Consider the following 86,809-nt stretch of genomic DNA (forward strand, 5'->3'; position numbering starts at 1 on the left):
GCTCCTATCGCTATGGAAGAAGGTCTGCGCTTCGCTATCCGCGAAGGTGGCCGTACCGTTGGCGCTGGCGTGGTTGCCAAGATCATTGCGTAATCTTTGAGATCGTAGGGGTATAGCTCAATTGGCAGAGCGTCGGTCTCCAAAACCGAAGGTTGTAGGTTCGATTCCTACTGCCCCTGCCACTGAATAAGTGGAAAACCAAGCCCGCCAGACCATGGCGGGCTTCGGCGTCTTGAATGATGCCTATTTTTAAATCTGATTGTCGACATGGCTGCTACACAAGTTGAAACTGTTAGTTCTGGTGCGGACAAGCTCAAGCTGTTTGCCGTGGCAGTATTGGTCATTGCTGGTATTGCAGGTTTCTATCTGCTCTCCAAGCAAGGCTCGGTGGTGCAATGGGCTGTGTTGCTGGTGGGCTTGATTGCTGCTGCTGCAGTGTTCTTGGTGTCTGAGCCGGGTAAGCAGTTTGTTGGTTTTGCCAAGGATTCGTGGCGCGAAGTCAAGAAGGTTGTCTGGCCTTCGCGCAAAGAGACATTGCAGATGACGGCTTACGTGTTTGCGTTTGTTGTCGTCATGTCTTTGTTCTTGTGGATGACTGATAAAACGCTGGAGTGGGTTCTTTACGACCTGGTTCTGGGCTGGAGGAAGTAATGTCGAACGCAGACGAAACAATGAATACAGGCGCCGAGGCGCCTATCGGCGCTGTTAATCCAGATCTGCGTTGGTATATCGTTCACGCCTACTCGGGAATGGAAAAGGCGGTGGAGCGCAATATCCAGGAGCGCATCAATCGCTCGGACATGCAAAGCAAGTTTGGTCGCATCCTTGTGCCGACCGAAGAAGTGGTGGAAGTGCGTAATGGTCAGAAGAAGACCACGGAGCGCCGCCTGTTTCCGGGCTATGTGTTCGTTGAAATGGTGATGGATGACGACACCTGGCACTTGGTGAAGCACACCAGCAAGGTGACCGGCTTTGTGGGTGGTGCCAAGAATCGCCCGGCACCGATCTCTGAAGCGGAAGTGCAGAAGATCGTTCACCAGATGGAAGAGGGCTCCGAGAAGCCTCGTCACAAGATCGAGTTCATCGTTGGTGAACTGATCCGAGTGAAAGAGGGCCCTTTCACCGATTTCAATGGAACTGTGGAAGAAGTAAACTACGAAAAGAGTCGACTTCGCGTTTCTGTTATGATATTCGGCCGCTCAACTCCTGTTGAGCTCGAATTTGGTCAGGTTGAGAAGACGTAAGTCTTTTTTATTGAAAACCTGATTTCTTTTCAAGCACTTACGGACTCGGTGCCTAAACAGAGTCTTAACCCCGGGGAGCCTGTGCGATTGTTGTGCAGGCGTTTGTACCCGCAAGGAGCTAAAAATGGCAAAGAAAATTGTCGGCTTCATCAAGCTGCAAGTACCAGCTGGTAAGGCCAATCCATCGCCACCTATCGGTCCCGCACTGGGTCAGCGTGGTTTGAACATCATGGAATTCTGCAAGGCGTTCAACGCCCAGACCCAAGGTGTTGAACCAGGTCTGCCACTGCCTGTGGTGATCACCGCTTTTGCGGACAAGAGCTTCACCTTCGTGATCAAGACCCCACCTGCAACGGTGCTGATCAAGAAGGCTATCAAGCTGGACAAGGGTTCGTCCAATCCTCTGGCTAACAAGGTTGGCAAGATCACCCGCGCTCAGCTGGAAGAGATCGCCAAGACCAAGCTGAAGGACATGAACGCCGCTGATGTGGACGCAGCTGTGCGTACGCTGGCTGGTTCTGCCCGTTCCATGGGCGTTACGGTGGAGGGCCTCTGAGATGGCAAAGTTGACCAAGAAGCAAAAAGCCCTGCAAGGCAAGGTGGACACCACCAAGCTGTACGCATTCGCTGATGCAGTCGCTCTCGTCAAGGAAGCTGCGACGGCCAAGTTTGATGAATCCATCGACGTGGCAATTCAGTTGGGCGTGGATGCCAAGAAGTCGGACCAAGTGGTGCGTGGCGCCGTGGTGCTGCCTCATGGTACTGGCAAGACCACTCGCGTTGCCGTGTTTGCACAAGGCGCCAAGGCTGAAGAAGCCAAGGCTGCAGGTGCTGACGTGGTGGGTATGGACGACCTGGCTGCAGAAGTCAAGGCCGGCAACATGCCTTTCGACGTGGTGATCGCTGCTCCTGACGCCATGCGCGTTGTGGGTACCCTGGGTCAGATCCTGGGCCCACGTGGCCTGATGCCTAACCCCAAGGTTGGCACGGTGACCCCTGATGTTGCAACGGCTGTGAAGAACGCCAAGGCTGGTCAGGTGCAGTTCCGCGTTGACAAGGCTGGTATCGTTCACTCGACCATTGGCCGCCGTTCGTTCGAGAACGACAAGCTGCAAGGCAATCTGGCTGCACTGGTTGATGCTCTGAACAAGGCCAAGCCTGCTTCGAGCAAGGGCCTGTACCTGCGCAAGGTGGCGGTGTCGTCCACGATGGGTGTGGGCGTCCGTGTTGACGCACAAACCATCGCAGCGTAATTGCTAAAAAATCGTCAGACTGGCGCTTGGCGCCCGTCTGGTGTGGTGGGCTGCTATGGATTTTGAATAAATTTCCATGGTGGGCCATCCAAGACCGTTGGTGTGATGCAAGATCACTTAAATCCCTGGCCAACGCAGATGGCGATCCCGCTGCAGATGGATGAATTTCCAAAACAGTTGGTCGCTGCAACAAGAGCGCGCATGAGGGGCTTGCCCCGATTTGCGCATTTGAAGGAGTAGACCTTGAGTCTGAATCGCAGTGAGAAAGAAGCGGTCATCAATGAAGTGACCAGCCTCGCCGCTAAAGCTCAAACGCTTGTGTTCGCGGAATACCGCGGCATCACGGTCGCTGACATGACGAAGCTGCGTGTGGAAGCACGCAAGCAAGGCGTGACGCTGAGTGTTCTGAAGAACACCCTGGCTCGTCGCGCTGTTGCTGGCAGCAGCTTTGAAGTGGTGGCTGACCAGATGACCGGCCCGCTGATCTACGGTTTCTCTGAAGATGCAATCGCCGCTGCCAAAGTGGTGGCCGATTTCGCGAAGACCAACGACAAGTTGGTGATTCGCGGTGGTGCATTCGAAGGAAAGGCGTTGGACGCTAACAGCGTTAAGCAACTGGCAAGCGTGCCTTCCAAGGAAGTGCTGCTGGCCCAATTGTGTGGCTTGCTCATGTCGCCAATCTCGCGTACCGCCGTTGTGCTGGGCGCGCTGGCGGCCAAAAAGGGCGAAGGCGCCGAAGTTGCTGCAGCTTAAGCGCGGCAAAACCAACCGAAATTTTTAGGAAATCAAAATGGCATTCGATAAAGACGCATTCCTGACCGCCCTGGACAGCATGACTGTTCTGGAACTGAACGACCTGGTCAAGGCAATTGAAGAGAAGTTTGGCGTGAGCGCTGCTGCTATGGCCGCTCCTGCTGCTGGTGGTGGTGGCGGTGCTGCTGCTGCTGAAGAAAAGACCGAGTTCAACCTGGTGCTGGCTGAAGCTGGTTCCAACAAGGTTGGCGTGATCAAGGCCGTGCGTGAAATCACCGGTCTGGGTCTGAAGGAAGCCAAGGACATGGTCGACGGCGCTCCTAAGGTTCTGAAGGAAGCTATGCCTAAGGCTGACGCCGAAGCTGCTGCCAAGAAGCTGACCGAGGCTGGTGCAAAGGCCGAACTCAAGTAATTGAGGGCTTTTTCAAGGCTGGAGTACCCGAAAAGGTGCTCCAGCCTTTGGTGCTTCTGGAAAAGCCTTTGTACAGAGGCCACCACAAAACATTCTGATCAGATTGTTTTGTAGTGTTTTCTAACATCCGACACTAGAAAACCCCTTGGTTCGGGTGGTGTGCAATGCACCACCGTCTGCCATGGTTGGTAGTGGCCAACCCGCCAAGCTGCAGCCCCTTTGAGGGGTTTGTCGTCGAAGACCCAGGACTCATGTCTTTGCCCGGAGATCTCATGGCCTATTCTTACACCGAACGCAAGCGAATTCGCAAAAGTTTCGGCAGCCGCGATAGCGTGCTCGAAGTGCCTTACCTGTTGCAAATGCAAAAAGATGCTTATACGGCATTCTTGCAATCAGGCACGGCCCCCAAAAAACGTACTGACGAAGGCCTGCAAGCGGCTTTCACTTCTGCCTTCCCGATTGTCTCCCACAACGGCTTCGTGGAAATGAAGTTTGTGGAGTACAACCTGGCCAAGCCAGCGTTTGACGTGCGCGAATGCCAGACCCGTGGTCTGACCTTCTCCTCGGCTGTGCGTGCCAAGGTGCAATTGATCATTTACGACCGTGAGTCCTCCACGCCGCAGTCCAAGGTGGTCAAGGAAGTGAAGGAGCAGGAAGTCTACATGGGCGAAGTGCCCCTGATGACCGACAAGGGCTCGTTCATTGTCAACGGTACCGAGCGTGTGATCGTCTCGCAGCTGCATCGCTCGCCAGGCGTGTTCTTCGAACACGACAAGGGCAAGACCCACAGCTCGGGCAAGCTGCTGTTCTCGGCGCGCATCATCCCTTACCGCGGTTCGTGGCTCGACTTCGAGTTCGATCCCAAGGACCTGCTGTACTTCCGCGTGGACCGTCGCCGCAAGATGCCGGTGTCGATCCTGCTGAAGGCCATTGGCATGACGCCTGAGTCGATCCTGGCGACCTTCTACGAAAACGACAATTTCCGTCTGATGGATAGCGGCGCGCAAATGGAGTTTGTGGCCGACCGTCTGAAGGGTGAAGTTGCGCGTTTCGACATCACCGACAAATCGGGCAAGGTGGTGGTGGCGAAGGACAAGCGCATCACCGCGCGCCACACCCGCGAACTGGAACAATCGGGCACCCAATTTGTCAGCGTGCCAGAAGACTTCCTGCTCGGTCGCGTGGTTGCCAAGAACATCGTTGACCCCGATACCGGCGAGATCATTGCCAAGGCCAACGAAGAGCTGACCGAAGCGCTGCTCAAGAAGCTGCGCAGCGCCGGCATCAAGGATCTGCCTTGCATCTACACGAATGAGCTGAGCCACGGCGCCTACATTTCGCAGACGCTGCGTACCGACGAAACCGTGGACGAGTTCGCTGCCCGCGTAGCCATCTATCGCATGATGCGCCCCGGCGAGCCGCCAACGGAAGATGCGGTGCAGGCGCTGTTCCAGCGTTTGTTCTACAACGAGGACACGTACGACCTGTCGCGCGTGGGCCGCATGAAGTTCAACGCCAAGATCGGTCGCAATACGCCGACGGGCCCGATGGTGCTGTCCAACGAAGACATCCTGGAAGTTGTGAAGATTCTGGTGGATCTGCGCAACGGCAATGGCGAAGTCGACGACATCGACCACCTGGGCAACCGTCGCGTGCGCTGCGTGGGTGAGCTGGCCGAAAACCAGTTCCGCACCGGTCTGGCGCGTATCGAGAAGGCTGTGAAGGAGCGTCTGGGCCAGGCAGAGCAAGAGCCTCTGATGCCTCACGACCTGATCAACAGCAAGCCGATTTCGGCTGCGCTGAAGGAATTCTTCGGCGCTTCGCAGCTGTCGCAGTTCATGGACCAGACCAACCCGCTGGCAGAAATCACGCACAAGCGTCGTGTTTCCGCTCTGGGCCCAGGCGGTCTGACCCGCGAGCGTGCAGGCTTTGAAGTGCGTGACGTGCACGTGACCCACTATGGCCGCGTCTGCCCGATCGAAACGCCTGAAGGTCCGAACATCGGCCTGATCAACTCGCTGGCCCTGTACGCTCGCCTGAACGAATACGGCTTCATCGAAACGCCATACCGCCGCGTGGTGGACGGCAAGGTCACGAACGAGATCGATTACCTGTCTGCCATCGAAGAAGGCAAGTATGTGATCGCTCAGGCCAATGCCGAGCTGGACAAGGACGGTCGCCTGACGGGTGACCTGGTGTCTGCCCGTGAGAACGGGGATTCGACCCTGCTGTCGGCCGAGCGCGTGCAGTACATGGACGTGTCGCCTGCGCAGATCGTGTCGGTGGCTGCCTCGCTGATTCCTTTCCTGGAACACGATGACGCGAACCGCGCGTTGATGGGTGCCAACATGTCGCGCCAGGCCGTGCCTGTGCTGCGTCCTGAAAAGCCCATGGTCGGTACCGGTATCGAGCGCGTCGCTGCCGTGGACTCGGGTACGGTAGTGACCGCTACCCGTGGCGGTATCGTTGACTACGTGGATGCGACCCGTATCGTGATCCGCGTGAACGACGAAGAAGCGGTGGCCGGTGAAGTGGGTGTGGACATCTACAACCTCATCAAGTACCAGCGCTCCAACCAGAACACCAACATTCACCAGCGCCCTGTCGTCAAGCGTGGTGACACGCTGGCCAAGGGCGATGTGATCGCCGATGGTGCATCGACCGACCTGGGCGAAATCGCCATTGGTCAGAACATGCTGATCGCGTTCATGACCTGGAACGGCTACAACTTCGAAGACTCGATCCTGATCTCCGAACGCGTGGTTGCAGAAGACCGCTATACCTCGATCCACATTGAAGAACTCGTGGTGATGGCTCGCGATACCAAGTTGGGTGCCGAAGAAATCACGCGCGACATTCCGAACCTGTCCGAGCAGCAACTCAACCGCCTCGACGAGTCCGGCATCATTTACGTGGGTGCAGAAGTACAGCCTGGCGATGTGCTGGTGGGCAAGGTCACGCCAAAGGGCGAGACCACGCTGACGCCTGAAGAGAAGCTGCTGCGCGCCATCTTCGGCGAGAAGGCATCCGATGTGAAGGACACCTCACTGCGTGTGGATCAGGGCTCGCAAGGTACCGTGATCGACGTGCAGGTCTTCACCCGTGAAGGCATCCAGCGCGACAAGCGTGCTCAGCAGATCATCGACGATGAACTCAAGCGCTTCCGTCTGGACCTGAACGACCAGTTGCGTATCGTTGAAGCCGACGCGTTTGATCGTATTGCCAAGCTGCTGAACGGCCGCGTGGCCAACGGTGGTCCGCAAAAGCTGGCCAAGGGCACGAAGATCGACAAGGCGTATCTCGACAGCGTGGAGAAATTCCACTGGTTCGACATTCGCCCAGCCGAAGACGACGTGGCTGCACAGCTGGAGTCCATCAAGAACTCCATCGAGCAGCAGCGCCATAACTTCGACCTGGCGTTCGAAGAAAAGCGCAAGAAGCTCACGCAAGGTGATGAGCTGCCTGCCGGCGTGCTCAAGATGGTCAAGGTGTACCTGGCCGTCAAGCGCCGCCTGCAGCCAGGCGACAAGATGGCCGGCCGCCACGGTAACAAGGGTGTGGTCTCCAAGATCGTGCCGGTGGAAGACATGCCATTCATGGCAGATGGCACCACCGCCGACATCGTGCTGAACCCGCTGGGCGTGCCATCGCGCATGAACATCGGCCAGGTGCTGGAAGTCCATCTGGGCTGGGCAGGCAAGGGTCTGGGCCAACGCATCGGCGACATGCTGCAGGCCGAAGCCCGCGCTACCGAAGTGCGCTCCTTCCTGGAAGAGGTGTACAACAGCCGCGGTCGCAAGGAAGATCTCAAGCAGCTGTCTGACGAACAGGTCATGGCCATGGCCGAAAACCTGAAGAACGGTGTGCCATTCGCAACGCCAGTGTTCGACGGTGCTTCGGAACAGGAAATCAAGGACATGCTGAAGCTGGCATACCCTGATGACATCCAGGCACGCAAGGGCCTGACCGAGCCACGCACGCAGGCTTATCTGTATGACGGCCGCACCGGTGAGCGCTTCGAGCGTCCCACCACGATCGGCTACATGCACTACCTGAAGCTGCACCATCTGGTCGACGACAAGATGCATGCCCGCTCCACCGGTCCTTACTCGCTGGTGACGCAGCAACCTCTGGGCGGCAAGGCCCAGTTCGGTGGCCAGCGTTTCGGTGAAATGGAAGTGTGGGCGCTGGAAGCTTATGGCGCCGCCTATGTGCTGCAGGAAATGCTGACCGTGAAGTCCGATGACGTGCAAGGCCGTACCAAGGTGTACGAGTCCATCGTCAAGGGCGAACACGCCATCGAAGCCGGCATGCCGGAATCGTTCAATGTTCTGGTCAAGGAAATCCGTTCCTTGGGCCTGGACATCGAACTGGAACGTTCTTAATTTGAAGGGGGTAAGAGTCTATGAAATCGCTACTCGACCTGTTCAAGCAATTCACGCCTGATGAGCATTTCGATGCCATCAAGATCGGCCTGGCTTCGCCCGAAAAGATCCGTTCGTGGTCTTTCGGTGAAGTGAAGAAGCCCGAGACCATTAACTACCGTACCTTCAAGCCAGAGCGCGACGGTCTGTTCTGCGCCAAGATCTTTGGCCCGATCAAGGACTACGAATGCCTGTGCGGCAAGTACAAGCGTCTGAAGCACCGCGGCGTGATCTGCGAGAAGTGCGGCGTTGAAGTCACCCAGACCAAGGTGCGCCGCGAACGCATGGGCCACATCGATCTGGCCGCGCCTTGCGCCCACATCTGGTTCCTGAAGTCGCTGCCTTCGCGTCTGGGCCTGGTGCTCGACATGACGCTGCGTGACATTGAGCGCGTGCTGTACTTCGAAGCGTATGTGGTGACCGACCCCGGCATGACCCCGCTGAAGAAGTTCAGCATCATGTCGGAAGACGAATACGACAAGAACGTCGAAGAGTACGGTGATGAGTTCGTTGCCAAGATGGGCGCCGAAGGTATCAAGGACCTGCTCGAAGGCATCGAAATCGATGCGGAAATCGAGCGTCTGCGCAATGACCTGACCGGCTCCGAAGTCAAGGTCAAGAAGAACGCCAAGCGCCTGAAGCTCCTGGAAGCGTTCAAGAAGTCCGGTATCAAGCCCGGCTGGATGGTGATGGAAGTGCTGCCTGTGCTGCCTCCCGATCTGCGTCCGCTGGTGCCGCTGGACGGTGGCCGCTTTGCGACCTCCGACCTGAACGACCTGTACCGCCGCGTCATCAACCGCAATTCGCGTCTGCGCCGCCTGCTGGAGCTGAAGGCTCCGGAAATCATCGCGCGCAACGAAAAGCGCATGCTGCAGGAAGCCGTCGACTCGCTGCTGGACAACGGCCGCCGTGGCAAGGCCATGACGGGCGCGAACAAGCGCGCGTTGAAGTCGCTGGCTGACATGATCAAGGGCAAGAGCGGCCGCTTCCGCCAGAATCTGCTGGGCAAGCGCGTCGACTACTCGGGTCGTTCGGTCATTACCGTGGGCCCAACGCTCAAGCTGCACCAGTGCGGCCTGCCCAAGCTGATGGCGCTGGAGCTGTTCAAGCCTTTCATCTTCGCGCAGCTCGAAGCGCGTGGCATCGCCACGACCATCAAGGCCGCCAAGAAGGAAGTGGAAACCGGCACACCGGTGGTGTGGGACATTCTGGAAGAGGTGATCCGCGAGCATCCGATCATGCTCAACCGGGCGCCTACGCTGCACCGTCTGGGTATCCAGGCGTTCGAGCCTATCTTGATTGAAGGCAAGGCTCTGCAACTGCACCCGCTGGTCTGCGCGGCTTTCAACGCCGACTTCGACGGTGACCAGATGGCTGTGCACGTTCCCCTGTCGGTGGAAGCGCAGATGGAAGCCCGCACCTTGATGCTGGCCTCCAACAACGTGCTGTTCCCCGCTTCGGGCGAGCCTTCGATCGTTCCTTCTCAGGACGTGGTGCTGGGCCTGTACCAGGCGACCCGCGAGAAGATCAACGGCAAGGGCGAAGGCATGGTGTTCGCGGATCTGGGCGAAGTGCAGCGCGCACTGGACGCCGGTGAAGCCGAGCGCGCAGCCAAGATCAGCGTGCGTCTGACCGAGTGGAGCAAGAACAAGGCCACCGGTGAGTTCGAGCCATCGACCAAGCTGGTGGAAACCACCGTTGGCCGCGCACTGCTGTCCGAGATCCTGCCCAAGGGCATGCCCTTCTCGACGATCAACAAGACGTTGAAGAAGAAGGAAATCTCCAAGCTGATCAACATCTCGTTCCGCAAGTGTGGTCTGAAGGAAACCGTGGTGTTCGCCGACAAGCTGCTGCAAAACGGCTTCCGTCTGGCAACGCGCTCCGGTATCTCGATCGCCATCGGCGACATGCTGGTGCCTCCGCAGAAGGCGGAAATCATCGGTCGCGCCGAAGCCGAGGTCAAGGAGATCGAACAGCAATACGTCTCGGGTCTGGTGACCTCGGGCGAGCGCTACAACAAGGTCGTGGACATCTGGGGCAAGGCCGGTGACGAAGTCTCCAAGGTCATGATGGCTCAGTTGGCCAAGGAAAAGGTGGTGGACCGCCATGGCAAGGAAGTCGATCAGGAATCGTTCAACGCGATTTACATGATGGCCGACTCCGGTGCCCGTGGCTCTGCTGCCCAGATCCGTCAGCTGGCTGGTATGCGTGGTCTGATGGCCAAGCCTGATGGCTCCATCATCGAGACGCCGATTACCGCGAACTTCCGCGAAGGCCTGAACGTGTTGCAGTACTTCATCTCCACGCACGGCGCCCGTAAGGGTCTGGCCGACACGGCGTTGAAGACCGCAAACTCGGGTTACCTGACCCGTCGTCTGGTGGATGTGACGCAGGATCTGGTCATCACCGAGACCGACTGCGGTACGCACAACGGCACGCTGATGCGCGCGGTTGTGGAAGGTGGTGAAGTGATCGAGTCGCTGCGCGACCGTATCCTCGGCCGTACTGCGGCTGACGAAGTGCTGCACCCCGAAACCCGCGCAGTGCTGGCCAAGGCTGGCGATCTGCTGGACGAAGACCTGATCGAAGAGCTCGAAGCTGCTGGCGTCGATGAAGTGAAGGTGCGCACGGCGCTGACCTGCGAAACGCGCTTTGGCCTGTGCGCAACCTGCTATGGCCGCGACCTGGGCCGTGGCGGCATGATCAACCTCGGCGAGGCCGTCGGTGTGATCGCTGCCCAGTCCATCGGTGAACCAGGCACGCAGCTGACCATGCGTACCTTCCACATTGGTGGTGCCGCATCGCGTGCTGCCGTGGCGTCGAGCGTGGAAGCCAAGTCCAATGGTGTGGTCGGCTTCAACGCCGCCATGCGCTACGTGACCAACAACAAGGGCGAACTGGTGGTGATTTCGCGTTCGGGCGAGATCGTGATCCAGGACGAGTATGGCCGCGAGCGCGAGCGTCACAAGCTGCCTTATGGCGCAACGCTCACCGTCAAGCCTGATCAGCAGATCAAGGCCGGTACGATCCTTGCGAACTGGGACCCACTGACCCGACCCATCATTACCGAATACGCCGGCCAGGTGAAGTTCGAGAATGTGGAAGAAGGTCTGACGGTGGCCAAGCAGGTCGACGAAGTGACCGGTCTGTCCACGCTGGTGGTGATCGATCCGAAGCACCGTGGCTCTGCCAAGGTGGTGCGTCCACAGGTCAAGCTGGCCGATGCCAATGGCCAGGAAGTCAAGATCCCTGGTACCGACCATGCAGTGACGATCGGCTTCCAAGTCGGCGCTCTGTTGCAGGTGCGTGATGGCCAGGAAGTGGGCCCCGGCGAAGTGCTGGCACGTATCCCGATGGAAGGCCAGAAGACCCGCGACATTACCGGTGGTCTGCCACGCGTGGCCGAGCTGTTCGAGGCCCGTACGCCGAAGGACAAGGGTGCGCTGGCAGAAATGACCGGCACCATCTCCTACGGCAAGGAAACCAAGGGCAAGGTGCGCCTGCAGATCACCGATCTGGAAGGCAAGGTCTGGGAAGAGCTGGTTCCGAAGGAACGCAACATCCTGGTGCACGAAGGTCAGGTGGTGAACAAGGGCGAACTGATCGTCGATGGTCCAGCCGATCCGCAGGACATCCTGCGTCTGCTGGGCATCGAAGAGCTGTCGCGCTACATCGTTGACGAAGTGCAGGATGTGTACCGTCTGCAGGGTGTGAAGATCAATGACAAGCACATCGAGGTGATCGTTCGCCAGATGCTGCGCCGCGTCGTGATCGAAGCCCCAGGCGATACCACCTACATCCAGGGCGAGCAGGTGGAGCGTTCCGAGGTGCTCAACACCAACGAAGCAGCGCAGCGCGATGGCAAGATCCCTGCAACGTATTCGAACGTGTTGCTGGGTATCACCAAGGCTTCGTTGTCGACCGACTCCTTCATCTCGGCCGCTTCCTTCCAGGAAACGACCCGCGTGCTGACCGAGGCTGCCATCATGGGCAAGCGCGACGAGCTGCGTGGCCTGAAGGAAAACGTCATCGTGGGTCGCCTGATCCCTGCCGGTACCGGTCTGGCTTACCACCAGGCTCGCAAGGCCAAGGACGAGATGGACGAGGCCGAGCGCCGCGCCATCGCCGATGCGGAAGCTGCTGAGCTGGCTGCTGCGTCGGAAGAAGTCACGGCTTCTACCGATGGCGCTGCTGCAGACCCTGCAGCGGACTAAGGCGTCAAACATCTGGCAGGCGCAGCCTGCCAGATGCGGATCCCGGAAGACCCGTAATTTCGCGCAGCGGAGTTACGGGTTTTTTATGTTTTATGCGCATGACGCATGTCCGGAATCCATCCGGACTATTCAATAATCAGCAATTTCACGGGCAGATGGCAGCTTGCATCTGTTCCTTTATGGCATGAACCAGGCATCTCGCAAACCCCATCCCTCCCGTGCTGCAGACGCATCGACCCAGGGCCCCAGCTTGGCAGAGCAACTGGTGGCGGTGGCTCGCGCCTTGCAGGACGTGCGCCAGGGGCAGTCAGCCCGGGCTGTGCTCGCGGGCGTGGACGCACCTTTGCGTGCGGGCGTGCAGGCCTTGCTGATGGATGTACTGCGCGTATTGGGCACAGCCGAGGCAGTGCGCACCGAACTGGCTGCACGCAAGCCAGCGGCTGCAGCCGATGCACTGCTGTGCACTGCGCTGGCGCTCCTGCTGCCTGATACGCCACGCTATGACGGATTTACACTGGTGAACCAGGCGGTTGAAGCGGCGAAAAAACGTTCGGCCACCAGATCGCAATCGAATTTCATCAATGGCTGCCTGCGCACCTTTCTGCGAGAAAGAGACGATCTGCTCGGTGCCGTTGCTGCGGACCCGATCGCAAGATACAACCATCCGCAATGGTGGCTGGAGCGCCTGAAAAAAGACTATCCCAAGGACTGGCAGGCCATCATCACCGCCAACAACTCCCAGGCACCGATGGCATTGCGCGTCAACCTGCAGCGCAGCAGTCGGCCGAATTATCTGTCGCTGCTGGAGCAAGCCGGTGTCGCTGCGGTTGCAGGGGTGGGCGAAGCAGGCATCATTCTGGCCAAGGCCGTACCGGTGGAGTACTTGCCGCATTTTGCGGATGGCTGGGTATCGGTGCAAGACAGTGCAGCACAAATGGCCGCACCACTGCTGCTGAGCGGCCTGCTGCCGCTTGATGGCGCAACGCTGCACGTGCTCGACGCCTGTGCCGCGCCAGGCGGCAAGACGGCGCATCTGCTGGAATCCGCGCCAACGCCGAAGAGTTTGGATGTCGTGGCGCTGGAGATAGATGCAAAGCGCGCGGAGCGCATTGACGGCACCTTGCAGCGTCTGGGCCTGGCCGCCGATGTGGTGGTCGCCAGTGCTGAAGATGTGGCAACCTGGCTGCCTGTGGTACAGGCGCGCCATGGTGTGCAACAGTTTGATGCCATTTTGCTGGATGCACCGTGCTCTGCTTCGGGCATTGTGCGCCGCCAGCCGGATGTGCGCTGGCTGCGCCGCAGTGGTGATATTGCGCAGTTGGCGACCATCCAGCGCCAGTTGCTCGATGCACTGTGGCCGCTGGTGGCACCGGGTGGACGGCTGCTGTATTGCACTTGCTCGGTGTTTCGCGAAGAAGGGGAAGACCAGATCGTGCGTTTCCTGCAGACCTGGCCAGAGGCCAAGCGCCTCACTGCGCCGGGGCATTTGTTGCCACAGCATTGGAATGCGGTGGACAATAGCTCGGGCATGCTCGCGCAAGACCATGATGGTTTCTACTACGCGCTGTTGCACAAGCCCCTGCGTTAAGCCCCTATGCGATTCATTCAACACCTTTTTCTGACGCTGATGCTGTGCTTTGCCACAGCCGCGCCAGGCATGGCGGCAGAGGCGGAGAAAAAGGTGGAGATGCAGTTGGTGCGCAATGCGGAAGGTGCATTTGCATCCGTTGCGCTGCAGTTTGCATTGCCCGAACAGATCGAAGACGCACTCTACAAGGGCGTGGCCCTGTATTTTGTGGAAGAGGCCGAAATCATCTCCGAGCGCTGGTACTGGCGTGACAAGACCGTGCAGAAGGCAGCCCGCTACTTGCGCCTGAGCTACCAACCTCTCACGCGCCGCTGGCGCCTGCATGTCTCCAGCAGCCCGCTCAACGAAGCTGGCATGGCGGCTTCGTTGGGCCAGAGCTTCGAGACGATGGATGAGGCGCTGGCCATCGTCAAGCGTGTGAGGAGCTGGAAGATTGCCGATGCTGCAGACCTGTCGGACAGCGCCGATTATCTGGTCAAGTTCAGTTTCCGGCTCGACAGCTCTCTGCTGCCACGCATCTTTCAGTTTGCTCCCTTTGGCAACAGTGGTCTCAATCTGCAGATCAGGAGCCAGCTTCCGCTGCCCGAGGCAAGCACGCCATGAAGATCGAGAAAAGCTCGTCGATGCGTGTGGCCCATAGGCCCAGCCGGGCCCGCTGGCCGGTGATTGTCGGGTTGATGGCGATGATCGGCATTGGTCTGGTGCTGCTGTTCCTGCTATCGCTGGCCACCAACAATCGCATGCTCTACGAGCGATATTTTGGCGTGTTGCTGGGCATCAATATTGGGGTGGCGGGCCTTCTGGGCCTGGTAGTGCTGTGGGGCGTGGGCAGCCTGATGCGTCGCCTGATGGCCAAGCGCTTTGGCAGCAAGCTGCTGCTCAAGCTCGCGGCCACATTTGCTCTCGTGGGCGTGTTGCCGGGCGTGGTGATTTATTTTGTGTCCTACCAGTTTGTTTCGCGCTCGATCGAAAGCTGGTTTGATGTGAAGGTGGAGGGTGCGCTGGACGCGGGGGTGAATCTGGCGCGCATCACGCTCGACACGACTGCCAACGCCATGGCCGACAGGACGCGCACCGCAAGTTCGCAATTGTCCCAGGTGTCTGACGCCGCAGCGGGCCTGGTGCTTGAGCGCATCAAAGACCAATTGGGCGCCGATGATGTCGTGCTCTGGTCTGCCAGCGGGCAGGCGGTTGCCAGCACCGGCCAATCGCGCTTCGTGCTCAATCCCGAAAAGCCTTCGTCAGCCTTGCTGCGCACGGCAGGCCAACAGCAGCGCGCTTTTCAGATCGATGGGCTTGACGATCTGGCCGACATCAACGGCGTCATCAAGGGAGACGCATCCAAAGTCAGGGTCAAGACCCTGGTGCAGGTGGCCAACGGCGACCTGGGCGTGATCCCCGATGGCCGATTTCTGCAGGCCACGATGGTGCTGCCGTCTGCGCTGGTGACCAATGCCATCAAGGTGCAGGAGGCCAACCGCGAATACCAGGAGCGTGCCCTGGCGCGCGACAGCCTGCGCCGCATGTACATCGGTACCTTGACCCTGGCGCTGTTCCTGGCGGTATTTGGCGCGGTGGTACTGGCAGCCCTCTTGGGCAACCAGTTGGTGCGGCCACTTCTGGTATTGGCCGAGGGAGTGCGTGAAGTGGCTGCCGGCAATCTTCGGCCCAAACCGGTGTTGCCGACCAAGGACGAACTCAGCGGTCTCACTCGGTCGTTTGCCGAGATGACGCAGCAACTGCTGGATGCACGCCGTGCGGTCGAGCGGGGCATGCGCCAGACCGACGAAGCGCGGCAAAGCCTGCAGACGATTCTGGACAATCTGACGGCCGGGGTGATCGTGCTCGATACCGATGGCGTCATTCGCTCCACCAATCCGGGTGCGACCCGCATCCTGCGCGCGCCCCTGGCCGCCTACGAAGGCAAGCCGCTGCGCGACATGCCGGGGCTTGAGGCCTTTGCGAATGAAGTGGCCCAGCAGTTTCAGCGCCTGCATGATGCGACCAGTGAACACTACCTGGACCATTGGCAGCAATCGTTCGAACTGCACGGCGACAGCCACCTGCCCAACCAGAACAGCATCAACCTGATTGCCCGGGGGGCCACCTTGCCGGACAACCGCCGCTTGCTGGTGTTCGACGATATCTCCGAGATCGTCTCCGCCCAACGCGCGCAGGCCTGGGGTGAAGTGGCGCGCCGGCTGGCGCACGAGATCAAGAACCCGCTCACTCCGATCCAGCTATCTGCCGAGCGGCTTGAGATGAAACTGGGCAACAAGCTCGAAGGTGCCGACCAGGCAGTCTTGAAGAAATCCGTGACCACGATCGTGGACCAGGTCGATGCCATGAAGCGCCTGGTCAATGAATTTCGCGACTATGCCCGCCTGCCTGCGGCCATGCTGCAAGGACTGGATCTCAATGCCTTGATCCACGATGTGCTGCACTTGTATGGCGAGGAAAATGCCGTTATACCTATTGAGGCCGACCTTGATGGAGCCGCACCACGTATCCTCGGGGATGCGCAGCAGCTGCGACAGGTAATTCATAACCTGCTGCAAAATGCACAGGATGCGACCGAGCAAGCGTGGGCCGGAAAGAGCGAGCCTGCGCCCGCGGTGCGGATTTCTACCCGCCATGCGAGCAATAACAAGCGCGTTCGTTTGACAATTGCTGACTTCGGTTGCGGCTTTCCCGAACATATATTACAAAAGGCATTTGAGCCTTATGTCACGACCAAGCCGAGAGGGACTGGCTTGGGGTTGGCCGTGGTCAAGAAAATTGCAGATGAGCATGGTGCTCGTATAGAAATCTCAAACAAGACTGAGGGAGGAAAAATCCTGGGTGCCCAAGTGTCGCTATCATTCGCTATTGAAGAAGCAATGGCAATTTGAGCACTCTTTGCACTGGCAGCACTGGATTTTCAAGAAGATATGGCAAATATTCTGGTTGTCGATGACGAATTGGGAATTCGAGATCTCCTGTCGGAGATCCTGAACGACGAAGGGCACAGCGTGGATGTGGCGGAGAACGCCACCCAGGCGCGCGGATGCCGTGGTGAAAATCAGTATGACTTGGTGCTGCTGGATATCTGGATGCCCGACACCGACGGCGTCTCGCTGCTCAAGGAATGGTCGATGACCGGGCTGCTGACCATGCCCGTCATCATGATGAGCGGGCACGCGACCATCGACACCGCCGTGGAAGCAACGCGCATTGGCGCGTTTTCGTTTCTGGAAAAACCCATCACCATGCAAAAACTGCTCAAGGCCGTGGAGCAGGGCTTGCAGCGCAATGTGCCAGCGCCCACTGCAGCACCGGTCGCTGTGGCAGGCAAGCCGGTGGTGGCCAGTTATGCCGCTGGCTCCTACGTAGCGCCGGTGGCGGCTATCGCCACCGTGGCTGCGGTGGTGGATGCCATGCCCAATGCGCACCAGGGCTTTGATCTGGATCGTCCACTGCGCGAAGCGCGCGACGGCTTCGAGAAGGCTTACTTCGAATTCCATCTGGCACGCGAAGGAGGCTCGATGACCCGCGTGGCCGAGAAGACTGGCTTGGAGCGCACCCACCTGTACCGCAAGCTGCGGCAGCTGGGCGTGGACCTCACGCGCAATAAAAAGCATTAATTTCGGTTTTTCCAAAAAGGGCCGTTTTTTCACGCTATAATTCACTTCGTTGGCCCGGTAGCTCAGTTGGTAGAGCAGCGGATTGAAAATCCGCGTGTCCGTGGTTCGATTCCGCGCCAGGCCACCAGGAATCATAAGCCTCAGCATCTGCAAAGTTGCTGAGGCTTTTCTGTTTTGCCATGCGCAGTCCGACGATGCAGCGCGTGGCAGGGCCTTCAGCAGACATCCTGTTAGAGCCTGCCAGGGGCGGGTCTGCATTCTTTTTCGAGGCCATGCCTTTCTGCGTGGCACTTTCTTTTGTTCTTGCGCGCCGGGCATCGTGTAGCCGGGTCGTTTTTCTATGTCTTTCGCTTCCTCGTCTGCCTTGCTGGGCATTGATTTCGGTACCTCCAACTCGGCCATGGCATTCAAGGGGAATGCGGCGGCAGGGCCCTCGCAGCTGCTGCAGGCAGAAGGTGCGTCGCTCGCCATGCCAACGGCCGTGTTCTTCAACACCGAGGAAAACAGTACCCACTTTGGCCGCGATGCAGTGGCGCGCTATCTGGAAGGTACGGAAGGCCGCCTGATGCGTTCGCTCAAAAGCCTGTTGGGTAGCGCGCTGATGCAGGAGAAAACGGCGGTGCATGGCAAGCTGGTGGCCTACCAGGACATCGTGGCCATGTTTGTGCAGCAACTGGCAGCAACGGCAAAGCGCCAGTTGGGCATGCTGCCCGCAACGGTGGTGATGGGTCGTCCGGTGCATTTTGTCGACGACGATGCAGCGCGTGATGCGCAGGCGCAGTCCGCACTGGAGCAGGCTGCACGCGCTGCGGGCTTTGCCGATGTGCGCTTTCAGCTGGAGCCGATTGCCGCTGCACTGGATTATGAGCAGCGCATCACGCGCGAATCGGTGGTGCTGGTGGTGGACATTGGTGGCGGTACCTCGGACTTCACTGTGGTGCGGCTGGGGCCGGACCGCATGCACCATGCCGACCGCGCGGGCGATATTCTGGCCACGACCGGCGTGCACATCGGCGGCACTGATTTTGACCGGCGCCTGAGCCTGCACGCGGCCATGCCCTTGCTGGGGCTGGATCATATGGGCCCCAGCGGCCGTGAAGTGCCCAGCGGCGTGTTCCACGATCTGTCCACCTGGCATCTGATCCAGTGGCTGTACACGGCACAGCGGCTGCGCGATGCGCAGGCATTGCGCAGCAACTACCGCGATACGGTTTTGCATGACCGGTTGATGCGTGTGCTGCACGAGCATTGGGGCCACCGGCTAGCCAACGCGGTGGAAGAGGCCAAGATTGCCGTCTCCAACCAGCAAAGCGCCCAGCGCCTGGATGTGGAGTGGCTGGAAGCCGCACTCAGCCCCGAGGTGGCGCCCGCCGATCTGCAGCACTGCCTGCAGGCCTTGCTGGTGCAGGTGGCCGATTGCGCCTCGCACTGCGTGCAGCTGGCCGGGTTGCAGCAGTCGCAGATTGATGCGATTTATCTGACCGGTGGCTCATCGGCGCTGCAACCTTTGCGCGCCGCATTGGCACTGGCGTTTCCAGACACACCACAGGTCGAGGGTGATCTGTTTGGTGGTGTGGCTGCAGGCCTGGTACACGGCCAAGCCATTTGATGCTATGGATTAAATAGCTTTCTGCGCCTACTGGGCAATCACTGGCAGCCTGTTTTCTTCAAAATCAGTCTTCGCTGTCATCGTCGTCGGATTGCGCATTGCGTTTCATCTGCAGCGCAGCGTCATACAGGCTGTTGCGCGGCGCGCCGGTGATGTCGGCGGCCAGCTTGACGGCGGTCTTGGTCGGCAACTCGGCCAGCAGCAGGGCCAGCACGCGCAGAGCGTCGCCACCATCCTGCGCCACGGCCTGCGGGTGCAGCAGCACGGCAAATTCGCCTTTGCTGCGGTTGGCATCCTGCGCCAGCCAGTCACTCAGCCCAGCCGCAGGCAGGGTGGCAATTTCTTCAAACTGCTTGGTCAGCTCACGCCCCAGGGTCACGGGGCGCTCGCCCAGCACTGCCAGGGCCTGGGCCAGGTCGGCAATGCGGTGCGGTGCCTCCAGCACGATGAGGGTGCGCGCATCCTCGGCCAGTCGGGCCACGGCCTGCTGGCGCTCCTGGGCCTTGGTGGGCAGAAAGCCAATGAAGGCAAAGCCGCTGCTGGCGTGATCAGCGGCCACCGCACCTGCGGCGCTGACCAGGGCGGTGACGCTGCTGGCACCGGGCAGGGGGCTGACGCGCAGGCCTGCACGCGCCACGGCCGCTGCCAGGCGGGCGCCCGGGTCACTCACGCCGGGCGTTCCGGCATCGCTCACATAGGCGATGCGCTGGCCTTGCTGCAGGCGGGCGATGACTTGCTCGGCGGCCTCGGCCTCATTGTGTTGGTGAACTGCAATCAACTGCGTGCCCGACTTGCCAATGCCGTAGGCGCGGAGCATGCTGTGCGTGTGGCGCGTGTCTTCGCATGCAACGGCGTCCGCCATCTCCAGAACGTGCAGCGCGCGCAGGGTGATGTCGGCGAGGTTGCCGATGGGCGTGGCCACGGTATAGAGCGTGGAGGCCGGATATTGCTGCTGGCCTGCAGCTTCTTTGGCGGCTGGCAGGGCAAGGGAGAATGATGCGGACACCGTGGAAAATCCTTGAAAAATGGCGCGTGCCGGGACGCACTGCCGCGCATCCTTCAGGGGCCGATGGGGCAGCGTTTGCTGCAGTAGCCACGACGACTGTACGCGGCCAGGCGGCCGAGGATGCAGCGCTCCATTATCTCCAACAACAGGGGCTCAAGTTGCTGGCGCGCAATTTCCGCACTCCCGGTCGCGGCGGTGGCGAGATTGATCTGGTGATGCAGGAGCGCGATGGCACGGTGGTGTTTGTGGAAGTGCGCCAGCGCGGGCGGGCGGATTTTGGCGGCGCAGCCGGCAGCATTGGTGCCGCCAAGCGGCGACGCATCGTTCTGGCCGCACGCCACTATCTGGCCGCGCAACCGCGCCTGCCCGCGTGCCGCTTCGACGCGGTGCTGGTAGAGCCCGCCATCACCTGGCTGCAGGCGGCCTTTGATGCAGGCGAAGGCATTTGAGATAATTTGCTACAAAAATCAGAGCTATTGGCGCTTGATGCATATGCACCAAGGGTTCAAAATGCCATAGAGTCTGCGCAGTGCCCGGTGCCGTGCGACCGCCGTCGCCAGAAAAGGCTGTCTCCAAACTGCTTTGCGGTGCGTGAGCGACTTTGGGCGGGTTCTTCACCAGGGGGAAATCTGCCAAGGGTATCATCGGGCCTCCATGCTTGAGCAACACATCCAACAGCACTTCATCGATAGCGCCGATCTCCACTACCAGGTGTCACAGGAGATCAGCGAAAGCGTCGCCAATGCGGTTTATGCCCTTCTGGCCTGCGTGACCAGCGGCAACAAGGTGATGTGCTGCGGCAACGGCCTGTCGTGGGCACAGGCGGCGCAGTTTGCTGCCATGTGCGTGTCTGGCCTGGATCGCGAACGTCCCGAGCTGGCGGCCCTGGTGATCGATGGCGGCCCGCTGGCGCAAGCGCAGTTGGGTGGCAACCTGACTGGCGACAAGCTCGCCCAGGTGGCTGCGCGCCAGGTGCGGACCTTGGGCCAGAGTGGGGATCTGCTCCTGGTGATCAGCGTCGACGGCAATGATCGCTCCCTGCTGGCGGCGGTACAGGCCGCGCATGAGCGTGACATGTCGGCCATTGTGCTGACCGGGCGCAGCGGCGGCAATCTGGCCGGTGTGCTCAGCGAAACCGATGTGCTGGTCTGTGTACCTCACGATCGCCCTACGCGCGTGCGTGAAGTGCACCAACTGGTGCTGCACTGCATGATGGACGGAATCGATACCCAGTTGTTAGGAGAAGAGGAATGATGCCTGTGTCTTGGAAGCGAGTGACCTTGGGCCTGGTGGCAGTTGGCGCCATGGCGGCGTCCGTGTCGGGCTGTGTGCCGCTGGTGCTGGGTGGCGCTGCCGTTGGCGGCACGGTGGTGGCGATCGACCGCCGCAGCACGGGTATCCAGGTGGAGGACGAGAGCATCGAGCTGCGTGTGGCCAGTGCGATCCGCGAAAAGGCGGGCAACGACGGCCACATCAACGTGACCAGCTACAACCGCCAGGTGTTGCTGACGGGCGAGGTGCCCAATGAGGCGTACAAGCAAAAGGCCGAAGAGGCCGCCAAGGCCAGCCAGAATGTGAAGTCCGTCGTCAATGAGCTGGGCGTGATGTTCAACTCCAGCCTGTCGCAACGCTCGACGGACACCTTGATCACGGGCAAGGTCAAGGCAAGCATCGTGGATGCCAAGGATCTGTCGTCGAACTCGATCAAGGTCGTGACCGAACGCAACGTGGTGTACCTGATGGGCCGTGTGAGCGAGCGCGAATCCAAGCGTGCGGCCGAGATTGCGCGCGGGGTGAGCAATGTGCAGAAGGTGGTGCGCGTGTTCGAGGTGATCAGCGAAGACGAGCTCAAGTCGCTGAGCGTGAACCGCAGCACCGGCAATGCCGCGCCGGTGGTGAACGACGGCAGTGCAGCACCTGTCAGCACGCAGCCCGCCACCGTGGTGCCTGCCCCTGCACAAGCTCCGGCAGCCGCCAGCAGCGCCACACCGGTCAGCACCGGTGTCACGACCTCGCCGGTGACCACCACGCCAGTGCAGCCGCTCAATGACGGCTTTACCACCAAGCCCTGATGGGATGGCAGATGGCGCTGTACAGCAAAAAGGCCGCATATGCGGCCTTTTTTGCATCTGGCGCATGCTGGGTGCGCGCCAATAGCTATCATTTTTTATGGAGGCGCGCGATCAGGCTGGAGGTATCCCAGCGGTTGCCGCCCATCTGCTGCACATCGGCGTAGAACTGGTCGACCAGCGCTGTTACCGGCAGGCGCGAGCCATTGCGCTTGGCCTCGTCCAGCACCAGGCCCAGGTCCTTGCGCATCCAGTCCACGGCAAAGCCGAAGTCGAATTTGCCCTCCACCATGGTCTTGCCGCGGTTTTCCATCTGCCAGCTTTGCGCCGCGCCCTTGCTCACCACATCCAGCACCTGGGGCATGTTCAGGCCCGCATTCATGCCAAAGGCGATGGCTTCCGACAGGCCTTGCACCAGGCCGGCAATGCAGATCTGGTTGACCATCTTGGCCAACTGGCCCGAGCCGCTTTCGCCCAGGTAGGTGCATGCGCGCGAAAAGGCCATGGCCACCGGCTTGATGGTGTTGAACACCGTTTCATCGCCGCCGCACATCACCGTGAGCTGGCCATTGACGGCGCCCGCCTGCCCGCCGGAGACGGGAGCATCGATGAACTGCAGGCCCAGCGCCTGGGCCTGGGCGTAGAGTTCGCGGGCCACATCTGCCGATGCCGTGGTGTGGTCTACAAAGACGGATCCGCGCTGCATGCCGGCAAAGGCGCCATCTGCGCCGGTGGTAACCGAGCGCAGGTCATCGTCATTGCCCACGCAGCAGAACACGATATCGGCACCGGCAGCTGCCTCGCGCGGCGTGGGTGCGTGAGCCGGTGCCTTGCTGGCGGAAAATTCGGCCACCCAATCCTGGGCTTTCTTGGCGGTGCGGTTGTACACGGTGACCTGGTGGCCTGCCTGGGCGAGATGGCCAGCCATCGGGTAGCCCATGACGCCCAGGCCGATGAAGGCCACTTTCAACGAGGGGGTCGAGTCGTAGGAACGCGCTTGGATACTGCTGGGCATGGAATCTCCTGAAAAAGAAAAGGCGCGCATTGCATGGTGCATGGCAATGGCGCGCCGTGAATGCTGTGCAGCCCGCTGCGGCTGCTCTCCGCACACAGTCTAGACGATTGTGAGATGCTCGGTGCCTTCGGCCAGGTCGGTGCGCTTGGCGCGCTGGCTTCCCAGCTTGATCTGCAGGCGCAGGTCGTTGACCGAGTCGGCGTTGCGCAGCGCGTCTTCGTAGGTGATCATGTTGGCCTCATACAGGTCGAACAGCGACTGGTCAAAGGTCTGCATGCCCAGGTTGCGGCTCTTTTTCATGATCTCCTTGATCTCGCCCACCTCGCCCTTGAAGATCAGGTCCGCAATCAGCGGCGTATTCAGCATCACTTCCACGGCGGCCACGCGGCCCTTGCTGTCCTGCTTGGGTAGGAGGCGCTGCGACACCATGCCGCGCAGATTCAGCGACAGGTCCATCAGCAGCTGCGCGCGGCGCTCTTCGGGGAAGAAGTTGATGATGCGGTCCAGCGCCTGGTTGGCACTGTTGGCGTGCAGAGTCGCCAGGCACAGGTGGCCGGTTTCGGCAAAGGCCACGGCGTGCTCCATGGTCTCGCGGTCACGGATTTCACCCATCAGGATCACATCGGGCGCCTGACGCAGCGTGTTCTTCAGTGCGGCTTCCCAGCTTTCGGTGTCCAGCCCCACTTCGCGCTGGGTCACGACGCAATTCTTGTGGGGGTGGACGAATTCCACCGGGTCTTCGACCGTGATGATGTGGCCGAAGGAGTTTTCGTTGCGCCAGTCCACCATGGCGGCCAGGGTGGTGGATTTGCCTGAACCCGTGGCGCCCACCATGATGCACAGCCCGCGCTTGGCCATGGCCACGTCCTTGAGCACCTGGGGTACACCCAGGCCATCGATGGTTGGCAGGGTCAGCGGAATGGTACGCAGCACCAGGCCTACACTGCCCTGCTGCACGAAGGCGTTGACGCGGAATCGCCCGATGCCTGCGGGCGAGATCGCGAAATTGCATTCCTTGGTCTTTTCGAACTCGGCAACCTGGCGGTCGCTCATGATCGAGCGCGCGAGCGTCAGCGTATGGTTGGGCGAGAGCGGCTGACTGGATACCTTGGTGACCTTGCCGTCGATCTTGATGGCGGGCGGAAAATCGGCAGTGATGAACAAGTCACTGCCATTGCGCTGCACCATCAGCTTGAGCAAATCGTTGATGAATTTACTGGCCTGGTCCCGTTCCATGGTGATCCTCTCTGTGTGTCGCTTTGTACCGCTGTTGTTACTTGCGCAACAGCGACGGACACGGTCAGCAGGACAGGGAAGGTGTCAGGGCTCGATCCGGGCGGTCGTCTGGCGCAGTCGGGTGGATAGCTTGCGTGCAAACAGCGCCAGCAGGTAGGCGGCGGTGGATGCGTCCAGCTCCATCATGGCATCCAGTGTATCGGCCTTCAGCACGGCAAGGGCGCAGTCGGTGCTGCTGGTGCACGAAGAAAAGCGCGGACTGCTGTCAAACAGCGACATTTCTCCCAATACATCACCGGCCTGGGTGTCTGCCAGATGCGCCAAGCTGCCATCGGGCATGCGGCGGTCCACCGAAATCTGGCCACTCATCTGGATCAGCATGTAGTCGCCCAGCTCGCCCTGGGTGATGAGGGTTTGCTGCGCAGGCACATGGTAAAACTCCAGGTATTGCACCAGCTGGTCAATAAAGGGCGATTGCAGGTAGCGAAGGGAGGTGTCCTGTGACCAGACCAGCCGCAGTGCGGCAGCGGGGTCTGCCGGCGTCAGCAATTGCGCATGGACGGCTTTGCGTCTCTGGTTCCAGTGGACGAACGGGACATTGGCAGCGCCGGCCTGCTGAAAGCCTTGCAGGAAAAAGCCAGTCTCGGTTTCTTCCATGGCGTCTACGGGTGCGAGCAAGGGCTGGCTATTCATGGCGCTGCATCTCCTTATTCGGAAGGATAAAGGGCGCCAGCGGCGTGTGCAATCACCGCTGGCGCCCTTCGTGCAACCGTTTGTCAGCCAATTGTGAACGGCTGTGACAGGGGGCCTGGACCCGCTGCACAGGCAAGCACCCGACGCAGGGCTTCAACCCGGGAAGTTTTCCGGTGTCTTGGCCTTGCCGCGTGCCTCTGCCGGGCTGATCACGTTGCGGCGCACCAGGTCGGTCAGGTTCTGGTCCAGGGTCTGCATGCCCACGGCATTGCTGGTCTGGATGGTGGAATACATCTGCGCCACCTTGGCTTCGCGGATCAGGTTGCGGATGGCGGGGGTGCCCAGCATGATTTCGTGCGCAGCCACGCGGCCCTGGCCGTCCTTGGTCTTGCACAGCGTCTGCGAGATCACGGCCTGCAGTGATTCGGACAGCATCGCACGCACCATTTCCTTTTCTTCGGCAGGGAACACGTCGATGATACGGTCGATGGTCTTGGCGGCCGACGAGGTGTGCAAGGTGCCGAACACCAGGTGACCGGTTTCTGCCGCCGTCATGGCCAGGCGAATGGTTTCCAGGTCGCGCATTTCGCCCACCAGGATCGCGTCTGGGTCTTCACGCAGCGCGGAACGCAGCGCGGCACTGAAAGACAGGGTCTGCGGTCCCACTTCGCGCTGGTTGATGAGGCATTTCTTGGACTCGTGCACGAATTCGATGGGGTCCTCCACCGTAAGGATGTGGCCGTATTCGTTTTCGTTCAGGTAGTTCACCATGGCTGCCAGGGTGGTGGATTTGCCCGAACCAGTCGGGCCCGTCACCAGCACCAGACCGCGCGGCTTGAGCGACAACTCGGCAAAGATCTTCGGTGCGTTCAGCTGTTCCAGCGTGAGAATCTTGCTCGGAATGGTACGAAACACCGCGCCTGCGCCGCGGTTCTGGTTGAAGGCGTTGACGCGAAAGCGCGCCAGACCGTCGATCTCGAACGAAAAGTCGACTTCCAGGAACTCTTCATACTGCTTTCGCTGGGCATCGCTCATGATGTCGTAGACCATCGCGTGCACCTGCTTGTGGTCCAGCGGATCGACGTTGATGCGGCGTACATCGCCATGAACCCGGATCATTGGCGGCAGGCCGGCCGACAAGTGCAAGTCAGAAGCCTTGTTTTTGACGCTGAATGCCAGCAATTGCGTGATATCCACTGCAGTTCCCTCTTTGATTTGTTACTCTGCCAAGCATTATGAGCACGATTGTCGAAAAAATTCAGCACATACACCAGCAAATCGACGAGGCTTGCGGCGCTGCGGGGCGCCCCGTGGGCAGCGTAGCGCTGCTGGCTGTCTCGAAAACCTTCGGTGTGGACGCGATTGCAGACGCCATTGCAGCAGGGCAGCAAGCGTTTGGAGAAAACTACATTCAGGAAGGCGTGGAGAAGGTTGGCTACTTTGCCGAGCAGCCCGCCTACCGGGACAAGGGCCTCGTCTGGCACTGCATCGGCCCGGTGCAAAGCAACAAGACCCGACTGGTGGCCGAGCACTTTGACTGGGTGCACACCATCGACCGCCTCAAGATCGCGCAGCGCCTGTCGGAGCAGCGGCCCGAACACCGGGCGCCTCTGCAGGTCTGCATCCAGGTCAACGTGGATGGCGGCACCACCAAATCTGGCGTGGCGCCCGCCGACGTGGAAGCGCTGGTGCGCGAGGTGGCGCAACTGCCCCGCCTTGCCCTGCGTGGTGTGATGAGCATCCCTGACGCCGCGCCCGATTTCGAGGCGCAGCTCGCCCTGCATCAGCGCGCCAAGGCCGTTTTTGACGATATTGCGAGGCTGGGCCTGCCGCAGCTGGCGCAGTGGGACACCTTGTCGCTGGGCATGACGGCCGACCTGCAAGCCGCCGTGCAGGCCGGATCGACCATGGTGCGCGTGGGCAGCGGGATTTTCGGCAACCGCAACTATGCGACAGCAGGTTGATGGTTTGCTATTGTTTTTGAATGCTCTCTGATTACTGGATAAGCGCCAGCGCAGCATTTTGGTCAAATGAATGCGGACTGCATGCTGCCGGGGCTGCGTGATAAGCTGACGCCCCGGTACCCTCTTACCTGCAAACCTTCCCAAGGAGACACCATGCCTGGATTGCTGCCTGACGTCGATCCCGATGGCCTGCTGGAGTTTTCGGTCGTCTACACCGACCGCGCGCTCAACCACATGTCCAAGAAATTCATTGGCGTGATGGGCGATATTCTCCACATCCTCAAGACCACCTACCACGCGCACACGGCCGTCATCGTGCCCGGCAGCGGCACCTTCGGCATGGAAGCCGTCGCCCGCCAGTTTGCCAACAAGGCCAAGGTGCTCATCGTGCGCAATGGCTGGTTCAGCTACCGCTGGACGCAGATTTTCGAAGAGGGCGGTCTCGGTGGCGGCGCCGTCATCTGCAAGGCACGCCCCTCGGGCAATGGCGCGCAGGATGCGTGGGCGCCGTGCCCCGCAGACGAAGTGGCCGCCACCATCCGCAAGGAAAAGCCCCAGGTCGTGTTTGCGCCGCATGTGGAAACGGCCAGCGGCATCATCCTGCCTGATGACTACCTGCAGACGATCAGTGCGGCCGCGCACGAAGTGGGTGCGCTCATGGTGCTCGACTGCGTGGCCAGCGGCGCCATGTGGGTTGATATGCAGAAAACCGGCGTGGATGTGCTCATCACCGCGCCGCAAAAGGGCTGGAGCGGCACGCCCTGCTGCGCCATGGTCATGCTCTCCGAGCGGGCGCGAAAGGCAATCGATGACACCAAGAGCAGCAGCTTCTCCTGCGACCTGAAGAAGTGGATGCAGATTGCCGAAGGCTACGAGAAAGGCCAGCACGCCTACCACGCCACCATGCCAACCGATGCCCTGGTGCATCTGCGCGATGTGATGAAGGAGGCCGAAGGCTACGGCTTTGACAAGCTGCGGCAGGAGCAGATGCTGCTGGGCCAGAAGGTGCGCGAACTGCTCGAATCGCGGGGCTTTCCCAGTGTGGCGGCGCAAGGCTTCAAGGCGCCGGGCGTGGTGGTGAGCTACACCACCGATCCAGACATCCAGAACAGCAAGAAATTCGCCAGCGTCGGCCTGCAAACGGCAGCTGGCGTGCCGCTCATGTGCGACGAAGGGCCGGATTTCAAGACCTTCCGCATCGGCCTCTTCGGCCTGGACAAGTGGCACAACGTCGACAGAACCGTCGGCCATTTGCGTAAAGGGCTGGACGATTTGGGTATCAAAGGTTAACTTCTGTTTTGATAGCTGCTGGCGCGCACCCGAAGCGCGCAAAATGCATTTTTTCTGGTTTTAGGAAACGGATTTTTCAGCATGAAAGCATTGACCGCCAGCGCCCTGTGCGCTGCCATCGCCCTGGCTGCCGGCTTCGCCCACGCCCAGACCAAGCCAGTCACCACCAAGAGCGGCCTGGTGTACGAGAGCGTGAAGGAAGGCACGGGCGCCAGCCCCAAAGCCAGCGACACCGTCAAGGTGCACTACAAGGGCACCTTCCCTGACAGTGGCAAGGAGTTCGACAGCTCCTACAAGCGCGGTGAGCCGATCGAATTTCCGTTGCAAGGCGTGATTCCTTGCTGGACTGAAGGCGTGCAGATGATGAAGGTGGGCGGCAAGGCCAAGCTGACCTGCCCACCCGGCATTGCCTACGGCGCGCGCGGTGCGGGCGGCGTCATTCCTCCCAATGCAACCTTGAACTTCGAGGTGGAACTGCTGGGCATCAAGGGCCAGTAAAACGCCCGTCACCCGATGCCGCATCGGTAGATGCGAGGCCTGGACGCGGAAACCCGTGTTCAGGCCTTTTTCATTGGACGGGCAGGGCGCCGCTGGTGGCCGCCGTCAATAGTCGCCCATATTTTCGGTATAGCCCAGCAGCAGGGTACGTTGCGTCTGCAGCAATTGCTCCAGGGTCTGCCACGCGGGGTGCTGCAGCACCTCATTGCCCTGGTCGCTGCCGTACAAGGTGCGCAACTCGTCCACCAGGTGACGTGCTTCGTCGCTGCCGAGCGGGGCTTGGCGCACAAAACCCATCCAGGCGGCGCCCATACCGAAAAATCGGTAGCTCCATTGCGCAGCCAGATGGCGGATGACGGCATGGTTCTGGAAGGTGTCCCAGTCGCAGCTGAAATAGCCATTGGGCTGGCCGGCGATCATCAGGTCATCTGACGGCACCGGCAGGCGCTGGATGTAGACCACCTCGTCCAGCAAGGCATCGGGGTCGGCGTTGACGGATACCAGCGAATCGATGTCCTCGGGGGCTGCATTGAGGCTACCGCATACGTCGCTCCAGGTCTGCGCCAACTCCGGGTTGGCCAGTTGCTGCACGCGGTGCTGCAGGCAGGCCAGTTCCCAGGCGGTGAGCTCGGCGGGGGCATCCCAGTCCATGTTTTCGGGCGCATCTACCTCCAGCCGCTCGTCGCTGCGGGCATGGCCGCTGGTATAGCTGCACTGGGCGGTGTCGTCCAGGGTGCACAGGTAGCGGTGTAATGGATCGGCCGCGCGAAGGCTATCCAGATGCGCGAGAAGCGCTTCCAGGCTGCCGGGCGCTTCCACCCATTCAAAGGCAAAGTCGTAGTTCAGGCGGCGAAAGGGAATAGGGTCCGCCTGGTGCCCAGGGGGTGGAAAGCGACCAGTTTTCATAAGGTGTTCTGTGGCAGATAGCCCACATCCTGGGCGCTTGGAATGGAGGGGGAGGGCGGCACGTTCTTAGTGTCGCTCAATTCCCAGGCGCTTGGCCAGTCGCTGCAGGTTCGCTCGGTCCAGTTGAAGCTCGCGCGCCGCTGCGGCCCAGCTTCCGTTGTGGCGCGCAAGGCTCGCGCTAACCAGCTGGCGTTCATAGGCCTGCAGGCTGTCCCGCAGGCCCTGGCTTGCCAAAGGCGTGCTGGCAGCCTCGATGATCGGTGCGACAGCAGATGCCGGCAGCGCCGCGCCCGCCAGCCCGGGCGGCATGGGCGCTGCTGCGGCGGCATCCCAGAGGTCTTCTTCGCCAATGCTCAGCATGCGCGGCCGCGCCCGGTCCTTGCCCTGGGGCAGGGTGCGGCTGAGGGCCTTGAGCACGGCGCGGCTGATGCAGTGCTCCAGCTCGCGCACATTGCCGGGCCAGGGGTAGCGCAGAAGCGCGGCCTGCGCGGCAGAATCCAGCCGCAACCCGCCCAGTTGCAGGCGTGAGCGGTTTTCTTCAAGAAAGCTGCCGGCCAGTACCAGCGTGTCGCTGTCGCGCTCGCGCAGCGGCGGCACCACCAGGGGGTAGACACACAGGCGGTGGTAGAAATCGGCGCGCATGCGACCGGCGCGCACCTCATCTGCGAGGTCGCGGTTGGTGGCGGCGATCACGCGCACGTCCACCTGGTGTTCGCGGTCCGATCCCAGGCGCTGCAACTGGCCGCTTTGCAGCACACGCAGCAGTTTGGCCTGCACGGGCAGCGACAGCTCGCCCACTTCATCGAGAAACAGGGTGCCCTGGTGCGCCTGCTCGAATTTGCCGCGTCGCTCGGCCAGCGCGCCCGTGAATGCGCCGCGCACGTGGCCAAAAAGCTCGCTTTCCACCAGGTTGTCGGGCAGTGCAGCGCAGTTGATGCTGATGAGCGGGCGGTCTGCGCGCGCCGATTGCGCGTGCACGGCCTGGGCCACCAGTTCCTTGCCGGTGCCGGTCTCGCCGGTGATGAGCACGGCCAGGTCGCTGGCGGCGACCAGGGCAATGTGCTTTTGCAACTGGCGGATGGCGGGGCTCGAGCCCAGGATCTGCCGCATGCCGTGTGCGCCTTGGGCGGGGCCGCGTGTGGCGGGCGCATTGGCGCTGCGGGCCACCTGGGATATTTGCTGAACACGCTCTGCCGTGGCAACCGTGGCTGCGGCCAGGTTGCTGAAGGCCTGCAGCAACTCCAGCGCCTGGCTGCCTTCAAAGCGGCCGGGCTGCAGCGCGTCAAGTGTGAGCAGGCCCCAGGCGAGGCCACCGGTCTGGAGCACACAGCCCATGCAGTCATGCACATGCAGCGGGCCCTGGTGCAGGCTGTGGGCGATCAGCCCGTCATAAGGGTCGGGCAGGGGGCTGTCGGGGGCAAAGCGCATGGCTTGGCCGGCGGCCAGCAATTGCGCCAGGCGCGGGTGCTCGGCCACTTTGAAGCGCCGGCCCAGGGCATCGGGCACCAGGCCGTCCATGGCGACGGGCCGCAGCCATTCGCCTTCGAGCCGCAGCAGGGCCACGGCATCTGCAGGCAACAGGGTGCGCAGCGCAGCCAGCAGGCGGCGCAGCCGTTCGCGCTCGGGCATCTCCTGTGCCAGATCGGCCACCAGGGGAATCACCGCGTTGAGGATTTTGGATGATGTCAAAACGACCTGTGATGTCAAAAGCACTGCATTTTCGGGTTGTCAGTATGACTGCAATCATTGTGCAGCACATTGATATTCCTCAAGAATGGTGTTGGCACGCTATCTGCACTACAGAAGATGAATACACGCAAGGAGTAAGCATGCTGACTGACCGTCAAAAAGAGATCGTCAAATCCACCGTACCGCTGCTGGAGACAGGCGGCGAGGCGCTGACCACGCATTTCTACAAGATCATGCTGGGCGAGTACGCCGAGGTGCGCCCGCTGTTCAACCAGGCCCACCAGCAAAGCGGCGCCCAGCCGCGCGCCTTGGCCAATAGTGTGTTGATGTATGCCAAGCACATCGACAAGCTGGAGAATCTGGGCGACCTGCCCGCGCAGATCGTGAACAAGCATGTGGCGCTGCAGGTGCAGGCCGAGCACTACCCCATCGTCGGCACCTGCCTGCTGCGCGCCATCCGCGAGGTACTGGGCGCCGAAATTGCCACCGACGAGGTGATCGCAGCCTGGGGTGCTGCCTACCAGCGGCTCGCCGATATCCTGATCGCTGCCGAGCGCAGCGTGTACGACCGTACGGCCGAGGCAGAAGGCGGCTGGCGCGGCGAGCGCGCCTTCAAGGTGGAGAAGAAGGTGGAGGAGAGCGCCGAGATCACCTCGTTCTATCTGGTGCCCGCCGATGGCGGTGCGGTGATCGCCCATCTGCCGGGCCAGTACATCGGTTTGCGTGCCGTGGTGGACGGCGTGGAGCAGCGCCGCAATTATTCGCTCTCGGCCCCGGCCAACGGCAGGAGCCTGCGCATCAGCGTCAAGCGTGAGGCGGGTGGCAAGGTGTCCAACTTTCTGCACGACCAGGTGCAGGTGGGCGACACGCTGCAGCTCTTCCCTCCGGCAGGCCACTTCACGCTGCAGGAAAGCAGCAAGCCGCTGGTGTTGATCAGCGGCGGCGTCGGCATCACGCCTACGCTGCCCATGCTGGCCACCGCGCTGGCGGCCCAGCGCCCGGTCACGTTCATCCACTGCGCGCGAGATCGCTCGGTGCATGCCTTCCGCGAGCGCATCGACCAGTTGGCTGCCGAACACCCGCAGCTCACACGCTACTACTGCTATGACCGCGCGGTGCCGGAGGACGCGGTCGATGCCGAAGGCTATTTGACCGAGCAGCGTCTGGGCGAATGGTTGCCCGCTTCGCGCGATGCGGACGTGTACTTCCTCGGCCCGCGCCCGTTCATGCGCGTGCTCAAGCGCTCGCTCCACAGCCTGGGCGTGCCCGACAAGCAGGTGCGCTACGAGTTCTTCGGCCCCGCCGAAGCTCTGGCCTGATGCGGCCCATCTCCCACGCCGCTGCACAGCAATAAAAAAAGAGCTGCCTGCGCAGGTCTTCAGGGCACTTCAATGGAAATATCCGTTGAATGTCTTGAGGAGCAAGCGCAGGCAGCTCACTTTTTTGAAGGCTGGCGCGGCGGCACCGAGCGTCATGCCGCTCGGTGCCGGCTGGCGTCAGTCTTTGTAATACGCCTCAACGAGGCCCTTGATCTTGATCAGCAGTGGGCGGCCCTTGCGGTCCACCGTCTTGCCAGCGGGCACCTTCACCCAGCCTTCGCTCACGCAGTATTCCTCGACATCATTGCGCTCGGTGCCGTTGAAGCGGATGCCGATGTCGTGGCTGAACACCTCGCGCACAAAATGCGGGCTCTTGGGGTCGATGGACAGGTGGTCGGGCAGTGCGGGGCGGTCGGTGTTGTTGGTATCGATCATGCTTGGCCTTGAAAGTGGATGGCCGCCATTGTCCATACTTTGCAATTCCACCGGGAGCTGGGCCAATTCCGATGGCCAGAAATGGGCCGGAATTGAAACCGGCGCCTCGCGCCGTGTGGCAAAGGAGGGGTTCTGGCCGACTTGGCAACTGCCGACGCTTGCCGCTACAGTGGGCCCATGCCGATGCTTCTGACAGAAGAGCAGCAGAACCTGCTGCGCCGCGCCAAGCGTACCCCGCTGCTGCTGCTGATTGCAGTGGCAATGTTGTTTGTGCTGGCCAGCTGGAGCCTGGGCCAGCCCTTTGCTCACTCTGAGCGCTGGCAGCTGGCGCTGCGCTGCCTGCGCGCGATGACCGAGGCGGGCATGGTGGGCGCGCTGGCCGACTGGTTTGCCGTGTCGGCGCTTTTCAAGCACATTCTCATTCCCTGGATTTCGCGCCACACCGCCATCATTCCGCGCAACAAGGACCGCATCGGCGAGAACCTGGCCGTGTTCGTGCGCGAACGCTTTCTTGACGGTGACTCGCTGGTGCAACTGGTGCGCACGCACCAGCCTGCCGACAAGATGGCGCAGTGGTTGCGCTCGCCCGCCAATGCCGAGCTGCTGGGCCACCAGGTGGCGCGCCTCGCGGCCGCTGCGCTGGCCACGGTGCAGGATGCGCAGGTGGAGCGCTTCATCAAGCTGGCGCTGCGCACGCTGCTGGGGCAGCTCGATCTGTCCAAGTCGCTGTCCAGGGTGTTGACTGTGCTGACCCATGAGGGCCGCCACCAGGTGCTGCTGGAGCAGGCGCTCGACAAGCTGGTGGAGCTGCTGCGCGAAGCCGAGACGCGGGAGCTGATGGCGCAGACGATTGCCCATTGGCTCAAGACCGAGCACCCGTTGAAGGAAAAGATGCTGCCCACCGGCTGGCTGAGCGACAAGGGCTCGGCCATGATCGCCAGCAGCTTGGAGCATCTGCTCGATGCCATTGCCGACAACCCCGGCCATGTGCTGCGCGCCAAGTTCGACGAAACCATGCAGGAATGGATCGCCCGCCTGGAGAACGACCCCGCATGGCACCAGAAGGGCGAGGAAGTGCGCCGCTACCTGCAGCACGACGCCGCCGTTGGCCAGTATGTGCAGGAGCTGTGGCAAAGCCTGCGCGCCAGCCTGCAGCGCGACCTGGCCAATGAGCATTCGGCCGTGGCGCGCAATGTGCGGGGCATGGGGCTGTGGCTGGGCAAATCGCTGTCCGCCGACGATGCCCTGCGCGCTTCGTTGAACGAGCGCATGGAGATCTGGGTGCGTGACCTGGCGCCCGAGATTTCGCAGTTCTTCGGCACCCACATTGCCGATACCGTCAAGCGCTGGGATGCGAAGGAGCTGAGCGATCTGATCGAGTGGAACATCGGCCGCGATCTGCAGTACATCCGCATCAATGGCACCTTGGTGGGCGGGCTGATCGGCTTTGTGCTGTTTTGGCTGGGGTGGCTTGCCGCGCGGCTGGGCGCAGGCTGAGTCTGCTATCAAGATTGAATCTGCTGCGCAGGACAGGCAAGCGCCAGCGGCTGTTTTTTGTGCTCCCAAGCCTGATTCCGAAGAAGCTGATGCAGTTCGCCACCATTCAATGTCTTCACATTCGGCAACACTTCTTCATTCATGTTTATAATGAGAATTGTTCGCATTACAATTCAGGCAATTCGCGTTTTCCCTTTGCCCAGCCATATGGCACTTGCCCTCGTGCAATCGCTGCCATTCTTCACGCCTCACTAGCGGGCGTGTGTAGCCAGGACGGACTCCCTCCGAGCACCGTGGCCGCAGCCCTCACAACAAGCGAATGTTCGCTGGTCCGTTGCCAGCTTCCAGGTTGATCGCGACTGGCTCGCGCAACCCGTGGAGCGCTGCCGCGTGACTGTTGTTTACCACTAGTTTTGAGCTTACCCATGTCCTCCTGCGCATTTGCTGCGGTGGGCGCTGCTTTGGCACGTCCGTTTTCTTCCACCTCTGTTTCGCCTTTGGCAACCGGCCAGCACCGGCTGCGAGCCGTCGCGCTGGCGATGGCGGCGGCCGGCCTGCAAGGCGCTGCGCTGGCGCAGACCGCCGAGCAGCAGCAAGCCGCTGTCACCGTGGCCCAGGCAGATACGGGCGGCGCGGCAGAAAGCACGCTGGCGACCATGGTGGTCACGGCCTCCGGCTTTGAGCAGGCCGTGGAAGACGCGCCCGCGTCGATCACGGTGATTCCGCGCCAGGAGCTGGAGAAAAAAGCCTACCGGGATGTGACCGATGCGCTCAAGGATGTGCCGGGTGTGGTGCTGACGGGCGGCGGCTCCTCCAGCGACATCAGCATTCGCGGCATGGGGGCCAACTACACGCTGATCCTGGTGGACGGCAAACCACAGAACTCGCGCGAAACCCGCCCCAACAGCGATGGCGCCGGTATTGAGCAGGGCTGGCTGCCGCCGCTGTCTGCCATTGAGCGCATCGAAGTCGTGCGCGGGCCCATGTCGTCGCTCTACGGCTCCGATGCCATGGGCGGGGTGATCAACATCATCACCCGCAAGGTGGCCAAGCAATGGACCGGAACGGTGAGCGCGGAGACGACGCAGCAGGAATCATCCCGCTCGGGCGACATGTACCAGAGCAATTTCTACCTGGCCGGGCCGATCAAGAGCGACGTGCTGGGCCTGCAGATCTACGGCCAGAAATCGCGGCGCCTCGAAGATCGCTTTGTCAACGGATTCAACGAGCAGGACAGCACCTCCGGCACAGCCAAGCTCACGCTGACCCCGAACAAGGACCACGATCTGGCGCTGGAGTTGGGCCGTACCCTGCAGGACCGCTACTCCACCAAGGGCAAGACGGCCAGCAGCACCTCCAGCTATTCCGATTACACCCGCAACCACTTCGCGCTGTCGCACACCGGGCGCTGGGGATTCGGTACCTCGACCACCTACCTCCAGCATGAAGAGGTGGACAACCCTTCGCGCGAGATGAACGTGAAGAACACCGAATTCAACAGCCAGATCGTGATGCCGCTGGGCGAGCGCAACCTGACGACCGTGGGCGTCTTCTACAAGCAGGAAAAGTTGACGGACAACGGCAACCAACTGCGGGTGGCCAACCCGATCGACACGCTCAAGCGCTACCAGTGGGCGGTCTTCGCCGAGAACGAATGGCGGGCCACTGACCAGATTGCGCTGACAGCCGGCCTGCGCATGAACCACGACCAGAATTACGGCACCGACTGGACGCCGCGCATCTACGGCGTGTGGCACGCCACGCCGCAGTTGAGCGTCAAGGGCGGCATCTCCACCGGCTTCAAGGCGCCCAATCTGCGCGCGGCGGTGGCCGACTGGGGGCAGATTACCGGTGGCGGAGGCGATCCGGCCATCATCCGCGGCAACCCCAACCTCAAGCCCGAGAAAAGCACCAGCCAGGAGTTGGGCCTGATCTGGGACAACCGCCAGAACTTCAGCAGCAGCCTGACCTTGTTCAACACCAACTTCAAGGACAAGATCACCGAGGTGCGCAGCTGCGAGGACACCGAAGGCGGTGGCCGCGCCATCGTCACCGGCAACTGCAGCATCTACGGCACACCCTACAAGTTCATCAGCGACCGCGTGAACGTGGACGAAGCCACGATGCGCGGCATCGAAGCCACCGCCACCTGGAAGGCCTCCGACGACCTGCGCCTGGCCACCAACTACACCTTCACCCGTTCGGAGCAGAAGAGCGGTGCGTTTGCAGGCAAGCCTTTGAACAAGATGCCCAAGCACATGCTCAATGCCACGGTGGATTGGCAAGCCAGCAGCAAGCTGGGCGTATGGAGCCGTGTCAACTTCCGCGGCGCTGCATCGGATTACCTGAGTCGCACCTCCATGGCCAAGGGCACGCCGTCCTTCACCTTCATGGATCTGGGCGTGAACTACGCCCTGTCGAAGAACGTCAAGTTCAGCGCCGGTGTCTACAACCTGTTCGACAAGCGCGTCGATACCACCGACTTCGGCGCCGTGTATGACGGCCGCCGCTACTGGGCCAAGGTGACTGCGGGCTTCTGACCGGCCTTCAACCTTCTTGCCGTGGCGGCGCACAGGCGCGCTGCGGCGCCATCGCTTTTGAACCAATGAGGAAAGAACAATGACAGCGAACGCAATGCAAGCTGCGGGATCAAGCCACCTGCGTCCCCTATGGAGCATCGCTCTGGGCCTGGCGATCTTGCCGATGGCAGGCCCGGCGCTGGCCCAGCAGCCAGCCACCATCACCGTGCAGCACGCCAAGGGCGCGGCCACGGTGCCGTATGCACCCCAGCGCGTGGTGGTGTATGACCTGGCATCGCTCGACACCATGCAGGCGCTGAAGCTGCCCGTGGCGGGCCTGGCCAAGGCCAACTTCCCGGCCTACATGAAAGGCTATGCCGATGCGCGGTACACGGTGGCGGGCAGCCTGTTCGAGCCTGATTTTGATGCGCTCAGCCACCTGCAGCCCGATCTGATCGTGATTGCCGGGCGCAGCGCAGGCAAGTTCGACATCCTGAGCAAGATCGCTCCAACGATCGATCTGACGGTGAACAACCAGCACCTGCTCGACGACATGCAGCGCAACGTCAATACGCTCGCCAGCCTGTGGGGCAAGCAGGCCGAAGGCCAGCAACTGATGCAGCGTGTGCGCGCCGAAGTGGACAGCGCCCGCGCCATCGCGCAGCAAAAGGATGCAGGCCTTCTGGTGCTGGCGGTAAGCAGGAACATGAACGGCCAGACGCCAGGCTCGCGCTTTGGCCTGCTGTACGACGTGCTGGGCGTCAAACCTGCACTGGCGGCAGACCCGGCCAAGCCGCGCGGCGTGCCGCTGAAGATGGACGACATCGCCAACATCAACCCCTCGTGGCTGTACGTGATCGACCGCAACGCCGGAACCGGCAGCACCACCGACCGCGAAGGCAAGCCCGTGGTGGCGAGCCAGGAGCTGTTTGACAACGACACGATCAAGAACACCGAGGCTGGCAAGAAAGGCCAGGTGGTGTTTCTGGACCCCCGAATCTGGTATCTGCTGGGCGTTGCAGGCCCGCAGGCCATGCTGCACAACGCTGCGCAGCTGAAGGAGGTGTGGGGCCGCCGCTAGGGCAGCGGGGCAACTCCGCATCCAGCGGACTTCGTGGTTTAACGAAGAAAGGAGTGCTGTGACGCACTCCTTTTTTCTTCGCAGGTTGCATGCCTGCTCGGTGCTCGGGTCAGCTTTGCGCAGGGCCCGGCTCGGCCAGGTGCTTGCCAATCTGCATCCAGGCATCGGCAGATTCATCGTCTCCTGCGAAGTGGTGGCAACTGGCTGCTGCCATGGCGACACGGGCGTTGGTGGGCTCTTGATCGAAAGCCAGTTCGCACTGGGCGGCAGCGTTTTGCCACATCACCTGGGCGTTGGGCGAGCCTTCCTTTTGCAGTGCATGGGCTTCGGCCATCCAGGCCTGGGCCAGGCGGAATGCAGCCTCGGGCTGGCCGCGGTCGGCCTGGTGCGCGCGGTAGAAGGCCTGACCTGCCTGCTGCCACAGCGCGCGAGCGGCGGCGAAATCCGTGGTTGCCATTTGCTGCGCTTGAGCGACGAGTTGGTTGCCGGCGGCAAGTTCGGTGGAGTAGGTGTCAGCAGTCATGGCGCGGCAGCAAGTTCTTGGGCAGGGCTGCGATGGTAACAGGCCCTTTGTGCATCTGATCAAAGGCGAAGGCGGTGGCTCCGTATTTGCTATTGTTTCAGAAGCTGCTGGCGATTCTGCAGAGCGCGCCAGCAGCCTGTTTCATCAAAAAACGTTCTCAGAGCTGGATGCGCGTGCCCAGTAACGCCAGAAACTGTGCGAGCCACTGCGGATGGGCGGGCCAGGCCGGTGCGCTCACCAGATTGCCTTCGGTATGGGCCTGGTCCACGGCAATGTCGGCATAGGTGCCTCCGGCCAGTTCCACCTCTGCCTTGCAGGCGGGGTAGGCCGAGCAGGTGCGTCCCTTGAGAACACCGGCGCCGGCCAGCAACTGCGCGCCATGGCACACGGCCGCCACTGGCTTGTTGGCATCGAAGAAATGGCGCACCGCAGCCAGAACGGCAGCGTTGTTGCGCAGGTACTCGGGCCCGCGCCCGCCGGGAATGACCAGGGCGTCATAGCTTTCGGCCTGGACGTCGGCAAATGTTGCGTTCAGGGTGAAATTGTGGCCAGGTTTTTCGCTGTAGGTCTGCGCGCCTTCAAAGTCGTGAATGGCGGTCTTGATCTGGTCGCCGGCTTTCTTGTCGGGGCAGACGGCATGCACGGTGTGGCCCACCGCCAGCAGCGTCTGGAAGGGCACCATGGTTTCATAGTCTTCGCAGTAGTCGCCGCAGATCATCAGGATTTTCTTCGCTGCCATGGGTAAGACTCCTCAGGTGAAAAAGAACAAGGGCCGAGCCATTGTGAACGAGGGCTGCCCGGCTGCACATTGAGGAAACTGCCCAGCCGATGCGGGTACAAAGTCATCATGCCGACACGAAGCTGGGCTTGCTGGCCCATGGCGGACGATGGCGAGCCATGAAAAAAGCGCCCGGCTTTGCAGCGGGGCGCACAAGGATGGCTTGGAGCCATCGCAAAACGCAAGGGCGCTTGAGCGGAGCGTCAGAACTTGTAGGTCACATACAGGAAGGGGACGATCGGGTCCAGCGTCACACGTGTCTTGGACACCGCCACCGTCTTGCCGCCCGCCTGCGTGGTCAGCGTAGCGTTGGTCTTCATCGGGATGTAGGACACCGAGAAGGTCACGCCCCAGTTCTTGTCGATGGCGTAGTTGGCACCCACGTTGAAAACAGGGGCCCACTTGCTGTCGATGCTGGCGGAGGTGGACGATGCGCCCGGTGGCAGCTTGAGTGCGCCGCCCAGCGTGTTCTGCAAGCCCTGGCTCAGGCGAATGCTGCGGAATGCGGAGTAGGTGACACCGGCACCCACCGATACGCGGAACTTGTCGTCGGGGTTGCCGAAGAAATACTTACCCAGCACCGATGGGGCATACAACTTGGCGCTGCCAAGCTCACCCAGTGGCGCCAGTGTGCCTGCGCCATCGAGCTTGATCTTGGGCGGAATGCCCAGCACACCTTCGACGGCCCAGTTGTCGGTCAGGAAGTAGTGCACGTTCAGGCCCAGCGTGGTGGCGTTTTTCACACTTGCCCCCGATCCTGGCAGTTCCCGCTCCACCGGGCTGACAAAGCGCAGCGGTGTGGTGCTGTCCTGCGGGGCATAGAGCAGCGCACCGCCGCCAATCACCCAATCGCCTGCCTTTTGCGCGTATGCGCTGCTGGCGAGCACGGCCGTGGCGGCCACCAACATCCATTTTTTTGCCTGACGAGTCATGGTTTGTCTCCTAGTCTGCTGCTTGAACGGGGTCGAAAAAGCGGTGGTAATGGATCAGAGCATACGAAGTGCGCCCGGCACTGTCGACGGGAGAACTGCCTAGTTTCGGCAAAAAAAGCACACTCGTTCTAATTTTTCAGGACCAAGGGAAAATGCGGGGACAAAAAAATGCCTGCCATCGTGTATATGGCAGGCATATCTTTGGTGAGATCATCACTTGTCTTTTTGTGCCGTCTGCTCTAGAAGCAATTGCGCACTGGAGAGAAAGCAATTCACGATGCCTTCCACGGAGGCTGGTGCGCGCTGCACCAGTGCTACTTGCACCAGCAAGCCGTCGCACATCGCTACCAGCAGGGCGGCCAATTCGACTGCCGAGCGCTCTTCAATCGTAGGATAGGCGCGGCCGATGATGCTTGCGGTTCCGGAAATCATGACATCGTAGGCCTCACCAAGCACCTCCTGTGCCTCCGGGTCGCCGGCGCCGATGGACCAGAAATGCATGATCAGTGTTGCCTGTTCAACACTCTGTGCATCTGCCAGAGCCTGTTGGAAAAGCGCCCGAAGCACGTCCTGGGCAGCTTCCGGAGAGAGGCTGGAGATGGCAACCGGGTCCATCTGCGAGGTGTAGCCCTCGAGCACCGGCTTCATCACCTCGCGCAGCAGTTCAGTCCTGCCTGGAAAGTAGTACTGCGCATTGCTGATAGAGATTCCGGCAGCTTTTGCAACTGAACGTAAGCTAAATCCAACCGTTCCTTCCGATAGGAGCTGCTTCCTCGCTTGCTCGAGAAGATTGTTCCGGGTGCGCAAACCTTGAGCCCGAAATACGGGCTCCGAGATAACTCCCTGTGACGCGGGCTCAGCCGTCACACGGGATTCAGGTCTGCTCTTCTTGCTACCAGGCATGGCGCGAACTCTTGAATCGTTAAGGTCCTCTAGTGTAGGCCCTGAAATTTTCTAACGATATTTTAGAAATCTATCACTGGTGGGGACATCCAGTGTTCCGTGTCTTTTGCCGGTCGCCTTGATGCATGTCAAACATTTGTTGACACTTTTTCCGCGCTCATTGATTGTCTCTTTGACCTATCTTTGTTTTAATGACCTATAAAGATTTGAAATTCCATAAACTACATTGATCGTTCAAAGCACTTGATGGGTTGCGAACGTCCAGAAGAATCTAAAAGGGGAAAGATGCCAGAGATAACCCCAACGATGCGTCAGTTGACCTGTTTCAAAGAATTGGCCAACTTCAAGAGCTTCACCACCGTTGCAGATGCACTCAGCATCAGCCAACCGGCAGTATCTTCCGCCATTCGAGAACTGGAAAAGGGACTGGATACAAATCTCTTTGACAGAAGCACGCACCATGTCCGCTTGACCAATGAAGGAGAGGCGATCCGAGAGCATGTCGAATGGATGGTGAACAGCTTTGAAAATGGCGTCAGAGAGCTCCATCAATCGGTCAAATATCGCACCAGCACAATAAGAATTGCCTGCATACCATCTGCCTTGCATCTGCTCGCTCCCTGGCTTTCCAAGTGGCGATTAAAAAATCCACTGGTCAATCTGAAATTGGTGGATATGCATAGCGATGAATTATCAAGAGCAATGGCTACTGGCAACGCCGATATTGGGATGGGGCTGGAGTTTCGGACATCCAGATCCGTGCAGCTTTCGCATGTCGAGAATGATGAAATGATGGTTGTCTTTCCAGCAGGGCACCCTCTCTCCTATAAGGAAGATATAGATTGGAATGATTTGAGGCGTGAGCACCTGGTGATACTGGATCGTGGCAATACATTTCAAATTATCCAGAATGCTCTTGACAAGGAGGGAATTGATTTTTCCCGTTTGACAACGCTCAATTTCATCGAATCGCTTTACGCATTGGTTGCCAACAATTGCCATTTGGGGCTTGCTTTCAAGCTGCAGATTAAATCGCACCCCGAGTCGGGGCTGGTATTTCGCCCTTTGAAAGAGCTGATCTCTCCCAGAAAAATATGCCTGATGCTTGGAACGGGCAAGAATGACCAGGACAGTGCCCTGAGTGATCTGTGGAGCTATCTTTTGGAAAATATAAATAAGCACAGAATAAGAGGTGAAGAATGAATCGATCCATTAAAAATGGATTTACAGCGCAAGCGATGAAATGGGGGGCTCTTCTCGGATTCTTCTGCTGCATGGGGATTGCCCAAGCACAGACCTGTGGACTTGGCGCCAATGGTGCTCCCTCTGGGGGAAGCTTTGCGCTGCAGTCATATCCCAGCACCGTGGGGGTGAATGTGAGCGCATCTTCCACCTTTGGCTCTGGTACGGGGTTCACATTGCAAAATGTGCAAGGAGTGGCTAGAAGTTTTGCAAGCACCAATTACATACGGGTAAACGGAAACACCTCGATTACCTACACGTTCTCTCCTGCAGTGCCGGCCAACCGTGTTGCCTTGGTGGTCTTCGATGTTGGGGTGGCAACGACCATCTCCCCCGCCTACTCACCCGCGTTGACTTTGAGCGTCACAGGAGGTGCGAGCCCGGGAGATTTCGGCTTTTCAAGCATGCTGGACAGCACTGGAGCGCCCACCAATCCGTTGACCTATACGCCAGCTACCGGGGTTCTTTCCAAAACCTCCAGCGTCTCCACCGTTCGCGAATCAGGTGCTGTGGTGGGTAACTCCGCCAATCTCGTTTCCAGTCTGACCCTGAGTACCGCGAGGCTCGATGGACTGGATATGGTGGGGTACGCACTTCTTTCCATTCCCACCTGCATCACGACCAGAAAGACCAGTGTGGGTGGTACAGGCAGCTTTTCGTTCGCCAATACGAACCTGTCTGCCAGCAGTACGGTATTGACGACTACCGCAGTCAATGCGCCGGTGGACAGCGCCGCAAGCTTTGTCCCAGATCCTACGGGTACTGTTGCCATCAACGAAACCGTACCCGCCTCTCCTCCTGGATGGCGCCTGGCCAGCGCATCGTGTACAGACGCCAATAGCGCGATAACAGGCAATACCGGCACTTTTGGCGTCAGGAGCGGAAATGGCGTGACGATACCTTCCGCGCGCCTGAGTTCTGCAGCCAACATTACCTGCACGATGACCAATTCGCTTTTGGTCGCAGCCAACGATACACAGTCCACATGGATGGATGTTCCGGTCAGCAGCAGCACCTCCATTTTCACCAACGATACGGGGACGGGTATTGCGTTGTCGGCGCTCAATGGCGCGGTCTGCGCATCTTTTCCCTGCAGCCGTGACGTGGCAGGCGGAGCGATCACCGTGGACTCCGACGGCAACTACACATTCTCTCCAACTGCGGGGTTCACAGGCGTCGTCTCCATTCCCTACGAGATCACGGATGCAGCAGGGATGACTGCAATGGCCAACATCGTCATCACTGTCAACCCAGTGCCAAAGCTCAGCCTCGCAAAATCGAGCAACGGGCCCTGGGTCGTTCAGCAAAGCGGAGCCATCTACAGTCTCAGCGTCAGCAACAATGGCACGGTGGGCACCTCCGGAGCGCTCACGGTTCGGGACCGTCTGCCTGCAGGCGTGTCCGCCAACAGCGGAACGTATGGCGGATGGGATTGCTCGGTGAGCGGTCAGGATGTCTCCTGTACCAGCAGCACGCCCATTTCCATGGGGGCGACCTCCACCATCCCCTTGCCAGTCGCCGTCAGTGCAGGTGCTGTTCCAGGAGTGACCAACATGGCCTCCGTGGGCGGCGGCGGCGATCCATTCAATGGTGGCAATCCTCCGGAGCCGGGGAGTTGTGCGGCAGGGGATGCCCATTGTGCAGCAGTAACGACGGCAGTGAGCAGCGAGGCGCCTCTCAACATTACAAAAACCAATGGTGTGGCTGCAGTGGCACCAGGAAACATCGTGACCTACACCGTCATGATTTCAAATCCAGGTGCCACACCTGTCAGTGGGTTGAGCTGGTCAGACCAAGCGGCAAGTGGCTTGTCCGATCTTGTGATGAGCGATAAGGCCGGAGATGGCAAGGGCTCCGACCTGGGCCTTTGCACAGGCCTGGTGTGTACCGGCATTACCGTCGTTGCAGGCGGATCCGTGACCTACACCGTGACAGCAAAGGTCACTGGCGCCATGGGCAGTACAGCACAGAACAGCGCAGTGCTCGTTGGCGGGCATTGCACCGCTGATGCTCCATGCATCTCGACAGATAGTGATCCCATCGAGGCGGCCAATGCCACGCCGGTGCCGGTAGGTACACCCCCAATTCTCGCAATTCTGGCGCTGGCGGTGCTGCTGGTGTCGGGGTTGAAGCTTCGTGCGGGCAGGGCACAGCCGGCGTAATCGTTGATTGGCCGGAACACCCCCGTCCATCCGCCAATCCGCCCATCTTCGGGCGATGGGCCGATGGACCTCGGTACGCATGTAGTCCCGCGGGAAGGCGCTGAGTATTGAATTCTCGATGCGCTGCCTGGCGCATTTGCGAAGTGGCATGGATTTCAATGGGTTCGTCAATCTGACAGGAGCATTGCAATATGACAAAAGCTTGCTTGGCACCGCCTACTCCACTACCGGGGCAACTGTCAAAAAGAACGCTCAATGCATTAGCTCGGCATGGCATCACCAGCGTTGAACAGGTGATGGATGCGTATCCCGAACGTCTGTTGCGGCTTTCAGGGTTTGGCTTGACGGCACTCAGAGATGTGGAGAAAGTGCTTTTTCCATGGCAACAATATAATCCGGCCCGTCTCTCAAGAAGTTCGCAATCTATGAAGAAAATAAACCGCTTGCTGCCGGTATATGATTTTGAGGCTTTGCTAGATATTGGCAAGAAAACTTCAGAATTCTGATTCACCATCAAACCGAATCATGGCAGGAATCCCCCGATGAAAAGCCATGTAAAAATCATCGAAAATCCGAATTCATTCGGCGCATATCCCAAGAATCTATCGGCGTGAAAGCCATGAGACGGTACGGATGGCAAGAAAAGAGTGCAGTCCTCATGGGTGTTGACGGGTAGTGCTGCGCGCCCACCCTGTAGGGGATATCACCTCGGTTCCCCGCTCTGCCGCTTTGCCTGGGCATGAACTACCGCACACTGGTTCAAGTTAGTACGCCTTCCCCCACTTCCCATCAGCGATTGTTGACAGTCTTTTCCGTAAGGCTGCAATACAATCGATCAATTGATAGGTATCTTCTATTAATTTGCAATTATCAATTGTTTGCAATAATGAAGCAGGAAGAGGGTGATGGGGCTTGACTTTTCAAATTCCATGGATCCTGACTGGATTAATGGATTCTCAAACTCTTATGGCAAAGCTTGAGAATGCAGCCGGTGCAAAGATTCAATAACGGCTCAGTAAATAATAAAAAAGAAGTCCGGTTGAAAACCATGGTTCCCTGTTTTGAATTCACCAAATACAACTTATTTATTATTTTATGGGGCTTTGTATGGCTTTTGATTTAATTCAAAAGAGAATTTTGAATTTTGGCTTTCTGTTGATATTTTCTTTGGTGCTTTTTCCTGCGCTGGCGCGTGCGCAAAGTGCTGACTTGCAGATCACAAAGACAGGGCCGGTATCCGCGAATGGCGGAGACAGCTTTTCATATCAACTGACAATCAACAATAATGGACCAAGCTCCGCAGATGGCGCAAACTTCATAGATAACCTTCCTTCCAATTTGACAAACATAGCAGCAAGCTGTGTCTCGGCAACCAATGGAGCGATATGCCCTGCTTCCATGGCGATCAGCAGTCTCAGTGTGACCGGTACTATTCCTGTTTTTCCTGCTCTGGGAAAGGTCGTCATTGAAATCACCGGAAAGTTTCCCAGCAGTGGACCATCGAGCATTACAAACTCGGCGCGCGTAGACACCCCGTCGGGTGTAACTGATCCTGACCTTGCCACCAATACCAGCGTGGTCAGCACGATCATGTCCTATAAAACTGATCTTGCTGTCACCAAGAAACAAAGCTCCGATACCTTTGCATCGGGTGTCCCTGTGACTTACACAATGACGCTGGTGAATAATGGCCCTTCCAGTGCAGATGGCGCCAATATTCGTGATAGTTTGACGAATTTTGCCAATTACAATTCTGGCCCTCCTTATGATTATTTGACCATCAGTACCAATTTTGTCAGTTGCACTGCAACTGCAGGGGCTGTTTGTCCGGCAAATTCAGAGTTCCCCAGCCAATCTGCAACGGGAATTGATTACATGCTGTTCAATACAGCAGTGCCGGTCTTGCCTGCCGGAGGGACAATTACCATTGTCTACACGATGACCCCCACCATCACGGGGCCTCAGCGTTGCAGCACTGGTGCGGGTTTTCTGGAGAATGCATTCAATGTATCGCTGCCTGCGGGCATGAGCGATACAAGCTACGACAATAATTCAGCCCAGGTCAGAATATCGACCCCCCAATCGGCAGACTGCCCGCAGACGGATCTGGCAGTAACAAAGACGCAGAGCACCAATGTATTTGCACCTGGCGCTCCTGTGACGTACACAATGACACTTGTGAACAATGGGCCCAATGCAGCAGATGGCACGAGCATACGTGATGCCATTACAAGTTTCGCAAACTACAACGCTGGCGCTCCGTATGACTACATGAACATCGATGCCACATTTGTTGACTGTACGGCTTCTGGTGGCGCAATTTGCCCTGATGATTCGAATTTCAATAACCTGTCAGCAACGGGTATTGATTACAACCTGTTCAGCACCACGGTACCCCAGTTGCCTGCGGGTGGGGCGCTCACCATTGTCTATACCATGACACCGACCATTGTGGGCACACAACGCTGCAGCTCAGGCGCTGGTTTCATACAGAATGAATTCAGTGCCGCACTGCCAAGCGGCACGACCGACAGCAACTATGGCAATAACTCGGCGCAGGTGGTGATTCAGACCCCTGAGGCTCCACCATGCCCGCAAACAGACCTGCAGGTCACAAAAACGCAAAGTACCGATATTTTTGTAGCGGGCACGCCTATTACCTACACAATGACCCTTGTCAATAATGGTCCCAATGCAGTGGATCAGGTGCCCATCACGGATGCCATCACCAACTTTGCCAATTACACCTATGGGGCTCCATACCAGTACATAAATACCAGCACGTCCTTTGTTGGCTGTACTGCCACAGGCGGTGCTGTTTGCCCGGATGCAACGAATTTCGGCAACCAATCTCAGGCAGGGATTGATGTGACCGTATTCAGTACCTCTGTTCCAAAGCTCCCGGTAGGAGGCACCGTCACCGTGGTTTACACGATGACGCCAACGGTTCTCGATGTACCTTCGTGTGGCGCCAGTCCTTCCAGTTATATTCTGAACACCTTCTCTGCTTCTGTGCCAGCGGGTGTTACCGATCCGGGGCCTGGAACCAATTCGGCCCAGGTGTATTTGCCCGTGAGCTGTTCGGATATTTCCGTCAATAAGAAGGTGGATCCGGTGACGACGAGCGTCAGTGGAGCAACCGTGGTCTACACCGTGGATGTCGCGAACGCTGCAGGCTCGGCCGAGGCCAGCAATGTTGCTTTTTCCGATCCTTTGCCCAGCGGGTTTGTTTATGGAAATGCTGTCTGTACCGCACAAACGCCAGGGGCGGTTTGCGGTACGGTGAACTATGACAGCGCGACCCGCACCGTGACGAGCACGATTCCCACCATTCCGGAAGGCGGGATCGTTCGCTTTGTCATCACTGGCGCTGCGGGCAACACTCCGGGTACCTATGGCAATACAGCGTCTGCATCAGTGGCACCAGGGTGGATTGACCCCGTGCCCAAGTCCAACAGCAGTACCGTGAATCTGCAGATATTCAATACGAGTTCGCCCATCACGGTCACCAAGATGCTTGCGGGTCTGCCTGCCACCGGTATGCCTACAGCCATGACGTTTACGGGAGAGGTCCGCTGCGGAGCGCAACCTCCTCAAAAGTGGTCTGCCACAGTCGCAGCCGGGGCGGTGAGTGGACAGAGCGCTGCATTGAGCTTTTACGACAGAGATGTCTGCACTGTGACGGAAGATATCCCCCCTGCTGCGCCAAATGGATATGCATGGACGGGGAGCGTAACCATCACCCCGAACCCTACGCCAGTCCTTGGGCCCAATACGCCGTTGGCGGTGGTTGTCACCAACACATTGTCTGCCCTGCCACCAGGAAAGGTGACGATCACCAAGATTGCGCAAACCCAAGCGGGCGCTCCCGCAACGGGCCAGGCCACATTTACCTTTTCAGGGTCGGGCGCTGGTGTGCCTGCAACCACCACCGTGGTGACGACGGCCGGTGCCGGCAGCCAGACGATATCCGATCTGCCTGCTGGGCAGACCTCTCAATGGGTCGAAAACATCGTCTCGGGATGGCAACTGGTGAGCATCCAATGTACCGATCAAAACGGTGCGCCTCCACAAGGCACGGTCACTACGGACCTGGCCCAAAGACAGCTGAACGTTGCGCTTGCAGCTTCGGAGCAATTGGTCTGCACATTTACCAACCGGCAAACCAGCACCATTGATCCTCCAGTTGACCCACCGATTGATCCACCCATCAACCCGCCAGTTGCACAGCCCAAGCCGGTTCCGGCGTTGGATGCATGGAAGCTGGTGCTCATGATGCTTGCAGTTGCCGCTTTAGGCATGTCCAGGCTGAGCCACGCAAGGCGCCGCTGATCGCTGCACGGACTTTGATACGCCGATATCCCACAAGGATATCGGCGTATGTCTTTGTGCACTCGCATTTCTGGCGACAGTGCGGAACTCCGCCGTAACGGAGACGACAGCGCTGTTGCAATTGGCGGCACTGACTATGGCCTGGCCAACCCGTTGCCATAGTTGTTCATGGTGGGCTAGCTGTGAACCGTCAAAAGATAGGCGGAGTTCGTCTACCTGACCAGGGGCAGTTCACGGCGGCGGTGGATGCAGATCACCTGCGTGGGTGGCAATGCACGACTGCAGCATCCGATGGCGGCACCGCCGGGCGATGAGCAGTGCCTTGGACTCGGGCCCCGGGGCGAACGCGCGGGCCTGGAGGCACATGGGCCAGGGCGGCTCTGCCGCCGCTCAGATAGCAACCCAATCACTTCCTAACTGTCTGTGTTGTGACGCCTTGGGCAAGACCAGCCCGAGCGGCGCCTAGGCCGTGAATGGTCATCTGTTTGACCATCTCAAGTCGGCGGGTGAAGGTAGGTTGGGCATCGCGGTGGCGTTGTTCAGAAACACCATGCCCAGCATGCCAAAACGACCTGTCAATTCCATGCCGGACATGGTGCCGTCGTCCAGTTGGGTGACGTAGTCCACTACGCCAACAGCGACGAGCAGTACCAGACCCGATATGCCCATGTCAAAGATGTTGGGCCATGGGTTGACTGACGTCAATAGTGCCTACCGGGCAAATACGGAGCTTGCACCAAGCCCCAAGAAAGGCAGGGCGATGCATACCCGCTTATCGGTAGAAAATAACTGCCAACATATTCAGAAAATGTTTCTGCTATTTCATGTTATTAATTGTGTCATTGAATATCAATCAATGATTTGCTGAAAATTCTTATAATTTACTTTATCCCATCAATAATTAGATGTTATTTATTAAATATCTAATTTATTGTTTTTAAAGAAATTTTCATAAAATTTCAGAATGAATTGCTTTGATTTCAGTGTTGTTTTTATAGCGTGATTTATTTGTAAAAAGAGATGCGATGCTTGCCAGTTTCAATTATTTCTTGTCATAATTTTCAATGACTATCTATTGATCAATAGTTATGATCAATTATTTGATTTGGTTAATTGGAGAGTAAATGCAGGCAATTAATCAGCCAATAGGCGTTGCAGTCTCTTTCGGGCAGATGCCGTGCTCGCGCGGCATGCCTTGGCGAGCACGCGGCGGCATTGTGGCAAGAGGGATTGTGGGGCGCGATCGGCTGTGTAAAACCCTGTGTTGCCTGCCGGGCAAAGTGCCTGCGCAGTCCAACCCGCGCACGAGCCTCTGGCTGGCGGCCAGCAATCTCTTTTCTTGGATGGTGCACCGCTATGACTGACGATAAAGGCGCAAGGCGCAGCCGCCAGTATGGGCCAACGCCGCGGCAGTTGGCGTACTTCAAGGAGGTGGCGCACCACCTTAGTTTCAGAAACGCAGCTTCCGTGCTGTCGCTGAGCCAACCAGCACTGACTTCCGCCATTCAGGAGCTGGAATCCCTCGTCGGTGCCAGGCTGTTTGACCGGGGCACACGCTCGGTGCAACTGACGCCTTCCGGCAAGGCCATTCGCCCGCAAATGGAGTGGATGCTGAGCAATTACCTCCTTGGAGTTTAGGGCATTGAGCAGATGCTGCAGCGAGGCGAGGACATGTTGCGCATCGCGTATGTGCCCGCTGCCGCACAGCTGGCGGCTGCTTCCATCATTCAGTGGCAAAGAGCCCGCCCGATGACCATGCTCCAGTGGACCGACATGGGGGACCATCTGCTGGCCGCTGCCGTTGAAGGTGGAGAGGTCGATATTGGCTTGGGGCTGGGTTTCACGGCTTCCGAGACGCTGGAGACGCAACTGATTGCGCAGGAGCAGGTTGTGGCCATTGTGGCGCCGCACCACGTGCTGGCTAAAAAGCAGTCCCCGCAATGGATCGAGTTGCGTAACCACCCCTTGGTGATGCTGTCCCACGGTCACCAGCAGCAGGCCATCATGCGTTCAATGGAGCAGAGCGATTCCGACATGGCCTTGGTCAAATCGGTATCGCATATCGAGTCCCTGTATGCCATGGTGGAAACCGGCATGTATGTGGGCCTGGTGTCCAGCCTCTATGAGGCCTGCTATCTGGCCAGAGGGCTTGTGGCGGTCAAGGCGCAGTCGCCTGCATTGACCCGGTATGTGAGTCTGGTGACACGCAAATGCCTACCCGGCGCGCGCCGTCCGATTGTGCAGGATTGCTGGGAATACCTGTGCATGCACATGAAGAAGGTGGCGTAGAGCCCAACTCTCTCATGCCCTTCATGCCATTGATGAAAAGGCAACCCACATCCACACGGTGAGACGCAATGCGTTACTGCGCCCCTGTCGCATTCTGAAGGCGCACGGTGTCGTGCGCCATGCGTGATCAGGCGGTCAGGCGCTCCAGCGCTTCACGGTACTTGGCCGCAGTCTTGTCGATCACTTCCTGGGGCAGGCGAGGAGCGGGCGCGGTCTTGTCCCAGGGTTTGCCGTTCACCTTGGCCTGTTCCAGCCAGTCGCGCACAAACTGCTTGTCATAGCTGGGAGGGTTGGTGCCATGTGCCAGTGCATCGGCATAACCTTCCACGGGCCAGTAGCGCGAGCTGTCGGGCGTCAGCACTTCGTCCATCAGCACCAGCTTGCCGTTTTCGTCCAGGCCGAATTCGAACTTGGTGTCTGCAATGATCATGCCCTTTTCCAGGGCGATGGAGGCCGCCTTTTTGTAGATGGCAATGCTCAAGTCGCGAATCTGGGCGGCCAGTTCGGGGCCCACGATTTCGACGGTGCGCTCGAAGGTGATGTTTTCGTCGTGCTCACCCGCTTCAGCCTTGGCTGCAGGGGTGTAGATGGGTTCGGGCAACTTGGCGGAGTTGACAAGGCCTGCGGGCAGCGGGACGCCGCACACCGCTTGCGATTCCTGGTATTCCTTCCAGCCGCTGCCGGCCAGATAGCCGCGCACTACGGCCTCGATGGGCACGGGCTTGAGGCGCTTGACCAGCATGGAGCGTTGGGCAACCTGGGGCACTTCGTCAGGCTGCACCACGGATTCCGGTGCGTCACCCGTCAGATGGTTGGGGCAGATGTCTCTCAGCTTGTCGAACCAGTACAGCGCCATTTGCGTCAGCAGTGCGCCCTTGCCGGGGATCGGCTCGCCCATGATCACGTCAAAGGCGGAGAGGCGGTCCGACGCGACCATCAGGATGCGGTCGTTGCCGACAGCGTAGTTGTCGCGCACCTTGCCGCGGGCCAACAGAGGCAGGGAGTGGAGCTTGGAGGTATGCAGTGCAGAAGGTACGGACTGGGTCATGGTGATGCAAAACAATGGACGGGCACCCGCCGCGCGCATGGCAGGCGCGCAGGCTCGCTGCGGAGGGCAAGCTTGGAATTGTAGTCGCCATGCCTTGTGTGGCCTGATGTGGGCACCGTATGTCTTCTTTCCTGGTGCAGTATTGGTTTACCAGACGGTAAAACACGTAGGTGCCTACGTGCGCCTGCATGCTGCAGCATGTGTGGCGTTAAACATGCAACTGCCCGCAGCGCGCCAGCACATAGGGATGGGGGGCTGCAAATTTGGGAGCGGGAATGTCTTATTTGTAACAAAACGAGCGGAAATCGTTGTCAGCGAACAGAAAGAATCCTACTTCGATGGGTTGTCATAGGCTTGCAATTTTGTAGGTCAGGGCGCATCATGGTTTCTACGCATGCATGTGTTTCCCCCTTCGGGTGGCTTGGGTTGCAAGCAACCTGAGGCACTTTTCTCGATTTGCAGAAGGAGACTTATTCATGAACCTGACGATCAGCGGGCACCATTTGGAGGTGTCCCCGGCGTTGCGCGAATATGTAACCGCAAAGTTGACCCGCATCACGCGGCACTTTGACCAAGTGGTGGATGCCAAAGTTTTACTTTCGGTGGAAAAGCAGAAGGAAAAGGAGAAACGGCAGCGTGTAGTGTGCAATCTGCGGGTTAAGGGCGATGAGCTGTGTGTACAGTGCTCCCACCATGATTTGTATGCTGCGGTAGATGCTTTGGTGGACCGGCTCGATCGCATGGTCGGTCGCCACAAGCAACGTGTTCAATCTCACTACAGCGATGCTTTGCGGCAAGCAATGGCGTAAACCCTCGGCTTTTGCCGAGGAAAAAAGGAATCTGTCTGAGTACTGACCGATAATACGTGCAGCAACACCTGCATCAAGGTGTTGCTGCGTTTGTTTGATCACGCTCCTGGTTGCCTGCCTTATTGCCGCACTTCACTATGAACTGTCTTGCCTCTATCCTGCCCCCAGCTCAAGTGCTAGTGAGCGTGGATGTCACCAGTAAAAAACGCGCGTTCGAAGAAGCCGGTCTGCTGTTTGAAAGCCTGCATGGGCTCTCGCGTGCCTTGGTCACCGACAGTCTGTTTGCACGTGAACGCCTGGGCTCCACCGGCCTGGGTCATGGTGTGGCCATCCCGCATGGCCGTATCAAGGGGCTCAAATCGCCGATGGCCGCCGTTTTCCAGCTGGAGCGTCCCATTGGTTTCGATGCCCCTGATGAACAACCTGTTCATTTGCTGATCTTTCTGCTGGTGCCTGAAGCAGCAACCCAGCAGCACCTTGAAATATTGGGCGAAATCGCCGAGCTGCTCTCCAACGCCAGCCTGCGCGAGCAGATGAAATCCACCACCAACGCAGAACAGTTGCATCAGCTGATTGACTCCTGGCAGTCATCGGCCCAATCGTCGACCACGGCGCACGCGTAAGCGAGCCTCCAGACGGCGGCTTTTCGCGCCACCTGTCCGTACCAAAGCGCACCCCCGGGTGCGCTTTGTGTTGCTGTTGCGGCTTTTCCTGCTACGCTTTCAAGTATGCAAGGTGCGCGCGCGGCGTGCCCGCCGCCTTGCATACAGGTTTTGAAAGGGCAGTACGGTGAAACCCAATGTCGTCAGCGCAGATGTGTTGTTTGAGGAGTTCCGCTCCTCGCTCCGGTGGGAGTGGCTGGCGGGCCTTGGCGCGTCCGAGCGGCGCTTTGACGAAGTGGCCGTGCGCAGCGCGCGCTCCAGTGCCGATCTGGTCGGCTATCTGAACTACATCCATCCGTACCGTGCGCAGGTGCTGGGTGAGCGCGAAATCGCCTATCTCACCAATTCCACCACCGAAGACTGCCGTCGCCGCATTGCGCGCATTGTCACGCTGGAGCCACCGGTGCTGGTGCTGGCCGATGGGCAGGGTGCGCCCGATGAGCTGCTGTCCATGTGCGAACGCGCGCACATTCCGATGTTCGCAACCAGGGAGTCGGCAGCGTTTGTGATCGATGTGCTGCGCGCCTACCTGTCCAAGCATTTTGCCGACCGGGCCACCATGCATGGCGTGTTCATGGACATTCTGGGCATGGGCGTGCTGATCACGGGCGAATCGGGCCTGGGCAAGAGCGAGCTGGGGCTGGAACTGATCACGCGCGGCAATGGCCTGGTGGCCGACGACGCGGTCGATCTGTACCGCATCAACCAGACCACGATTGAAGGCAAGTGCCCGGACTTGCTGCAGAACCTGCTGGAAGTGCGGGGAATCGGCCTTCTGGATATCCGCGCCATCTTTGGCGAGACCGCCGTGCGCCGCAAGATGCGGCTCAAGCTCATTGTGCATCTGGTGCGCAAAGAGACCATGGAGCGTGATTACGAGCGTCTGCCCTCGGCGCCGCTGACGCAGGATGTGCTGGGCATTCCGGTGATGAAGGTGGTGATCCAGGTGGTGGCCGGCCGCAATATTGCCGTACTGGTGGAAGCGGCTGTGCGCAACACCATCTTGCAATTGCGCGGGATCGACACCTACCAGGAGTTTGTGGACCGGCACCGCAAGGCGATGGCCAGCGGGCGCGAGCTGTAGGCCTTTTGCGGGCAGGCCCGCGTTACACCCGCTATACCAGCCGCAAATCCTTGACCGCCGCCTGCGGAAACACCTGCTGCACCTGCGCGGGCGTCAGGCCGTACATGCGTGCAAACAGGCCACCCAGCACGCTGCGGTACTCGTTGAGCACAGGGTAGTCGCGGTTCTGGAACAGATTCGCTTCGCTCACCTCTATCTGTTCGCCTACGACATGGCCTCCTGCCTGCGCGGAGAGGCTGCCGCCCAGCAGCCAGTACGCGGTGCCGTGGCCATGGTCTGTGCCCTTGTTGCCGTTTTCGCGGAAGGTGCGGCCAAATTCGCTGATCACCGCCACCACGGTGTGGCGCCAGGGCTCAGGCCCCATCTCCTGCGCGAAAGCGGCCAGGCCGCGGCCCAGGTCGTCCAGCCGGTTGGCCAGGTTGCCGCTGGCGCCGCCCTGGTTCACGTGCGTGTCCCAGCCGCCCACGTCGACGAAGCCCAGGTCGAACTGGTCGCGCATCAAGGTGGCCATGCGCTGCGCCACGAGGCTGAAGCCCTTGGCGCTGATGGCATCGCGCCCGGCCTTGTCCATTTCTTCCTGCATGCCGCGCAGCACGGCATCGCGCACGGCAAAGCCTTCGTTTACGGCGGGCGCCAGCGGGGTGCCGGCATACATGGCGGCAATGGCGCGGCTGCGGTTGGCGTCGACGCTGCCTTTGCCGACATCTGCCAGGGCTGTATTGGCGATGCGTGCCGGGCCGCGCATGCACAGCGGCAGTTGCGCGGTGAATGCCATGGGCGCCATGCCGCTGCGCCCTTGCAGCAACTGGGCCAGGCGGTTCATGAAGCCGGTGCGAAAGCTCTGGTGGGCGTCCAGCGGCTGGCCCAGTTCGATGGAATCCTGGGTTTCGAAATGGCTGCGCGAGAGGTCATGGGTGCCTGCAAACGGCACAAAGCAGGCCTGCCTGCCCTGAAAGAGCGGCAGCAGGCTGCCTTCCATTGCCGGGTGCAGGCCCCAGCGGGTATCCAGCGGCAATGCGCCATTGGCTTCTCCCGGGCGCGCGATGGCAATCGTGGGGCGCGCCGCGTAGTAGAAATCGCTGTGCGTGGGCACCAGCAGGTTGCTGCTGTCGTAGGCGCCGCGCAAGAACACGAGCAGAAGGCGCGGTGTGTCGCTACGCGGTGCGGCGGCGCGCGCACGCGCCAGGCTGAATGTGAGCGGCAGGCTGGCTGCAGCGGAGAGAAAGTGGCGTCTTTGCATGGCGAACCTCGTCAGCGAACCATCATCTCGGGGGCGGAGAGAAAGTAGGTGTTCCAATCGGGCACATTGCGCGCCTGCGCGAGCGCGGCGCGTGTTGCCGCGCTCCACTGGTCCACGCGGCTCTGGGCCGTGGCACGTTGCGCCAGGTCAGGGTAGGGCGGCTGCTCAAGCGGCGCCTTGGGGTCGGTGCGGAACAGGACTGCACTGCGTGCTGCAATCTGCCGGGCCACATCAAAGCGTGCGGCCATCTGGCCGGAGCTGGCCCAGTCCGACTGCGACATGGGATAACCGTCCGGCGTTTCGTGGCCGTAGATGGGCTGGCCCAGGCGGTTGATCCAGCCGATCACCGGGCGCACGTCGCTCGCCACGCGTTCGTCGTATCCCAGGCGCACGGCGCCCAGCACATAGTGCATTGGGTCCTTGAAGCGCTGGCCTTGCTGTGCCTGGGCCTGCGGCGCCGTCAGCAGGCTGCGCAGGGTCGCGGCGATATCGCCGTGGCTGCTGGTGAAGGCGGCTGCGGTGCGTTGCACCAGAGCGGGAGGCGGGTTGTCGTCGATGAAGAACACCGCCAGCTTGCGGGCGATGAAATGGGCCGTGGCAGGGGATGCAACGATGCGGTCCAGCGCCTCATCGACCGCTGCCAGGCCTTTGGCGCGCAGCGGCTGCCCCAGAAAGACCTGCGGCGCATAGTCGTGCCGGTTGGGGTTGAACTCGAAAAACCCCTGACGGCGGTAATCGGCCCGCAGCGCGGGCGGGAGCCGAGGTGGCGCATCGGCGTCGCGGGTGCTGAAACCCACGCCCGTCAGCACGTGTGCCATGGCCTGCACATCGGCCTGGGTGTAGCCGCTGCCCACGCCCATGGTGTGCAGCTCCAGCAACTCGCGGGCGTAGTTTTCGTTGATGTGGTCTTTGGCGTTGCTGGCGTTGTCCAGGTACAGCAGCATGGCGGGGTGGCGCATGCTGGCTTCCAGCAAGGTGCGGAAGTTCCCCAGCGCATTGGGTCGAATGGCCTGCTCCTCGTAGTCGCCAATCCACAGCCGGGTTTCGCCTTTGCGGGTGCTGACGTTGAAGTGGTTCATCCAGAACCAGGTCATCTGCTCCTGCAACTGGGCTGGCGAGTACAGGGCACGCAGCACCTGGCGCTGCTGGGCCTGGGCCGCAAGCTGGTTCAGGTGGCGCTGCACTTCCTGGCGCAGGCGCGTGCTCTCGCCTTCGTCAGTGGCGTTGCGTATGGCGAGGCGTTGCGAGGCTACATCGCGTTGTATGTCGGCCATGCTGCGCTGGCTGATTTCCATCTCTGCAATGCGTTGCTGCGCCTCGGCAGGCAGGGCTGGTTGCTGAGGATTGAGTTGCTCGTCCAGCCAACGGCGCAGCCCCAGGCGCTGCAAGCGCTGATCGGCACTGTCACTGGCGCCCCAGGTCACGCGGTCGAGCCACTGCAGGCGCTGGGCGGCGCTCAGCGGCGCGTCGGGCACCGCGGTCTGGCTGCTGACCACGCCTGGTGGCTCGTGAGAGGCGCAAGCGGTAAGCCAGAGGGCGCCCGCCAAGGCGGCAGCGCTGAGGGATAGCATTCGGTAGGCACGCATGGCAAAGGGCTCTTGCTGCAGATATGCCATGGTGCCTTGCTGCCGTCGCGCTGCTGTAAAGCTATGTATGCAAAACGTAAAAAAGCGAAGCGTTTTGGGCGCTTCGCTTTGAATTTTTAAAAAGGTGAAAGGGTCTGCTTATTTGGCCTTGGTGGCGCAATCTGCACATTGGCCGTAAAGGGCCATCGAATGGTCATGCACCACCCAGCCCTTGCTCTTGGCGATGGATTGCTGGCGCTTTTCGATCTCGGCGTCGTAGAACTCTTCGACCTTGCCGCAGCTGGTGCAGACGAAATGGTCGTGGTGCTGGCCTTCGTTCAGCTCGTAGACGGCCTTGCCGCTTTCAAAATTGCTGCGAATCAAGATACCAGCCTGCTCAAACTGGGTGAGCACGCGGTACACGGTGGCCAGGCCGATGTCGGAGCGCTCTTCCAGCAGCACGCGGAACACGTCTTCTGCCGTCATATGGCGCTGGGATCCGTTCTGGAAGATGTCCAGGATCTTGAGGCGTGGAAGGGTTGCCTTGAGGCCGGTGCTTTTGAGTTCGTCGATGTTCTTCATAACAAGGTCTTTCAAGTTTGCCCGCGCAGGATGCGGGCTTCTGGAGAAGGCCCGGAGACCAGCCGCTACAATGGCCGATCATATCGCTATGTCTATAACCATGCCTGAATTTGTTCGTTCCGGCGTCCGCATGGCGGCGCTGCTCGCCTTGGGCGCCAGTGTTGCTGCCTGCGGCTCATTCAATGAGGCCAGCCGCAAGTTTGCCGACTCCATCACGCCCTACAAGGTGGAGGTGGTGCAAGGCAATGTGATCACCAAGGAGCAAGTGGACGCCCTGCAAAAGGGCATGAGCCGCCAGCAGGTCCGAGACCTGCTGGGCACGCCGCTTCTGACCAGCGTGTTCCACTCCAACCGCTGGGATTACGTTTTCACCATCAAACGCAAGGGCGTGCCGGAGCAGGAGCGGCGCTTTACCGTCTTCTTTGATGACACGGGCCTGGAGCGTTACGAAGGCGATGAGATGCCGAGCGAGCAGGAGTTCGTCGCATCGGTCACCACCTCGATCAAGAACCCCAAGGTGCCGCGCCTGGAGGCAACGCCTGAAGAGTTGGCCAAGTACCAGAAGGACGAGGCCAAGCCCGCCGATGCGGAACCCGCACCTGCCTCCAACACCAGCAACGCTACGGCACCCGACAGCTACCCGCCGCTGGAATCTGCACCGCGTTGATGCACCTGTTTTGATAGCTGCTGGCGCTTGCTGGTCGGGCGCTGGTGGCCAAAATTAATGATAATCAGGCGATGGGGCGGGCAGGCCGCCCGCGCCACAGGAACCGTTTCATGACTGCCACCGCTACCTCCGCACCATCCGCCATCCGCGTAGCCATTGCTGGCGCCAGTGGCCGCATGGGCCACATGCTGATCGAAGCCGTACTGGCCAGCCCTGACCTGCGACTGACCGGTGCGCTGGATGCCGCAGGCAACCCCAGCCTGGGCGCCGATGCCGGTGCTTTTCTGGGCAAACCCACGGGAGTTGCCGTGACGGCCGATGTGGGCCAGGCGCTCGCCAATGCCGATGTGCTGATCGACTTCACCCGCCCCGAAGGTACGCTGGCCCATCTGGCCGTAGCGGCTGAAAAAGGCGTAGGCGTGGTCATTGGCACCACGGGTTTCAATGACGCGCAGAAGGCGCAGATTGCCCAGGCGGCCGAGAAGACAGCCGTCGTCTTTTCTCCGAACATGAGCGTGGGCGTCAACGTCACCTTCAAGCTGCTCGAGATGGCAGCCAAGGCGCTGCAGGATGGCGGCTATGACATCGAAATCATCGAAGCGCACCACAAGCACAAGGTGGATGCGCCTTCCGGTACGGCGCTGAAGATGGGCGAGGTGATTGCCGATGCCCAGGGCACCAAGCTCGCCGACCGCGCCGTGTACGAGCGCTATGGCGATACCGGCGCGCGCGTGGATGGCAGCATCGGTTTTGCCACCGTGCGCGGCGGTGATATCGTGGGCGACCATACCGTGCTGTTTGCCGGCGATGGCGAGCGCATCGAGATCGCCCACAAATCCAGCAGCCGTGCCGGTTACGCCAAGGGCAGCCTGCGTGCGGCGCGCTATCTGGCAAAGCACAAGCGCGGCCTGCACAGCATGTACGACGTGCTGGGCCTGAACCCATAAGCCTGCAGGGAGCGGCACATGACGACATGGCAATGGCTTTCGCAAGCGGACGGCGTGGCCCGTGGCACGGCCGTGGTGCTGCTCATCATGTCGGTCATCAGCTGGGTGCTGATTCTCTACAAGGCCTGGTGGCTGTCGCGCGCCCAGCGAGATACCGCGCGCGCCACCAGCGCTTTCTGGCAGGCCAGCAGCTGGGAGCAGGCGCGCACCCAGTTGCCGGGTTTTGACCGCGCAGCGCTCATCACCCCTGCGGTGGATGCCATTGAACACATTGTTGGGGGCATTCCCGCTGCGCAGCACAGCCTGGCGGTGGCCAGTGGCGCGCAGGTGCAGACCACGCGTCTGCTGCGCGAGGTGCTGCAATCGGCCAGCCACCGCCTGCAGTGGGGGCAGACGGTGCTCGCCACCATTGGCGCTACGGCACCCTTTGTCGGTTTGCTGGGCACGGTCTGGGGCATTCACCATGCGCTGGCTGCATTGGCCGGGGCCGATCATGTGAGCCTGGAGCAACTGGCCGGTCCGGTGGGCGAGGCCCTGGTGATGACCGCAGCAGGCCTTGCCGTGGCACTGCCTGCCGTGCTGGCCTACAACCTGCTGGGCCGCAAGGTGGCGCAGGTGGAAGAGCAGCTCGAAGGATTCGCCCTCGACATGCAAACCTGGGCCTTGCAGCAGGTGGTGCAGCCCAATGCGGCGGTGGCACCCATCCCTACACCGCAAACAGCTATGGATTACATAGCAAACGTGGGCAGCCGCTGACGCGGCGCAGGCACGGCCATGGCATTCGGACGCTTCAGCAAACCCGCGAGTCACCCGCCCATCAGCGCCATCAATGTGACGCCGCTGGTCGATGTGATGCTGGTGCTGCTGGTGATCTTCATCATGGCGGCACCCTTGCTGGCCGCGTCCATTCGGCTGGATCTGCCCAAGGCTGCCAGTGCGACCGCCGACAACCCCCCCGCAGCCATCGCCGTGCAGATGAACGCGAAAGGCGAATTGTTTGCCGATGGCAAGGCGACGGATCTGGCCGCACTCAAGGCGCTGCTCAAACAGCAGGCCGAACGCAACCCGCAAACCGAGGTGCAACTGTCCATTGACCAGAGCCTGCCTTATGCGCGGGCGGTGGAATTGATGGACGCCGCGCAATCCGCTGGCCTCTCCCGCATGGGCTTTGTGGCGCAACCTGCAGCGGCTTCGCCCGCCGCGCAAAGCCGCTGATATTCTTGCCAGTGCACGCAGCACCTGCGTCGCCTGCCGGTATCGTCTATCGATACTTGCCCGCGCTGTGCTCGGGCAATGGATGGCATTGGCTACAGTGCTGCAGCATGATCGATGCATCCCCAAACGAGGAGAAGTGATGGATTCAAGCCTCTACCAAGCAGCCGCGCAGGCCGCGCCCGGCGACGGCAAGGCCGCCCGGCTGTACGCATTGGCGGTGTCGCCCGGTGCGCCGCAGGCCCTGGCACGGCGTGTGCGCTGGGGCTTGATGCTGGTGGCTGCGCTGCTGCTGGCCAGCGGGCTGATCTTCTGGGTGGCTGCCAACTGGCAGGGGCAGTCGCGCCTGTTCAAGCTGGGCCTGATCGAGGGAGCACTGGCGCTGTCGGTGCTGGTGGCCTGTGCTTGGCCACGCGCCAGGGTGCCCGCGCTTCTGTGCGCCACATTGACGCTGGGCGGGTTGCTGGCCTACGTGGGCCAGACCTACCAGACCGGCGCAGACGCCTGGCAGCTGTTTGCCGTGTGGGCGGCGCTGTCGCTGATCTGGGTGGGTCTTGCGCGCAACGATGTGCTCTGGACGGTGTGGGTGCTGGTGCTGGCCACTGGTATCGTCACCTGGTCGGGCCGGGTGGACCTATGGAATGTGTTTTTTCTGGATCGGGAACAGCTACCGCAACTGCTGCTGCGCATGGCACTGTGGCTGGGCCTGGCGCTGGTGCCTGCGGTGGTGTCGCTGATTCCGTGGCTGCGGGTGCAAGGGGGCGTGGCATGGTGGTCGCACCGCATGGCACTGGGCCTGGCGCTGGCAGCCTGGGTGGGTATTGGGATAGTTCAGGTATTCGATTTTGGTGCCAAACACACTGCGCTGGGCTGGGTGCTGTCGGCCGTGCTGGTGGCTGCCACCTTGCTGGTGTCGCTCTACGGGCGGTTTCAGGACTTTGTGGCCGCCAGCCTGGCGGCGCTGGCCGCCAATGTGCTGGTGCTGGCACTGGTGGCGCGCTGGCTGGCAGACGGCAGTGATCTGGAGGCATTGCTGGTGTTTGGTCTCATCGCCTTGGCTTGTCTGGGTGGCTCGGTGCGCGGCCTCATTGCAGTGCAGCAGCGTATGCGCGCTTTGCCTGTGGCAGAACGGGAGGTGGTGTGATGGCCGGTTTGCGATCTTCATCCGCATGGTGGGCGGCGGCCCGCCAGCAGGGCCTGGTGCACAGCGATGCGCCCACGTCCGACAGCCACGAACCTGGCCCGTTGCTGATCGGCCTGGCCATGCTGGGGGCGCTGGCCTGTCTGCTGCCACTCGGTATCTTTTTTGCGCTGGCATTGGATGAGCGCTTTCTGCTGGGCCCTGGTGGCCTCGTGACGGGCACGCTGGCGCTGGCCATTGGCGGCTGGCTGCTGCGCGGTTACACGCAGGCTTTTGTCAATTGCGTGGCTCTGGTCTTGTGGGCACTGGGGGGTGGGCTGCTGGTTTTCAACCTGGGTGATTCGCTGTTCGATTCGCGCCCCGGAGCGCTTTTGCTGTGCGCCCTTGCGGCTGGCTGGGCCATCGGTGGGGCCTGGCTGGCGCAGGCGCGCTGGATCCAGTCGGTCATGGGCGTGTGCTGGGCGGTGGCTGCTTATGCATTTCTCAGCATCTTGGAGAGTTTTGTGCCGGTGCTGTGGAGTCTCCAACTGGGCAGTCTGTTGCTGGCGGCCCTGTGGTGGTGGTGGCTGCGTGCCGAGCCCACGCGGCTGGCACTGCCGCATCAGTGGTGGTCGCATCCGCGCTGGGCGGCGTTTGCCGATGCTGCTGTGGTGGGCGTGCTGGGCTCTGCTCTGTGGGGTTTTGGCCGCCGGTGGTGGCTGATCAGTTGGGCAGGTGTCTCAGATGCGGATGCGCCGGGTTGGGGTGATGTGGTCACAAGCGCGTGGATATTGGGCCGGGGCATTGCCGCAGCGGCGACCTTGCTGGCCACGGTGCTGCTGGTGCAAACCTGGAAGTCGCGCGGCGTGGCGCAGAACCGTGCAGAGGGTGCGGACGCTTCTGGCGGCCGGTTGCAGGCTCTGTTGTACCTGGCGGGCGCGCTGCTGGCTGCGGCTGCCTGGTTCAGCACCAGCCTGGCCGTGGTGGCGGTGGTGGCCGCCGGCGCGCTGCTGGGTGCGCGCTGGCGCATTGCCGTGCTGTGCGCGGCCATTGCGCTGTTTCTGCTGGGCCAGTTTTACTACTACCTGGGCTGGCCCCTGGCCGTCAAAGGCTTGGGGCTGGCGGTGCTGGGCGCTGCGTTGCTGCTGGGCTTATGGCTGCTGCGCCGCGCTACGACCACCGCGCCTGCAAGCCAGGGCGCGGCGGTTGGCGAGCCATCCGCCAAGGGCCGGCTGGCATGGCTGCTGGCGGGGGCGGTGCTGGTGTTTGGCCTGGTGAACTGGGACGTGCGTGGCAAGGAGCAGGTGATCGCCTACGGCCAGCGCATTCTGGTGCCGCTGGTGCCGGTCGATCCGCGCTCGCTGATGCAGGGTGATTACATGGCACTCAATTTTTCGCTGCCGCAAGAGGTGAGCGAGGGCCTGAAAAACGTGCTGGCCCCCGTGCAGCGTGTGCGTGCCAGTGTGGATGCACAAGGCGTTGCCACGGTGCTCTCTCTGGCAGACAGTGGTGCGCAGCCCGGGCAGGGCGAGGTGATTCTGCCGCTCAAGCAGCTCAAGGGCCGCTGGGTGCTGGTGACGGATGCCTATTTCTTCCCCGAAGGGCAGGGCGCGCATTTTGCACCCGCCAAGTTTGGCGATTTTCGTGTGCTGCCCGATGGCCGTGCCTTGCTGGTGGGGTTGGCCGATAGCGAAGGCCGCGCGGTGGAGCCGCTGCCGGTGCGCTCCATCTGGGAGATCGCCCCGGTGTCAGGCAGCACGGAAGCCACCGAGGCCACGGAAGCCGAACTGACGGAAGCCCCTGCCATCATGGATGCCGAGCCTGCCTCGGCAGAGGCGAAGTAGGGGGCCGCCAGAAACTCAGCTGTCCAGTGCCCGTACCTCATTCTGGCGTAGCGCGATCTTCACATCGGAGCCCGATGGGTACTGGAAGGCGCGCAGGCCGAATTCCGGCAGGATGGCCATCAGGTGATCGAAGATGTCGCCCTGGATGGCTTCATATTCCTGCCAGGCCGTGGTGTCGGTGAAGGCATATACCTCCAGCGGCGTGCCTTCGGCGGTGGCCTCCATCATCCGGGCCATCAAGGTCATGTCCTTTCTGAGCTTGGGGTGCGCGCGCAGGTACAGGTTGACATAGGCCCGGTAGGTGCCGACGTTGGTGAGCTGGCGCAGGTTGACCACTTCATCGGCCATGTCCGGCGCCCGGGTGGAAAAGTCGTGGTTGTAGGCGGTGATCTCCACCATCTTGCTGTGCAGGTAGGGCGCCAGCAGCTGGATGTGGCCAAGCTCCCCAATCTCGGTTTCGGAGAGAAAGCGGATGCTTTCCGTATCGATGCGCAGGCTGCGTTTGATGCGGCGGCCGCCGGATTCGGACATGCCGCGCCAGTTCTTGAAGCTGTCGCTCATCAGCCGCCAGGTGGGAATGGTGGTGATGGTGTTGTCCCAGTTGCGGATCTTGACGGTGTTGAGTGCCATGTCTACCACCGCGCCGTCGGCGCCCACCTGGTCCATCTGCAGCCAGTCGCCCACCCGCAGCATGTCGTTGCCCGAGAGTTGCACTCCGGCGGTGAAGGACAGGATCGTGTCCTTGAACACCAGCATCAGCACCGCCGACATGGCGCCCAGCCCGCTGAGCAGGATGAGGGGTGAGCGGTCGATCAGCACGGCCACCATTACGATACCGGCCACCAGCGTGATGAGCAGCTTGCCCAGTTGCACATAGCTCTTGATGGAGCGTGTGCTCTGGTCGACCTGCAGCCTGTCTTCGTTGCGCTGCAAAACACCATCGAGCACGGCCATCAGAAGGCGCGCCACCTGCAGCACGGTCACCGCAATGGCAACATTGCGCACCACGGTGGATACCATCAATGGCAAGTGCGGCACCGCGCCGATGCCGGTCTGGATGACCAGCGATGGCACGACCTGTGCAGCTTTGGTGAGCACGCGGTCGTCCAGCAATGTGCGCAGCCAGTTGGTTGCATTGGGGGCGTTGCGCAGGCGCGATACTGCTTTCAACAGGCCGAACCGCACTACGGCACGCAGCACATAGGCGAGCACCACCAGGGCGGCAAGGCCCGCCGCAGTCTGCATCCAGGGGTCGAGGTCGTTGATGGCATCCCAAGTCACAGGCAAGAATCCTTTCCGGCGCGGTTGACGCGGCCAGTTATCAAAACAGGAGCGGCTGGCGCAGTCTCGGCGCGCACCAGCCATGTATCTGCAGGGTATTTTTGCACGCAGTCCCAAAACCGCATGGCGGGCTGCGGCACTAGCAGCACACGGGGCTATGGCGATGCGCCTACAATCTTTGCCCAATTGTTGGCCCATTGAATCCCCGATGGGCATGGCCCCGCAAAACGCTGTGGGCAGCCGCTTGTTCCAGACCCGTTCCATGCAAGAGAAATACAACCATTCCGACGTTGAAGCCGCAGCACAGAGCCAGTGGCAAGCCCAAGATGCCTATCGCGTGAGCGAAGACGCAGGCAAGAAGAAGTTCTACGCTTGCTCCATGCTGCCCTACCCCAGCGGCAAGCTGCACATGGGCCATGTGCGCAACTACACCATCAACGACATGCTCACGCGCCAGCTGCGCATGCAGGGCTACAACGTCTTGATGCCCATGGGTTGGGATGCCTTCGGACTGCCGGCCGAGAACGCCGCCATCAAGAACAAGGTGCCCCCTGCGCAGTGGACCTACGACAACATCGCCTACATGAAAAAGCAGATGCAGGCGATGGGTCTGGCCATCGACTGGAGCCGCGAAGTGGCCACCTGCGATCCGGATTACTACAAGTGGAACCAGTGGCTGTTCCTCAAGATGCTGGAAAAGGGCGTGGCCTACCGCAAGACCCAGACCGTGAACTGGGACCCGGTGGACCAGACTGTGCTCGCCAATGAACAGGTGATCGATGGCCGCGGCTGGCGTACCGGCGCGCTGGTGGAAAAGCGTGAGATCCCCGGCTACTACCTGGCGATCACCGATTACGCACAGGAGTTGCTTGACCACGTGCAGATGGGCAACCCCAAGGCGACCCTGACCGGCTGGCCCGACAAGGTGCGCCTGATGCAGGAAAACTGGATCGGCAAGAGCGCCGGCGTGCGCTTTGCGTTCACGCATGACGTCAAGGGCGCTGATGGCGCGCTGATCGGCGGCGGCAAGATGTACGTCTTCACCACCCGGGCCGACACCATCATGGGCGTGACCTTCTGCGCTGTGGCGCCCGAGCACCCCTTGGCCTTGCACGCGGCAGCTGGCAAGCCCGAGCTGGCCGCCTTCATCGAGGAATGCAAGAAGGGCGGCACGACCGAGGCGGAGCTGGCCGTCAAGGAAAAGGAAGGCAAGCCCACGGGCCTGTTCGTCACCCACCCCATCACCGGCGCACAGGTCGAGGTGTGGATTGGCAACTACGTGCTGATGAGCTATGGCGATGGCGCGGTGATGGGCGTGCCTGCGCATGACGAGCGCGACTTTGCGTTTGCCAACAAGTACGGCCTGCCGATCCAGCAGGTGGTGGCGGTGGAGGGCGAAGGCCCCTACGACAGCAAGCAGTGGCACGACTGGTATGGCGACAAGGAGCGCGGTGTTCTCATCCACTCCGGCGCTTTTGACGGTCTTCATTACAAGGACGGCGTGCAAGCCGTGGCCAAGGCGCTCGAAGCCAAGGGCCTGGGCGAGCTCAAGACCACCTGGCGCCTGCGCGACTGGGGCATCAGCCGCCAGCGCTACTGGGGCACGCCGATCCCCATCATCCACTGCGAAGACTGCGGCCCGCAGCCCGTGCCCGAGAAGGACCTGCCGGTTGTACTGCCGCAGGATCTGGTGCCCGATGGTTCGGGCAATCCGCTGATCAAGAGCGAAGCCTTCCACGCAGGCGTGGTCTGCCCCTGCTGCGGCAAGAGCGCACGCCGCGAGACCGACACCATGGACACCTTCGTGGATTCGTCCTGGTACTTCATGCGCTATTGCGACGCGAAGAACAGCGAGCACATGGTGGCCGACGGCGCCGACTACTGGATGCCGATGGACCAGTACATCGGAGGCATTGAACATGCCATCCTGCACCTGCTGTATGCGCGTTTCTGGACCAAGGTGATGCGCGACCTGGGCCTGGTGAAGATCGATGAGCCGTTCACCAAGCTGCTGACGCAGGGTATGGTGCTGCGTGGCGCGTTCTCGCAAAAACTGCCCACAGGCGCCAAGGCGTACTACTGGGAGCATGAAGTCGATCTCATCACCAATGACAATGGCGTGGTGATTGGCGGCACCCTGAAGGCCGATGGGTCGAAACTCGATTACGAGATGACGACCATGTCCAAGTCCAAGAACAACGGTGTCGATCCGCAGGATCTGATCGAGAAATACGGCGCTGATACCGCGCGCCTGTACACCATGTTCACCGCGCCACCCGAGCTGACGCTGGAGTGGAACGAATCGGCCGTGGAAGGCAGCTACCGTTTCCTGCGCCGCGTGTACAACTTCGGGGTCAAGCTGAGTGCTCCTGAATTTGTAGCTCTTCGCGCAAATGCATTGAGCGCTGATGGGCTCAAAGGCGTCCAATTCAGCAAGGAAGCCAAGGCACTGCGCCTGGAAATCCACACCGTGCTCAAGCAGGTGGAATACGACTACTCGCGCATGCAGTACAACACTGTGGTTTCCGGTGCGATGAAGATGATCAACGCGCTGGAAGACTTCAAGGCGCTGGACAGCCAAGGCGGCCGCGAAGCTGTTGTCGAAGGCTTCGGCATCCTGCTGCGCGCGCTGTACCCCGCTACGCCCCACCTCACGCAGATGCTGTGGAATGCGCTGGGCTACGACAAAGCCATGGGCGGCCTGCTGGATGCGGCCTGGCCGCAGGTCGATCCGCAGGCTCTGGTGCAGGACGAAATCCAGCTGATGCTGCAGGTCAATGGCAAGCTGCGCGGCTCCATCGTGGTGGCAGCCGGCGCCGACAAGGCCGCCATTGAAGCTGCCGCGCTGGCCAATGAGGAGTTCCAGAAGATCGCTGCGGGCGCGGTGCCCAAAAAGATCATCGTGGTGCCGGGCCGCCTGGTGAACGTGGTAGTCTAAGCGCATGAATAGACGCACGCTGCTCACTGCCCTTGCAAGCGCGCCGCTGCTCGCGGCGTGCGGTTTCAAGCTGCGCGGATCGGTCGATTTCGCCTTCAAGTCGCTGTACTTGAACGGTGCGGCCAATTCGCCCTTTCTCAAGGAACTGCAGCGCAACCTCGAAGGCGTAGGTGCGCTCAAGGTGCTGCGCGACCCGACCGAGGCCTTGCAGGCCGAGGCCATCTATGACGATCTGGGCCAGCGCCGTGAGCGTGTGGTGGTGTCGCGCAATGCCGCAGGCGAAGTGCGTGAACTGCAGATTCGCCTGTTCACGCGCTTTCGGGTGCGTGACCAGAAGGGCGGCTACTACGTGACCGAGGCGGAGCTGATGCAGTACCGCGAAATCAGCTACGTGGAAACCTATGCGCTCTCCAAGGCCAACGAGGAAGAGATGCTGTTCCGAGACATGCAGACCGATCTGGTGCAACAGATCGTGCGGCGCCTGTCCATCGTCAAGACAGTCACCACCACGGATTGATGGCACCGTGACATGGTGTCGATTGCTATTAAATATATAGCTTTCGACGCTTGTGTGGAGGCCGCCAGTAGGCAAAAAACATGCAAATTGCCCTGAACCAGTTGACCGCCCAGCTCGGCAAGGGCCTGCGCACGCTCTACACCGTGCATGGCGATGAAGCCTTGCTGGTGCAGGAGGCCGTGGATGCGATCCGTGCCGCCGCCCGCGCGGCAGGGCATAGCGAACGCAACAGCTTCACCGTGGCCGGTGCTCATTTTGACTGGAGCGCCGTGCTCGCCGCAGGAGGCAGCCTCTCGCTCTTCGCAGACAAGCAGATCATCGAGGTCCGCATTCCCAGTGGCAAGCCGGGCAAGGACGGCAGCGCCGCCTTGCAGCAACTGGCTGAAAGCAGCGTGGGCAATGATGCCACGCTCACCATCGTCATCCTGCCCAGGCTCGACAAGGCGACCAAGACAGGCGCCTGGTTTGCCGCATTGGAGGCCAATGGCGCGACCATCCAGGTGGACAGCATCGAACGCGCGGTGCTGCCGCCTTGGATTGCCCAGCGCCTGCAATTGCAGGGCCAGCACGTCAAAAGCGGCGAAGAAGGCCAGCGCACCCTGGCTTTTTTTGCCGACCGTGTAGAGGGCAATCTGCTTGCTGCACACCAGGAAATCCAGAAGCTGGGCCTGCTCTATCCTCAGGGCGAGCTGGCATTCGAGCAGGTGGAGCAGGCCGTGCTGAACGTGGCTCGCTATGACGTGTTCAAGCTGTCGGACGCCGTGCTGTCCGGCCAGGTGCTGCGTACCGAGCGCATGCTGAGTGGCCTGCAGGCAGAGGGCGAGGCCGAGGTGCTGGTGCATTGGGCGCTGGCCGAGGACATTCGCGCAATGAAGCGCGTCAAGGACGCGTTGCGCAATGGCCGTCCCATGCCCATGGCGCTGCGCGAAAACCGTGTCTGGGGCAACAAGGAGCGCCATTTCGAGCGCGTGCTGCCGCGCATCAGCGACGCGGCCGTCGCCCGGCTGCTGCATTCGGCCCATGCCGTCGATGGCATTGTCAAAGGCCTGAAGGTGCCCGAGTGGCCCCAGGATGGCTGGCAGGCGCTGCACCGCCTCGCATTGCAGACCTGCAAGGCCTGTGCGCAGGGGCGCTGACTCCGATAGCCCGCTTTTTCACATGAACCCAAGCCCGCATCTGCGGGCTTTTTTCTTGGCCTCTGGCAGGTTCAAATGTAAAGCGAGCGAAGAAATTGCTCTGCTATGTAAAGTGATAGCACGATCATCCATCCACTCTATGAGCCCATATGTAACGTCTTTTTTGACTGTCATGTAAGGATTTCAGAGGGAGTGTTTCACAGAACATTCATTCAAGAATCTAGATGTTTCAAATGTCATTAATTTGACTTGAATCATTTGGTTGCAATCAGTCACCGCAGTGCCATTTTAGGCAGGTACAAATGCGACCTGAGACAAGATAGTTTGAATGCATATTTGTGAGGTGAAGATGAAATACCCGCAAAACATGGCCATACAGGCCATTTTCCGTTTTGGCGTGCAGAAGTGGATGGCTGCATTGGCGGTGGCTGCTTTTCTGCCTGCCGTGCAGGCACAGAATAACCAGCAGGTCATCATCAGCGGCGGTGCGGTGAATATCTCTGGCCCCGGTGCGCATGCGGTGATGAATATCTCGTCCACCAAGAATATCTCTCATATTCGAGGAAATAATCAGGTGGCTGTGGTTAATGGCGCGGTGGTGAATTCTGCCATGTTTGGCGCGTACAGTGAATTGAATATTGCGTCACGCAATGGGGGATCCGGTGCTGGCAACCAGGTGGTGTCCGTGGGCGGGCCTGTGGTCACCCAGGCCTCCGGCATGGGCGTGCGCAATGTGGTGAACATTGGTGGCCGCTGATAGCTGCAGCTGTCAGGGTCGTTGATGAAGTTCGGTTGCTCCGAAGTGGAGGGACTGATTGCAACAGTGCTCCTACAAGCACTCTTTTATTTCAGTAACGAGGAGTTTTTATGAAAAAAGTTATCGCTGTTCTGGTGTCTGGTATGGCAATTGCATTTGCTGCTCAAGCCGAGGTGAAAATCGGTGGTAATAATGACCAGAAGGTCACCGTGAAGAACGGCGCCGTGGCCAATATGGCTATTGGTGCTGGCGCAACGGCCAAGCAGAATCTGGCTTCCAACAAGGGTAATGTCAATATTGGTGGCAACAACAAGCAAGAAGTTTCGGTGACCAATGGTGCGGTGGCCAATATGGCTATCGGTGCCATGACCAAGGCTGAGCAGAATCTGGCTTCGAACGACGGCAAGTAAATCGCCGGTATTGCTTTGATCAAAGAATGGGGTGATTGATTCACCCCAATTCAATTGCAAGGGAGGAGCATATGAAAACAGGTTTTATATGCGCTGCGGTAGTGGGCCTGGCATGTGGTCTGGTGCAGGCACAGCAGAAACCACCAGCGGGTCGCAATGGGCTGGATCCTGCATCTCGTAACAAAGTGGTGAACGTCATGGCGCGCGACAACATGGGCGAAAAGGATGTGCGCGCCAACATCGAACGCGAGATGGTCACCAGTCCGTCGGGCAAGAACTGCACCACCAATGTGGGCACCCAGCCCAAGGTGAACGAAGGCATCGCGGGTATCGGCAACCGGTACGGCGGCGGCAACACCGACCAGGTCACGGTAGTACGCGGCTCCGTCATCAATATTTGCAAGTAGGCATGGCGGCGCTGCTGCCCAGATCCTGCGTCAGAGGGGTGCCGGGGCCGGCGAGTACGGCGGCTGATACCGGACATACATAACGATTTTATAAATCATGCAAATTTCCTACCTCCGCCACGCCTTGTTGTGGCCTTGTGTGCTGGCGCTGTCGGCCTGTGCCATTGATCCGGGCCTGTCGGATCGCAAGGACATCATTGAAAAAGGCATCACCGAGCAGACTCCGCTGGTGACGCCTACGAAATCGGCATCTGCCATGCGTGAAGGGCTGGCCTGCATGGACCGCATGCTGGCGGCCGAGCAGGTGCCTGCAACCTTGATTGCCGTCAAATCAATTCCGGACCCTTCGGGGCTTTTCAGCACCGGCACCAAGGAAATGCTGATCACGGCCATCTCACGCATGTCGCGTACCAGCCAGGCTTTCCGCGTGGTCGATTACGAGGTGGATGCCTTGAAGCAGGACACGGTGCAGACCATGACCAGCCTGCTGCTCAACAATGGGCAGATCGAGCTGCGCAAGCCGCAGATCTATATATCGGGCGCTATCAGCTTCGGCGACAAGACGGTGGTATCCAAGCGCCGCAGCATTGGCGTTTCCACCGCGAATACCGACACTGGCTACAGCTGGGATGTGCTGGGATCGGTCGTCGGGCTCGATCTGCATCTGGGCGACATGAATTCGCGCACCTTGTACCCGGGCCTCGATTCCGCCAATGAACTGGTGGTGGCCACCGGCGGCAAGGGGGTGGAGATTGGCGGGCGTGCAACGGGGTTGCCCAAGCACATCTACCGCATGGGCGTGCAGTACGAGGTGGCAGCAGACAATAACCAGGGCGCGGGCGCTGCAGTGCGTCTGCTGGTCGATCTGGCGGCGATCGAGTTGGTGGGCAAATGGGCCAAGATTCCGTACTGGCAGTGCATTGATTACGAACAGAACCACCCCGAGTTCAAGCGCCAGATGCGCGCCTGGTACGAAGAGCAGACTGCGACGGACCGCATCAACCTGGCGCAACGGGTGCTTCAGGCGCAGGGCGTATGGAGCGGGCCCGTCGATGGCAACGATTCCACCGCATTGCGCAATGCATTGGCCACCTACCAGGCTTCGCTGGACATGACCCCAGTGGGTATCGTGAACTTTGAAACCTATACCGGTCTGCTGCGCAATTACGTGGGCATGTCGGCAGAGGACAAGCTGGCATCGAGCTATTCGCCGCAAAGCAATGAACTCAAGCTGCGCGAGCATGCGCTGCCCATGAACGAGCCTGCGCACAACGGATTGACCGTGGCGTTGCTCGGCCAGAAGGAGCCCAGGCTGCAGATTGGCAACTCGGTCGTGCTGCGCATTGCGCCGGCGCGCTCCGGGTTCCTCTACTGCTACTACAAGGACGCGGCCAACGTGGTGTCCCAGATATATCCCAATCCGCAGCAGCAGGCGGTGGTGGCGCAGGGCAATATGGGGCTGATGGTGCCTGATGTGTCGCAGTCCAATTCGTTCCTGATCGAAACTGCACGGGCAGGAACCGAGCAGGTGTACTGCGCGATGACCGCCAAGCCGCTGACCGGGCGGGTACCGGCTGCCTTGACCAATGCCAAGCTGGAGCCGCTCGTTGGCGTAACCACCATCGAGACCGTGCAGCAGCAGGTGCAGGCGCAGGAAGGCGTGATCGCCCAATCGACCCTGCAGTGGGAAGTGGAAGGCCCTGTGGTGCTGGCGCCCGCCGTTCCTGAGAAAACGCCGCGCCGCGGAAAGCGCTCATGAAAGGGGCGATGCAACATTGGCGACGTTCGGTGTTTGCCACCGGCCTGGCGCTCTACGGCCTGAGTGCCATGGCGGCGATCGTGCTGCCCCATAGCGAAGGCGGCGGCGATGCAGGGAGTGCTGCGGCACCTGCAGCGCAATCCTCAGGTGGCGCAGGTGGCAGTGCATCCATCCGTGTGCCGGCACCCAGCCGCTCGGAGGCCAGCCTGCAGGTGCTGCGCCGTCAGGCCCAAGAAGGCGACAGCCGGGCGCAGGTGGAACTGGGCCTGTACTACTACCGCAATGCAGGCCTGCCGCAGGCGGGTGCGCAGGCGCGGCAGTGGTGGGGCATGGCCGCCGCCCAGGGTGATGCCCGTGCCATGGCGGGCCTGGGGTACATGCTGGGGACGGGCACCGGCGGGGTGCGTGATGTGCCCGCCGGTCGGCAATGGCTACAGCGGGCATCGGAGGCGGGCCTGTCCAAGGCGAGCTACCTCCTGTCGCTGGTGGAGCGCCGCATGACCGGGCCCAAGGCTGCACAGCAGGCGCGCCTGCTGCTGGAGCAGGCGGCGCGGGAAGGCGATGCCATGGCCCTGAATGACTTGGGTGTGGAACGTGAACTCGATGGCCGCATGGCAGAAGCCAAGGAGCTGTACGTGCAGGCCGTCGCCAAAGGGAGCCAGACGGCGCAGCAGAACCTGAATCGGCTGGCCAATTACCAGCGGGCCAGTGAATCGGAACAACTGGCTCGCTTGCGTGCCCGGGCCGACGACGGCAGTGCCGACGCGCTGCTGGAACTGGCCTACCGTTACCACCTGGGGCGGGGGGTGCAGCGCAATTTTGCGACTGCCATCCAGTATTACCGGCGCGCGGCGGATGCCGGATCGTCCAAGGCGCGTGAATTTCTGGGTCTGATTTTCAGCCGCAGCAACGAAAAGCAGGCGGTGATCGACGAGGCCTGGATGCAGGAGCTGGCTGCCCGCATCAACGCCGTGGCGCTGAGGGTGGAAGAAAAGGCGCCTGCACAGCTTCCCGACCGGCCGGTGCGGGTCGCAGATCCGCTGGCCGACCTGCTGCGCCAGGCCTTTGTGATGCCTGAGGCGCCAGCTGTGCCCCAGGCGGAGCAGCCATGGCCTGCCGAAAGTACAACCGATACCAACAGCCCGTCGCCCATCGCGGTGCAGACGGAGCCGACCGAGGGGCCGCAGGCACCTGCACGCCTTCCCGGCGCGCCGGTGTCTGATGATGCAAGCAATGCACTGCTGTCGCAGTAGTGAGAGAAAGGAAGAAAACCATGCAACAAACAACATGGGTACGCGGCGCGGCCGCATGCAGCGCCGCATTGGTGGCCACGCTGGCTGCGGGCAGCGTATGGGCGCAGGGCGCCGTCATATCGGCCCCCGGCGTGGATGTGCGCGGCGGAGCCAGTGGCGCGGCGGTCATCGTCAACGGCTCGGTGGTCAATGCAGCATCGGGCAAGGGCGCCGTGGCGGAGACGAATATTCCCGGTCGCAGCACCACGGTGCGGGGCTCGGGCTCCGGGGGCGCTGCCGTGGTGGTGGAATCTACCGGCAGCCAGACGGTGACCGTGCAGAGCAGAAGCCATGGCCGAAAGCCAGCAGGCAATGGGCGCGAGCATGTGAATGCCGACATGGCCAACTCCAACCTGGCCAATGCCAACTTTGCTGGCCATAGCTTCACCAATGTGGACATGTCCAACTCCAACCTGCAGGGCGCCAATTTCCAGGGCGCAGAGCTGGTCAATGTGGATCTGAGCAATTCCAACCTGTCGGGCGCCAACCTGTCAGGTGCATCGCTGGTGAATGTGAGCCTGGACGGCGCGCTCACGACGGGCGCCATCTGGACCAACGGCCGACGCCGCTGAAGCGCTTCTCCCATGCAAACGGGCCGCGCAATGCGGCCCGTTTGTCCCGGGGGGCGTTGCCTGCCGCCCGTCTACTGGCTGTCTGTGCCGGGTACCTGTTGCGCCTGGTGCTCGGTCAGTTTTTCCTCGATCACCTTCTCTCCCTCAAAGCCGGCCACGGCGGCCATGGCCTTCTTGAGAAAGCCGGCGTCTGCATCGGCTTTGGACAGTGCTTCTTCGGCAACCACGGCGCCAATCACTTCGTTGAGCAAGCCCATTTTGCGACCTCCACGCCCACGGGGCGCTGTTGATGAGGTCCTCAAGGTAGCACCGGCGCGATGCGGGTGCGAGTGCATTTGCAGGCCTTTACCTGCATTTATCTTTCTTTAAATGTGCGCGTATTGTTTGCAAATCTTTCGATATTGCTGTGTACTGCTTTAAGCCGGTAATAAGCTGGCGCGCGGCGAAAAGCGCTTAGGCGGTTTCACCCAGCCTGGCGCTGGCCTTGTCCAGCCAGAGCTTCAGGCTGTCGGTCAGGTCCTTCTGGCTGAAGGAGCAGCTTTCTTCGTCAAACAGGGCGCTGGATTCCAGCCGGTCCAGCAACTGCAGCAACACCTCTTCAAACTTGGGCGGAAGAGCGCCCAGCAGATCGGTATAGGTACGGGCCTGCTGGCTGAGCGCCGAGGCATCCATGTGGCCGGCGCCAAAGTGCTCCAGCGCGTCCTGCAAGGCTCCCAACTGGCGTAGTGCGGTCGATTGCATGCGGGTCTCCTGGTGGCTGTTTATGGCCCGAGTGTAGAGCGCATTTGGCGCCCGCCAGCATGGGATTTGCCTGGGGCCGTTTACTGAGAACGTGCTCACCAGCGCTGCAATGCAGCAAATGCGACAATAGCGGCATGAACGCCCTGAACATCGCGGAATACATGCAGACCCTGGGTTTGCAGGCAAAACAAGCCTCTGCGCAGATGGCCAAAGCATCTGCTGCTACCAAAAACAAAGCCCTCCTGGCTTTGGCGCGCCTGCTGCGCGCGCAGACCGAGGCACTGCAGGCGGACAACGCCAAGGATCTGGAGCGCGCCGTCGCCAATGGGCTGTCTGCGCCGATGGTCGATCGCCTGCGCTTGAGCCCCAAGGTGCTGGAGACCTGCGCCCAAGGTTGCGAGCAGTTGGCGGCCATGCCCGATGTGATTGGCGAAGTGCTGGGCATGAAGCAGATGCCCAGCGGCATCCGTGTGGGCCAGATGCGCGTACCCATTGGCGTGTTCGGCATGATCTATGAAAGCCGCCCGAACGTGACGATCGAGGCCGCAAGCCTGTCGATCAAGAGCGGCAACGCCTGTATTTTGCGCGGCGGCTCCGAGGCCATCGAGTCGAACAAGGCACTGGCTGCCCTGGTGGCGCAGGCGCTGGCAGAAGCGGGTCTGCCTGCACAGGCGGTGCAACTGGTGCAGACCACGGACCGCGAGGCCGTGGGCCAGTTGATCGCCATGCCCGCCTTTGTGGATGTGATCATTCCGCGCGGCGGCAAGGGCCTGATCGAGCGCATCAGCCGCGACGCCAAGGTGCCCGTCATCAAGCATCTGGACGGCAATTGCCACACCTATGTCGATGATCCCTGCGATCTGGACATGGCGCTGAAAGTGGTGGAGAACGCCAAGACGCAAAAATACAGCCCCTGCAATGCCACCGAAAGCCTGTTGGTGGCGCGGGGCGTGGCCGCCGGTTTCCTGCCCCGCATTGGCGCGGTGTTTGCCGCCAAGGATGTGGAAATGCGCTGTGACGCCGAGTCGCTTGCGCTATTGAAAACGGTGCAAGGTGCGCGCACGGTGCTAGCGCAGGAGCAGGATTGGAGCGAAGAATATCTGGCGCCGATCATCTCCATCAAGATCGTGGCGGGGGTGGATGAAGCCATCGCCCACATCAACCAGTATTCCAGCCACCATACCGAGGCGATTCTGACGCGTGACCACATGCATGCGCAGCAATTCCTGCGCGAAGTCGATTCGGCAAGTGTCATGGTCAATGCCAGCACGCGCTTTGCCGACGGCTTCGAGTTTGGCCTGGGCGCCGAGATCGGCATCAGCACCGACAAATTCCACGCACGCGGCCCGGTGGGTATTGAGGGCTTGACTTCGCTCAAGTACATCGTGCTGGGTGAGGGCGAAGTGCGAGGCTGATGCTGCATTGCTGACAATGGTTGGCAATGGCGCACCCGACAGCACACCGGCGTCGCCATTTGCCGACACGGCCGCTGCACGGCACCACGTTATGATGCGGCCGTTCAGGCGCGGCACTGGCGTGGTGCGCCGCTTTTAACACCGGATTGCCCCAGAGTGAAGGGCGGCCCCTGCAAGGGGTTGCCATAGACAGTGCGTTGAAGCGCAGGGGCATTTTTTATGAAAATTCTGATCTTGGGCGCGGGCCGCGTCGGCGAAAGCGTTGCGGAGAGCCTGCTGGGCGAAAAAAACGACATCACCGTCATTGACACGGATGGTGTGCGCCTGCGCGATCTGGAAACCCGCTTTGACCTGCGCGGCGTGGTGGGCAATGGCATCAGCCCGGATGTGCTGGCCGAGGCGGGTGCCGCCGACACCGACATGCTGATTGCCTGCACATCGCAGGACGAGACCAATCTGGTGGCTTGCAAGGTGGCGCAGGTCGTCTTCAATATTCCCACCCGCATCGTGCGCGTGCGGTCGATTGCATTGAAGAGCCACCCTGCCTTGCTGGAAGAGGGCGGTTTCGGCGTGACCCATGCCTTCTGCCCCGAAGAGGCCCTGATGGGCTACATCGGCAAGCTGGTGCGCTACCCCGAGGCCTTGCAGGTGCGGGAGTTTGCGCAGGGTTACGCGGCGCTGGCGTCGGTGCGTGCGCGCGGCGGTGCGCCGCTGGTGGGCCTGAGCGTGGCCGATGTGCAGCAGAACCTGCCGCAAGGCGCCGTGCGTGTGGTGGGTATCTACCGCCGCTTTCACCACGAGGCCGACCGCCTTGTCTCGGTGGAAGGCAGCACGCGCATCGAGCCGGGTGACGAGGTGTTCGTGCTGTCCGACAAGGAACACCTGGGCGATGTGCTGGCTGCGTTCAACCGCCAGGTGGGCGAGCTGGAGCAGCCCGTGCGCCGGGTGATGGTGGCTGGCGGCGGGCGTGTGGGCATGCGCCTGGCGCGCTCGCTCACCAAGGATTCCAAGCGCTTCCAGGTCAAGATCATCGAAAAGCACGAGAGCCGCTGCGTGTATCTGGCCTCGCGCCTGTCATCGGATGTGCTCGTGCTGCGGGGCGATGCGACCGACGAGAACCTGATGGAAGAGGAAAACGTCGAGGACGTGGACCTGTTCATTGCCATCACCGACGATGACGAAGACAACATCATGTCGTGCCTGCTGGCCAAGAAGCTGGGCGCCACGCGCGTGCTGGCGCTGATCAACCGCCGCACCTATGCCGACCTGATGCACGGCACCCAGATCGACATTGCGCTGTCGCCCGCGCAGGCCACGCTGGGTGAGCTGCTGGCCTATGTGCGCCAAGGCGATGTGCAGGCCGTGCACAGCCTGCGCCGGGGGGTTGCCGAGGCCATTGAGATCGTGGCGCGCGGTGATGCGAAGACTTCGCGCGTGGTGGGCAAGCGTGTGGGCAGCCTGCGCTTGCCGCATGATGTGCACATCGGCATGATTGTGCGGGGCCTGCCCGAGCCCGATGCGCGCAACACCAATGGCAGTGAAGCGCCGGAGCGCGAAGGCCAGGCGGCCGATGCGAAGGAGCCGCCCCAGGTGATCGTGCCCACCAGCGGCACCATCATCCAGAGCAATGACCACGTGATCCTGTTCCTGCCCAACAAGCGCCTGGTGCACGAGGTGGAATCGCTCTTCCGGGTCGGAGTCACCTTCTTTTAGGCGCCGCGATGACCGATCTGCGCCCCGTCCTGCGCATCCTGGGTGTGCTGCTGCTCATGTTTGGCTGCACCATGGCCGTGCCAGCTGCTGCGTCGCTCGCCTTCGACGATGGTATTTTCAGCGTCTACCCCCGCGCCATGGGGCTGGCCTGGATCTGCGGCCTGCTGCTGTGGTGGAGCGCGCGCCACGAGCAGCGCGAACTGCAGGCCCGCCACGGCATCATCCTGGTCGCCTTTGTCTGGACTGCCTTTCCGCTTTTTGCCGCCTTGCCCCTGTATCTGGGCTATGGGCAGATCGGCCGGGCGCTGAGCTGGCAGCATGCCTACTTCGAGGCGGTCTCGGGGCTCACCACCACGGGCGCCACCGTACTCAACCATGTGGACACCCTGCCGGTTTCCCTGAACATCTGGCGCACCTTTCTGCAATGGATGGGCGGCATGGGGATTCTGATTCTGGCGGTGGCCATTCTGCCCATGCTGGGCATGGGGGGCAGCCAGCTGTTTCGTGCAGAGGCGGCAGGCCCGGTCAAGGACACCAAGCTGACGCCCCGCATGGCTGAGACCGCCAAGGGGCTGTGGACCGTCTACGGCGTATTTTCTCTTGCCTGCGCGCTGGCCTACTGGCTGGCCGGCATGACGCCCCTGGATTCCATCATGCTGATGTTCACCACGGTCAGCCTGGGCGGGCTCACACCGCATGACGCCAGCTTTGCCTATTTCAACTCGCCGCTGATCGAGGGTATCTGCATCTTCTTCATGCTGCTGGCGAGCTGCAATTTCGCGCTTTATTTCGTCGCGTTGCGCAAACGCCGCATGTCGGTGCTCTACAAGGAGCCGGAGGTGTGCGCCACCCTGGGAACCCTGGTGGGCGCTGGTTTGGTGATCGGCATGATTCTGTGGGTCAAAGGGGTCTATGGGCCCGCTGAGGCAGTGCGCCATGCGGTGTTCAACACGGTCTCGGTGGCCACCACCACGGGGTACGCGACGGTGGACTTCGGCCTGTGGCCTCCCTTTGCACCGGTGCTGATGCTGCTGCTGTCGGGTGTAGCGACGAGCGCAGGCTCGACCGGAGGCGGCATCAAGATGATCCGCATGCTGCTGCTGCTCAAGCAGACGCGGCGCGAGATGCGGCGTCTGGTGCACCCCAATGCGGTGCAGCCCGTCACCATTGGCGGCAATGCCATCGACGAGCGCGTGATCTTCTCGGTACTGGCCTTCATGCTGGTGTACTGCGCCACGATTGCCGTGCTGACCATGGCCTTGCTGCTGACGGACATGGATTTCATGAATGCGCTGGGTGCCGTGCTGGCAAGCGTGAACTGCGCGGGTGTCGGCTGGGGCGATCTGGGTCCCAGCAACAATTTTGCCGGTCTGACCAGCTTCCAGCTCAGCGTGACGACCCTGGGCATGCTGATGGGGCGCCTGGAAATTTTGAGCTTCCTTGCTCTACTGACGCCTGCTTTCTGGCGCAGGTGAGCATTCGCTTATGCCCATCACGTTACAACAGAGGGTGACTTTGGGCGTCAACTCTCTACAATTGACACGCAATTGTTTTTTGCTCGTTTTTTTTGAGCCCTCAAACAACCTTCATCTATGGTCCCGAATCTCATAACAGCCCTAACGGGGCCCATCAACGAACTGGAACAACGGATGCTCGACGCCATGCCCGCGATCGAGCGCTGGTTCCGCCTGGAGTGGATGGAACACACGCCGCCCCTGTACTCGTCGGTGGACATTCGCAATGCAGGCTTCAAGGTGGCCCCGGTGGACACCAACCTGTTTCCCGGCGGCTGGAACAATCTGACCCCGGAAATGATTCCGCTGGCCGTGCAGTCTGCGATGGCTGCTATCGAAAAGATATGCCCCGAGGCACGCAACCTGCTGATCATTCCCGAGAACCAGACGCGTAATCCGCAATACCTGGCCAACCTGGCGCAACTGCAGAACATCTTCTCGATGGCGGGGCTCAATGTACGCATCGGCTCGATCGACCCGGACATCAAGGAAACCGTCAAGCTGAAGGTGGGCAACCAGGAGCTGGTGGTGGAGCCCGCATTGCGCCATGGCCGCCGCCTGGGGCTCAAGTACTTTGACCCCTGCACCATCTTGCTGAACAACGACCTCTCCAAGGGGGCCCCGGGCATTCTGGAAGAGGTGTACGAGCAGTTTGTGCTGCCGCCCCTGCATGCAGGCTGGAGCGTGCGCCGCAAGAGCCGCCATTTCCAGAGCTACGAGGAAGTAGCCAAGCGCTTTGGCAAGCTGATGGGCATCGATCCCTGGCTGATCAACCCGCTGTTTACCAGCCGCCAGGGGGTGGACTTCAACGACACCGGCGAGCACGCACTCGATGAACTGCGCGAAGATGTCGACGCCATGCTGACCAAGGTGCGCCGCAAGTACAAGGAATATGGCATCAAGGAGACGCCGTTCGTCGTCGTCAAGGCCGATAACGGCACCTATGGCATGGGCGTGATGACCGTGCACGATGCCAAGGAACTAGGACAGCTGCCTGCCAAGACCAAGAACCAGATGTCTCTCGTCAAGGACGGCCAGCTGGTGCACGACATGATCATTCAGGAAGGCGTGCAGACCGTCGAGCGCATGGATGGCGAAGCGGCCGAGCCCGTGGTCTACATGATCGACCGCTACGTGGTGGGCGGCTATTACCGCGCGCACTCGGACCGGGGCGCAGAAGAGAATCTGAATGTGCCTGGTGCACATTTCATTCCGCTCGCCTTTGAGCATGGCATCTCGCCCGGCGACTCGGTGGGCGCCAGTGCCCCCAATCGTTTCTACATGTATGGTGTGGTGGCGCGCCTTGCCATGTTGGCGGCAAGCTACGAACTGGAAGCCACCGACCCCGATGCCGAGATCTACGACTGACCGGTCGCTTCGGCAGAAACTCCTCTGGTGACTTGAAAGCAACTCCAAGCCCGGTGGCTCGCACCATTCGGGCTTGCCCTGATGCGCCGCAGCACTGCGGGCACAGCAACAAGCGCACAATGCAAACCAAATCATTACACGCATGCCCTGCGCGGCATGGCACAAAGGCTTGACGTGCAAAACAGCAAGAAATCATCGCTCTCCGCCCTGACGCTGGGAGCGGTTGGCGTAGTCTATGGCGATATCGGCACCAGCGTGCTGTATTCGCTCAAAGAGGTATTTGGCTCCGGCCATGTGCCTTTCACCCACGACAACGTCTATGGCGTGCTCTCCATCCTGTTCTGGACCTTGACGCTCATCGTCTCGCTCAAGTACGTGGTGCTGGTGCTGCGGGCAGACAACAACGGCGAAGGCGGTTTGATCGCCATGCTGGCGCTGGCCTCGCAGGCGGTCAAGGACAAACCGCGCCTGCGCTCCGTGCTCATGCTGATCGGCATCTTTGGCACCTGCCTGTTTTATGGCGATGGGGTGATCACACCGTCGATCTCGGTGCTTTCGGCGGTCGAAGGCCTGGAAGTTGTCTCGCCCGCGTTCAAATCCTGGGTGATACCGCTCACCCTGGTGGTGCTGCTGGCGCTGTTTCTGGTGCAAAAGCGGGGAACGGCGGGCATCGGCAAGTTCTTCGGGCCGATCATGGTGGTCTGGTTCCTCAGCATTGCAGCGCTGGGTCTGTGGAACATCGTGGACCATCCGCAGGTGCTGTGGGCGCTCAGTCCGCATTTCGCCTTGCGTTTCATCGTCGCCAACCCGGGCATCAGCTTCATCATCCTGGGCGCCGTGGTTCTGTGTGTGACGGGCGCCGAAGCCCTGTACGCTGATATGGGCCACTTCGGCAAGAAGCCGATCCGCCTCGCCTGGTTCGGCATCGCCATGCCATCGCTGGTGCTCAACTACTTTGGCCAGGGCGCTCTGGTGCTGGAAAACGCCGAGGCGGTGAAGAACCCGTTTTTCATGCTGGCGCCGCAATGGGCCCTGCTGCCGGTGGTGGTGCTGGCCACCATGGCCACGGTGATTGCGTCGCAGGCGCTGATCACCGGCGCTTTCAGCGTCACCAAGCAGGTGATTCAGCTGGGCTACCTGCCGCGTATACAGATCCAGCACACCAGCGTGCGCGATACCGGGCAGATCTACATTCCCTTCGTCAACTGGGGCCTGTTCTGGGCCATTGTGCTGGCGGTGCTGCTGTTCAAATCCAGCAGCAACATGGCCGCAGCTTACGGTATTGCGGTCACCCTGGACATGACGATCACCACGGTGCTCACCTTCTTTGTGCTGCGCTTTGGCTGGAAATATCCCCTGTGGGTGGCGCTGGCGCCCACGCTGTTCTTCTTCTGCATCGACTTCACCTTCTTCGCCTCCAACCTGCTCAAACTGTTTGACGGCGGCTGGTTCCCGCTGGTGATCGGCCTGTCGATGTTCACCATGATGATGACCTGGAAGCGCGGGCGCGAGCTGGTCTACCAGTCGCTGCATGCCAATGGCATCGAACTCAAGGGCTTTTTGCAGATGGTGCTGCAGGCACCGCCGACGCGCGTGGCGGGCACAGCCGTCTTCCTCACCTCCGACCCGAATGTGGTGCCAACCGCGCTGCTGCACAACCTCAAGCACAACAAGGTGCTGCATGAGCAGAACATCTTCGTGACCATCGTCTACCACGAGGTGCCCTGGATTGGCATGGACAAGCGCACCGCGATCGAGCCCCTGGGCAGCGATTGCTGGCAGGTGCAGCTGAACTATGGGTTCAAGAACGACGTGGATGTGCCCCTGGCGCTGCAGCAGCTGCGCCTGCGTGGCTGCGACACCGAGCCGATGAGCACGAGCTACTTCCTCTCGCGCGACGTGTTCGTTCCCACCGACAAGGCGAGCGCCGGCATGGCGCCGTGGCGACAGAAACTGTTTGCGCAGATGCACCACAATGCAGCGGGCGCGGCAGAGTTTCTGCTGCTGCCCAGCAACAGCCTGGTGGAGCTGGGCTCCAAACTGGAAATCTAAGTCTTATGGGCTATCAGCGCCCTGCAGGTAAGCGCTGATAGCTATTTATTTGATAGTGGCTACTGGTGGATGCACCGCGTGAGCGTTCACGATGTCATACCGCCAGCCAGCCCCATGCACTATGCGGTTTTTCAAGGATCTGAGCGTATCGGCGCTCGTGGCAGGCTTTGTGACGGTGCTGGTGGGCCTTACCAGCTCCATTGCCGTGGTCTTTCAGGCGGCGCAAAGCTTTGGCGCCACGCCAGCGCAGCTGTCGTCCTGGGTATGGGCGCTGGGCATGGGCGTGGGCCTGTGCTGCTGGCTGCCCAGCATGTGGTGGCGCAAACCGGTCGTGGTGGCCTGGTCCACGCCCGGTGCCGCGGTGCTGGCAACGGCAGGCGCCACGGGCGCATTCACCATGAACGAAGCCATTGGGGCCTTTGTACTGAGCGCTGCACTCATCACCCTGGTAGGCCTCACAGGGTGGTTCGAGCGTCTGATGAACCGCATCCCCATTGCCATTGCATCGGCCTTGCTGGCTGGCGTGCTGACCCGTTTCGGGCTGGATGCCTTTGCTGCGGCTCAGACCAATACCTGGCTGGTGGTTGCGATGCTGGTCGTGTATTTGGTGGGGCGCCGCTGGGTACCGCGCTATGCCGTTATGCTGACCCTGGCGGTGGGTATTGTGGTGGCGCTGGCGCAGGGCAAAATCCAGTGGGCAGCCGTGCAACCGGGGCTCACTTTTCCCGTTTTCACCATGCCGGCCTTCAGTCTGCAGGCGGCCATCAGCCTGGCGCTGCCGCTGTTTGTCGTCACCATGGCCTCGCAGAACCTGCCCGGCGTGGCCGTCATCCGTGGAACGGGCTACGACTTGCCCATCTCCAAGCTGATCTCCATCACAGGCCTGGCAACCCTGGTGCTGGCGCCGTTCGGCGGTTATGCCATCAACCTGGCGGCCATCACCGCCGCCATCTGCATGGGGCCTGAAGCGCACCCCGACAAGGCTCGTCGCTATGCGGCCGCCGTGGTCTGCGGTGTCATCTATGTACTGATTGGCTGTTTTGGCGTGGTGATTGCAGGCTTGCTTACCGCCTTTCCGCACGAGTTGGTGGTTGCAATTGCCGGCATTGCGCTGTTGGGCACCATTGGCAACGGCCTGTTCATGGCGGTGCAAAGCGAGCAATACCGCGAAGCTGCGCTGATCACCTTCCTTGTCACCGTGAGCGGCGTGGCAATAGCCGGAGTCGGATCAGCCTTTTGGGGCGTGGTGGCAGGCAGCCTCGCGCTTTTTGTGCAACATTATGGCAAGCGATGAGCGTTGCCTGGCTGTGCTTCATCGATTGTTTTGCCCGCTTGTGTCCACCCGATGGGCGCAGGCAGCTATTGAAAGAATAGTGGCTGTTGTGAGGCAGCCTGTCACACCATGCATATCCTCTTTGTTGCCGACCCGCTCGAATCCTTCAAGATCTACAAGGACAGCACCTTTGCCATGATGCGCAGTGCCCAGGCGCGGGGCCACCGCATCAGCGCCTGTGAGCCCCAGGACATGCACTGGATCAGTGGAGAAAAAGTCACCGCCCGCGTGCGCGACATCCTGCTGACCGGCAACGAATCTGCCTGGTTTGACGAAACCCAGAACCGCAGGGCAGAGCTGGCCAGCTTTGATGCCATCGTCATGCGCAAGGATCCGCCGTTTGACAGCGAGTACTTCTACTCGACCCACTTGCTGGAGCAAGCCGAGCGCGAAGGCGCCAAGGTCTTCAACAAACCCGCCTCGCTGCGCGACCACCCTGAAAAGCTGGCCGTCATGGAATTCGCCCAGTACACGCCGCCCACCTTGGTGACACGCAGTGCGCAGGACATCCGCGACTTTCACGCCAAGCACCAGGACATCATCCTCAAGCCCCTCGATGGCATGGGGGGCATGGGCATCTTCCGCGTCGGCCCTGATGGCATGAACCTGGGCAGCATCATCGAAACCCTGAACCTGGGAGGCGCGCAAAGCGTCATGGTGCAGAAATACCTGCCGGAAATCGTCAAGGGCGACAAGCGCGTGCTCATCATTGGCAGCCAGCCCGTGCCGTACTGCCTGGCGCGCATACCGCAAGGCAACGAAGTGCGCGGCAACCTGGCTGCAGGCGGCAAAGGCGTTGCCCAACCGCTGGAAGCTGAAGACCGAGCCATTGCCGAACAGGTTGGTGCCAAGCTGGCTCCGCGCGGATTGCTGTTGATCGGCCTCGACATCATCGGGCACAGCATCACCGAAATCAACGTCACCAGTCCCACCTGCTTCCAGGAAATCGAGCAGCAGGCTGGCTTCAAGGTGGGCGACATGTTTGTGGAAGCGCTCGAAAAGGCGGTTGCGGGAGCTGCCTGACAAATTTGTGAAGCTGAGGTGACAAATTGTCAAAACCTCAGGGGAAACTCCTATACAATACGCTTCATCGACAGCACAACGCCTTGCGAAGCTGCCAGACTCGAAAGAGCGCGGTTCGCAAGGTTTGTTTTTTGGTGGTGGCGACAAGTTGGGTGGCGGATGATTTCTTTCGCAACTTCTTCTGGTTGTCAAAACCTGTGCTACAATACAAGGCTTCGCTGATTGCAGCGAGTTGGTCCAAGAGGGCTGGTGAGATCGAGAGATGGTCGCTGGCTGGGTTGGATGGGTCTTTAAAAATTAACA

78 protein-coding genes, 2 tRNA genes and 1 pseudogene are annotated in these 86,809 nt (G+C 60.6%); 59 read left to right on the forward strand and 22 right to left on the reverse strand.

The features are described from left to right. The 16 genes and pseudogenes from ABIE32_RS17715 to ABIE32_RS17790 all read left to right on the forward strand — a co-directional run. A pseudogene (locus ABIE32_RS17715) lies at window positions 1-93 on the forward strand (hypothetical protein); the annotation flags it as partial. Between the two features lie 13 nt (window positions 94-106). Next, window positions 107-182: transfer RNA gene (locus tag ABIE32_RS17720), tRNA-Trp, on the forward strand. Between the two features lie 85 nt (window positions 183-267). Beyond that, window positions 268-651: a preprotein translocase subunit SecE gene (gene secE / locus ABIE32_RS17725; RefSeq protein ID WP_224151133.1), complete on the forward strand. Its 384-nt coding sequence runs from the start codon at window positions 268-270 to the stop codon at window positions 649-651. Then, complete coding sequence (gene nusG, locus ABIE32_RS17730) at window positions 651-1,244, forward strand: transcription termination/antitermination protein NusG (RefSeq protein WP_224151134.1); 594 nt, start codon at window positions 651-653, stop codon at window positions 1,242-1,244. Before secE ends, nusG begins: the two co-directional genes overlap by 1 nt. A gap of 124 nt (window positions 1,245-1,368) precedes the next feature. After that, window positions 1,369-1,800 (forward strand): 50S ribosomal protein L11, encoded by a 432-nt coding sequence (rplK, locus tag ABIE32_RS17735; protein ID WP_184710530.1) that lies wholly within the window; start codon window positions 1,369-1,371, stop codon window positions 1,798-1,800. A gap of 1 nt (window position 1,801) precedes the next feature. Continuing rightward, window positions 1,802-2,497, forward strand: coding sequence for a 50S ribosomal protein L1 (gene rplA / locus ABIE32_RS17740; RefSeq protein ID WP_429018072.1), 696 nt, complete (start codon window positions 1,802-1,804; stop codon window positions 2,495-2,497). A 243-nt stretch (window positions 2,498-2,740) separates the two neighbouring features. Further along, entirely contained in the window at window positions 2,741-3,250 is a 510-nt protein-coding gene (gene rplJ, locus ABIE32_RS17745; RefSeq protein ID WP_224151136.1) for a 50S ribosomal protein L10, read from the forward strand. A gap of 37 nt (window positions 3,251-3,287) precedes the next feature. After that, window positions 3,288-3,662 (forward strand): 50S ribosomal protein L7/L12, encoded by a 375-nt coding sequence (gene rplL / locus ABIE32_RS17750; RefSeq protein WP_224151137.1) that lies wholly within the window; start codon window positions 3,288-3,290, stop codon window positions 3,660-3,662. A 272-nt stretch (window positions 3,663-3,934) separates the two neighbouring features. Further along, complete coding sequence (gene rpoB / locus ABIE32_RS17755) at window positions 3,935-8,047, forward strand: DNA-directed RNA polymerase subunit beta (RefSeq protein ID WP_224151138.1); 4,113 nt, start codon at window positions 3,935-3,937, stop codon at window positions 8,045-8,047. 20 nt (window positions 8,048-8,067) lie between these two features. Further along, a complete protein-coding gene (gene rpoC, locus ABIE32_RS17760; protein WP_224151139.1) occupies window positions 8,068-12,300 on the forward strand; it encodes a DNA-directed RNA polymerase subunit beta' in 4,233 nt (1,410 codons plus the stop codon). A 184-nt stretch (window positions 12,301-12,484) separates the two neighbouring features. After that, a complete protein-coding gene (rsmB, locus tag ABIE32_RS17765) occupies window positions 12,485-13,888 on the forward strand; it encodes a 16S rRNA (cytosine(967)-C(5))-methyltransferase RsmB (protein ID WP_429018075.1) in 1,404 nt (467 codons plus the stop codon). Between the two features lie 6 nt (window positions 13,889-13,894). After that, the gene (locus tag ABIE32_RS17770) at window positions 13,895-14,491 is read left to right on the forward strand and encodes a DUF4390 domain-containing protein (protein WP_429018077.1); all 597 of its coding nucleotides are present in this window, start codon (window positions 13,895-13,897) and stop codon (window positions 14,489-14,491) included. Further along, window positions 14,488-16,779 (forward strand): ATP-binding protein, encoded by a 2,292-nt coding sequence (locus ABIE32_RS17775; protein ID WP_429018079.1) that lies wholly within the window; start codon window positions 14,488-14,490, stop codon window positions 16,777-16,779. Before ABIE32_RS17770 ends, ABIE32_RS17775 begins: the two co-directional genes overlap by 4 nt. Window positions 16,780-16,818: 39 nt before the next feature. Next, window positions 16,819-17,511, forward strand: a complete 693-nt coding sequence (locus tag ABIE32_RS17780; protein WP_224151143.1) for a response regulator — start codon at window positions 16,819-16,821, stop codon at window positions 17,509-17,511. 51 nt (window positions 17,512-17,562) lie between these two features. After that, window positions 17,563-17,638 (forward strand) — tRNA-Phe (locus ABIE32_RS17785). A 213-nt stretch (window positions 17,639-17,851) separates the two neighbouring features. Next, window positions 17,852-19,120 carry an Hsp70 family protein gene (locus ABIE32_RS17790; RefSeq protein WP_429018081.1) on the forward strand — a complete coding sequence of 423 codons (1,269 nt, stop codon included), beginning with the start codon at window positions 17,852-17,854 and terminating at the stop codon, window positions 19,118-19,120. A gap of 64 nt (window positions 19,121-19,184) precedes the next feature. Here ABIE32_RS17790 and rsmI read toward each other — a convergent pair whose 3' ends face one another. Beyond that, complete coding sequence (rsmI, locus tag ABIE32_RS17795) at window positions 19,185-20,126, reverse strand: 16S rRNA (cytidine(1402)-2'-O)-methyltransferase (protein ID WP_429018083.1); 942 nt, start codon at window positions 20,124-20,126, stop codon at window positions 19,185-19,187. 26 nt (window positions 20,127-20,152) lie between these two features. Here rsmI and ABIE32_RS17800 point away from each other — a divergent pair, with 26 nt between their 5' ends. The 3 genes from ABIE32_RS17800 (at window position 20,153) to ABIE32_RS17810 (ending at window position 22,198) form a co-directional block, all read left to right on the forward strand. Further along, the gene (locus tag ABIE32_RS17800; protein WP_429018085.1) at window positions 20,153-20,575 is read left to right on the forward strand and encodes a YraN family protein; all 423 of its coding nucleotides are present in this window, start codon (window positions 20,153-20,155) and stop codon (window positions 20,573-20,575) included. Between the two features lie 205 nt (window positions 20,576-20,780). Beyond that, window positions 20,781-21,380: an SIS domain-containing protein gene (locus ABIE32_RS17805; protein ID WP_224151147.1), complete on the forward strand. Its 600-nt coding sequence runs from the start codon at window positions 20,781-20,783 to the stop codon at window positions 21,378-21,380. Then, window positions 21,380-22,198, forward strand: coding sequence for a BON domain-containing protein (locus ABIE32_RS17810; RefSeq protein ID WP_429018146.1), 819 nt, complete (start codon window positions 21,380-21,382; stop codon window positions 22,196-22,198). The genes ABIE32_RS17805 and ABIE32_RS17810 overlap by 1 nt, the downstream gene beginning before the upstream one ends. An 88-nt stretch (window positions 22,199-22,286) precedes the next feature. On the opposite strand, the gene ABIE32_RS17815 is transcribed toward ABIE32_RS17810, so the two are convergent. The 4 genes from ABIE32_RS17815 to ABIE32_RS17830 all read right to left on the reverse strand — a co-directional run bounded on the left by ABIE32_RS17815 (window position 22,287) and on the right by ABIE32_RS17830 (window position 26,336). Continuing rightward, window positions 22,287-23,306 carry an NAD(P)-dependent oxidoreductase gene (locus ABIE32_RS17815; RefSeq protein WP_429018087.1) on the reverse strand — a complete coding sequence of 340 codons (1,020 nt, stop codon included), beginning with the start codon at window positions 23,304-23,306 and terminating at the stop codon, window positions 22,287-22,289. Between the two features lie 3 nt (window positions 23,307-23,309). Continuing rightward, complete coding sequence (locus ABIE32_RS17820; RefSeq protein ID WP_224151149.1) at window positions 23,310-24,446, reverse strand: PilT/PilU family type 4a pilus ATPase; 1,137 nt, start codon at window positions 24,444-24,446, stop codon at window positions 23,310-23,312. Window positions 24,447-24,530: 84 nt separating this feature from the next. After that, window positions 24,531-25,139, reverse strand: coding sequence for a cyclic nucleotide-binding domain-containing protein (locus tag ABIE32_RS17825; RefSeq protein WP_429018089.1), 609 nt, complete (start codon window positions 25,137-25,139; stop codon window positions 24,531-24,533). A gap of 153 nt (window positions 25,140-25,292) precedes the next feature. Further along, window positions 25,293-26,336, reverse strand: a complete 1,044-nt coding sequence (locus ABIE32_RS17830; RefSeq protein ID WP_224151151.1) for a type IV pilus twitching motility protein PilT — start codon at window positions 26,334-26,336, stop codon at window positions 25,293-25,295. A 38-nt stretch (window positions 26,337-26,374) separates the two neighbouring features. On the opposite strand from ABIE32_RS17830, the gene ABIE32_RS17835 reads away from it, so the two are divergent. The 3 genes from ABIE32_RS17835 to ABIE32_RS17845 all read left to right on the forward strand — a co-directional run bounded on the left by ABIE32_RS17835 (window position 26,375) and on the right by ABIE32_RS17845 (window position 28,891). After that, the gene (locus ABIE32_RS17835; RefSeq protein WP_429018092.1) at window positions 26,375-27,103 is read left to right on the forward strand and encodes a YggS family pyridoxal phosphate-dependent enzyme; all 729 of its coding nucleotides are present in this window, start codon (window positions 26,375-26,377) and stop codon (window positions 27,101-27,103) included. 153 nt (window positions 27,104-27,256) lie between these two features. Further along, a complete protein-coding gene (locus ABIE32_RS17840; RefSeq protein WP_395027361.1) occupies window positions 27,257-28,393 on the forward strand; it encodes an aminotransferase class V-fold PLP-dependent enzyme in 1,137 nt (378 codons plus the stop codon). 81 nt (window positions 28,394-28,474) lie between these two features. Beyond that, on the forward strand, window positions 28,475-28,891 hold the full coding sequence (locus ABIE32_RS17845) for an FKBP-type peptidyl-prolyl cis-trans isomerase (RefSeq protein WP_429018094.1): 417 nt from the start codon (window positions 28,475-28,477) through the stop codon (window positions 28,889-28,891). A gap of 105 nt (window positions 28,892-28,996) precedes the next feature. Here ABIE32_RS17845 and ABIE32_RS17850 read toward each other — a convergent pair whose 3' ends face one another. Together ABIE32_RS17850 and norR are read right to left on the reverse strand one after the other, a co-directional pair. Further along, window positions 28,997-29,797 carry a hypothetical protein gene (locus ABIE32_RS17850; RefSeq protein WP_429018096.1) on the reverse strand — a complete coding sequence of 267 codons (801 nt, stop codon included), beginning with the start codon at window positions 29,795-29,797 and terminating at the stop codon, window positions 28,997-28,999. Window positions 29,798-29,863: 66 nt separating this feature from the next. Next, complete coding sequence (gene norR, locus ABIE32_RS17855; protein WP_429018097.1) at window positions 29,864-31,486, reverse strand: nitric oxide reductase transcriptional regulator NorR; 1,623 nt, start codon at window positions 31,484-31,486, stop codon at window positions 29,864-29,866. Window positions 31,487-31,626: 140 nt separating this feature from the next. Here norR and hmpA point away from each other — a divergent pair, with 140 nt between their 5' ends. Continuing rightward, a complete protein-coding gene (gene hmpA / locus ABIE32_RS17860) occupies window positions 31,627-32,805 on the forward strand; it encodes an NO-inducible flavohemoprotein (protein ID WP_429018099.1) in 1,179 nt (392 codons plus the stop codon). A gap of 177 nt (window positions 32,806-32,982) precedes the next feature. Here the strand turns inward: hmpA and ABIE32_RS17865 are convergent, their stop codons facing one another. Then, window positions 32,983-33,240, reverse strand: a complete 258-nt coding sequence (locus ABIE32_RS17865; protein ID WP_429018101.1) for a DUF3297 family protein — start codon at window positions 33,238-33,240, stop codon at window positions 32,983-32,985. 177 nt (window positions 33,241-33,417) lie between these two features. Between ABIE32_RS17865 and ABIE32_RS17870 the strand changes: the two genes are divergently transcribed. Then, complete coding sequence (locus tag ABIE32_RS17870; RefSeq protein WP_429018102.1) at window positions 33,418-34,737, forward strand: DUF445 domain-containing protein; 1,320 nt, start codon at window positions 33,418-33,420, stop codon at window positions 34,735-34,737. An 8-nt stretch (window positions 34,738-34,745) separates the two neighbouring features. On the opposite strand, the gene ABIE32_RS17875 is transcribed toward ABIE32_RS17870, so the two are convergent. After that, window positions 34,746-34,880 carry a hypothetical protein gene (locus ABIE32_RS17875; protein WP_429018104.1) on the reverse strand — a complete coding sequence of 45 codons (135 nt, stop codon included), beginning with the start codon at window positions 34,878-34,880 and terminating at the stop codon, window positions 34,746-34,748. Window positions 34,881-35,162: 282 nt separating this feature from the next. Here ABIE32_RS17875 and ABIE32_RS17880 point away from each other — a divergent pair, with 282 nt between their 5' ends. Next, window positions 35,163-37,277: a ligand-gated channel protein gene (locus ABIE32_RS17880; protein ID WP_429018106.1), complete on the forward strand. Its 2,115-nt coding sequence runs from the start codon at window positions 35,163-35,165 to the stop codon at window positions 37,275-37,277. A gap of 79 nt (window positions 37,278-37,356) precedes the next feature. After that, a complete protein-coding gene (locus tag ABIE32_RS17885) occupies window positions 37,357-38,337 on the forward strand; it encodes a siderophore ABC transporter substrate-binding protein (RefSeq protein ID WP_429018108.1) in 981 nt (326 codons plus the stop codon). A gap of 109 nt (window positions 38,338-38,446) precedes the next feature. Here the strand turns inward: ABIE32_RS17885 and ABIE32_RS17890 are convergent, their stop codons facing one another. Beyond that, complete coding sequence (locus tag ABIE32_RS17890) at window positions 38,447-38,860, reverse strand: hypothetical protein (protein ID WP_224151162.1); 414 nt, start codon at window positions 38,858-38,860, stop codon at window positions 38,447-38,449. On the opposite strand from ABIE32_RS17890, the gene ABIE32_RS17895 reads away from it, so the two are divergent. Next, on the forward strand, window positions 38,859-39,044 hold the full coding sequence (locus tag ABIE32_RS17895) for a hypothetical protein (protein ID WP_429018110.1): 186 nt from the start codon (window positions 38,859-38,861) through the stop codon (window positions 39,042-39,044). The two genes, ABIE32_RS17890 and ABIE32_RS17895, sit on opposite strands and share 2 nt — an antisense overlap. On the opposite strand, the gene ABIE32_RS17900 is transcribed toward ABIE32_RS17895, so the two are convergent. From ABIE32_RS17900 to ABIE32_RS17910, 3 genes are all read right to left on the reverse strand, one after another. Continuing rightward, window positions 39,018-39,599 (reverse strand): DJ-1/PfpI family protein, encoded by a 582-nt coding sequence (locus tag ABIE32_RS17900; protein WP_224151164.1) that lies wholly within the window; start codon window positions 39,597-39,599, stop codon window positions 39,018-39,020. The two genes, ABIE32_RS17895 and ABIE32_RS17900, sit on opposite strands and share 27 nt — an antisense overlap. 242 nt (window positions 39,600-39,841) lie before the next feature. Beyond that, window positions 39,842-40,570 carry an OmpW/AlkL family protein gene (locus tag ABIE32_RS17905; RefSeq protein WP_429018112.1) on the reverse strand — a complete coding sequence of 243 codons (729 nt, stop codon included), beginning with the start codon at window positions 40,568-40,570 and terminating at the stop codon, window positions 39,842-39,844. Window positions 40,571-40,783: 213 nt separating this feature from the next. Further along, window positions 40,784-41,473 carry a TetR/AcrR family transcriptional regulator gene (locus ABIE32_RS17910; protein ID WP_429018114.1) on the reverse strand — a complete coding sequence of 230 codons (690 nt, stop codon included), beginning with the start codon at window positions 41,471-41,473 and terminating at the stop codon, window positions 40,784-40,786. A gap of 306 nt (window positions 41,474-41,779) precedes the next feature. Here ABIE32_RS17910 and ABIE32_RS17915 point away from each other — a divergent pair, with 306 nt between their 5' ends. The 4 genes from ABIE32_RS17915 (at window position 41,780) to ABIE32_RS17930 (ending at window position 49,209) form a co-directional block, all read left to right on the forward strand. Continuing rightward, window positions 41,780-42,676, forward strand: coding sequence for a LysR family transcriptional regulator (locus ABIE32_RS17915; RefSeq protein ID WP_429018116.1), 897 nt, complete (start codon window positions 41,780-41,782; stop codon window positions 42,674-42,676). Next, window positions 42,673-44,877, forward strand: a complete 2,205-nt coding sequence (locus tag ABIE32_RS17920) for a prealbumin-like fold domain-containing protein (protein WP_429018118.1) — start codon at window positions 42,673-42,675, stop codon at window positions 44,875-44,877. Before ABIE32_RS17915 ends, ABIE32_RS17920 begins: the two co-directional genes overlap by 4 nt. A 191-nt stretch (window positions 44,878-45,068) precedes the next feature. Next, entirely contained in the window at window positions 45,069-45,383 is a 315-nt protein-coding gene (locus ABIE32_RS17925; RefSeq protein WP_429018119.1) for a DNA-directed RNA polymerase subunit alpha C-terminal domain-containing protein, read from the forward strand. A 601-nt stretch (window positions 45,384-45,984) separates the two neighbouring features. After that, window positions 45,985-49,209: a prealbumin-like fold domain-containing protein gene (locus ABIE32_RS17930; RefSeq protein WP_429018120.1), complete on the forward strand. Its 3,225-nt coding sequence runs from the start codon at window positions 45,985-45,987 to the stop codon at window positions 49,207-49,209. Window positions 49,210-49,686: 477 nt separating this feature from the next. On the opposite strand, the gene ABIE32_RS17935 is transcribed toward ABIE32_RS17930, so the two are convergent. Beyond that, entirely contained in the window at window positions 49,687-49,836 is a 150-nt protein-coding gene (locus ABIE32_RS17935) for a hypothetical protein (protein ID WP_429018121.1), read from the reverse strand. 729 nt (window positions 49,837-50,565) lie between these two features. On the opposite strand from ABIE32_RS17935, the gene ABIE32_RS17940 reads away from it, so the two are divergent. Together ABIE32_RS17940 and ABIE32_RS17945 are read left to right on the forward strand one after the other, a co-directional pair. Further along, window positions 50,566-50,847 (forward strand): LysR family transcriptional regulator, encoded by a 282-nt coding sequence (locus tag ABIE32_RS17940; protein WP_429018122.1) that lies wholly within the window; start codon window positions 50,566-50,568, stop codon window positions 50,845-50,847. A gap of 33 nt (window positions 50,848-50,880) precedes the next feature. Continuing rightward, a complete protein-coding gene (locus ABIE32_RS17945; protein WP_429018123.1) occupies window positions 50,881-51,498 on the forward strand; it encodes a LysR family transcriptional regulator substrate-binding protein in 618 nt (205 codons plus the stop codon). Between the two features lie 127 nt (window positions 51,499-51,625). Here ABIE32_RS17945 and ABIE32_RS17950 read toward each other — a convergent pair whose 3' ends face one another. Further along, complete coding sequence (locus ABIE32_RS17950) at window positions 51,626-52,546, reverse strand: phosphoribosylaminoimidazolesuccinocarboxamide synthase (RefSeq protein WP_429018124.1); 921 nt, start codon at window positions 52,544-52,546, stop codon at window positions 51,626-51,628. Here ABIE32_RS17950 and ABIE32_RS17955 point away from each other — a divergent pair. The 4 genes from ABIE32_RS17955 (at window position 52,545) to hprK (ending at window position 55,101) form a co-directional block, all read left to right on the forward strand. Next, window positions 52,545-52,898, forward strand: a complete 354-nt coding sequence (locus ABIE32_RS17955) for a hypothetical protein (protein WP_429018125.1) — start codon at window positions 52,545-52,547, stop codon at window positions 52,896-52,898. The genes ABIE32_RS17950 and ABIE32_RS17955 overlap by 2 nt on opposite strands. Window positions 52,899-53,022: 124 nt before the next feature. Beyond that, window positions 53,023-53,355, forward strand: coding sequence for a ribosome hibernation-promoting factor, HPF/YfiA family (hpf, locus tag ABIE32_RS17960; protein WP_224151171.1), 333 nt, complete (start codon window positions 53,023-53,025; stop codon window positions 53,353-53,355). Window positions 53,356-53,492: 137 nt separating this feature from the next. Continuing rightward, window positions 53,493-53,978, forward strand: coding sequence for a PTS sugar transporter subunit IIA (locus tag ABIE32_RS17965; protein ID WP_224151172.1), 486 nt, complete (start codon window positions 53,493-53,495; stop codon window positions 53,976-53,978). Between the two features lie 166 nt (window positions 53,979-54,144). After that, window positions 54,145-55,101 (forward strand): HPr(Ser) kinase/phosphatase, encoded by a 957-nt coding sequence (hprK, locus tag ABIE32_RS17970; protein WP_224151173.1) that lies wholly within the window; start codon window positions 54,145-54,147, stop codon window positions 55,099-55,101. 31 nt (window positions 55,102-55,132) lie between these two features. Here hprK and ABIE32_RS17975 read toward each other — a convergent pair whose 3' ends face one another. The 3 genes from ABIE32_RS17975 to fur all read right to left on the reverse strand — a co-directional run bounded on the left by ABIE32_RS17975 (window position 55,133) and on the right by fur (window position 58,488). After that, window positions 55,133-56,341: a DUF1501 domain-containing protein gene (locus tag ABIE32_RS17975; RefSeq protein ID WP_429018127.1), complete on the reverse strand. Its 1,209-nt coding sequence runs from the start codon at window positions 56,339-56,341 to the stop codon at window positions 55,133-55,135. Between the two features lie 11 nt (window positions 56,342-56,352). Then, entirely contained in the window at window positions 56,353-57,957 is a 1,605-nt protein-coding gene (locus ABIE32_RS17980; RefSeq protein ID WP_429018128.1) for a DUF1800 domain-containing protein, read from the reverse strand. 108 nt (window positions 57,958-58,065) lie between these two features. Then, the gene (gene fur, locus ABIE32_RS17985; protein WP_184711297.1) at window positions 58,066-58,488 is read right to left on the reverse strand and encodes a ferric iron uptake transcriptional regulator; all 423 of its coding nucleotides are present in this window, start codon (window positions 58,486-58,488) and stop codon (window positions 58,066-58,068) included. A 100-nt stretch (window positions 58,489-58,588) separates the two neighbouring features. On the opposite strand from fur, the gene ABIE32_RS17990 reads away from it, so the two are divergent. From ABIE32_RS17990 to ABIE32_RS18015, 6 genes are all read left to right on the forward strand, one after another. Next, entirely contained in the window at window positions 58,589-59,155 is a 567-nt protein-coding gene (locus ABIE32_RS17990; protein ID WP_429018129.1) for an outer membrane protein assembly factor BamE, read from the forward strand. A 110-nt stretch (window positions 59,156-59,265) separates the two neighbouring features. Then, entirely contained in the window at window positions 59,266-60,102 is an 837-nt protein-coding gene (gene dapB, locus ABIE32_RS17995; protein WP_429018130.1) for a 4-hydroxy-tetrahydrodipicolinate reductase, read from the forward strand. Between the two features lie 18 nt (window positions 60,103-60,120). Further along, window positions 60,121-60,858 carry a MotA/TolQ/ExbB proton channel family protein gene (locus tag ABIE32_RS18000; RefSeq protein WP_429018131.1) on the forward strand — a complete coding sequence of 246 codons (738 nt, stop codon included), beginning with the start codon at window positions 60,121-60,123 and terminating at the stop codon, window positions 60,856-60,858. Window positions 60,859-60,876: 18 nt separating this feature from the next. Further along, window positions 60,877-61,317 (forward strand): ExbD/TolR family protein, encoded by a 441-nt coding sequence (locus ABIE32_RS18005; RefSeq protein ID WP_224151179.1) that lies wholly within the window; start codon window positions 60,877-60,879, stop codon window positions 61,315-61,317. A gap of 139 nt (window positions 61,318-61,456) precedes the next feature. Beyond that, complete coding sequence (locus tag ABIE32_RS18010; RefSeq protein ID WP_429018132.1) at window positions 61,457-62,458, forward strand: DUF2157 domain-containing protein; 1,002 nt, start codon at window positions 61,457-61,459, stop codon at window positions 62,456-62,458. Beyond that, a complete protein-coding gene (locus ABIE32_RS18015; protein WP_429018133.1) occupies window positions 62,458-64,278 on the forward strand; it encodes a GDYXXLXY domain-containing protein in 1,821 nt (606 codons plus the stop codon). Before ABIE32_RS18010 ends, ABIE32_RS18015 begins: the two co-directional genes overlap by 1 nt. Before the next feature lie 15 nt (window positions 64,279-64,293). Here the strand turns inward: ABIE32_RS18015 and ABIE32_RS18020 are convergent, their stop codons facing one another. Further along, the gene (locus ABIE32_RS18020) at window positions 64,294-65,523 is read right to left on the reverse strand and encodes a mechanosensitive ion channel family protein (RefSeq protein WP_429018147.1); all 1,230 of its coding nucleotides are present in this window, start codon (window positions 65,521-65,523) and stop codon (window positions 64,294-64,296) included. Window positions 65,524-65,821: 298 nt separating this feature from the next. On the opposite strand from ABIE32_RS18020, the gene leuS reads away from it, so the two are divergent. The 9 genes from leuS (at window position 65,822) to ABIE32_RS18065 (ending at window position 75,347) form a co-directional block, all read left to right on the forward strand. Beyond that, complete coding sequence (gene leuS / locus ABIE32_RS18025; protein WP_429018149.1) at window positions 65,822-68,497, forward strand: leucine--tRNA ligase; 2,676 nt, start codon at window positions 65,822-65,824, stop codon at window positions 68,495-68,497. Window positions 68,498-68,501: 4 nt separating this feature from the next. Next, window positions 68,502-69,014: an LPS assembly lipoprotein LptE gene (lptE, locus tag ABIE32_RS18030; RefSeq protein WP_224151183.1), complete on the forward strand. Its 513-nt coding sequence runs from the start codon at window positions 68,502-68,504 to the stop codon at window positions 69,012-69,014. A gap of 80 nt (window positions 69,015-69,094) precedes the next feature. Further along, window positions 69,095-70,150, forward strand: coding sequence for a DNA polymerase III subunit delta (gene holA, locus ABIE32_RS18035; RefSeq protein ID WP_429018134.1), 1,056 nt, complete (start codon window positions 69,095-69,097; stop codon window positions 70,148-70,150). A gap of 349 nt (window positions 70,151-70,499) precedes the next feature. Continuing rightward, window positions 70,500-70,907, forward strand: coding sequence for a hypothetical protein (locus ABIE32_RS18040; RefSeq protein WP_224151185.1), 408 nt, complete (start codon window positions 70,500-70,502; stop codon window positions 70,905-70,907). A gap of 110 nt (window positions 70,908-71,017) precedes the next feature. Beyond that, window positions 71,018-71,317 (forward strand): hypothetical protein, encoded by a 300-nt coding sequence (locus ABIE32_RS18045; RefSeq protein WP_224151186.1) that lies wholly within the window; start codon window positions 71,018-71,020, stop codon window positions 71,315-71,317. Between the two features lie 71 nt (window positions 71,318-71,388). Continuing rightward, on the forward strand, window positions 71,389-71,724 hold the full coding sequence (locus tag ABIE32_RS18050; RefSeq protein WP_429018135.1) for a hypothetical protein: 336 nt from the start codon (window positions 71,389-71,391) through the stop codon (window positions 71,722-71,724). 97 nt (window positions 71,725-71,821) lie between these two features. After that, a complete protein-coding gene (locus ABIE32_RS18055; protein WP_429018136.1) occupies window positions 71,822-73,483 on the forward strand; it encodes a DUF4384 domain-containing protein in 1,662 nt (553 codons plus the stop codon). 8 nt (window positions 73,484-73,491) lie between these two features. Beyond that, window positions 73,492-74,736, forward strand: coding sequence for a tetratricopeptide repeat protein (locus ABIE32_RS18060; protein WP_429018137.1), 1,245 nt, complete (start codon window positions 73,492-73,494; stop codon window positions 74,734-74,736). A 20-nt stretch (window positions 74,737-74,756) separates the two neighbouring features. Then, window positions 74,757-75,347, forward strand: coding sequence for a pentapeptide repeat-containing protein (locus tag ABIE32_RS18065; protein ID WP_224151190.1), 591 nt, complete (start codon window positions 74,757-74,759; stop codon window positions 75,345-75,347). Between the two features lie 71 nt (window positions 75,348-75,418). Here ABIE32_RS18065 and ABIE32_RS18070 read toward each other — a convergent pair whose 3' ends face one another. Further along, complete coding sequence (locus ABIE32_RS18070; protein WP_224151191.1) at window positions 75,419-75,604, reverse strand: hypothetical protein; 186 nt, start codon at window positions 75,602-75,604, stop codon at window positions 75,419-75,421. A 196-nt stretch (window positions 75,605-75,800) separates the two neighbouring features. Continuing rightward, window positions 75,801-76,088 (reverse strand): hypothetical protein, encoded by a 288-nt coding sequence (locus ABIE32_RS18075; protein ID WP_224151192.1) that lies wholly within the window; start codon window positions 76,086-76,088, stop codon window positions 75,801-75,803. Between the two features lie 134 nt (window positions 76,089-76,222). Here ABIE32_RS18075 and ABIE32_RS18080 point away from each other — a divergent pair, with 134 nt between their 5' ends. From ABIE32_RS18080 to gshB, 7 genes are all read left to right on the forward strand, one after another. After that, window positions 76,223-77,503, forward strand: coding sequence for a glutamate-5-semialdehyde dehydrogenase (locus tag ABIE32_RS18080; protein ID WP_429018138.1), 1,281 nt, complete (start codon window positions 76,223-76,225; stop codon window positions 77,501-77,503). A gap of 219 nt (window positions 77,504-77,722) precedes the next feature. After that, on the forward strand, window positions 77,723-79,216 hold the full coding sequence (trkA, locus tag ABIE32_RS18085; RefSeq protein WP_395027419.1) for a Trk system potassium transporter TrkA: 1,494 nt from the start codon (window positions 77,723-77,725) through the stop codon (window positions 79,214-79,216). An 8-nt stretch (window positions 79,217-79,224) separates the two neighbouring features. Next, complete coding sequence (locus ABIE32_RS18090; protein WP_224151195.1) at window positions 79,225-80,691, forward strand: TrkH family potassium uptake protein; 1,467 nt, start codon at window positions 79,225-79,227, stop codon at window positions 80,689-80,691. A gap of 117 nt (window positions 80,692-80,808) precedes the next feature. Further along, a complete protein-coding gene (gene gshA / locus ABIE32_RS18095) occupies window positions 80,809-82,098 on the forward strand; it encodes a glutamate--cysteine ligase (protein ID WP_224151196.1) in 1,290 nt (429 codons plus the stop codon). A gap of 174 nt (window positions 82,099-82,272) precedes the next feature. Then, window positions 82,273-84,150, forward strand: coding sequence for a potassium transporter Kup (locus ABIE32_RS18100; RefSeq protein ID WP_429018140.1), 1,878 nt, complete (start codon window positions 82,273-82,275; stop codon window positions 84,148-84,150). A gap of 121 nt (window positions 84,151-84,271) precedes the next feature. Then, complete coding sequence (locus tag ABIE32_RS18105) at window positions 84,272-85,444, forward strand: benzoate/H(+) symporter BenE family transporter (protein WP_429018142.1); 1,173 nt, start codon at window positions 84,272-84,274, stop codon at window positions 85,442-85,444. A 108-nt stretch (window positions 85,445-85,552) separates the two neighbouring features. Then, window positions 85,553-86,506 carry a glutathione synthase gene (gene gshB, locus ABIE32_RS18110; RefSeq protein ID WP_429018143.1) on the forward strand — a complete coding sequence of 318 codons (954 nt, stop codon included), beginning with the start codon at window positions 85,553-85,555 and terminating at the stop codon, window positions 86,504-86,506. 64 nt (window positions 86,507-86,570) lie between these two features. Here the strand turns inward: gshB and ABIE32_RS18115 are convergent. Beyond that, window positions 86,571-86,809, reverse strand: a 239-nt coding sequence (locus ABIE32_RS18115; RefSeq protein WP_429018145.1) for a hypothetical protein, incomplete at its 5' end; no start/stop codon positions are given.

Source organism: Comamonas sp. 4034 (assembly GCF_050434545.1).
GTDB lineage: Bacteria > Pseudomonadota > Gammaproteobacteria > Burkholderiales > Burkholderiaceae_C > Comamonas > Comamonas odontotermitis.

What these genes read in the sequence shown, in the direction of transcription:
- secE (WP_224151133.1), top strand. Translation starts at nt 268, where the DNA reads ATGGCTGCTACACAAGTTGAAACTGTTAGTTCTGGTGCGGACAAGCTC.
- nusG (WP_224151134.1), top strand. Translation starts at nt 651, where the DNA reads ATGTCGAACGCAGACGAAACAATGAATACAGGCGCCGAGGCGCCTATC.
- rplK (WP_184710530.1), top strand. Translation starts at nt 1,369, where the DNA reads ATGGCAAAGAAAATTGTCGGCTTCATCAAGCTGCAAGTACCAGCTGGT.
- rplA (WP_429018072.1), top strand. Translation starts at nt 1,802, where the DNA reads ATGGCAAAGTTGACCAAGAAGCAAAAAGCCCTGCAAGGCAAGGTGGAC.
- rplL (WP_224151137.1), top strand. Translation starts at nt 3,288, where the DNA reads ATGGCATTCGATAAAGACGCATTCCTGACCGCCCTGGACAGCATGACT.
- rpoB (WP_224151138.1), top strand. Translation starts at nt 3,935, where the DNA reads ATGGCCTATTCTTACACCGAACGCAAGCGAATTCGCAAAAGTTTCGGC.
- rpoC (WP_224151139.1), top strand. Translation starts at nt 8,068, where the DNA reads ATGAAATCGCTACTCGACCTGTTCAAGCAATTCACGCCTGATGAGCAT.
- rsmB (WP_429018075.1), top strand. Translation starts at nt 12,485, where the DNA reads ATGAACCAGGCATCTCGCAAACCCCATCCCTCCCGTGCTGCAGACGCA.
- ABIE32_RS17770 (WP_429018077.1), top strand. Translation starts at nt 13,895, where the DNA reads ATGCGATTCATTCAACACCTTTTTCTGACGCTGATGCTGTGCTTTGCC.
- ABIE32_RS17775 (WP_429018079.1), top strand. Translation starts at nt 14,488, where the DNA reads ATGAAGATCGAGAAAAGCTCGTCGATGCGTGTGGCCCATAGGCCCAGC.
- ABIE32_RS17780 (WP_224151143.1), top strand. Translation starts at nt 16,819, where the DNA reads ATGGCAAATATTCTGGTTGTCGATGACGAATTGGGAATTCGAGATCTC.
- ABIE32_RS17790 (WP_429018081.1), top strand. Translation starts at nt 17,852, where the DNA reads ATGTCTTTCGCTTCCTCGTCTGCCTTGCTGGGCATTGATTTCGGTACC.
- ABIE32_RS17805 (WP_224151147.1), top strand. Translation starts at nt 20,781, where the DNA reads ATGCTTGAGCAACACATCCAACAGCACTTCATCGATAGCGCCGATCTC.
- ABIE32_RS17810 (WP_429018146.1), top strand. Translation starts at nt 21,380, where the DNA reads ATGCCTGTGTCTTGGAAGCGAGTGACCTTGGGCCTGGTGGCAGTTGGC.
- ABIE32_RS17820 (WP_224151149.1), bottom strand. Translation starts at nt 24,446, where the DNA reads ATGGAACGGGACCAGGCCAGTAAATTCATCAACGATTTGCTCAAGCTG.
- ABIE32_RS17825 (WP_429018089.1), bottom strand. Translation starts at nt 25,139, where the DNA reads ATGAATAGCCAGCCCTTGCTCGCACCCGTAGACGCCATGGAAGAAACC.
- ABIE32_RS17835 (WP_429018092.1), top strand. Translation starts at nt 26,375, where the DNA reads ATGAGCACGATTGTCGAAAAAATTCAGCACATACACCAGCAAATCGAC.
- ABIE32_RS17840 (WP_395027361.1), top strand. Translation starts at nt 27,257, where the DNA reads ATGCCTGGATTGCTGCCTGACGTCGATCCCGATGGCCTGCTGGAGTTT.
- ABIE32_RS17845 (WP_429018094.1), top strand. Translation starts at nt 28,475, where the DNA reads ATGAAAGCATTGACCGCCAGCGCCCTGTGCGCTGCCATCGCCCTGGCT.
- ABIE32_RS17850 (WP_429018096.1), bottom strand. Translation starts at nt 29,797, where the DNA reads ATGAAAACTGGTCGCTTTCCACCCCCTGGGCACCAGGCGGACCCTATT.
- hmpA (WP_429018099.1), top strand. Translation starts at nt 31,627, where the DNA reads ATGCTGACTGACCGTCAAAAAGAGATCGTCAAATCCACCGTACCGCTG.
- ABIE32_RS17865 (WP_429018101.1), bottom strand. Translation starts at nt 33,240, where the DNA reads ATGATCGATACCAACAACACCGACCGCCCCGCACTGCCCGACCACCTG.
- ABIE32_RS17870 (WP_429018102.1), top strand. Translation starts at nt 33,418, where the DNA reads ATGCCGATGCTTCTGACAGAAGAGCAGCAGAACCTGCTGCGCCGCGCC.
- ABIE32_RS17875 (WP_429018104.1), bottom strand. Translation starts at nt 34,880, where the DNA reads ATGAATGAAGAAGTGTTGCCGAATGTGAAGACATTGAATGGTGGCGAA.
- ABIE32_RS17880 (WP_429018106.1), top strand. Translation starts at nt 35,163, where the DNA reads ATGTCCTCCTGCGCATTTGCTGCGGTGGGCGCTGCTTTGGCACGTCCG.
- ABIE32_RS17885 (WP_429018108.1), top strand. Translation starts at nt 37,357, where the DNA reads ATGACAGCGAACGCAATGCAAGCTGCGGGATCAAGCCACCTGCGTCCC.
- ABIE32_RS17895 (WP_429018110.1), top strand. Translation starts at nt 38,859, where the DNA reads ATGGCGCGGCAGCAAGTTCTTGGGCAGGGCTGCGATGGTAACAGGCCC.
- ABIE32_RS17890 (WP_224151162.1), bottom strand. Translation starts at nt 38,860, where the DNA reads ATGACTGCTGACACCTACTCCACCGAACTTGCCGCCGGCAACCAACTC.
- ABIE32_RS17900 (WP_224151164.1), bottom strand. Translation starts at nt 39,599, where the DNA reads ATGGCAGCGAAGAAAATCCTGATGATCTGCGGCGACTACTGCGAAGAC.
- ABIE32_RS17905 (WP_429018112.1), bottom strand. Translation starts at nt 40,570, where the DNA reads ATGACTCGTCAGGCAAAAAAATGGATGTTGGTGGCCGCCACGGCCGTG.
- ABIE32_RS17910 (WP_429018114.1), bottom strand. Translation starts at nt 41,473, where the DNA reads ATGCCTGGTAGCAAGAAGAGCAGACCTGAATCCCGTGTGACGGCTGAG.
- ABIE32_RS17915 (WP_429018116.1), top strand. Translation starts at nt 41,780, where the DNA reads ATGCGTCAGTTGACCTGTTTCAAAGAATTGGCCAACTTCAAGAGCTTC.
- ABIE32_RS17920 (WP_429018118.1), top strand. Translation starts at nt 42,673, where the DNA reads ATGAATCGATCCATTAAAAATGGATTTACAGCGCAAGCGATGAAATGG.
- ABIE32_RS17925 (WP_429018119.1), top strand. Translation starts at nt 45,069, where the DNA reads ATGACAAAAGCTTGCTTGGCACCGCCTACTCCACTACCGGGGCAACTG.
- ABIE32_RS17930 (WP_429018120.1), top strand. Translation starts at nt 45,985, where the DNA reads ATGGCTTTTGATTTAATTCAAAAGAGAATTTTGAATTTTGGCTTTCTG.
- ABIE32_RS17940 (WP_429018122.1), top strand. Translation starts at nt 50,566, where the DNA reads ATGACTGACGATAAAGGCGCAAGGCGCAGCCGCCAGTATGGGCCAACG.
- ABIE32_RS17945 (WP_429018123.1), top strand. Translation starts at nt 50,881, where the DNA reads ATGTTGCGCATCGCGTATGTGCCCGCTGCCGCACAGCTGGCGGCTGCT.
- ABIE32_RS17955 (WP_429018125.1), top strand. Translation starts at nt 52,545, where the DNA reads ATGGTGATGCAAAACAATGGACGGGCACCCGCCGCGCGCATGGCAGGC.
- ABIE32_RS17950 (WP_429018124.1), bottom strand. Translation starts at nt 52,546, where the DNA reads ATGACCCAGTCCGTACCTTCTGCACTGCATACCTCCAAGCTCCACTCC.
- hpf (WP_224151171.1), top strand. Translation starts at nt 53,023, where the DNA reads ATGAACCTGACGATCAGCGGGCACCATTTGGAGGTGTCCCCGGCGTTG.
- ABIE32_RS17965 (WP_224151172.1), top strand. Translation starts at nt 53,493, where the DNA reads ATGAACTGTCTTGCCTCTATCCTGCCCCCAGCTCAAGTGCTAGTGAGC.
- ABIE32_RS17975 (WP_429018127.1), bottom strand. Translation starts at nt 56,341, where the DNA reads ATGCAAAGACGCCACTTTCTCTCCGCTGCAGCCAGCCTGCCGCTCACA.
- ABIE32_RS17980 (WP_429018128.1), bottom strand. Translation starts at nt 57,957, where the DNA reads ATGGCATATCTGCAGCAAGAGCCCTTTGCCATGCGTGCCTACCGAATG.
- fur (WP_184711297.1), bottom strand. Translation starts at nt 58,488, where the DNA reads ATGAAGAACATCGACGAACTCAAAAGCACCGGCCTCAAGGCAACCCTT.
- ABIE32_RS17990 (WP_429018129.1), top strand. Translation starts at nt 58,589, where the DNA reads ATGCCTGAATTTGTTCGTTCCGGCGTCCGCATGGCGGCGCTGCTCGCC.
- dapB (WP_429018130.1), top strand. Translation starts at nt 59,266, where the DNA reads ATGACTGCCACCGCTACCTCCGCACCATCCGCCATCCGCGTAGCCATT.
- ABIE32_RS18000 (WP_429018131.1), top strand. Translation starts at nt 60,121, where the DNA reads ATGACGACATGGCAATGGCTTTCGCAAGCGGACGGCGTGGCCCGTGGC.
- ABIE32_RS18005 (WP_224151179.1), top strand. Translation starts at nt 60,877, where the DNA reads ATGGCATTCGGACGCTTCAGCAAACCCGCGAGTCACCCGCCCATCAGC.
- ABIE32_RS18010 (WP_429018132.1), top strand. Translation starts at nt 61,457, where the DNA reads ATGGATTCAAGCCTCTACCAAGCAGCCGCGCAGGCCGCGCCCGGCGAC.
- ABIE32_RS18015 (WP_429018133.1), top strand. Translation starts at nt 62,458, where the DNA reads ATGGCCGGTTTGCGATCTTCATCCGCATGGTGGGCGGCGGCCCGCCAG.
- ABIE32_RS18020 (WP_429018147.1), bottom strand. Translation starts at nt 65,523, where the DNA reads ATGCAGACTGCGGCGGGCCTTGCCGCCCTGGTGGTGCTCGCCTATGTG.
- leuS (WP_429018149.1), top strand. Translation starts at nt 65,822, where the DNA reads ATGCAAGAGAAATACAACCATTCCGACGTTGAAGCCGCAGCACAGAGC.
- lptE (WP_224151183.1), top strand. Translation starts at nt 68,502, where the DNA reads ATGAATAGACGCACGCTGCTCACTGCCCTTGCAAGCGCGCCGCTGCTC.
- holA (WP_429018134.1), top strand. Translation starts at nt 69,095, where the DNA reads ATGCAAATTGCCCTGAACCAGTTGACCGCCCAGCTCGGCAAGGGCCTG.
- ABIE32_RS18040 (WP_224151185.1), top strand. Translation starts at nt 70,500, where the DNA reads ATGAAATACCCGCAAAACATGGCCATACAGGCCATTTTCCGTTTTGGC.
- ABIE32_RS18045 (WP_224151186.1), top strand. Translation starts at nt 71,018, where the DNA reads ATGAAAAAAGTTATCGCTGTTCTGGTGTCTGGTATGGCAATTGCATTT.
- ABIE32_RS18050 (WP_429018135.1), top strand. Translation starts at nt 71,389, where the DNA reads ATGAAAACAGGTTTTATATGCGCTGCGGTAGTGGGCCTGGCATGTGGT.
- ABIE32_RS18055 (WP_429018136.1), top strand. Translation starts at nt 71,822, where the DNA reads ATGCAAATTTCCTACCTCCGCCACGCCTTGTTGTGGCCTTGTGTGCTG.
- ABIE32_RS18060 (WP_429018137.1), top strand. Translation starts at nt 73,492, where the DNA reads ATGCAACATTGGCGACGTTCGGTGTTTGCCACCGGCCTGGCGCTCTAC.
- ABIE32_RS18065 (WP_224151190.1), top strand. Translation starts at nt 74,757, where the DNA reads ATGCAACAAACAACATGGGTACGCGGCGCGGCCGCATGCAGCGCCGCA.
- ABIE32_RS18070 (WP_224151191.1), bottom strand. Translation starts at nt 75,604, where the DNA reads ATGGGCTTGCTCAACGAAGTGATTGGCGCCGTGGTTGCCGAAGAAGCA.
- ABIE32_RS18075 (WP_224151192.1), bottom strand. Translation starts at nt 76,088, where the DNA reads ATGCAATCGACCGCACTACGCCAGTTGGGAGCCTTGCAGGACGCGCTG.
- ABIE32_RS18080 (WP_429018138.1), top strand. Translation starts at nt 76,223, where the DNA reads ATGAACGCCCTGAACATCGCGGAATACATGCAGACCCTGGGTTTGCAG.
- trkA (WP_395027419.1), top strand. Translation starts at nt 77,723, where the DNA reads ATGAAAATTCTGATCTTGGGCGCGGGCCGCGTCGGCGAAAGCGTTGCG.
- ABIE32_RS18090 (WP_224151195.1), top strand. Translation starts at nt 79,225, where the DNA reads ATGACCGATCTGCGCCCCGTCCTGCGCATCCTGGGTGTGCTGCTGCTC.
- gshA (WP_224151196.1), top strand. Translation starts at nt 80,809, where the DNA reads ATGGTCCCGAATCTCATAACAGCCCTAACGGGGCCCATCAACGAACTG.
- ABIE32_RS18105 (WP_429018142.1), top strand. Translation starts at nt 84,272, where the DNA reads ATGCGGTTTTTCAAGGATCTGAGCGTATCGGCGCTCGTGGCAGGCTTT.
- gshB (WP_429018143.1), top strand. Translation starts at nt 85,553, where the DNA reads ATGCATATCCTCTTTGTTGCCGACCCGCTCGAATCCTTCAAGATCTAC.